The 115,343-nt window shown below is 38.8% G+C and carries 96 protein-coding genes, 1 tRNA gene and 1 pseudogene (1 of these 98 running past the window's edge); 35 read left to right on the top strand and 63 right to left on the bottom strand.

All coding sequences use genetic code 11. From position 1 onward, the window contains the following. Positions 1 to 493 precede the first annotated feature (493 nt). The 3 genes from FJR11_RS16635 (at position 494) to mutT (ending at position 2,550) form a co-directional block, all read left to right on the top strand. A complete protein-coding gene (locus FJR11_RS16635; RefSeq protein WP_168505652.1) occupies positions 494 to 1,450 on the top strand; it encodes an RNA polymerase sigma factor, RpoD/SigA family in 957 nt (318 codons plus the stop codon). Between the two features lie 238 nt (positions 1,451 to 1,688). Then, a complete protein-coding gene (locus tag FJR11_RS16640) occupies positions 1,689 to 2,033 on the top strand; it encodes a DUF760 domain-containing protein (RefSeq protein ID WP_168505654.1) in 345 nt (114 codons plus the stop codon). Positions 2,034 to 2,130: 97 nt separating this feature from the next. Then, entirely contained in the window at positions 2,131 to 2,550 is a 420-nt protein-coding gene (gene mutT, locus FJR11_RS16645) for an 8-oxo-dGTP diphosphatase MutT (RefSeq protein ID WP_168505656.1), read from the top strand. Between the two features lie 187 nt (positions 2,551 to 2,737). Here the strand turns inward: mutT and FJR11_RS16650 are convergent, their stop codons facing one another. The 8 genes from FJR11_RS16650 to rimP form a co-directional block, all read right to left on the bottom strand. Beyond that, positions 2,738 to 3,256 carry a DUF29 family protein gene (locus FJR11_RS16650; protein WP_168505658.1) on the bottom strand — a complete coding sequence of 173 codons (519 nt, stop codon included), beginning with the start codon at positions 3,254 to 3,256 and terminating at the stop codon, positions 2,738 to 2,740. 632 nt (positions 3,257 to 3,888) lie between these two features. Then, the gene (locus FJR11_RS16655; protein WP_168506349.1) at positions 3,889 to 4,203 is read right to left on the bottom strand and encodes an RNA-binding protein; all 315 of its coding nucleotides are present in this window, start codon (positions 4,201 to 4,203) and stop codon (positions 3,889 to 3,891) included. A gap of 261 nt (positions 4,204 to 4,464) precedes the next feature. Further along, complete coding sequence (locus tag FJR11_RS16660) at positions 4,465 to 4,713, bottom strand: hypothetical protein (protein ID WP_168505610.1); 249 nt, start codon at positions 4,711 to 4,713, stop codon at positions 4,465 to 4,467. Between the two features lie 320 nt (positions 4,714 to 5,033). Beyond that, positions 5,034 to 5,207, bottom strand: a complete 174-nt coding sequence (locus FJR11_RS16665; RefSeq protein WP_168505660.1) for a hypothetical protein — start codon at positions 5,205 to 5,207, stop codon at positions 5,034 to 5,036. A 31-nt stretch (positions 5,208 to 5,238) separates the two neighbouring features. Continuing rightward, entirely contained in the window at positions 5,239 to 8,349 is a 3,111-nt protein-coding gene (gene infB, locus FJR11_RS16670; protein ID WP_168506351.1) for a translation initiation factor IF-2, read from the bottom strand. Between the two features lie 441 nt (positions 8,350 to 8,790). Further along, positions 8,791 to 9,060 (bottom strand): YlxR family protein, encoded by a 270-nt coding sequence (locus tag FJR11_RS16680; RefSeq protein WP_168505662.1) that lies wholly within the window; start codon positions 9,058 to 9,060, stop codon positions 8,791 to 8,793. 132 nt (positions 9,061 to 9,192) lie between these two features. After that, positions 9,193 to 10,470, bottom strand: a complete 1,278-nt coding sequence (gene nusA, locus FJR11_RS16685) for a transcription termination factor NusA (RefSeq protein WP_174763098.1) — start codon at positions 10,468 to 10,470, stop codon at positions 9,193 to 9,195. Between the two features lie 141 nt (positions 10,471 to 10,611). Continuing rightward, complete coding sequence (gene rimP, locus FJR11_RS16690) at positions 10,612 to 11,073, bottom strand: ribosome maturation factor RimP (protein ID WP_168505664.1); 462 nt, start codon at positions 11,071 to 11,073, stop codon at positions 10,612 to 10,614. A gap of 322 nt (positions 11,074 to 11,395) precedes the next feature. Between rimP and FJR11_RS16695 the strand changes: the two genes are divergently transcribed. Together FJR11_RS16695 and FJR11_RS16700 are read left to right on the top strand one after the other, a co-directional pair. Then, positions 11,396 to 12,388, top strand: a complete 993-nt coding sequence (locus FJR11_RS16695) for a zinc-dependent alcohol dehydrogenase family protein (RefSeq protein ID WP_168505666.1) — start codon at positions 11,396 to 11,398, stop codon at positions 12,386 to 12,388. A gap of 133 nt (positions 12,389 to 12,521) precedes the next feature. Next, entirely contained in the window at positions 12,522 to 14,699 is a 2,178-nt protein-coding gene (locus tag FJR11_RS16700) for a pentapeptide repeat-containing protein (RefSeq protein WP_168505668.1), read from the top strand. 98 nt (positions 14,700 to 14,797) lie between these two features. On the opposite strand, the gene FJR11_RS16705 is transcribed toward FJR11_RS16700, so the two are convergent. Then, complete coding sequence (locus FJR11_RS16705) at positions 14,798 to 15,001, bottom strand: hypothetical protein (protein ID WP_168505670.1); 204 nt, start codon at positions 14,999 to 15,001, stop codon at positions 14,798 to 14,800. Positions 15,002 to 15,185: 184 nt separating this feature from the next. Here FJR11_RS16705 and FJR11_RS16710 point away from each other — a divergent pair, with 184 nt between their 5' ends. After that, on the top strand, positions 15,186 to 16,058 hold the full coding sequence (locus FJR11_RS16710; protein ID WP_168505672.1) for an S-methyl-5'-thioadenosine phosphorylase: 873 nt from the start codon (positions 15,186 to 15,188) through the stop codon (positions 16,056 to 16,058). Positions 16,059 to 16,096: 38 nt separating this feature from the next. Here the strand turns inward: FJR11_RS16710 and FJR11_RS16715 are convergent, their stop codons facing one another. The 3 genes from FJR11_RS16715 to sat all read right to left on the bottom strand — a co-directional run bounded on the left by FJR11_RS16715 (position 16,097) and on the right by sat (position 20,218). Continuing rightward, complete coding sequence (locus FJR11_RS16715) at positions 16,097 to 16,693, bottom strand: Uma2 family endonuclease (RefSeq protein ID WP_168505674.1); 597 nt, start codon at positions 16,691 to 16,693, stop codon at positions 16,097 to 16,099. 154 nt (positions 16,694 to 16,847) lie between these two features. Beyond that, positions 16,848 to 18,959, bottom strand: a complete 2,112-nt coding sequence (locus tag FJR11_RS16720; protein WP_168505676.1) for a caspase family protein — start codon at positions 18,957 to 18,959, stop codon at positions 16,848 to 16,850. A 77-nt stretch (positions 18,960 to 19,036) separates the two neighbouring features. Next, positions 19,037 to 20,218, bottom strand: a complete 1,182-nt coding sequence (gene sat, locus FJR11_RS16725) for a sulfate adenylyltransferase (protein WP_168505678.1) — start codon at positions 20,216 to 20,218, stop codon at positions 19,037 to 19,039. Between the two features lie 264 nt (positions 20,219 to 20,482). Here sat and FJR11_RS16730 point away from each other — a divergent pair, with 264 nt between their 5' ends. Continuing rightward, a complete protein-coding gene (locus tag FJR11_RS16730; RefSeq protein ID WP_168505680.1) occupies positions 20,483 to 20,932 on the top strand; it encodes a Panacea domain-containing protein in 450 nt (149 codons plus the stop codon). Then, on the top strand, positions 20,922 to 21,344 hold the full coding sequence (locus tag FJR11_RS16735) for a hypothetical protein (RefSeq protein WP_168505682.1): 423 nt from the start codon (positions 20,922 to 20,924) through the stop codon (positions 21,342 to 21,344). The genes FJR11_RS16730 and FJR11_RS16735 overlap by 11 nt, the downstream gene beginning before the upstream one ends. A gap of 83 nt (positions 21,345 to 21,427) precedes the next feature. On the opposite strand, the gene FJR11_RS23625 is transcribed toward FJR11_RS16735, so the two are convergent. The 3 genes from FJR11_RS23625 to radA all read right to left on the bottom strand — a co-directional run bounded on the left by FJR11_RS23625 (position 21,428) and on the right by radA (position 33,790). Next, positions 21,428 to 27,352: a choice-of-anchor I family protein gene (locus tag FJR11_RS23625; RefSeq protein WP_168505684.1), complete on the bottom strand. Its 5,925-nt coding sequence runs from the start codon at positions 27,350 to 27,352 to the stop codon at positions 21,428 to 21,430. Positions 27,353 to 27,758: 406 nt separating this feature from the next. Next, positions 27,759 to 31,946: a glycerophosphodiester phosphodiesterase family protein gene (locus FJR11_RS16745; RefSeq protein WP_254444773.1), complete on the bottom strand. Its 4,188-nt coding sequence runs from the start codon at positions 31,944 to 31,946 to the stop codon at positions 27,759 to 27,761. Positions 31,947 to 32,251: 305 nt separating this feature from the next. Beyond that, positions 32,252 to 33,790 (bottom strand): DNA repair protein RadA, encoded by a 1,539-nt coding sequence (gene radA, locus FJR11_RS16750; RefSeq protein WP_168505686.1) that lies wholly within the window; start codon positions 33,788 to 33,790, stop codon positions 32,252 to 32,254. 172 nt (positions 33,791 to 33,962) lie between these two features. On the opposite strand from radA, the gene rpaB reads away from it, so the two are divergent. The 3 genes from rpaB (at position 33,963) to FJR11_RS16765 (ending at position 36,002) form a co-directional block, all read left to right on the top strand. Beyond that, entirely contained in the window at positions 33,963 to 34,691 is a 729-nt protein-coding gene (gene rpaB / locus FJR11_RS16755; RefSeq protein ID WP_168505688.1) for a response regulator transcription factor RpaB, read from the top strand. 90 nt (positions 34,692 to 34,781) lie between these two features. Then, a complete protein-coding gene (locus FJR11_RS16760; RefSeq protein ID WP_168505690.1) occupies positions 34,782 to 35,423 on the top strand; it encodes a cofactor assembly of complex C subunit B in 642 nt (213 codons plus the stop codon). Between the two features lie 63 nt (positions 35,424 to 35,486). Next, on the top strand, positions 35,487 to 36,002 hold the full coding sequence (locus tag FJR11_RS16765; RefSeq protein ID WP_168505692.1) for a DUF456 domain-containing protein: 516 nt from the start codon (positions 35,487 to 35,489) through the stop codon (positions 36,000 to 36,002). 88 nt (positions 36,003 to 36,090) lie between these two features. Here the strand turns inward: FJR11_RS16765 and FJR11_RS16770 are convergent, their stop codons facing one another. From FJR11_RS16770 to FJR11_RS16785, 4 genes are all read right to left on the bottom strand, one after another. Continuing rightward, entirely contained in the window at positions 36,091 to 36,825 is a 735-nt protein-coding gene (locus FJR11_RS16770; protein WP_168505694.1) for an LEVG family PEP-CTERM protein, read from the bottom strand. Between the two features lie 441 nt (positions 36,826 to 37,266). Then, on the bottom strand, positions 37,267 to 37,929 hold the full coding sequence (gene nblB / locus FJR11_RS16775; RefSeq protein WP_168505696.1) for a phycobilisome degradation protein NblB: 663 nt from the start codon (positions 37,927 to 37,929) through the stop codon (positions 37,267 to 37,269). Positions 37,930 to 38,027: 98 nt separating this feature from the next. Further along, entirely contained in the window at positions 38,028 to 38,486 is a 459-nt protein-coding gene (locus FJR11_RS16780; RefSeq protein WP_168505698.1) for a CBS domain-containing protein, read from the bottom strand. 188 nt (positions 38,487 to 38,674) lie between these two features. Next, the gene (locus FJR11_RS16785; protein WP_168505700.1) at positions 38,675 to 39,238 is read right to left on the bottom strand and encodes a Uma2 family endonuclease; all 564 of its coding nucleotides are present in this window, start codon (positions 39,236 to 39,238) and stop codon (positions 38,675 to 38,677) included. 882 nt (positions 39,239 to 40,120) lie between these two features. On the opposite strand from FJR11_RS16785, the gene FJR11_RS16790 reads away from it, so the two are divergent. Further along, positions 40,121 to 40,738, top strand: coding sequence for a Uma2 family endonuclease (locus FJR11_RS16790; RefSeq protein ID WP_168505702.1), 618 nt, complete (start codon positions 40,121 to 40,123; stop codon positions 40,736 to 40,738). Between the two features lie 36 nt (positions 40,739 to 40,774). Here FJR11_RS16790 and FJR11_RS16795 read toward each other — a convergent pair whose 3' ends face one another. Both FJR11_RS16795 and FJR11_RS16800 read right to left on the bottom strand, forming a co-directional pair. After that, positions 40,775 to 42,481: a diflavin flavoprotein gene (locus FJR11_RS16795; RefSeq protein WP_168505704.1), complete on the bottom strand. Its 1,707-nt coding sequence runs from the start codon at positions 42,479 to 42,481 to the stop codon at positions 40,775 to 40,777. 59 nt (positions 42,482 to 42,540) lie between these two features. Continuing rightward, positions 42,541 to 44,265, bottom strand: a complete 1,725-nt coding sequence (locus FJR11_RS16800) for a diflavin flavoprotein (RefSeq protein WP_168505706.1) — start codon at positions 44,263 to 44,265, stop codon at positions 42,541 to 42,543. A gap of 109 nt (positions 44,266 to 44,374) precedes the next feature. Here FJR11_RS16800 and FJR11_RS16805 point away from each other — a divergent pair, with 109 nt between their 5' ends. Continuing rightward, positions 44,375 to 45,190, top strand: coding sequence for a pantothenate kinase (locus FJR11_RS16805; RefSeq protein ID WP_371417563.1), 816 nt, complete (start codon positions 44,375 to 44,377; stop codon positions 45,188 to 45,190). A gap of 114 nt (positions 45,191 to 45,304) precedes the next feature. Here the strand turns inward: FJR11_RS16805 and FJR11_RS16810 are convergent, their stop codons facing one another. Together FJR11_RS16810 and FJR11_RS16815 are read right to left on the bottom strand one after the other, a co-directional pair. Beyond that, a complete protein-coding gene (locus FJR11_RS16810) occupies positions 45,305 to 47,332 on the bottom strand; it encodes an ATP-binding protein (protein WP_168505708.1) in 2,028 nt (675 codons plus the stop codon). Between the two features lie 505 nt (positions 47,333 to 47,837). Beyond that, positions 47,838 to 47,909, bottom strand: a tRNA-Thr gene (locus FJR11_RS16815). Between the two features lie 34 nt (positions 47,910 to 47,943). Between FJR11_RS16815 and FJR11_RS16820 the strand changes: the two genes are divergently transcribed. Continuing rightward, positions 47,944 to 48,207, top strand: a complete 264-nt coding sequence (locus FJR11_RS16820; protein ID WP_168505710.1) for a DUF3493 domain-containing protein — start codon at positions 47,944 to 47,946, stop codon at positions 48,205 to 48,207. 42 nt (positions 48,208 to 48,249) lie between these two features. Here FJR11_RS16820 and FJR11_RS16825 read toward each other — a convergent pair whose 3' ends face one another. From FJR11_RS16825 to FJR11_RS16880, 12 genes are all read right to left on the bottom strand, one after another. After that, positions 48,250 to 49,863 carry a DUF1565 domain-containing protein gene (locus tag FJR11_RS16825; RefSeq protein WP_168505712.1) on the bottom strand — a complete coding sequence of 538 codons (1,614 nt, stop codon included), beginning with the start codon at positions 49,861 to 49,863 and terminating at the stop codon, positions 48,250 to 48,252. A 223-nt stretch (positions 49,864 to 50,086) separates the two neighbouring features. After that, on the bottom strand, positions 50,087 to 52,657 hold the full coding sequence (locus FJR11_RS16830; protein ID WP_168505714.1) for a PAS domain S-box protein: 2,571 nt from the start codon (positions 52,655 to 52,657) through the stop codon (positions 50,087 to 50,089). Positions 52,658 to 53,338: 681 nt separating this feature from the next. After that, positions 53,339 to 55,459 (bottom strand): prolyl oligopeptidase family protein, encoded by a 2,121-nt coding sequence (locus FJR11_RS16835; RefSeq protein ID WP_168505716.1) that lies wholly within the window; start codon positions 55,457 to 55,459, stop codon positions 53,339 to 53,341. 237 nt (positions 55,460 to 55,696) lie between these two features. After that, positions 55,697 to 56,347 (bottom strand): LON peptidase substrate-binding domain-containing protein, encoded by a 651-nt coding sequence (locus FJR11_RS16840; RefSeq protein ID WP_168505718.1) that lies wholly within the window; start codon positions 56,345 to 56,347, stop codon positions 55,697 to 55,699. 206 nt (positions 56,348 to 56,553) lie between these two features. Further along, positions 56,554 to 56,871 (bottom strand): 30S ribosomal protein S10, encoded by a 318-nt coding sequence (rpsJ, locus tag FJR11_RS16845; RefSeq protein ID WP_015078100.1) that lies wholly within the window; start codon positions 56,869 to 56,871, stop codon positions 56,554 to 56,556. Positions 56,872 to 57,035: 164 nt separating this feature from the next. Beyond that, positions 57,036 to 58,265, bottom strand: coding sequence for an elongation factor Tu (tuf, locus tag FJR11_RS16850; protein WP_168505720.1), 1,230 nt, complete (start codon positions 58,263 to 58,265; stop codon positions 57,036 to 57,038). Positions 58,266 to 58,287: 22 nt separating this feature from the next. Continuing rightward, a complete protein-coding gene (gene fusA / locus FJR11_RS16855; protein ID WP_168505722.1) occupies positions 58,288 to 60,366 on the bottom strand; it encodes an elongation factor G in 2,079 nt (692 codons plus the stop codon). 180 nt (positions 60,367 to 60,546) lie between these two features. Next, positions 60,547 to 61,017: a 30S ribosomal protein S7 gene (gene rpsG, locus FJR11_RS16860; RefSeq protein WP_168505724.1), complete on the bottom strand. Its 471-nt coding sequence runs from the start codon at positions 61,015 to 61,017 to the stop codon at positions 60,547 to 60,549. Positions 61,018 to 61,404: 387 nt separating this feature from the next. Further along, entirely contained in the window at positions 61,405 to 61,788 is a 384-nt protein-coding gene (gene rpsL / locus FJR11_RS16865) for a 30S ribosomal protein S12 (protein ID WP_104386905.1), read from the bottom strand. Positions 61,789 to 61,966: 178 nt separating this feature from the next. Further along, a complete protein-coding gene (locus tag FJR11_RS16870; RefSeq protein WP_168505726.1) occupies positions 61,967 to 62,290 on the bottom strand; it encodes an iron-sulfur cluster assembly accessory protein in 324 nt (107 codons plus the stop codon). A gap of 135 nt (positions 62,291 to 62,425) precedes the next feature. After that, complete coding sequence (locus FJR11_RS16875) at positions 62,426 to 62,845, bottom strand: cupin domain-containing protein (RefSeq protein ID WP_168505728.1); 420 nt, start codon at positions 62,843 to 62,845, stop codon at positions 62,426 to 62,428. Between the two features lie 241 nt (positions 62,846 to 63,086). Continuing rightward, entirely contained in the window at positions 63,087 to 64,928 is a 1,842-nt protein-coding gene (locus FJR11_RS16880) for a phosphodiester glycosidase family protein (RefSeq protein ID WP_371417564.1), read from the bottom strand. Between the two features lie 324 nt (positions 64,929 to 65,252). Between FJR11_RS16880 and FJR11_RS23780 the strand changes: the two genes are divergently transcribed. Both FJR11_RS23780 and FJR11_RS16885 read left to right on the top strand, forming a co-directional pair. Then, the gene (locus tag FJR11_RS23780) at positions 65,253 to 65,375 is read left to right on the top strand and encodes a hypothetical protein (protein ID WP_256366779.1); all 123 of its coding nucleotides are present in this window, start codon (positions 65,253 to 65,255) and stop codon (positions 65,373 to 65,375) included. A gap of 409 nt (positions 65,376 to 65,784) precedes the next feature. Next, entirely contained in the window at positions 65,785 to 70,470 is a 4,686-nt protein-coding gene (locus FJR11_RS16885) for a glutamate synthase-related protein (protein ID WP_168505732.1), read from the top strand. Positions 70,471 to 70,662: 192 nt separating this feature from the next. Here FJR11_RS16885 and FJR11_RS16890 read toward each other — a convergent pair whose 3' ends face one another. The 3 genes from FJR11_RS16890 to FJR11_RS16900 form a co-directional block, all read right to left on the bottom strand. After that, entirely contained in the window at positions 70,663 to 71,592 is a 930-nt protein-coding gene (locus tag FJR11_RS16890) for a polysaccharide deacetylase family protein (RefSeq protein ID WP_168505734.1), read from the bottom strand. Positions 71,593 to 71,970: 378 nt separating this feature from the next. Continuing rightward, positions 71,971 to 72,339, bottom strand: a complete 369-nt coding sequence (locus tag FJR11_RS16895) for an EamA family transporter (protein WP_168505736.1) — start codon at positions 72,337 to 72,339, stop codon at positions 71,971 to 71,973. 140 nt (positions 72,340 to 72,479) lie between these two features. Beyond that, entirely contained in the window at positions 72,480 to 73,676 is a 1,197-nt protein-coding gene (locus FJR11_RS16900) for a 1-deoxy-D-xylulose-5-phosphate reductoisomerase (protein ID WP_168505738.1), read from the bottom strand. Positions 73,677 to 73,853: 177 nt separating this feature from the next. Between FJR11_RS16900 and FJR11_RS16905 the strand changes: the two genes are divergently transcribed. Next, complete coding sequence (locus FJR11_RS16905; RefSeq protein ID WP_168505740.1) at positions 73,854 to 75,155, top strand: hypothetical protein; 1,302 nt, start codon at positions 73,854 to 73,856, stop codon at positions 75,153 to 75,155. A gap of 24 nt (positions 75,156 to 75,179) precedes the next feature. Here the strand turns inward: FJR11_RS16905 and FJR11_RS23910 are convergent. After that, positions 75,180 to 75,299 (bottom strand): annotated as a pseudogene (locus FJR11_RS23910) (Uma2 family endonuclease); the annotation flags it as partial. A 61-nt stretch (positions 75,300 to 75,360) separates the two neighbouring features. On the opposite strand from FJR11_RS23910, the gene FJR11_RS16910 reads away from it, so the two are divergent. After that, positions 75,361 to 76,575 (top strand): glycosyltransferase family 87 protein, encoded by a 1,215-nt coding sequence (locus tag FJR11_RS16910; RefSeq protein WP_168505742.1) that lies wholly within the window; start codon positions 75,361 to 75,363, stop codon positions 76,573 to 76,575. Here FJR11_RS16910 and FJR11_RS16915 read toward each other — a convergent pair. Together FJR11_RS16915 and FJR11_RS16920 are read right to left on the bottom strand one after the other, a co-directional pair. Then, positions 76,565 to 78,025 (bottom strand): glycosyltransferase, encoded by a 1,461-nt coding sequence (locus tag FJR11_RS16915; protein WP_168505744.1) that lies wholly within the window; start codon positions 78,023 to 78,025, stop codon positions 76,565 to 76,567. The two genes, FJR11_RS16910 and FJR11_RS16915, sit on opposite strands and share 11 nt — an antisense overlap. Before the next feature lie 8 nt (positions 78,026 to 78,033). Continuing rightward, positions 78,034 to 79,692 (bottom strand): glycosyltransferase family 39 protein, encoded by a 1,659-nt coding sequence (locus FJR11_RS16920; RefSeq protein ID WP_168505745.1) that lies wholly within the window; start codon positions 79,690 to 79,692, stop codon positions 78,034 to 78,036. A 171-nt stretch (positions 79,693 to 79,863) separates the two neighbouring features. On the opposite strand from FJR11_RS16920, the gene FJR11_RS16925 reads away from it, so the two are divergent. Beyond that, on the top strand, positions 79,864 to 81,234 hold the full coding sequence (locus FJR11_RS16925) for a mannosyltransferase (RefSeq protein ID WP_168505747.1): 1,371 nt from the start codon (positions 79,864 to 79,866) through the stop codon (positions 81,232 to 81,234). 173 nt (positions 81,235 to 81,407) lie between these two features. Here the strand turns inward: FJR11_RS16925 and FJR11_RS16930 are convergent, their stop codons facing one another. From FJR11_RS16930 to FJR11_RS16985, 12 genes are all read right to left on the bottom strand, one after another. After that, a complete protein-coding gene (locus FJR11_RS16930; protein WP_254444774.1) occupies positions 81,408 to 81,626 on the bottom strand; it encodes a hypothetical protein in 219 nt (72 codons plus the stop codon). Continuing rightward, complete coding sequence (locus tag FJR11_RS16935; protein WP_168505749.1) at positions 81,623 to 82,348, bottom strand: transposase; 726 nt, start codon at positions 82,346 to 82,348, stop codon at positions 81,623 to 81,625. Before FJR11_RS16935 ends, FJR11_RS16930 begins: the two co-directional genes overlap by 4 nt. Further along, positions 82,296 to 82,634: a DUF4276 family protein gene (locus tag FJR11_RS16940; RefSeq protein WP_168505751.1), complete on the bottom strand. Its 339-nt coding sequence runs from the start codon at positions 82,632 to 82,634 to the stop codon at positions 82,296 to 82,298. The genes FJR11_RS16935 and FJR11_RS16940 overlap by 53 nt, the downstream gene beginning before the upstream one ends. Then, entirely contained in the window at positions 82,631 to 83,821 is a 1,191-nt protein-coding gene (locus tag FJR11_RS16945) for an ATP-binding protein (RefSeq protein ID WP_168505753.1), read from the bottom strand. Before FJR11_RS16945 ends, FJR11_RS16940 begins: the two co-directional genes overlap by 4 nt. Positions 83,822 to 84,190: 369 nt before the next feature. After that, the gene (locus FJR11_RS16950) at positions 84,191 to 84,601 is read right to left on the bottom strand and encodes a PIN domain-containing protein (protein ID WP_168505755.1); all 411 of its coding nucleotides are present in this window, start codon (positions 84,599 to 84,601) and stop codon (positions 84,191 to 84,193) included. Beyond that, complete coding sequence (locus tag FJR11_RS16955; protein ID WP_168505757.1) at positions 84,598 to 84,843, bottom strand: hypothetical protein; 246 nt, start codon at positions 84,841 to 84,843, stop codon at positions 84,598 to 84,600. Before FJR11_RS16955 ends, FJR11_RS16950 begins: the two co-directional genes overlap by 4 nt. Before the next feature lie 270 nt (positions 84,844 to 85,113). After that, entirely contained in the window at positions 85,114 to 85,707 is a 594-nt protein-coding gene (locus tag FJR11_RS16960) for a Uma2 family endonuclease (protein WP_168505759.1), read from the bottom strand. Positions 85,708 to 85,920: 213 nt separating this feature from the next. Continuing rightward, entirely contained in the window at positions 85,921 to 86,139 is a 219-nt protein-coding gene (locus tag FJR11_RS16965) for a type II toxin-antitoxin system HicA family toxin (protein WP_053538668.1), read from the bottom strand. Continuing rightward, complete coding sequence (locus FJR11_RS16970) at positions 86,140 to 86,358, bottom strand: type II toxin-antitoxin system HicB family antitoxin (RefSeq protein ID WP_053538669.1); 219 nt, start codon at positions 86,356 to 86,358, stop codon at positions 86,140 to 86,142. A 257-nt stretch (positions 86,359 to 86,615) separates the two neighbouring features. Continuing rightward, positions 86,616 to 87,545, bottom strand: coding sequence for a hypothetical protein (locus FJR11_RS16975; RefSeq protein WP_168505761.1), 930 nt, complete (start codon positions 87,543 to 87,545; stop codon positions 86,616 to 86,618). A 162-nt stretch (positions 87,546 to 87,707) separates the two neighbouring features. Continuing rightward, the gene (locus FJR11_RS16980; RefSeq protein WP_168505763.1) at positions 87,708 to 88,097 is read right to left on the bottom strand and encodes a GxxExxY protein; all 390 of its coding nucleotides are present in this window, start codon (positions 88,095 to 88,097) and stop codon (positions 87,708 to 87,710) included. A gap of 91 nt (positions 88,098 to 88,188) precedes the next feature. Continuing rightward, complete coding sequence (locus tag FJR11_RS16985; RefSeq protein ID WP_168505765.1) at positions 88,189 to 90,402, bottom strand: phosphoketolase; 2,214 nt, start codon at positions 90,400 to 90,402, stop codon at positions 88,189 to 88,191. A gap of 434 nt (positions 90,403 to 90,836) precedes the next feature. Here FJR11_RS16985 and FJR11_RS16990 point away from each other — a divergent pair, with 434 nt between their 5' ends. The 8 genes from FJR11_RS16990 (at position 90,837) to folP (ending at position 98,812) form a co-directional block, all read left to right on the top strand. Beyond that, positions 90,837 to 92,219, top strand: coding sequence for a cytochrome P450 (locus tag FJR11_RS16990; protein WP_168505767.1), 1,383 nt, complete (start codon positions 90,837 to 90,839; stop codon positions 92,217 to 92,219). Positions 92,220 to 92,461: 242 nt separating this feature from the next. Beyond that, entirely contained in the window at positions 92,462 to 94,156 is a 1,695-nt protein-coding gene (gene crtO / locus FJR11_RS16995; RefSeq protein WP_168505769.1) for a beta-carotene ketolase CrtO, read from the top strand. 175 nt (positions 94,157 to 94,331) lie between these two features. After that, positions 94,332 to 95,615 (top strand): AAA family ATPase, encoded by a 1,284-nt coding sequence (locus FJR11_RS17000; protein ID WP_168505771.1) that lies wholly within the window; start codon positions 94,332 to 94,334, stop codon positions 95,613 to 95,615. A gap of 5 nt (positions 95,616 to 95,620) precedes the next feature. Beyond that, on the top strand, positions 95,621 to 96,058 hold the full coding sequence (locus FJR11_RS17005) for a hypothetical protein (RefSeq protein WP_168505773.1): 438 nt from the start codon (positions 95,621 to 95,623) through the stop codon (positions 96,056 to 96,058). Positions 96,059 to 96,176: 118 nt separating this feature from the next. After that, complete coding sequence (locus tag FJR11_RS17010; protein WP_168505775.1) at positions 96,177 to 96,581, top strand: hypothetical protein; 405 nt, start codon at positions 96,177 to 96,179, stop codon at positions 96,579 to 96,581. Positions 96,582 to 96,659: 78 nt separating this feature from the next. After that, positions 96,660 to 97,013, top strand: a complete 354-nt coding sequence (locus tag FJR11_RS17015; protein ID WP_174763115.1) for an HNH endonuclease — start codon at positions 96,660 to 96,662, stop codon at positions 97,011 to 97,013. Between the two features lie 173 nt (positions 97,014 to 97,186). Further along, complete coding sequence (tpiA, locus tag FJR11_RS17020; protein ID WP_168506359.1) at positions 97,187 to 97,912, top strand: triose-phosphate isomerase; 726 nt, start codon at positions 97,187 to 97,189, stop codon at positions 97,910 to 97,912. 54 nt (positions 97,913 to 97,966) lie between these two features. After that, positions 97,967 to 98,812, top strand: a complete 846-nt coding sequence (gene folP, locus FJR11_RS17025) for a dihydropteroate synthase (RefSeq protein WP_168505779.1) — start codon at positions 97,967 to 97,969, stop codon at positions 98,810 to 98,812. A 14-nt stretch (positions 98,813 to 98,826) separates the two neighbouring features. On the opposite strand, the gene FJR11_RS17030 is transcribed toward folP, so the two are convergent. The 6 genes from FJR11_RS17030 to fabI form a co-directional block, all read right to left on the bottom strand. Beyond that, positions 98,827 to 99,690, bottom strand: coding sequence for an SPFH domain-containing protein (locus tag FJR11_RS17030; protein WP_168505781.1), 864 nt, complete (start codon positions 99,688 to 99,690; stop codon positions 98,827 to 98,829). 82 nt (positions 99,691 to 99,772) lie between these two features. Further along, the gene (locus tag FJR11_RS23425; RefSeq protein WP_217358240.1) at positions 99,773 to 99,910 is read right to left on the bottom strand and encodes a hypothetical protein; all 138 of its coding nucleotides are present in this window, start codon (positions 99,908 to 99,910) and stop codon (positions 99,773 to 99,775) included. A 110-nt stretch (positions 99,911 to 100,020) separates the two neighbouring features. Further along, the gene (locus FJR11_RS17035) at positions 100,021 to 101,454 is read right to left on the bottom strand and encodes a polysaccharide biosynthesis/export family protein (protein WP_168505783.1); all 1,434 of its coding nucleotides are present in this window, start codon (positions 101,452 to 101,454) and stop codon (positions 100,021 to 100,023) included. Between the two features lie 580 nt (positions 101,455 to 102,034). Further along, positions 102,035 to 103,018 carry an ABC transporter ATP-binding protein gene (locus tag FJR11_RS17040; protein WP_168505785.1) on the bottom strand — a complete coding sequence of 328 codons (984 nt, stop codon included), beginning with the start codon at positions 103,016 to 103,018 and terminating at the stop codon, positions 102,035 to 102,037. A gap of 65 nt (positions 103,019 to 103,083) precedes the next feature. Next, positions 103,084 to 103,689 carry an imidazoleglycerol-phosphate dehydratase HisB gene (gene hisB, locus FJR11_RS17045; protein ID WP_168505787.1) on the bottom strand — a complete coding sequence of 202 codons (606 nt, stop codon included), beginning with the start codon at positions 103,687 to 103,689 and terminating at the stop codon, positions 103,084 to 103,086. 112 nt (positions 103,690 to 103,801) lie between these two features. Next, entirely contained in the window at positions 103,802 to 104,578 is a 777-nt protein-coding gene (gene fabI, locus FJR11_RS17050; protein WP_168505789.1) for an enoyl-ACP reductase FabI, read from the bottom strand. A 378-nt stretch (positions 104,579 to 104,956) separates the two neighbouring features. Between fabI and ntcA the strand changes: the two genes are divergently transcribed. From ntcA to FJR11_RS17065, 3 genes are all read left to right on the top strand, one after another. Then, entirely contained in the window at positions 104,957 to 105,628 is a 672-nt protein-coding gene (gene ntcA / locus FJR11_RS17055) for a global nitrogen regulator NtcA (protein ID WP_027401174.1), read from the top strand. A 725-nt stretch (positions 105,629 to 106,353) separates the two neighbouring features. Then, a complete protein-coding gene (locus FJR11_RS17060; RefSeq protein ID WP_168505791.1) occupies positions 106,354 to 107,802 on the top strand; it encodes a DUF3084 domain-containing protein in 1,449 nt (482 codons plus the stop codon). Between the two features lie 92 nt (positions 107,803 to 107,894). Next, the gene (locus FJR11_RS17065; protein ID WP_168505793.1) at positions 107,895 to 108,317 is read left to right on the top strand and encodes a Holliday junction resolvase RuvX; all 423 of its coding nucleotides are present in this window, start codon (positions 107,895 to 107,897) and stop codon (positions 108,315 to 108,317) included. Between the two features lies 1 nt (position 108,318). Here FJR11_RS17065 and FJR11_RS17070 read toward each other — a convergent pair whose 3' ends face one another. Beyond that, positions 108,319 to 108,582, bottom strand: a complete 264-nt coding sequence (locus FJR11_RS17070) for a DUF3146 family protein (protein ID WP_096669134.1) — start codon at positions 108,580 to 108,582, stop codon at positions 108,319 to 108,321. Positions 108,583 to 108,751: 169 nt separating this feature from the next. Between FJR11_RS17070 and FJR11_RS17075 the strand changes: the two genes are divergently transcribed. Then, on the top strand, positions 108,752 to 108,928 hold the full coding sequence (locus tag FJR11_RS17075) for a hypothetical protein (RefSeq protein WP_168505795.1): 177 nt from the start codon (positions 108,752 to 108,754) through the stop codon (positions 108,926 to 108,928). Between the two features lie 125 nt (positions 108,929 to 109,053). Here FJR11_RS17075 and FJR11_RS17080 read toward each other — a convergent pair whose 3' ends face one another. Further along, the gene (locus FJR11_RS17080) at positions 109,054 to 109,371 is read right to left on the bottom strand and encodes a hypothetical protein (protein WP_168505797.1); all 318 of its coding nucleotides are present in this window, start codon (positions 109,369 to 109,371) and stop codon (positions 109,054 to 109,056) included. Between the two features lie 293 nt (positions 109,372 to 109,664). On the opposite strand from FJR11_RS17080, the gene FJR11_RS17085 reads away from it, so the two are divergent. The 4 genes from FJR11_RS17085 (at position 109,665) to FJR11_RS17100 (ending at position 111,760) form a co-directional block, all read left to right on the top strand. Continuing rightward, entirely contained in the window at positions 109,665 to 109,922 is a 258-nt protein-coding gene (locus tag FJR11_RS17085; protein ID WP_015081052.1) for a ribbon-helix-helix domain-containing protein, read from the top strand. Further along, positions 109,912 to 110,343 (top strand): PIN domain-containing protein, encoded by a 432-nt coding sequence (locus FJR11_RS17090; protein ID WP_168505799.1) that lies wholly within the window; start codon positions 109,912 to 109,914, stop codon positions 110,341 to 110,343. Before FJR11_RS17085 ends, FJR11_RS17090 begins: the two co-directional genes overlap by 11 nt. Before the next feature lie 129 nt (positions 110,344 to 110,472). After that, entirely contained in the window at positions 110,473 to 111,384 is a 912-nt protein-coding gene (locus tag FJR11_RS17095; protein WP_168505804.1) for a lipopolysaccharide assembly protein LapB, read from the top strand. A 142-nt stretch (positions 111,385 to 111,526) separates the two neighbouring features. Then, complete coding sequence (locus FJR11_RS17100; RefSeq protein ID WP_168505806.1) at positions 111,527 to 111,760, top strand: hypothetical protein; 234 nt, start codon at positions 111,527 to 111,529, stop codon at positions 111,758 to 111,760. Positions 111,761 to 111,813: 53 nt separating this feature from the next. Here the strand turns inward: FJR11_RS17100 and rpoD are convergent, their stop codons facing one another. Together rpoD and gyrB are read right to left on the bottom strand one after the other, a co-directional pair. After that, entirely contained in the window at positions 111,814 to 112,989 is a 1,176-nt protein-coding gene (gene rpoD, locus FJR11_RS17105) for an RNA polymerase sigma factor RpoD (RefSeq protein WP_168505808.1), read from the bottom strand. Between the two features lie 1,165 nt (positions 112,990 to 114,154). After that, positions 114,155 to 115,343, bottom strand: partial view of a DNA topoisomerase (ATP-hydrolyzing) subunit B gene (gene gyrB / locus FJR11_RS17110; protein ID WP_168505810.1) — the end only. 2,054 nt of this gene lie beyond the right edge of the window; the window shows 1,189 of its 3,243 coding nt (coding positions 2,055–3,243); the start codon falls outside the window, past its right edge; the stop codon is at positions 114,155 to 114,157.

The raw sequence follows: 115,343 nt of genomic DNA on the forward strand, positions 1-115,343 counted from the left end.
AATCACAAGAATCATAGTTCAGACGTTTTCCTCATCCTAATCAAAATAATCCTAAAAATCATAGTTTAGACATTGTTAAGCAATTGTTACAAAAGAATCATTATGGTTATCATTGAGATATTTTAACAAATATGAGGAAGCTATTTCTTCGCTAGAGAATTGATCTTTATCCCAGTAAATGTATGTTGTTCAGTAATTTCAGACTCTTAGGTGATCTCAAATTACTGCCAAAGTGCGGGTTTCCCGGTAGTCAACTTGTTCTCATAAATGTTACAATTATTAATATTCTCGAAAACACAAAAAATGTTTGACTTGCTACTGTGTATCTAACTATAGATACTTGTGGAAACAAGGAGACAGATGTAACGTTTAGTAGTGAAGTACCTAATTTCCCAAATATGGGCAACCTGAGTTTATCGGGTGCGACAAATCTCAAAACATTATTTCGTTAACGACCCTATCAGCAAACCCACCATTACCCAAGAGTAGCGCCATGAAGACCGCTCAATCAGCCACCGACCTCGTGCGGACTTACCTGCGTGAGATTGGCCGTGTGCCACTTCTCACCCACGAAGAAGAGATTTTTTATGGTAAACAGGTGCAACGATCTACTGCTTTGCATGAGATCCGGGAAGGTCTTGCTACCCAGTTAGGTCATGAACCAAGTGTAGAAGAATGGGCAACAGCCGCTGATATAGAAGTATCAGAATTAAATCAGGCGATCGCTGTTGGTGAAATCGCTAAACGGAAAATGGTAGAAGCCAATCTCCGCTTAGTGGTTTCCGTTGCCAAAAAGTATATTAAACGTAATGTTGACTTACTTGATCTCATTCAAGAAGGCAGTATTGGAATGCAACGGGGGGTAGAAAAATTTGACCCCACCAAAGGCTACAGATTTTCAACTTATGCCTATTGGTGGATACGCCAAGCCATTACCCGTGCTATTGCCGAAAAAGCCCGGACTATTCGCTTGCCTATTCATATTACGGAAAAACTCAACAAAATTAAAAAAGCCCAGCGGCAACTATCCCAAGGACTAGGACGTGCGCCCACAGTAGCAGAATTATCCCAAGAATTAGATTTAACACCCAAACAGGTGCGAGAGTATCTAGAAAAAGCCCGTCTGCCATTATCCCTAGACTTGCGTTTAGGAGATAACTATGACACCGAACTTGGGGAAATGTTAGAAGACACAGGGGCAACACCGGAAGATTTTGTCATGCAAACTTCCCTCTCCTATGACTTAGAAAGGATCATGTCAGAACTCACTCCCCAACAAAAGGAAGTCATTAGTCTCCGCTTTGGCTTAAAAGATGGGCAATCCTTAACTTTGGCTAAAATTGGTGAAATCCTGAATATTAGCCGGGAACGAGTCCGACAAATTGAACGTGAAGCCTTAAATAAACTTCGGAAATCTAAAGCCACTATGAATGAGTATCTTGCTAGTTAATCAGTTGTTAATGGTCAGTTATTTTTTGCTTTGTGGGTGGAGTTTCCCCACCCATACTCACTCAATAGGTGAAAAACACTCCCATTTTGGTACGGTTAAACCGACCCTCTCGAAAGGAATAAGCTGTTAGATTAGTTGGCATGAATATATAATAGTCAACTAAATCGAATAAGCAATAACTATCAGTTATTCCAGTCACAAACACCATCGTTAGTAGTGGCAGTATAGGAGGTCAAACGTGAGTAACCAATCCAATAGAGTATCAGAATTTTTTAATAGTGAGTCGGAAACAAGTAATTTATTATGGCAATATGTTAAATCATTAAGTCCAGAAACAGTTAACCAATTATCTAAACCCACTTCTACGGAAGTTTTGCAGGTAATGGAACGGAATATTATCGGACTTTTAGGAAATTTACCTTCTGAACAGTTCGGGATTACTATTTCTACTAATCGGGAAAATTTAGGTCGCTTATTAGCATCTGCGATGATTAGTGGTTATTTTTTACGAAATGCAGAACAAAGAATGGGTTTTGATGTGGTTATGCAAGGAGTAGAAGCTAACAATAGCGAAGTTGAATAATATCTTTTTAGGAAAATTCTCAAAATAAACATCAACTCGGTAGAGATATAATTGGTCTACCGAGTTTTTTTGTTATTTATTGGTAATGGGTAATTATATGAATGAAAGTAGTTCTATTCCTCATAAAATTATTGGTGTTGCTGTTATTTGGAATGACCAAAAACAGATTTTAATTGATAAACGGCTTCCCACTGGTACAATGGGTGGTTTGTGGGAATTTCCGGGGGGGAAAATTGAAGTTGGTGAAACTATTCAAGAATGTATTAAACGAGAAATTTCGGAAGAGTTAGGCATAGAAATTGCGGTTGGAGAACATTTAATTACTATTGATCACACTTATGCTCATTTGCGGGTGACTTTAACAGTCCATCATTCTCAACATTTAGCGGGTGTTCCTCAAGCCATAGAATGTGATGAAATTCGTTGGGTAAGTTTAGAGGAATTGGATAATTTTACTTTTCCAGCAGCCAATGGGGAAATTATCACGGCTTTAAGGAAATATCATCAGGAAAATTAATAAATTAGAGAATGTTTGAAAGGTCTAAATTAATACTAAAATTGGCGATTAGAAAGCGCGTCTACACAGGCAAAACTCACATACGTGGGTTAAAAAACCTGAATTTTCAGTTAGACTTTGTTTGTGTAGTAGCGTTCGCTTTAGCGTGCCGGAGAATCTATTGTATTCGCCGATAACTTTTAAAACTTCATCTTTTCCCTAACTTCCAATCTTCACCACCCGGTAATTGAGTTAAATAATCATCAATTACAGCCGGTAATTCCTTAACTGAGTATTCATAAGTCAATTTTAATAGAAATTTCGATTCATTAATTATCTGTTCTTTATCTACCATTTCTGCAAGTTGAAATGGACTGTAAATACCATTCATTACCTCATCACTGGCATCACGAATAGCTTCTTCAAATTCTTCTTCTAGTATTAATTCCCATTCAGCTATCTTGACATAATAAGAAATTTTATTATCCTGCAAATTTATTTTCCTAATTTCTCGAATTGAACCACGAATTGAATTTGCCCAAGAATTAGTTAAACGTTGTTCTACTTGATTCTTAATCAGATGAATCATTAATCTAACTAAAAAGGATTGAATATTTCTTAAAATCGCTTGTCTACCCATTCCCTCCAACTCATCTACAATACCTAAAGCATCTGCATAACGCTGTTCTAAAATACTATTTCTGAGGTCTATTAATTCCTGTGTCATTTTTGTATTAACCTCAAATTAATTCAACACATCTACCCAAATTATACCTGAATATGCCAAAATAAACATAAATATTTTTTCGGGCATCTGTAACCGATAGTTTGGCAAAAGGGTCATAAATTACAGGGTGGGAGATACGTTATAGAGGATGACCTTCAAAACCTAACTCACGCAAACGCTTATTTCTAATGAATATTCACAAAATAGGCATAACACTATTCATAAATAAAACCGCTTTTTTAACAAAAACAAAGTTTATTTTTAAAATGAAAAGTAGCAATCTATTAACAGTATTTGTTAGTAATAATTTTCTACAATAGTTAAAAAAACTTTTATAAACTTTTATAAAAGGTGCAAGTAAAAAATGTCTAAAACCGTTGCTGACAGAATGAGTCGTGACCTACCACAAGGACTTTAGGCTGCAAAATATTAAATTTAGCTGCGCGTCAGCTTATCCTTTTCTGTCCTGAAACTCCCTTAAAAGAAGGTATCCAAATTCTCGCAGAAAACCGAATTAGCTGCTTACCGAATTGCAATTTAAAAAATTACGATCAAAAAAATTACCTACCCCGCGACCGGAATAGGTAATTTTTTAGCATTTAATAACTAAAAAGACTTTAGTTAAACTCAGCTTAGTAGCGACGACCGCCGCCGCCGCCGCCGCCACGGTTGCCACCGCCACCACCACCGAAAGAACCTCTGTCTTCCTTGGGTTTGGCTTTATTCACTTTCAGATCACGACCCATCCACTCAGCACCGTCTAGGGCTTCAATAGCGGCCGCTTCTTCAGCTTCTGTACCCATTTCCACAAAACCGAAGCCGCGCAAGCGACCAGTCTCACGGTCAGTTGGAAGTTGGACGCGCTTTACAGAACCGTATTCTGCAAACACTGCACTCAGAGCATCTTGTGTAACTTCGTAAGAGAGGTTACCCACGTAAATTGACATAGAAATATTTCCAAAATCATAAGAGTGTAGAGATTTAGATTTCGGAGAAAAGTCTGTAAATACCAAAAGGGAAAGCCTGTCAATACTAACAACAAACATTACCGCCGAATTAATTCCCAACTCCCTTATCATTACACAAGAAATCAGAATTGTGGGAGAAAGTTTAAAAAATGTTGTAAAAAGTCATATTTGTTCTTGATAAGCAGTCATACCCACAAATTACATCTTTTAATTAAGCCCTCAGCCCCGAAAGCGCAATCATTAATAAGCTAAAGTTTCTAAAGTCTCTCGCAAGTACATTTGTACCTGCTGATCTAAGCGTAAACTTTGTAATTGGGCATTGCATTCTAATTGCCACCGCTGAAAACCGGAACTAGCAGAGATCACGTATTTGAGGTTATGCCAAAACTGAGTATTAGCAGATAATTGGGGATCTATACGCTCACCGCTGGCATCGCTTTTGATGTCGTGCTGATGCGCGTAATTGCTAGAAGTTGGAAATTGAGCCATAATTCCTCATTCCTTATTTTTCACTTCCAGAGTCAGACAATTTGGGCTTGGGTATTTTAGATTTAAGATTGGTAATTTATTTTACCCTCAAAGGGGGTAATACTTGAATCTAGTCACCCAAACCTAAAATTGGAAAATTTTGCTTAATCTTTTCTGAAGATAATGGGTTTCTACCTGAAAATTCTGTCTCATTGATCACTAAATGCGGAATTTTCTGCGAGAAATTTCTAAAACAATTTGTTTTTAATTAAACAGGGAATTTTTTTAAAATTTATAGCAAACTCAGGGGGTTAAGACATGAATGGATAATAAAACTCCGACTAAAACAAGGTTTTACTTCTTTCTTCTTCCTTCCTTGTTTCTTCTTCCTTCTTTGCTTTTTCTTCCTCCTGACTCCTGACTCCTGACTCCTGACTCCTGACTCCTCTGAGACGGAGTGCTGAGTTTACATTATTTGAGTGTTGAACTCGAAACAGTCTCAATTCAACACTCATCAACTCAGCACTCAACGCTGGATGCACGTCACTACTTAGTCATAGTCAGAGTCCGACGTTTAGTTACCAACTGGTAGGATTCAATGATGTCATTTTCCACCCAGTCATGGAACTTATCAATACCGATACCACACTCATAACCTGAGTTGACTTCGCGGGCATCTTCTTTCATCCGTTTGAGGGAATCGAGAACACCTTCGTAAACCACCTTGTTATGGCGACGGACGCGCACTTTGCAGTTACGAACGAGCTTACCAGATTGAACATAACAACCGGCAACTGCACCACGACCAACTGGGAAGACAGCACGGACTTCTGTTTGTCCCAAGGGTTCTTCCACCAACTCTGGTTCGAGTAGACCTTCCAAAGCACCTTGGATATCTTCCAAGAGTTTGTAGATGATGTTATATTCCCGGACATCTATACCTGCTTCATCAGCCGCTTGTCTAGCGCCACTGGCATAAGTGGTGTTGAAACCAATGATAACAGCGTTACTGGCAGCAGCCAAGTCGATGTCTGTTTCGGTAATTTCTCCAGCCGTAGCCAAGAGCATCCGAATTTGGACTTCGTTTTGAGGAATTTGGCGCAGAGAGCCGATAATAGCTTCCACAGAACCTTGCACGTCGCCCTTGAGGATCAAGTTGAGTTCTTTCAACTCGCCTTCTTGTGCTTGTGCTGACAGGGTTGTGAGAGTGACACGACCTTGCAACAAGCGGGATTGACGTTGTTTGTCGGCGCGATCGCTGGCTACAGAACGAGCTTCTTTCTCGTTTTCATAGACCTCGAAATCATCACCAGCAGCAGGGACATCACTTAAACCTAATACTTCCACAGCAAAGGATGGACTAGCAACATCTACACGCTTGCCTCGATCATTCACCATAGCGCGGACTTTACCGAAGGCTGAACCAGCGACCAGCATATCTCCAACGTGGAGAGTACCGTTTTGAATCAGCAAGGTAGCAACTGCACCTTTCGCTTTATCCAAATGAGCCTCAATGACTGTTCCTTTTGCGACCCGATCTGGATTAGCGGATAGTTCGGCTACTTCCGACACCAACATAATCATTTCTAGGAGGGTATCGAGGTTTTCGCCCTTAATGGCGCTGACGGGAACCATGATAGTTTCACCACCCCAATCTTCGGCGGTGAGACCGTAATTGGTGAGTTCCTGTTTAACCCGTTCTGGCTGTGCGCCTTCTTTATCAACCTTGTTGATAGCAACAACAATGGGAACGTTTGCAGCTTTAGCGTGGCTAATAGCTTCGATAGTTTGGGGACGAACACCGTCATCAGCAGCTACGACTAACACGGCAATATCTGTCACCCTAGCTCCTCTGGCACGCATCGCTGTGAAAGCTTCGTGACCAGGAGTATCGAGGAAAACAATCTGCTGTGGTTTGCCTTCATGGACGATATCAACATGATATGCGCCGATATGCTGGGTAATACCGCCGGCTTCTCCAGACGCAACTTTAGTTTTGCGAATAGAGTCGAGGAGAGTGGTTTTACCGTGGTCTACGTGACCCATGATGGTAACAACTGGGGGACGACGAATCAGGTGAGCCAAGTCAGCCACGTCAATCATTTCTGTGACTTTCCGAGCTTCAGCTTCTCGTTCGACGATTTCGACTTCTACTTCTAGTTCTTTGGCTACTAAAGTAATGGTCGGAATATCCAGATTTTGGGTAATGCTGACGGCCATGCCCTTCATAAACAGGATTTTGACAATCTCTGTATCGGCAATTACTAGGGACTCAGCTAACTCTTGGACTGTTAATGGCCCAGTGACAGCTAGTGTGGCTGGACGATCTGGTTTTTGCTCTACATTATTTTCTTGCCGACGATTGTGATCACGGGAAGAACTAGATTTTTTGCCTCTGGTGGTGGGAGCAGCCACAACCGCTACGGTTGGCGCACCGGAGCGAGTCCCTTTGGGTTTGGGAGGACGGGCAATGGAAAGACTAACTTGAACTGCTGTGGACAGTTCTAGACCGTCTTCATCTAAATCATCTTCATCTAAATCATCGTCGAGGATTGGTTTGACACGTTTGCCCTTGGGTCCAACCTTAGCCTTTTCTTTGATTTCATCAATGATTTCTTCTTCTTGCCATTTTTTGCCACCTTTGTTCAAACGTGGGGGGGTGGGGCGTTTTAAATCCAGGAGATCGGGTGCAACTGGTATTTCATCCGATACTTCCTTTTTCGCTCCGCCCGCATTATGTCTGGGTGGAGTCGCAATAGGCATAGCGGCCACTGCTTCACCGGGACGGGCTGGTCTAGGACGTTGAATGTCCCCGCCAACGGATGGTCTACCACTGCGCTGTTCTGGTCTTGTTGGGGCTGAAGGATTAGCCCGCGTGGGTTTGGGTGGTGCAGATGGTGAACCTTGGTCAGTTGAGGGTTTACTGACTTTACTTCTAACTGGCTGCCTATCTTCTTCAACGCGCTGTGAGCGATCCCGCTTGAGGACAGGTTTTTCCAATGATCCTATCTGCGGCTCGGTTTCTAGCGGGTTTGTCCCATCTGGTCTAGAAGGGGGAGAAACCAATTGGGGTTTTTGAGGTTTCTCTGGTTTTGGTCTGGGAGTAGATATTTTTTCTGATTTTTCCGCTGTTACCTTCTCTGGGATTGGTTGAGAATCAGATGCCTGATCTGGCTGGGTAACATTAGGTTTGAGCGGAGTCTCAGATTGATTCCGGGGGACTGGTCGAGTGGGTGCCGTCGGCTTCATGGGTGAGACAGGTGTAGCGAAAGGCTTTGGAGGTGAAGGATTATTAGCGTCAGTGGCAGCAGTAGCAACTGAGGCATCTGGTGTGTTGGTGGTAGTGTTTCTCAATATTTTCGGTTTGCGAATTTCCAGAATTTGCTGTTTGTGATTGGCGCTCCCTTGTCGGTTTTGAGCGCCGTTTGGGGATGAATTTGGTCTATGGCCGTTTGTACTTTGTTCCTTTTTCGAGGCTAAATTCGTAGCAGCAACTTTTTCGGCTGCGGTACGAATTTGTTCAGCTTCTGATTCTGAAATTGTACTACTATGGCTTTTGACCGCAATGTCGAGCTGGTCGCAAATTGCTAATAGCTCTTTATTATCCAAATTCAATTCCTTTGATAACTCATAGATTCTAACTTTTCCGTTGTTCATCCACTCTTTCCCCTTTAATTTACAGTTTTAACGGATGGTTGCCTGGTTTGTGACATCTCCACCCTTAGATCACTGTTTTTTCGGTTGCCCTTGGTGATATTGCCGGTGCCTCCAGTTAGGAAAGAGAGATGTTTCGGTTTAATGCTGGCATCTCCACCAAAAATGATGGTTAATGCCGAACTGCGCTTTTGCGCTACCAGGTTGCCATTTTTGTTTTTTTTGTTTTGCTGATTTGTGAGTCTTCCAGAATACAATCAAGAAAACGTTTTGGGGAGTAATGCTTTGTGTCTGCCCAAAAAAGGAAGATCAAAATAGCGGTTTACACCCATTTACTATTTTGGCACTAACTTGAGCGATACTAAAGGTTATGATGAGAGCGCGAATGGTTCGGCTGTTGTCATCAAACCTCCTTAGAGATTATCGCAATTTTAGTTGTTACCATTAAATACGATCTTGGGGATTACCGTAATTTAGACGTTGCCACAATGTTTGATACACCGTATCTGGCACTGTCCCATGCAGCGATCTCCCTAGTCTATTTTTTTTCTGAGCTGCTTGCAGGCAACCCTCTTGGGGACAGATGTAGGCAGAACGCCCCATGCCCTGATCTAATTGTACCTTTCCAGATGGAAAGACGCGGACAATCCGCCAAAACTCTTGTTTCAAGTTTACTTGACGACAACTAATACAACGCCGATAGTTCGGTTTCATCAGTCTTTTGCCAGATTAAATCAGATATCTTTGGGATGATAAACAATGTATTTTTAAGTACCTGTTTTATTGGTCAGGGTTGGTGATTGGTAAGATCAATATGCCCTTACACCCTTATGACAACTGTAGGAATTAATCTTCCTCCCTATTGTCAAATCTATCTTCATCTAATTCTAATTCTTCTTGGATTTCATCTTCTCGTTCGTTCATATCATCTTCATGATTTTGTGATTGATATTGCGCTCTCACCGCTGCAAATTTAGTATTTTCGGCTGCTTCGTCATATTTAGCCTGATCTTTGATATCAATTTTCCAACCGGTCAGCCGGGCTGCTAACCGCACATTTTGCCCTTCTTTACCAATGGCCAAACTAAGTTGATCTTCAGCCACTAAAACGTGGGTTTGGCGGCTTTCTGGGTCCATAAGTCTGACTTCATCCACCCGCGCTGGACTTAAGGCATTGGCAATATAGGTAGCTGGATCTGGAGACCAGCGAATGACATCAATTTTTTCACCGCGTAATTCATTAACTACCACTTGGATTCTTGATCCCCGCGCACCAATACAAGCCCCAACGGGGTCTACATCTCGATCTAGGGTATCAACGGCAATTTTTGTCCGGGGTCCAACATAACGAGAAGGGGGATTAGCTTCTCGCGCTACAGCCACAATTCGCACTACTTCATCTTCAATTTCTGGGACTTCGTTGGCGAATAGATAAACTACCAAACCGGCATCAGCACGAGATACCATCAATTGTGGCCCCCGTTGCTGCCCTTGGGAAACTTTTTTCAGATATACCTTAAAAGTTGCATTAGCCCGATAGTTATCGTTGGGTAGCTGTTCTCGTTTGGGTAATTCTGCTTCTACTTCTGATTGTCCAAATCCGCTACTAACTGCCAAAACTACGGATTGGCGTTCAAATCGCAATACTCTGGCTTGTAAAACCGTGCCTTCTAAGTCTTGAAACTCTTCCTGCACCATTTGGCGTTGTTGATCTCGCAATTTTTGCGCCAATACTTGCTTAGTTTGCATGGCTGCCATGCGCCCAAATTCTCCTTGATCTGGGGTGACATCCAAGACTACAGAATCTCCCAGTTGGGCTTCTGGGGCTACTTGCTGGACTTCGTCTAAGGAAATTTGATGATCAGTGTTATTAACTGCTTCAACAATGGTTTTGGTGGAAAGAACCCGAAATCCTTCGCCCTCAATATCCAGTTCTACTTCAAAATTATCAAAATATTCTTCATCAAATTGTCTGCGTTCTAAATTTTGGGCGCGACGATAACGTTCATAGCCCTTAATTAAGGCTTCTCTAATAGCTGCTTGTACAGCCAAACGCGGTAAATTTCGTTCTTGACTAATACTTTCGATTAGCTCTTTTAATCCAGATAAGGTCACCATTGACATACGCAGTCTCCTAAAATTTTATGTAAGCATTCAGCACAATTAGATAACTGGTAAGAAGTAATTGTTTTTCTTTTCTCCAATTACTCCTGACCAATTACCTTTTTACCAGTCCCTAATCCAAAGTCTAAAATCTAAAATTGATTAGCGACGCTCATCCATTTGTACTCTGGTAATGAGGTCACGGGGAATTTCCACTACACGACCTTTTTGATTAAGGTAAACTGTTGTTTCATCCCGACGAATCAATAGACCTATCCACTCTTGCTGTTGTTCGTAGGGTGGGGAAGTGGAAATAACTACAGGAAATCCTTTGAAGGAAATAAACTCCCTGTCTGTTACCAGTTGCCGTGAAATACCAGGACTGGATACTTCCAATACGTAAGCGTCTGGAATGATCTCTCCCGCATCTAATGAGGCTTCTAAGGCACGGCTCATCCTTTCACAATCATCCAGGCCAATGTCCTGTAGAGGATTAAAGATATCTACCCGCAAGACTGGGGGACGTTGGTTTGTATGAAAAACTATCCCAACAATTTCCAATCCTAGTTCTGCTGCTACTGGTGTCGCCAAATCAATAATTTGTGGTATTAAAGGATGAGTCATGGGAGAATTCAATAAAAAAAGTGGGCTTCAACCCACTTCCTGCGATAGGGATATCTTCCAAGAAGTCTTGTGACGAACTGCATTAGTTCGCCCCTAAGATGAGTGTAGCGTATTTCTTTGGTTAGTCATGACAGACTCTAAAAAATTGGTAATTGGTAATTGGTAATTGGTAATTGGGAAAATCCCTATTCCCTAGCTTGTGATTGTAGTTAAAGCAGAGATCGTAAATTTTTGTAAACAAAACGGAGTCGCTATCCTAATTATTGAAGGTTATTCATTTTTTGTAGTTTTACTTAAATAAGTACACTGAGGAGAAAAAACCATGAAAGCAATATTAATGACAGCAGCGGGTAAACCAGAAGTTTTAGAGTTACAAGAAGTTAGCCAACCCATAGCAACAAATAAAGAAATTTTAGTTCGGATCTTAGCGGCTGGTGTTAACCCTATTGATACCAAATTACGGCAACGGGGGACATTTTACCCTGAACAAATGCCAGCTATTTTAGGATGTGATGGTGCGGGGATAGTAGAGGCTGTGGGTACTGATGTGCAAAAATTTGGCGTTGGTGATGAAGTATATTTTTGCTATGGTGGTTTAGGTGCAAAGCCAGGCAATTATGCTGAATATACCACTGTTGATGAACGATTTGTGGCCTTCAAACCTAAATCAGTTTCTTTTGCAGAAGCAGCCGCAGCACCTCTGGTGTTAATCACTGCTTGGGAAGCTTTATATGAACGGGGAAGACTTGAACCAGGTGAGAAGGTATTAGTTCATGCTGGTGCTGGTGGTGTTGGTCATGTGGCTATTCAATTAGCTAAACTTAAAGGTGCAGAGGTAGCGACTACAGTTAGTTCTTTAGAAAAGGCCAAGTTTGTCACTAAAATTGGTGCTGATCAGGTCATTCTTTATCAAGAAACTGATTTTGTCAACTCTGTATTAGACTGGACTAATAATCAAGGTGTAGATTTAGTTTTTGATACTGTTGGTGGTGATATTTTTGAAAAATCTTTTCCCGCAGTGCGAGTTTATGGAGATATTATCACTATTCTTGAACCCAAAGCTAACACTGTTTGGAAAGTTGCTAGAAATAGAAATCTCCGCATTGGTTTAGAATTAATGCTGACACCGATGCTGTTAGGAAATGTGGAAGCATTAACACATCATGGGGAAATTCTGCAACAGTGCGCTACTTGGATAGATGAGGGTAAGTTAAAAATTGCAGTTAGTCAGACGTTTCCCTTAGCAGAAGCAGCAAAAGCACACGCTTTAGTTGAAACTGGTTCTATGCTGGGTAAGGTTGTTTTATTGAATTAATAATTAAGTAGGAAATTTGTTGAGATTATTTTATAAATTTAGATATTTACAAAGATGGGGAAATACTCAACTTTGGCAAATAAAAAACACGATTAAACAAATAAATTCATTATCTGCGGAATCAGAAAAAAGCATGATATCTAAATCCGCATTTATATGGTTTATTTGTATATGCGCTATAGTTATATTTTTATTTCCTATTCCTACTTTTGCAGTTCAGAATGAACAAATCAATTTAACTTGGGAATTGTTACAAGAACGAGTTAAATCACCAATTTTGCGAGAAGGTAATTTAACTGTAGATTTAAGAAAAATGGTAATTGATTTACGTCCTGAAAATGCTATTTTTCGGGATAATTTTTACCAATTACTCAGAAAAGAATTACAAAAAACTGGTGCGAAGGCTTTAGGTTTAGATTTGAGTAATTCTGTAATTGAAGGTGATTTTTCTGGGAGTGATTTGGGTTTAAGAACTCCTCTTTATGCTCAAGGTATAGCCCAAATTTTTACACCTATGGAACAGGAACAACTAGAAAGTCTCCGTTCTGTATGTTTACAATCTTTAGCAGTGGCTTTTCCTAATGCTAAAGATTGTAAATCTTTGTTGAGCAATCAGTCAAATAATTCTAGCAATATTGCTGTGTTCCGTGGGGCTTTAATTATGGTAGAAAGCCGTTTTAATGGGGAGGTAAAATTCCCGAATACGTTCTTTCTTCAGTCTGTAAATGCTCAAGGAGCAAATTTTTTAAAGCCTACTAATTGGGATGAATCTAGATTTGGTAGAACTGTGAGTTTTAGTGGTGCTATTTTTCACGCACCTAGTAGTTTTCAAGGAAGTATTTTCTTTGAGAAATCTAATTTTCAAAATAGCAAATTTCTAGATTCTGCTAATTTCCAAGGTGATGTATTTTGTAATGATGCAAAATTTACTCAAGGAAAATTCCAGCAATTAGCAAAGTTTAATAGTAGTTCTTGGCAAGGAAAAGCTAATTTTTCTAGTGTGATTTTTAATAATCAGGTACAATTTAATAAGGCTAATTTTTATCAATTTCTATTAATGAAAGACGCTGTTTTTAAACAAGTGCTGATTTTTAGAGAATCTGAATTTAATCAATCTGTTGATTTGCAGGGTGCAAGTATTCTTAATCAAGCTGATTTTAGTGATGTTAAGTTTGCAGAAACAGCATTTTTAAATGTTCCTGGGTTGGTGTTTAATTCTAACCAAGCGAAAATTTTAGGTAATGTGGGGGAAATTGGCAAAAAAATGATTGTCCCCACATTAAGAGGTAATCAAACTATTTTGCGGAATTTAAGTCAAAATTTCCGGCTTCAGCAACAGGTTAGTGACGCAAATCAGTTGGAATATACAAAACAACGTTTAAGATTAATTGAATTGAGTAATCAGTTAGTAGCTGTTAATATTAATACTGCTTCTGTTAATAGGTTGATAAATTTGGGTTTTTCAGCAACCCAAGTGACTGAAATTATCCAAATTCGTAAAATTAAACATTTTCGGAATATCAGCGAATTACTGGTTTTACCAGATGTGGATTTAGAAATATATAATCAGTTAAGTGATAAAATTATTGCCATTGAACCTCTAGTTCTAAGCGGTTGGTTAGTTAAATCTTTGAGTTGGTTATTATTAAGTTTATTATTATTATTAAGTGGCTATGGTACAAATTTTTGGTTAGTATTTGGAGTAGGTGGTGTAGTTATTTCCTGTTTTGGTGTATTATTTTGGTTAGTTGATCGCTATCGTCGTTTGTCTCCTGTGCCAATTATTCCTAGATATTATGAAACTATTTGTATATTATTTAGTTTTACCTGTTTAATATCTGGTAGTTTATTAGCAATTTTCCGGAATTCTGGTAGTCCTTGGTTAACTCTACTTTGCTTATTTATCATCATTTTTCCCATACCAGGGATGTTAGTATGGCGACTTTATCAACAGGGACGTTATCATGATTTAATGGATATATCCTATCTAACAGAAGATGGGACATTAAGGCAGTTAAGATTATTAATTGGGAGATTACCAGTTATTCCTAGAAATCCCAGTTTTCGGGAAAGATATATGCCGCTATTATGGGATAGACGGTGGAATTGGTTGAATTATTATGATTTTAGTTTGAATAATTTGGTGCGATTAGGATTTAATGATATTCGTTTACGAGATGAACATTTACCGGGAATTATCTCTACTCTAGCTTGGTATCAATGGAGTTTAGGCTTACTTTATATTATTTTAGCTGGTTGGACTCTCTCGCGGACTATTCCCGGATTGAATTTATTGATTTATCTCAAATAAATTAAAGATCCCTAATTTTTCTAAAAGCTTAGGGATCTTGTATAAGTATAATTGAGGATAGCTGTACATATTTTCTTTGATTTATTTAGCAATAAAAATTAATCTATTACTTTAATAAATCCACTGCGTAAGCCGTCAAATACACGGGTAATTTGTCTGCGTTCATTTTCGTCTAATCCTTCTTTTGATAGGAGAGTAGACATGAGTAGCTGCTGATCTTGTCGCGTAATTCTGCGAATAGAAAATATGCGTTGCAATACTGTTTCTAATAGCATTTGACCGGAGTTATTATGATTCCACATATTCTTTACCAAAAATTTATTTTTTATCGCCTATAAAACTAAGGTATATTAATTCAGATATTTTTTGTACTCGTATGTCTACGGAATTATGAAAATCCAGTATTTATAGATTTTGTGCATCTTTAACTAAGCGGATTTACAGTAAAATTACCTGTTAGACCAATTAATCACAAGGTTGATAATTATGGCTGTAGCTAAGATTGGAATCATTGGTGGGAGTGGGTTGTATAAGATGGAAGCACTTAAAGATGTGGAGGAAATAGAAATTTCTACGCCTTTTGGTTCACCGTCAGATGCGATTATTCTCGGAACTTTAGAGGAAACACGAGTGGCTTTTTTAGCGCGTCATGGTCGTAATCATACGTTGTTACCTTCGGAGTTGCCATTTCGGGCTAATATTTATGCCATGAAGCAATTGGGGATAGAATACCTGATTTCTGCTAGTGCTGTGGGTTCTTTGAAGGCTGAAGCTAAACCCCTGGATATGGTAATTCCCGATCAGTTTATTGACAGAACCAAGAATCGCATTTCTACCTTCTTTGGTGAGGGGATTGTGGCGCATATTGCTTTTGGTGAGCCGATTTGCAGGAATTTAGCTGGGGTTTTAGCTGAGGCGATCGCTTCTTTAAGTTTACCAGACGTAACTTTACATCATGGGGGAACTTACGTATGTATGGAAGGCCCCGCATTTTCCACTAAGGCTGAGTCTAATCTCTATCGGAGTTGGGATGCTACGGTGATTGGGATGACAAATGTACCGGAAGCGAAGTTAGCACGAGAAGCGGAAATCGCTTATGCAACCTTGGCGCTGGTGACGGATTATGATTGTTGGCATTCCGATCATGATAGTGTGACGGTGGAAATGGTAATAGGTAATTTACATAAAAATGCGGCAAATGCACAAAAGGTCATTCAAGAAACTGTGCAGCGGTTAAGTGCAAATCCCCCCTCTAGTGAGGCGCATTCGGCTTTGAAGTATGCAATTTTGACAAATTTGGAGAAAGCACCAGCAGCAACTAAGGAAAAGCTTAGTTTGTTGTTGGATAAGTATTTGTAAGGAAATAGGGGGGAAAGATAAAAATTCTTTCTCCATCTCTATTTTATTTTTTCTCGAAAGGCGATTGCTGCATCTAAAGGATAATCTGCAATGACATATTGTGCTAACATTGTTAAATCTAAATCTGGTAATAATTCACTTTTTATAAGCAGTTGATAACTTTCATCGTGTAAATGATAAACTGTAAATTGATTATTAATAAAAAACCAAACTTCCTTGATACCCAATCTTTTATAAACTTCTAATTTATCAATACCTCCACTACTAAAAACAATTTCAATTGCCAAATCAGGAAACTCTTTTTCTGTACCTATACAATAAGATTCATCTGGTTCTACTCCTCCTCTTTTTGATTTTTTGCGGAAAGTTGTAGAACCGAGGGGAAAATAAGGAATGCGTTTTTCTTGAAAGTAAATTTCTAGTAAAGATCCAGTAATAGTTTTTCGAGTTTCGTGGCGACGATTTGGTGACATTAATTCTATTACTCCGTCTAAATATGTAATTCTATATTCTAAGTTGTCACCTAAATCATTAAGTAAGGTTTCATAACTTTCCCAACTCACACCAGTTATAATTTGTCGTTCTTCTGGATCTTGTGCTTGCAGTATTTCTGATAATTCTTGAAGTAAAACCATAGTAGTTATTAAGACGGAATTATTGCTAGTTTTATTATACTTGGTTTGAGGGTTTATTGTTGATTAATGAGTAGGAGTAGCAGCTTGAATCCTGACTCCTGACTCCTAGTCCATGACTTACGTCACGCTACGCTTCGCTATCAGCAAACCCTACCTAAATAACCTGAAAACTAAAGTTCAAACTTGCCCAATTATTAACATCCAAAATATAGGCATCATTAGCAGTAATATTAATATCAGTTTTGACTTTACTAGCGTTATGTAAGTCTTGTAATAAGGCTTGGCTAACTTCTAAAGGGTTAATTAGGGGACTAATAGCTTGTTGATCTGTGGTAGGTTTAGCAATAGCCAATGCAGTGAGAGTTTCTTTAAACGGTGCTGTACTCAGAATTATTTGGTGTTCACAAAAAGTAGAACGAGTAGGAACTAACCAACCAGGTATAGGTTGATTATTTGGAATTTTCAGGCTTTTTCCTGGAGGAATTAGAATTTCTCTTAATTGAGGTTTGCTGGGAATATCTGTTGCGGGAAAAACTTCCCAAGGATAAAAAGCAAAGGCACTTTGGTTATTATTTAAAGCCACTAACATTAAATATATAGGGCGATCGCTCAAATTTTCAATTCCATATTGCAACCGACTACCCACCGCAACTTTAGGAATAGTTGTTCCTGGATTGCTAGGTATTTGATAGGTATTATCTATGCTAGTATTTCCCAAGGTGTCCCTAATCATAACGACACGGGGTACAATATTGTTGACAGTTTCTAAGGTCACTCTAACTGGTAAAAGTGAAGTACCCTCATTTTCTGTAAGTTGCCATAACTTTGATGCTAACAGCGTAGAAAATTTTGGTGTTAATCTCTGCACTGCTACCTTTACCGCTTCCCCAACTTCCCCCACTGTATTAATAATTAGTTCACCACCAAGGGAAAAAAGACCATAACGGCTGGGTATTTGGGCAACTTTACCAAATACATAATCAGCACTTTCTTCCGTAGTAATAATATTAGCAATACGACTAATAGCTGAAAAAGCACTGGTAGCATCTACCCGTTCTATTCTTTCTAAACCCTGATCTAAAGCCACGTTAACATGAAGATTTCGGGGTAATACGCGGATAGCTTCTTTAACTATTTGTCCGACTTGGGGTAACTTGATAATTTCTTTATTCGTAAATTGGGCTTTAGCTATTAACCCACTCCGTGATTTGACAATTAACTCTTCTCCCGTATCCAGACTTAAGCGAGAATTTACGCCATAATTTTCGAGAACTTGCGGAGGTAATCCTCCTAACCATAACTTGAATGTTTTGCTATCATCTTCAATTGCTTTGACTATCCCCACAGCCCTGAAATTATCAATGGGGAAATAATCAACAATTAACGAATTTTGAGGATTTTTTTGCTCACTTAATAGACTGAGTTGTTGTTTTCCACCCAGCTTATACATAGAACTACCCACATGAGAGAGGAGAATTTGGATTGTTTTAGCTGGGGTAGTTTCCCATAAATATTGAGTTAAAGCGTAGGTAAATAATCCTGCACTCCAATTAGAAAAAAGTAATTCTCCTGCTTGCTGATTTGGTTCTGAGGTAGCGTTAAGAATCAGGGGATTATTAATAGGTGATATTTTGGTTTTCAGTTGCTGAATTAACTCTAATTCTTCTATTTGTAAAGTTGCTAATGATAATTCTGGACGGGTGCGAATTCGCAAACCGCTGGGTTTTAATTCCCTAGAATGATAGTAACTAGTATCTAATACCGCTGTGACTCGATTCGTAGGGAGCGATCGCAATAACAGTAACAGGGTTTCTTCTAATAAATAGGCTTCAGATTCTTTTCCTTCATCAACAGGAACTATGGCATTTTGGAATATTCCCGTTCCCAAATTCACGCGAGTCCCATAGCCGGAAAAATGGAAAATTACCACATCTCCAGGTTTAGCTTGCTTACCCAAGTGATCTAAAAAAGCATTTTCAATAAATTTTTTGCTGGCTTGTTCTTCAGTTAAAGTCAGAATATCTGAGGCTGCAAAACCAAAGCGATTAATCAACAGTTCTGTTTGCAATTCCACATCAGTGACACAACCCCCAAGGGCGGAACTTTGTGGATATTGATTAATACCTATCAATAATGCCAACTTACGCGAGTTAGATTGTGCTAAAGCTTGGTAATAGGGATTTCCCAAACTCAACCACTCAGTCTCAGCTAACCCCAATGCCGCTAATAAGCCGCTAATTTGCTGTAAAAACCTACGCCGTTTCATAATTAACAGTCAGACTCTAGCCCAATAGCTAATAGCTTAAAGGCTAAAGTCTATAGAGTAAAGTTTCTAATCTTAACCTAAACTAATACAGGTGCAATTTGCATAGCCCGGGTTAACTCAGCCGCAACTTCTGGACGAGAAAATTCTGGTGGTGGTAATTCACCCCGACGTAACATTTCCCGCACCTTGGTTCCCGACAGGTGAACCCGTTCCTCTGGTTTGCTAGGACTGGTTTTAGTTGTAGCCATTTGTTTGGTGCGCTTGCAGTAAAAAGCGTGTTCAAACTTCATTGGCACAATCCCCAACTCTTCAGGGGCGAATTCATCAAAGATATATTGAGCGTCATACGTGCCGTAGTAGTCACCTACACCAGCATGATCACGTCCCACAATAAAATGTGTGCAGCCGTAATTTTTCCGCACTAGAGCATGGAAAATTGCTTCCCTAGGCCCAGCATAGCGCATGGCTGCTGGATTAATTGCCAAAATTACTCTATCTACAGGGTAATAATGTTCTAGTAAAATTTCATAACAACGCATCCGCACATCAGCGGCGATGTCATCTTCTTTAGTTGCCCCTACCAGTGGGTGCAAAAATAGACCATCAACAGTTTCTAAAGCGCACTTTTGAATATATTCATGGGCGCGGTGGATAGGATTGCGAGTTTGGAAACCCACAATTGTTTTCCAGCCTTTTTCTCGGAACATTTCCCGTGAAGCCGCCGGATCAATTTGGTAGCTGGGAAAATGGGGATGAGAGTCCCGTTGTAATAACCAAATATCACCAGCTAAGTTGATAGAACCTTGGTTATAAACTACCTGCACCCCAGGGTGTTTAGCATCATCAGTGCGATAAACATTGATGGCTTCCTGTTGTTTGTCGTAGGTATACTTTTCTGTTAGTTCCAATACCCCAATAAACTCGCCTCTGGGGTTATCCAGACGCACTAAACCGCCTTTTTGTAGAGGGGTTGCTACTTCTTCGGTTACAGACAGTGTAATGGGAATTGACCAGACAATACCGTTAGCTAACCGCATTTCTGTGACGACTCGGTTATAGTCCGCTTGGTTCATGAAACCAGTCAACGGACTAAAACCACCAATGGCAATCATTTCTAAGTCAGAAACTGCTCGTTCATCAAGTTCTACACGCGGTAAAAAGTCAGCTTTGGAGAGAAATATTTCTCTTTGTGCTGGAGAAGCAACCCGGTTAATTAACTCTCCACCGTGGGGGGCAATGGCATCTGGATGATAACTCAACGTAATTTTTCCCTAATTGTTGCAAACTATGTACTAAGTTACCAAATTATTGGTACACATTGTTAAATTTCTGTGAACTTTTTTCCTTTGCCGGTCGGGAAGGGTGAGATTGGTATGATTGAGAAGATTTTAGAATTTTAGAGTAGAATATTAGTACGTAGATACTAAAATTACCAAGTATTTCTTATTGAGTAATAAAAAGTGATTTTTTATACTATTTGCCAGAATTGATATTTGTTGATATTGAGAGATGGGAGAAAAATTATGCTAAGTAGTCATGATATTGCTAAATATTTTCTAGCTCAAACAGACGAAGATGCCGGAGATTTAATTTCTAATCTTAAACTGCAAAAATTACTTTACTACGCTCAGGGTTTTAACTTGGCACTGTATGATGAGCCTCTGTTTCCTGAATCTATTGAGGCATGGACACATGGACCTGTAGTGCCTGAAGTTTATCATGAATATAAAGACTTTGGTTCTAATGCGATTCCTATTCCTAATAATGTTGATTTCTCAAAATATGATCAGCAAACTCGTGAACTACTAGATGAAGTTTATTCTGTGTATGGTCAGTTTTCTGCATGGAAATTATTAAGTTTAATTCATGAGGAAGAACCTTGGAAAGATGCACGTCAAGATAATCTAATTATCAGTCATCAAGCTCTCAAAAAACACTTTAATACTCAGCTTGTAAATGCAAATGAGTATTAAAAAAAGATTTAAACCACCGCAAAAAGAACAAGGAAACAAACTAGCTGCTCCATTTGACAAACGGGAAATTCCCCCAGAACAACAAACTCCGACATTTTCTCTACGTTATCTAGAAGGTGAATATTGCATCACAAAATGTGAAAAAGATGATCAAGCTGCATTTTCATTAAAACTGTATAGATTAAGTAAATTAACTTGGAGTCAAATACAGTCACAAGATAGACATAAACTTGGTTATGAGAAAATTTATAGAGATGCTATAAAAGCACCAATTCCTAATTTTATTACAGAAGATGTAAATTTTATTGCTTTTCGATTCTCTGGTATGAAACCAATGGTTGGCTATAGAGATGGAACTATATTTTATGTTATTTGGCTCGATAGGAATTTTACTCTTTACGACCATAGTTAATTTATGATTTTTACCTGTCACTTGCTTGTTAGAAAGGGCGGATTTAAAAATCCACCCCTAATAACTAAACTTCTAAATGCTGATTAAGCAAAAACAAACTGGTTAGTGTTAGTTAAGTTCACACTGCTGGCTTGAATACCAGTCAAAATCGCTACGGCTTTATTATCAAAGATAACCTCTGTATTACCACCAACTTGTTTTAAGTTGAAGTTGGATGCAGTAGAACCCAGAACATAAATCTTATCAATGCCAATTTGGAAATCAAGGATGGTATTAGCAGCTTTTGGCGCTTCAACGTTAAAGATTCTGAATTCATCAGCACCAGCGCCACCGGCAATCAAGTTACCGCCACCAAGTCCAACGTAGAATTTATCGTTACCATCACCACCTAAAGCGCGGTCATTGCTACCTAACCAGAAAATATCATTACCAACACCACCAGATATACGGTTGCCACCTTTGCTATCTCTAGCCTCAAAAGTGTCATTACCATCACTACCAAAAATGCTATCGCCTTTATTCACAAAGATTGTATCTTCACCGCTACCTGCATCAATAATGTTGTCGCCAGCATCAGAGAATGCGGATACGCTAGTGATCTCTACAGTGTCATTTCCTGCACCTGTAAAGAGGATATCTTGTTTACCATCAAAGCTTTGACCTCTAACGGCTAAGATATCGTCATTGCCTGGTGTACCGACGCTGACCAATGTAGAAACACTGGGTATTATTTTCAGAGCAGCTAAAATTGGATCATGATCACTAGCTCTTTGGGCGTTATCTACAAACTCACTATTAATATGAACAATATCTACCTGGGTAGAACTGCTCAAATTATTGCTCACCAAAATATGATCGAGGGATTGGGAATTACCATCGAAAATGTAGGTATAACGTTCGTTTTCTGGCAGGGCATTAGAAAGATTGGTGAGGTTGCCACCTGCAAGAATGTTCAAGGGAGAAATAAACTCAAATTCATTTAAATCACCCACAACAACCACATTAGGATAGAGTTTTGTGGCAAAAACAGAATCCACAAAACCTTTCACTGCCTCAGCTTGGGCGCGACGCTGATCTAAAGAGCCGTTAATGCTGTTATTTTCTTGTCCGTTGCCACCAGATTCACCACCAACAGAAGGTTGATTAACTCCAAAGAGGGGTCTACTACCGCCTTTAGAGGAGAAGTGATTATTTACCACTGTCACCTCTTCACCGTTGAAAGTAAAGTTTGCAATTAGGGGTAGTCGGCTATCAGTGAAGGCTGTAAAGGAAGAAGAAGGAACGGTTTTGACAGAGCCTTCTACTAAATCCACCCGGCTGTCATTATATAAGAATGCTGTGCGGATGTTTGCACCTGGTTCTCCGCCATTGGTGTTGTTGGTAATGAAAGTATTGTCAATGAATTTGTAAGTTGGTCCACCTGCGGCAATGATCGCATTAATAAGGGTTTGTAAGGTGACGCTGGCACTGACAACACCATTATTGGTACTACCGCTATTGTCTTGAATCTCCTGTAAACCGATGATATCAGGAGTTTTGAGATTATTGACAATTTGCTGGGCGATCGCTGCAAACCGACCATTGGCAATATCTGTATCAGCATCAGCATCAGCATCATTAGGATCAAGGTTGAGGACGTTATAAGTAGCAATCGTCAAAGTATCACCACCCTTATTCAGAGTCGTGACTTCCGGTTGCAAAGTGGAAGGCTGAATATTGCTGACAAAAGCTTGAGTGGGAATGATTTCAAAGTTACCGAAGTTATAGCCAACTACTCCCGTCACATCCCCCAACTTAGCCCCAACATTGACATTGGGGAAAGCAAAATCAAACACCCCGTTGTCGGCATCAATTTGAATGCGTTCGGGATTGAAGTCATTGGGTGAGATATTGATTGTGCCACGCTGACTTAAACCCGTTGCTCCGGCTCCATTATCTACAACAGTGTAAATTTCCCCAAAACTATTAGTAGGACTAACTGCAACTAAGTTTTTAGCAGTAACGCGCATTCCTTCCAGAGATTCAAAGAAATCAATCCCGTCAGTGGTGGGATCAAAGGATGCCAGTCCGTCGTTGTCAATTACCTGTGTAGGTGGAATCCGTCCACCGGCACCGATGATAGTGGCAGCAGGTAGAGGGTTATTACTGGAAAGGATGGTAATGGTAGGATTGCCACCAATTTGAGTAGTTGATAGGTTGCCTGTGCTGACACCACCAGGGGTAAATTCGCTGACTGTCCCTGTAACAGTTATGGAGTCACCAACTTTAACCGTAGGTGCGCTACTGGTGAACACAAAGATAGCTTCAGATGTAGCGATGTTGGTGTCGGGGTTGGGATCTTGGAGATAAAACCCGTTGGAATCTACAGCAGTGATAATACCGGGAACCGCCGTCACAACTTTACCGACAAAAGGCGAAGTGTGACTTGTACCTTGAATGTCGCTAATGCGAGTCGGTGCATTGACTTCAAAAATGGCAGTAGTTTTGCTGATTTCGTTAGCAACAACTAACAAAGGTTTGCTGTTGGGGCTGTCGTTGGCGGAAATAAAGGTTAATCCTTCGGGTCCGGAATCAGTTAAACCTGAAGTAGCACTAAGGCTGAAATCGCGGGTATTGACATATTGGACAAATTGGGGTGTGTGGGGATTGGTGACTTCATAAACCATCACACCGCCTACACGCTCTAAACCAATGAAGGCATAGGTGCGATCTTTAATCACCCCAATGACCACACCTTCTGGTTCTGGGCCTTTGTTATCGCTGCGATTATCAAAGTTGTTACTATCGTTGTTGGAATTGTAGTTTCCAGGTAAAGCCGCAGCCGTAATTCGCTCGAAATCTGCGCCGCTATCGTAAACTTGTTTACCTGTGCTATCCCAAATGCTGAAGGAACGACCACCAAACACAAAGATTTGATCGATATCTCCATCCCCATCAGTATCACCGAGGGTGTTGGTTACGGTCAAACGACCCAAATTTTGAGGAAGTTTGAGGGTAGCTGCATCTGGAAAAACTGTCGGGTCGAGATTGAGGGCAGCAACGCTAGTTTCTTCACTAAATCCTGCATAATCACGGGTATCACCTTCATTGGCGGTAATATAGTAGGTTTGACCGTTAACTGTGTAGGAAGCAATACTATCAGGCTGGTATAAACCAAAAATAGGCCAGTTTTGAAGATTGATTTTGCCGCCACCCCCAGAAGTTCCATTTACATCACGATCACTTGCATCAAAGGCATTAGAATTGGTTGTAATCAGTCCTAAAACCACTGGTTCGGGATTAGGGTCTGGAGTAAAAGTTCCTGTGGCAGGATTAATCGTAATCCCTGCTACTTGGAAGTCATTATCGTTAATTACGGCGATTGTATTGGCATCTATAAATGCCAGCCCTTCCACTTTTTCTACTGTGTTATAACCGGCTTGGGCTAAGTCTACGTGGAGAACTTTACCAATCAGATTAATTCCTTGAGTGGCTAGTTCAGCAGGGGTCATTTGGTCAATGGTTTTGAGGACACCACTACCTAAATCAATGGGTGCATCTTTGCCGATAATGTTGGTGGCATTGGCTAAGTTAAAGCGGTAAACCTTTTTCTCAATGTTGCTGAGGGGATCGCTGTCAATCGCATCATCATCCCGTTCAACTAACAAAAACTGGCCATTACCGATATAGACTGCATCACCGATTTTATCGGGGCGGGTATTATTGACTGTTCCCAAATTGCCATTGTCTAGGCGGTAGAGGTACTCACCGGTTACAGTTTTTGTCCCTAGATCAAATTCAATAATCCGAACATTGTTGAGATTATTCAAATTGGCATTACTGAGGGTTTCGGGGTTGCGAATAGGACTTTGAACAAAGGCATAAAGCTTGTTGGTGTCTGTATTCAGTGCCACCGCTTCAAAGCCCCGGTTTTGGCGACGCTGGGCAATGATTCCCGGTAATACTTCTGTGCCAAAAGTGCCAACGGCTTGACCTGCTGCGGCTGCTGTGCCTTGGGGAACAAACCGCTCGATTAATTTACCATCGCTACCGAACTGATAAATCGCTGGACGATACTCATCTACCATCCAGAAAGTTTTGTCTGTGGGGTTGACCACAATTCCTTCTAAGTCAGCACCAAAGGTATCTCTCGGTGTGATGACGTTGCCATTGAGATCCACAGGGATTTCATCATTATAAGCTGTATTACCGTTACCACCGACAATGCTGGTATTAGGTAATCCTGTGATAGGTGTACCATCGGCTCGTTTAATGGTGATTCGCTCGGTAATTGCGATTGCACCTGTGGTACGGTTTAACTCGAAACGGACAATTTCGGGAATGAAGTCTGGTAAAAGGAAAGGACGATTGCTACCAGTGGGTTCACCATTGGGTCCACGATCTGTGTGAGCAACAAATTTGAGATTACCATTTGCTGCTTTTCCTTCATAAAACAGACCGGAAAAGCCACCCAAGAAAAGTTCTTGTCCTGCTGGAGTCGTGCCAATGGAGGGTAGGTTGTTAAAGGTGAAGGTTTCTAATTTGGTCGTGTTGACGCTGTTATAATCTTTGACACCTAAAGGCAAAATTGACTCTACCGTCGCTGTAGCAATGTCTACGACGGCGATGGCATTGTTTTCTTGCAACGTTACCCAAGCTTTAGTCCCATCACCTGAGAAGGCAATATATTCTGGTTCAACATCTTGAGCAACTGATGAACCAGGGCCAAAGATTCTCACTCCTGACGCTTTGAGGGCATCAATTTGGCTATTGAATGAAGTGAAGGATGCTTCTTGGACGGTAGGAGTCGCAACACCACCACCTAGGTTAATGATGCTGACTGAACCGACAGGATCGGTAGTATAAGCATTGTTAGGTTGACCTTCATTAGCGGTTAAAACCTTTGTGCCATCGGGGGTAAAGGTGAGCATATCGGGTAAGAAGCCCACATTCACTTTACTAATAAAAGCACCTGTGGCCGCATTGAAAAACTGAACTTCCCCTGCATTGTCATTAGCAGTAGTTTGATTGGTAATAGCGATCGCTACAGCTACGATTCCAGCGCTCACAGTTCCTACTTTACCGACGGCCACACTATTGGGAATTAGGGTAAAACCACCCGCAGTTGCCCCATCAGGATCACCAGTGGTATTAAATGCCAAATCACCGATTTTGCTAGGACTAGCTGGGTTAGAGAGATTGAGGATTTCGACTACGGAACCGGCAACCACAAATAGGCGATCGCTAATGGGATCAAAAGCAGGAATTTCACTACCATTGCTACTAGTGAAACCACCGATTTTAGTTAAAACACTAGCACCATTGTTGGTAATAGCGATATTTTGGGTTGTGGTTGTGCCAAGGGTAATACCAGCATTGGATACCGCACCTAATGTAAATGCTGTACTACTAAATGGCACATCTGGGGCTGTGTTATCAATACTCTGATCACCTGTCCCATCTTGAGCAATCCAATTGGTAGGATTATTAATAATTGGCAAATAGGCCGCGAAGTTAGCCTGTCCGCTACGAGTGCCATTAAAAGCTGCTACATCTGCATCATCATCTAGAGTAGATAAATCCAGCGCATTTAGTCCAGCCGTTAAGCCTGTATTGGTTAATAATCCATTAGTAACATTAAATCCACCACTAGCGATCGCTGTAATAAAAGTGGGTGAAGCTGCACTTCCTTGATAGGCATAGATCACTTCATCTCCTGCACCAATCCCGCGATTTGTACCCCGTGATGGTGATAACAAGGAAGCATCTACGACTGTTCCCGTGCTGGCTGTGATTGTTCCATTACCAATGTTGTCCATGCGGACAATTGTTCCTGCGGTGACTAAAGATGAGGTTGTCCAACTGAAAGCACCTTCATTTGTATCAACCCAAGCCGTACCATTCCACTCGTTATCTTCAAAAATAATGACTTCTCCGGGATTAATGTTAACTAATGCCACAAAAGCAATGTTGTCATTACCATCTGCATTAAACCCAACAAATGCGATATTTCCTGCTGTTAGTGCCATAAGTTAAATTTCCCCTGTGATTTTAGAAAATCACATAAAATAATTGGTTAGATCCTATCTAGCAGCATTAACCAAATAGGTTAAGGGAACAATAAGTGGACGTTATCAGAAAATAATTCAAAGGATTATTTTTAGGAATAAAAATTGGTATTGCTGATTAAGAGTATGAATTTATTTCACATAAAGGTGATCTAGCGGCAGAGAAAGAGAAACAGGAGAAACATTGTAGAGAAGTCCTAGGGAATGTCTCTACAATGTTTTTAGATGACGCACATTTGATTTTGACTAGATGTCTAGTTGTGATGTTTTTAGGATAATCTGTATTTGAAAAACATCATGATTGAGTGCTGTCCCAGAAATATCTTACCTGACTAATTCAACGTTTTTGCCTAGTATTAATGTTGAATTAGTCCAAGAAAAACTGATTAGTGTTATTCAAATTCAAACTACTGGCTTGAATACCCGTGAGAACAGCAATAGTTTGATCACCAAAGATAATCTCTGTATTACCACCAACTTGTTTTAAGTTGAAGTTGGATGCAGTAGAACCCAGAATATAAATCTTATCAGTGCCAATTTGGAAATCAAGGATGGTATTAGCAGCTTTTGGCGCTTCAACGTTAAAGATTCTAAATTCGTCAGCGCCAGCACCACCTGAGAGGAAGTTACCGCCACCAAGACTAACATAGAATTTGTCGTTACCATCACCACCTAAAGCCCGGTCATTGCTACCTAACCAGAAAGTATCATTACCAGCGCCACCGGACATCCGGTTTCCACCTTGACCATCTCTAGCCTCAAAGTAGTCATTACCATCACTACCGAAAGCGCGCTCGCCTTTATTGACAAAAATACTATCGTCACCGCTACCAGCATCAATAATGTTGTTGCCAGCAAAGGGAGAACTTGCACCCAAGACAGTATCTATTTTGTCATTACCTGCGCCAGTGAAGATGGTGTCGTTGATACCATCAAACCCATTACTAACAAACAAATCGTCTTCTTTAGGTGTACCTGCAACAACTTGGGTAGCTTCTGCTATAGCCGCAGATAAACCTAAACGGGAATCAAGGTTGAGGGGTTTGTCAAGTTCCAAAATCACCATCTCATTGTTGTCAATTCCTGGAGGACGACCAATAGAGAAAGGATAGTTGTTGTCGTTTGCTACCAAAATGGTTTTGTTGTCGAGTACCAACACATCTTCAATGGTTTGGAATGGCATATCGTAGGTAGTTTTACCATCACCATTCAGATCGTTGGGGTCTTGGATATTGAGAAGGTTAGCAACTTCCTCTTTGGAAACAAAGCCGTTAGCATCAATCTTGCTGAAGTCTACCTTGAATATCTTTTTGAAGCCTGCGGCGCTACCTTGCAAGTTATCGCGCTCAATTACCAAAAACTCGTTGTTATTGATGGGGGTAAAATCACCGATAGCATTGCTGGTACTGACTAATTGATAGCGGCCAACAATTCCCGTGAATGCCTTGGTTGCCACATCGAATTTATAAATCCGTACAGAACCAGCAGGATCGCCCACAACAGTTCCTTCCAGCATGGGATAGAGGGTTTGACGATCTGGACTAAATGCCATGCCTTCAAAGCCTTGGGAACGGTTGAGGTTTGCGGTTACGAGGTCGCCGTAGTAGGGCTGATTAGGAGCAAAGTATTCTGGTGAATTATTGAAGTAAGGGGTATTTAAATTCCCGTTAGGATTGGCATAGCCTGTACCAGCTAGGTAATCATTAACTAGAACTTGTCGCCCTGTTTTGGGGAAGTCGGTAAAGAAACCATCTACACCCAAATCAATGAACTTACGGAATTCTGCACCGGGGTCGTTTTTGTAAGTATCGGGAAGGAAGAATTCGTCATTTCTTAAAGTGTAGAGATGGACGATTAAACCAGCTTTATGGGCATCTTGAATCAGGGTTGTAGGAGTGCCTAAAACACGGTCTCCATCACTGATTTGTCCATCACCATTCAAATCATCGGGCTGTCCATCCTTATTGGCATCCACCGTCAACTGAGGAATAATCCGCTGTTTATTAGGGCCAATTCCTTTCGCGTAGGTAGCAATTTCCGCTAAACCTGTGGGTGTGGATAAATCGGTATAGGTGCGAGTATCACCAGCAACGACAAAATCATAAGGACGACCTGAACCACCGAACAATTGCACCAGAGGAATATCAATCCCTGCGGCGGGCATAATTGTGTTGTTGAGTTCCTTGAGGTTGGCAACTTCAAAGGACTGGATGAAAACACGAGCAGGATCGGTAAAGTTATTAGCTTTGAGGGTATTTACCAATATTTGGCTAGTGTTTAAACTACCATTTTCTGGTTTTAGGAAGAATGTAGGGTGTTTGGTTTCAGGATAAATACCGATTTTGCGACCGGTTTCTAGTTCGACTTGTTTCACTAAATCAATTACTTCTGCCAGGGTGGGTACTTTCAATCCATCCTTATCAAAAGTAGTACCACGTAAAGCAGGAATCCGTTCAATCGCATTCAGTTCCTTGACTTCTGCTAGAGTAAAATCTTCAGCAAACCAACCTGCTACATTGCGACCATCTAAATCTTTGATTTTCAGGCGATCTGCAAACTTATCACGCAAATAAACATCCGTGCTGGTATCAGTGGTATTGATAACCGGTTTACCATTGGCATCTCGTTGAATTGTGCCATCAGTATTGAGAACACCAACTGCTAACATGGGTTCGTGACGGGCAATTAAGACACCATCTTTTGTCACCACTAAATCGGGTTCAATGAAATCTGCGCCTTGAGCGATCGCTAATTTGTAAGCAGCTAGGGTATGTTCTGGACGTTCACCACTGGCACCACGATGGCCGATGACAATGGGGGCTTGTCCTGTGAGGGTATCAAATTTAGGAGTGGAAAGCACAGTGGGATTTTGGGGCGATCTCACTTCATTAGCAGTAATTTGATCCCGTACTAAATCACCTGTCCCTGGAAAATCGGTAAAGTAACCATCTACACCCAAATTAATGAATTGACGATACTCTAATTCAGGATTGTTGTTGTAATCTGATGCTAGAGAACGGCTTTCATTGCGGAAGGTGTAAGGATGGACAACCAAACCCTCTTTGTGGGCATCACTAACCAAACTCGTTGGCGCTAGAGTAACCTTGTCAGCATCGTTGATTGTGCCATCGTTATTGAGATCGTCAGGTTGACCATCGTTGTTATTGTCTACCGTCTTCACCGAAATAATCTGACGTTTCCAAGGCCCAATACCGTCAGCATAGGCAGCAATTTCTTTCAAAGCAGCGGGAGTTAATAAATCTCCATAAGTGCGCGTGTCACCTTTCCCAACGAAATCATAGGGACGAGCATTAACATCTTGATACAACAATGTTCCATCATTAGCCACATCGTAAGCATCAAGCAATTGCACCAAAGGAAGATCCACGCCCTTAGATGGCATGATGTTATTATTTAAGTCTTTGAGATTACTGACTTCAAAGGACTGAATAAAGACTCGTTTGGGGTCAGTAAATCCTTTAGCCTTGAGGGTGTCAATCAGTTTTTCTTCCAGTGACAAGCCCAATTTATCGTGATAGGTGGGGTGTTTGGTTTCTGGGTAAATACCAATTTTCTTACCCGTTTGTGCTTCCACCTCTTTGAGTAAATCAATGATATCGCTCAGTGAGGGAATTTGTAGAACACCGTTATATACCTGATCACGGAAACCTTGAGGCATCACAGCGCGGAGGGTTTTGATTTCTTCCCAGGTAAAATCAGAAGCAAAAAAACCTTCTTCTGACACACCATCTACAATCTCCGTTCGTTTGCGCGATGCAAATTCAGGACGACTGGCGACATCAGTAGTATTGATGATATTGGGTTCATGACGGGCAATTAATACCCCATCTTTGGTAGAGACTAAATCTGGTTCAATGAAGTCTGCACCGCGCAAAATCGCCAGTCGGTAGGCTTCTATTGTATGTTCTGGCAGTTCACCACTAGCACCACGATGGCCAATAACAATCGGGTTTTGACCGTTGAGGGTATTCAGTTTAACAGGGTTAGGAGTAGCGAAGGGTGCATCTAATAAAACACCATTACTATTAAAATGCAGTAGGTAAGTTCCAAATTCATCACCTACCCAAATATCACCCTTGGCATCAATTACAAAGGACTCTACATCAAAATCAGCCCCGGTGAGTTCCCGTTTTGTGGTGTTTTTATTGACAATATCAAAGGGGATTAACTTATTGGGGTCAGACAGTTGGATGAAGTTTTGAACCGCTACACTACCATTACCGTTTTCTGTACCCGCAAAATTGGGGTCAACTTGATAAAGTCGCAGGAGAAAATCAGCACTGTTATTTTTTGCGCCAAAACCGTTATCTGCTAAGAACCAAAATACAGAACCACCACCATTAGGCGCAAATTGGACACCACTAAAACCTTGTACTGGTTGACCGGGAAAGGGTGTAGTGCGTCCATTTGTGGGGTTGGTAAGAGCCGCACCCGAAGCAGGGCCAGCCGCGAAGGTATCGGCAGGAAGGGAAGCAAAACCTTTGAGTGTCACCATAGGAGAAGTAGTATTTAAAGTATTTCGATAGAAAGACAATTTGCTGATGAGAAATTGCAGGTAATGGCATCAACAATATCAGTCGAAAGTTAAGATACTATTGTCTATAGTTGAGATTTATTTAAGTGCTGATTAAGGTTGTACTTAAGTAGTCAAATACTTAACCTAATATTACTGATTTGGTAGAAGGAAACTATCATACCTTAAACTTCTAATTTAATTGCATTAGAACAGCATTATCAAACTTTTTTATAAAAATGTGAGAAATAAAAAACCCCTCTCCACTTTTGGAAAGGGTTATCCAACAATTGTATTATTTTGAACTACTAAATCCTAGCCTTTGATTATTCATCCTCATCCGGGTCTAAATCTTCTTCTGTCAATTCTTGATGAGGTACAGCAGCAATAATTGCATCTATGACTTTACCTACTGGCAAGATATCTATACCAATTTCAGGGAATTTTGTGCCTTTGGGAACTATGGCTCTTTTAAATCCCAGTTTCGCGGCTTCTTTTAAGCGTAGTTCCATTTGGGAAACTGATCGCACTTGTCCCCCTAATCCTACTTCCCCAATTATGACTGTACCAGGATCAACTATTCGATCTCGGAAACTGGCAACTATGGCCACGGCAATTCCTAAATCTACCGCTGGTTCTTCTACATTTAATCCCCCCGCAGAAGCAACGTAGGAATCTAATTTGGACATAGGTATCCCCACTCGCTTTTCTAAGACGGCGAGAATCTGCACTAAGCGGTTATAATCTATGCCTGTACCAGCCCGGCGAGGAGAGGGGTAACTGGTAGGACTAACTAAAGCTTGCAATTCTACAACTATGGGACGAGTTCCTTCACAAGCAACGACAATGGCTGTACCGGGAGCAGGATCATCACGATTGCCTAAAAACAGTTCGGAAGGATTATCAACTTCCTTTAATCCTTGGGATACCATTTCAAATATACCAATTTCGTGTGTTGCTCCGAAACGGTTTTTTACAGTTCTTAATAATCGGTGGGAAGCAAAGCGATCGCCTTCAAAATATAATACGGTATCAACTAAGTGTTCTAATACTTTCGGTCCAGCGATCGCTCCTTCTTTGGTAACGTGTCCGACAATTAACATCGTAATATCTTCATGCTTTGCCACTTTCATCAAAGCTGCGGTACATTCCCGAACTTGAGCAACTGAACCTGGTGCTGATGTCAAAGCTGGAAAAAACACTGTTTGGATACTATCTATTACCGCCACGTTAGGTTTTAGAGAGTCTATTTCCCGCAAAATCTCTTCTAAATCCGTTTCTGGCAAAACATACAAATCTGCGCCGATACTGTCAGGATCTATGGGTGTTTCCGAATCTTTTGTTGTTCCTTCGGCATCTTTGCTTTTATTCTCTTCTGTGACTACTGTAGGGGTTTTTGACATTCCCAACCGAGAAGCCCGCAATTTTACCTGTTGTCCTGATTCTTCCCCAGTTACGTAGAGAATCCGATATTTCTGCGCTAGTTGGTTAGATACTTGCAGTAATAAAGTAGATTTGCCGATACCAGGATCACCACCAATTAGCACCATCGAACCGGGAACTATGCCACCACCTAAAACTCGATCTAATTCCCCATAACCCGATTCCCAACGCGCAATTTGGCGATCGCTAATTTGATCAAAAGTCAAGGCGGATCTAGCTTTAGCTGGTTTATTATGAGACTTACTATGACCCCCAGCTTGCCAATTTCCCACACCAGATCGGCTAGGTATATCCCCGATAAAAGCACTAATATTCTGCTCAACTAAAGAATCGTAAGTGTCACAATTTGAACATTTTCCGAACCATTGGGAAAATTCCGCTGCACAACTACTACAGATATAAATGGTTTTTGGCTTGGCCATGCTTAATTTTTAGTTAATAATCTTAATTTTTTCTTAATTTTTGGAAAAAACGCAAATTTAATAATAGTAATAGTTAGAAGCTCTTTCCAAATCAATTGAGAGCAATGATATCTTAATATTATGATATTAAAAGTTAATCATGAAAAATTTTAGTTAAGGAGCATGACAAAACTTGGAAAGTCATAAAGAAAAAATCCTGGTAGTAGACGACGAAGCCAGCATTCGTCGGATTTTGGAAACACGCCTTTCCATGATTGGCTACGATGTGGTGACAGCGGGAGATGGTGAGGAAGCTTTAGAAATATTTCGCAAAGCTGAACCAGACCTGGTAGTTTTAGACGTAATGATGCCAAAACTAGATGGTTATGGCGTTTGTCAAGAATTACGCAAAGAATCGGATGTCCCCATTATTATGCTCACCGCTTTGGGAGATGTGGCAGACCGCATCACAGGCTTAGAATTGGGTGCTGATGATTATGTCGTTAAACCCTTTTCACCCAAAGAACTAGAAGCACGGATTCGCTCAGTCTTACGACGGGTAGATAAAACAGGTGCAAATGGTATTCCCAGTTCTGGGGTGATTCATGTCAGTACCATCAAAATTGATACAAATAAGCGTCAAGTTTATAAGGGTGATGAGCGAATTCGCTTAACCGGTATGGAGTTCAGCTTATTAGAATTGTTAGTCAGCCGTTCGGGTGAAGCTTTTTCCCGTTCGGAAATTTTGCAAGAAGTATGGGGATATACTCCCGAACGCCATGTAGATACTCGCGTTGTGGATGTACATATCTCCCGGTTACGGGCAAAATTAGAAGATGATCCCAGCAACCCAGAACTAATTCTCACCGCGAGAGGTACTGGTTATCTTTTCCAACGCATACTGGAAGCGGGGGAAGAGTAAGAAGTTAGGTGACAGGTACTACGCCACGGTGACAGAGGGAGAAAGAATTTTACCAATGACAACTGACAACTAACAACTGACAACTAACAAATGACTAAATCAGATCCCAATCGAGTTTTACGGCGTTTACCCTTGGTTGTTGGGGGTTTAGGTGCTGTACTTTTGTTAATGAATCGGTTGTTAACACCGGAACTGACAAATTCCCAAGCACGGGGGGATGTGCTGGGGGTAATTTTGAGTGCCGTGTTGATTTTAACTGGTTTGATTTGGCAACAGGTACAGCCGCGCACACCTGAGACAGTAGAATTGATTGGGGAAGAGGGTTTTTTTTTAGCAGCAGATTTACCAGAAACCGTGAAAATAGAATTAGCCTGGGCATCGCGGTTATTATTAACAAATACAGTCACGCGATCGCTTATAGTTTATTATCAAGGTAAAGTTCTGTTACGTCGCGGGATTCTAGCTCCTAAATCGGAAGTAGTACCAGGAATAATCTTAAAAAAAGTATTAGAAACACAAAAGCCAATTTATTTAGTGGCTTTGTATGTCTATCCTGGTAAAATTGAATTTGATTATTTGCCAGAAAATACCCAAGGTGTAATTTGTCAACCAATTGGTAAAGAAGGGGTTTTAATTTTAGCGGCAAATGCTCCCCGCAGTTACACGAAACAAGATGAAAACTGGATTGCTGGAATTGCGGATAAATTAGCTGTAACCCTTAGTAATGGGTGATGCGTGATTAGTAATTTTGTTCTCCCTTCTTCCTTCTGACTCCTGACTCCTTACCAAGTAATTATGCAAATTATTTATTTACTCTTAGTGGCTGTAATGTTGGTAGGAATTATTGGTGCGGTAGTTCCGGCTATACCTGGCAGTAGTTTGATTCTAGTATCTATTATTATTTGGGGAATTGTCAGTAATTCCTTTGCAGCTATCAAAATTCCCCTGATTGTGACAATCATTGTTTTACTCCTGAGTATGGGTGTTGATTTCCTTGCTGGTTACATTGGAGCAAAACAAGCCGGTGCTAGTAAGTGGGGACAAATTGGCGCATTTGTGGGTTTATTACTGGGATTCTTTGGATTATTACCAGCTTTACCCTTTGGTGGACCCTTGTTAGGAATTCTATTTGGACCACTTTTAGGAGCAATTGTAGGTGAGTTCCTTTACCAACGGCAATTATGGCCTGCGGTGAAAGCTGGTATAGGAATTACTGTGGGAACAGTTGTGGGGAATTTGATTCAAGGTGTCTTAGCTATCAGCGCAGTTATAGTATTTTTATTGACGACTTGGCCGCAGGTATATGGATGACAAAAAATTGAGTAGATTCAGATATCCTCATTTCAATCAAGGATTTACTGTTTCTACTCAATTCATTATTAATTTATTTTTGAGAATATTAAGCTACTATTGAAGCTTTTTTGCCTTTACGTAAAGCAAATACACCAGCTACACCTAAAGCGCTCAAACCTAAAACATTTGTAGGTTCAGGTACTGATGCTTGCAGAAGTACACCATCTTTAGATGTACCTGTGCTGCTGCCCAATTTCACTTTGAATGACTTGACATTGGTTAGGGACAATAATTGGATATTGTCATTAGGCCCAGCAGCAATATTTCCGTTAGCATATGCAACACCATTTACCTCTAAAACTGAGGTTCCCGGTTTTTCTGTGTCTAAGAAACTGAGCTTTAAGGTATCAAGGATGTTGTCAAATGTGAAAGTGAATATACCATACTCAAATTGACCGTCTTCAGGGAAAGTGCCATTTGTCTCTCTAGCTACGGGACGAAACCAGGTATCGTTATTAGAGTTATTTGTTCCTATGTCATTAGCATCGAAATTAATACTAAAGCCAAGATTGCCAGCACCCACACCGTTGTAGGTGTTAGCACCTGTTTTATCAACGAACAAATAACTTTTACCGTAAACACCACTTAATGTGTGACTTTTGACAGTGTAACCAGAGGGTGCTACACAAGTAGCAGTAAAACAAGTAAGGTTTGTTAGTTTAACTTCACCTTCGGTAGATGGAACGATGGAAGCAGCTTGAGCTTGGGATACAGTACCGATGATACTTAAACCGACAACTGATGCTGCAAATGTTGCTGCTAGGGAGTTAAATTTTCTCATGTCTTTATATTGCTATTGTTTTAAGTATTACAAGTTGAGGCTTTTATGTTTTTTTGCCTCTTTATCTTTACTACTACATTATAAACCGGATATTTACCTAAGTAAATATGACATGAGGATAATTTACAGAATCTTTAAAAAAGGAATACTGTTCTTCATGAAAACTTCATATTAGAAATATTTTGTTCCCCAGACCCGGTAAAGATAAATTAGTTAAACCCCTTGCTATACAACACATTCAGGTAAATTTAGAGTTCTTATTCCAATTTACCAGAAAATAGGGACACAGCCAGCCCGTATCCCTAAAATCTATTCGGTATTTACAGAACTTCTCGGACAATCAATTTCTTTATTTTGTGCAACTTTACATAGAATGGGGATTAAGCAACTTGCATATTAGTCCTGTACTTCAGAATATTTGCCAGGATCAGAAAGGTGAAATTAAGCTAACTGCAAGGATTTTTTAGCTTCATTGGCGATCGCTTCTACTTCGTCATTCACCAAAGTTGCTAAAATAGATTTAGCATCATCACTATTTAAACGAGTTAAAGCTTGCACCACTCTATAACGTACTTGCCAATCTGGATTAGTGCTGTATGGAACTAAGAGAGGAACTGCTTGTGGATCTCCTAACTCACCGAAAGAACTAATGGCCGCAGTTTGAATTAAGCCATTATCTGAAGCCAGTGCTTGTGTCAGTAATTCAAAACCGCGCGGATCTCCTAATTCTCCCAATGTCGCAATAATGCTAAACTGTACTAACCATTCTGGTGTTTCCTGGTAAAGCTGTTCTAAATCTTCAAAAGCATCATGTAATTTCAGCGCACCTAAACAGTCGGCTGCTGCGGATTGGACATCTGCTTCAGGATCATGAAGTAAGTCCCGTAATATCTTCAAAGATAATGGTAAATCCTGTGTTCCCAGGGTATCCATTTGACTCACCGCAGAATAACGCACACGCGCACTTTTATCACCAATGGCAATCTGTACCAATTCTAAACCAATTTGCGGCTCTAGTTCCCGAATTTGATTAACTGCACGCAAACGATCACCCAAATTTTCAGAACTAAGTAACTTTTTTATACTATCAGCAGAAACACTCATTTAATTATCCTAAATTTTGAAAATGGAAATTGGTGATTGGGAAATGGGAAATGGGAATTAATAAAACTTTTTTCCCTCATCTTCCCAGTCCCCAGTCCCTACTCAGCAGCCATACTGCGAATAATATCACCACGAGTCAGAATACCAATTACCTTACCCACACTGTCAAGTACGGGGAGACGGTGAACTTTATGATCTTGTATCAATTTTGCTGCTTCTCTCAATGGTTTATCGGGAGAAATAGTCAGGGGATTTTTACTCATAACTTCCCCTACGGTTTGTCCTAAAGCCTTATGTAAATCCCGTTCATAAGCACCAGGATTTTGTAAATAAATCACACTATCCAAAATCATGATATATGCAGGTGGAGTTACACCAGTTTCTTGCCACATCAAGTCTGTTTCTGAGATAATCCCTAATAATTTACCTGCGTCATCAATTACAGGTAAACCGCTAATTCGTTTTTCAGCTATAATTTGGATAGCTTCTTTTAAGGGAGTTTCCGGACGGACGAGGATAGGATCACTACTCATTACGTCAGCAACAGTTTTAGACATTTCTTTACTTACACCTTTTATAAAAGTCTTTTTAATTATTGTAGAAAATTATCGGTAACAAATAAATACAGTTAATAGATTGTTACTTTTCATCTTAAAAATAAACGTTGCTTTTCTCGAAAAAATATTTTTTAAGGTTGAAGATCATTCTGAATTATTTCTGGTTTTTAGATACCTGAATGTGGGTTTTAAATTTGCAACTCAAATCCTGGTAATACGTCTTCTCCAGAAAGTAATACGGGAATTTGAAGAATTTCCACAGGTTTTCCGAGTCGGTAAATTTCTACTTGTTTGTCTTGAGGATTAATTAACCAACCCAAACGCAAACCATTATCTATATATTCGGTGCATTTTTCTTGCAGGGTTTTCAATCTGTCTGTTTTTGATCTGAGTTCAATTATAAAATCAGGTGTAAGTGGGGGAAATTTTTCCCGTTCTTCAACAGTCAATACTTCCCAGCGTGCTAATTTTATCCAAGCAACATCAGGTGAACGTTTTGCACCATTGGGAAGTCGGAAAATGGTTGAAGAACTAAATACTATTCCTAATTTGGTTTGGTAATTCCAAGTACCTACTTTAAAAATTAAATCCGCTTCACTACGGCCGCTTTCTCCCCCTACTGGTGGCACAATAATTAATTCTCCTTGTGCATTTAGTTCTAAGCTGACATCTTTATTCGCCATACAGAGTTGGTAAAACTGTTCATCTGTCAGGTGAATAACTGGATCTAGGTTTAAGGTAACTGTATTCATTAACACTGAATTAGTACATTTGTTCTAATGAAATGATGTTTTCAAAAGTAGAAAATTTTTCTTAGTAAAATTAAAAATTTACTGAAGTGTTAGGTTATAATAACTAATGAAATGCTGTATAAACAGCAAATCCATCATCCAAGGTTGATGGATGATGTTAAAATTGAATATCAAATTACACAAGACAAAAGAAGGTATTTATGAACTATGTTTTTGTCCTGCTTTGTTTGGCTTTAATAGCTATTAGTTTTATAAGCCTAGCTTTTACAGCCAAATACACGGATTCAACGGCTAAAACTGTAGAATCTGTTGTTACTCAGTTAAAACTGAAGTAAATTCAAAATATACAGTTACACAATAATGTGATGTTTGTGCAAGAAACATCAGTATCATGTTGTTTGCTGTATCAAGAATAACCTTGCCGTGGGTGGACTGCTCTGATAGAGGTCTACCCTTTTTTTATCTTACTCTTATTATAATAGCAGACTTATTATATAAAAGTGAAATATTTTTTCTCGTTTTTCCTCGTTCCTAGTCTCTGACTAGGAATGCAGTTGATGAGGCTCTGCCTCAACTACCAGCACAAAATCGGGTAAAGTGGCTTGTATTCTGGGATTGGAGGCAGAGCCTCCTGGTAGGCATTCCCAGCCGGAGTCTGGGAACAAGCAGTATGTCTGTTTTAATTCCATTCTAAAACAAGTAAAATAACTAAAATAAAACATGGTTAAATATGTAAAATAGATGCTTTTGGTCAAATTTTAGTGGTTGTGCATATATAACTAAATAATGAGATTAGACTTATTTATACTCGCTTATAACTATCCTTCCCTCTAAGAGTCGCTGCAATTTGAATGATTTTGAATTTACAAAGGTAGGTAAATTATGCTTCAAGCCTTACCAAAAATAGTAACTTTTGCAGAATTTATAGAATGGCTACCTGATAGGGGACGCTATGAATTACATGATGGAGTAATTGTTGAAATGAATCCACCAGTAGGTTTTCATGAGGATATTATTTGTTTTTTAGCTGAGAGAATCACGGCTGAGTATTTACGGTTGAATTTACCTTATGGAATCCCAAAAACCACTTTTGTTAAAACACCAGGAAGCGAATCCAGCTATTTACCCGATGTGTTAGTAATCAATAGAAACATTCTAGCAACTGACCCAAACTGGAGAAAATCAGCAGTAATTTCTGAACCTGATTCTATTCCTTTAGTTATTGAAATTGTTAGTACAAATTGGCAAGATGATTATTATAAAAAGCTCGGAGATTACGAAAGATTAGGTATTCCTGAATATTGGATTGTGGATTATTTAGCACTGGGAAGTAAAAGGTTTATTGGTAGTCCTAAACAACCAACTATTTCTATTCATCAACTGATAGATGGAGAATACCAAGTTAGTCAATTTACAGGTAGTGAATTGATAGTATCATCAATTTTCCCAGAATTAAAGTTGACTGCGGAACAAATTTTTAAAGCCGGTAATATTAATTAAACTGTACATTTAGGTGGGCAATGCCCACCCTACTGTTTAATAATAACTGGCGGATTTGCGATAATGTACGGCTGTGACAGCATCTTGATTTAAGACTTTACCATCATCAACTGTGGCATAAACCAACCAATGATCACCAGCTTCCATGCGACTTTGGACAGAACATTCTAAATACGCTAAAGCACCATTGAGAATAATTCCGCCATTATTGGCTTCTTGAGTGTCTAAACCTGCAAATCTATCTTGTCCGGGGGCGTAAACTTTCATAAATTGCTTACGAATTTCCTTCCCTTCCGCCAAGATATTGACTACAAATTTATTACCACTGTAGGTCATAATTTCCATAGCCCGGTCTTTAGCTACCGCAATGGTTAAACCAGGAGGATTAAAACTGGCTTGTGTTACCCAAGAGGCTAACATTCCCGTTTTCACTTCACCTTGGGTTGCTGTAACCACACATATAGAACCAACAATCCGCCCTACTGCTTGTTCTACATTACTTGCAGGTTGTTTAGCGACAACTGATTTTTTCGCGGCGCGTTTCAATGCTTGGGCGAAATCAGTGCCGGCTTCTTCGCAGGTTTGTAAGGTAACTTCATTGGGTTTGAATTTAACGCGAATGGTGTCAAAACCAAATCTGTATCCTGCGTCTTTGAGTTTGCTTTCAATTAAATCAACAGCTTCTCCACTCCAACCAAAAGAACCAAATACACCAGCTAATTTATTGTTAGTCGCAGTAGAGAGGACAATTCCTAAAGCTGTTTGCACTGGGGTGGGTGCGTGTCCACCTAAAGTGGGAGAACCTATGACGAAACCGGCGGATTTTTCAATAGCGGCTTTGATTTCTTCAGGTTCAGTAAATTCGCAGTTAATCGCCTCGACACTGACACCGGCTTTTGTAATGCCGCGAGCGATCGCCTGTGCTAAAGTTGCAGTATTGCCATAGGCAGAAGCGTAAATTAAAGCCACTGTCATATCAGCGGAAGTTTGCTGTTTAGTCCATTCCCGATAGCCTTTGGTAATATCAATTAAACCATAGCGCACCATTGGCCCATGACCAGTCGCGTACATTCGCACCGGCAAATCTGCCAATTTGTCTAAAGCTGTTTCGATTTGTTTGGCGTGGGGTGCCATTAAACAGTCAAAATAATAGCGTCTATCTTCGTTAAAGACTTCCCAACCTTCATCAAAAACCTGATCTGAGCAAATATGCGCTCCAAATAATTTATCAGAAAACAAAATTTCTGTTTGTGGGTCCCAGGTACAAAGTTCGTCAGCGTAACGGGGGTTAGGTGTGGGAATAAATTGTAAATGATGTCCTTTGCCTAAGTCTAGGGTATCTTCCCCCCGCATAATCAGAATTGGTAAATCTTCTTTTTCCAATGCAGCGCGTAAATTTATCGCCCCTGGGTTGGAACAAACAAAGGTAATTTGGGGGGCAATTTCCAGTAATGCTTTTAATGTTGCGGCGCGGTTGGGGTTAATATGACCCAGGATTACATAATCGAGAGTTTTGACATCAAACCGCTGTTGTAAGGCTGCGAGGTAAATTTCGGTAAAAGTTTCGCCAGGGGGGTCAACAAGGGCATTTTTATCGCCTTGGATGAGATAAGAGTTAGCCGTTGTTCCCTTGGCTAAAGCATATTCAATTTCAAATCTTAATCTTGCCCAACTGCGCGATCGCAATACGATGGTATCTGTACCAATGGGCAATATTTGTACGTCACGGGGTTTAGTTTTCATGTATGTAGTCTCACGCAAAGGCGCAAAGGCGCAAAGAATCAAGGTCTAATTTGAATTGTTTAATAATGGTTTCCTACTTTGCGGTGGTGTACTGCGGTCATGGCATCGGGATTGGATACTCTACCGGCGTAGGCTGTGCTGTATACTGCCCAATGATCGCCACAATCCATGCGGCTGACGACTTCACATTCTATGTATGCTAGGGCATCTGTGAGAATGGGTGCGCCATTTTCAGCAGCTTGGGTTCGGACTCCTTCAAAACGATCTGCACCAGGGGCAAATCTTTTTAAGAAGTGTTTCATTAATGGTTGATAGTTGCCTTCTTCGAGTACGTTAAGAACGAAGCGATCGCCTACTTGCATGAGTGATTCTATCGCCCGATCTTTAGCGACTGCGATGGAAAAGCCCAAGGGTTTAAAGCTGGCTTGACTTACCCAGGAGGCTAACATGGCGCTGGATACGTCGGATTTTTTGGCTGTGATGATATATAAACCACCGCTAATTCTTCCCAAAGCTTTATCTAAGTCAGCCGCAAGGGATTTCATGGCTTTGATACTTTTGTCTCTTGTCAGCCATTGTCCTAAGTCTGTACCAGCTTCTTCACACTTTTTGTAGATGTTGGCTGTGGGTGTTTCCCGAATTTCCAGGACGGGGAAAGCGACATTTAAGCCTAAAGCCCGGAATTTATTTAACAACGGATAGGTGGGTTCATCATCTCCTCCACCGGTTTCAAAAATGCCAATTGCTTGTTTTTCTTTGGCAGAACCTAAAACGGTGCTAAGTGCAGCTTGAATGTTAGGATTGCTTGATGCTGGAGGCATTCCTACAACCAAACCGGTACAACGTCCTACTAATTCGCGCAATTCTTGTAATTCGCTGACGCTGGCTAAATCTACTATTTCGACAGCAAGACCGGTTTTTGTAATCCCATTAGCAATAGACTGGGCAATGCGATCGCCAAAACCGTACTCGGAGACGTAAAATATGCCTACAGGGGTTTCCGCTTTGGTTTGTCCTTGACTCCAATTCCGATAGCGTTCTGTTAATTCTTCAACATTATGATATAACAATGGTCCATGTCCGGTGGCAATCATGCGAATGGTTTTCAATTGTTCCATGCGTTTCATTGCAGACAGCACAGAACGGGCATTTGGTTCCATTAAACATTCGTAGTAATATTGGAAATCGGCTTCTATTGCTGCTAAATCGTCATCAAAGGTACTTTCTGAGCAGTAATGTAAGCCAAAGGCATCGCAGGTATAGAGAATTTGGGTTTTGTGGTCAAAGCTGAAAATGGTATCCGGCCAGTGTAAATTAGGAGCAATGACAAATTCAAATTCATGGCCATTTCCTAAATCTAAGCGATCGCCATTTTTGACAATTTTGCGGTTAAATGGTTGATGTACCATGTCTTCCAAAAACTGAATTGCCACTTTTGACGCAACTACAGTAATATTAGGAGCGAGTTGCAACAGGTCTTTTACTAAACCGCTGTGATCTGGTTCAGTGTGACTAACAATTAAATAATCAATATCTTGGGGATTAATTAAACCCGTGAGAGTATCAAAATAAAGTTGGCGGAATTTTTCATGGGAAGTATCAACTAGGGCGATTTTTTCCCCCCGAATCAGAAAAGAGTTGTAGGTTGTACCATTTTGTAAGCCAAATTCAATATCAAAGCGATCGCGGTCCCAATCTAATGACCGAATTGCGGTAGTATCTTCACTAATCTCTACAGTATTTATAGTTAGACGCTTTTCTAGTTTATCGGTGAGCAATACCATAACGCCCCTCTTGAATAAATTGAGTATTTATGCCTTTCTCTTATTGTGGCACGGGTTGAATATTAATTTTTATTAAAAAACATATACCTCAGTTAAGAAAATCAAAACTGTGAATAATTATCCCTCCTCAAAAGACCAACATCATCTTTCTATAGCCCTAATGGTCGGTAATTCCCGTCTCCATTGGGCATTATTCATAGATAAAACCCTATACTCAACTGGGGACACATTTCATCTATCTGCATCTATTATCCAACAATTAGCTCAATATCCAACTTTAGATAATTGGCTGACAGCTATTTCTTTACCTAGCAATCTTCCCATTATCCCAGATTATCCTATTCCTCTGATTCTCGCTTCTGTTGTTCCCTGTCAAACCGCACTGTGGCAAATTTACCCCCATCTGCGCCTGATTACCTTGGAAGATGTACCATTAGGGGGAATGTATCCCACACTAGGAATTGATAGGGCTTTGGCTGTATGGGGTGCGGGAAAACTATTGGGATTTCCCACATTAGTAATTGATGCCGGTACAGCGTTGACTTTTACAGGTGCAGACAATCATCAATGCTTGGTTGGTGGGGCAATTTTACCAGGTTTGGGGTTACAATTTGCCAGTTTAGGACAAAAAACCGGACAATTACCATTATTAGAAACTGGTTTAATGACATCTTTACCGCCACGTTTTGCCATGAATACATCAGACGCAATTCAAAGTGGAGTAATTTACATTTTATTAAGTGGGATAAAGGATTTTATTGAGGCTTGGTGGCAGTTATTTCCTGATAGTCAGATTGTGATGACTGGTGGTGATAGTAATTTATTGAAAAACTATCTTTATCAACAATTTCCAGATATAGCAAACCGATTAATTGTGGAAAATAAATTGATATTTCAGGGAATTAAAGATATAGTAATTAGGTAGTTGGGTAAAAGAGAGTTATAGAATATAATTGTGGGCAAGCGTCGTCATATAGCAAGGGTTTTGGACATCTAACAGTGATATTTAATCACAAGGGGAGCGGTAGAATCATAAATATTAAATGCCAAGTTTATCAAATAAAATCTTATTACGCAATTTTGCATCTTTGATAACTTTATCAAATGATAAAACTTCAATATAAGCATTTGTATTTTTATTAAAGTTAAAATATCCATCTTGATCAGGAGTTATAATGTAACCAAAAGTATTTTCTAAAATATCTCTGACATTACTTGTTAAATCGCAAATAACATAGACATAAAAAGGTGTTGTTGGAGTCACACGAATTAATCTGCCATTTCTGTCTTCTAAATTATTAGCCCTTATTTTAGAAATATAAGAAGAGACCTGAGATATAGGATTTTCATCTTCTTTATCATAATCTTTTCTCATAGGTCTTTTAAATTCTACTATTGTTATAGAAGAATAAGGAGTGTTTTGAGTATCAACAAGAAGAATGGGATTATTAAAAATAATAATATCTGGTCTGCTTGAGCTATCAACTCTAAGAGGATCTGGTAATTTATTTAAAGGAATATCAGATGACAAATGATAATGATAAGATAATCTTTCATCTATAATCCAAAGATTTTGTTTTTGAAAAGAATTTATATCATCTGAGGTAGCTCTCATAGGAAATATAATTTCATGAATTTCACTCTCCAAAGAATATCTATTTTCATCATTACGCTCAAGATGCTTAGTGAATAATTCAATTATAATTTTTCTATGAACAACATATTCAGCAAGTTTATTAATGCCAAAATCATTATATTTTTCTAAAAATTTATGATACTCTTGACGATATATTGGAAATTTATCAAAATTTTCTATAGGCTCACTTAGTATTTCTTCAGATTGTTGTTTTAAAGATAATTCAAGGCGTGATTTAATCTTATACAATTCAGTATCTAATTTTTCAGATGATAAACCTGGTTTAATCGAAGCCAAGTCTTCTTTAGCATATTTCAGTAATGGACGATACTGAATAGCTTCATGCACAATATATTTTTGAATTTCTTGAAGTTTATTTTCCTGAATTTTCTCTAAATAAGGTGATAACTCTTGAGACAACAAAGTCACTAATTTTTCACGAATTTCTTGATAAGAAATTAAACCTAATTGTTCTGATAAACCTTCGTGAACCTCAATAATGTTATTAAATCCCAATCTTTCTTGATTTACATTTTCATCAAAAAATTTACTAGAAACAAAAGCTAAATAAACAAATTTCTTACCATTTTCATAATCTTCTATCTTACTATTTTCTAATAAATTTGGAATCAATTTGTGTAATTGGTGTGAAATTACAGTGCGATGATTAGCACAATAATAAAGAGTATGTTTTAAATCGGAAGAATTATAATATTTAATTCCTGTTACAGTAAATTCATTATTTTTAATATTTATAGAATAACTATTAGAAAAAGCTTCTAAATACTTGAAAAAATAATCATTTATATCAAAGTTATTATTTCCATCAATTACATTAATTCTAGGAGCTTTACCTAAAACAAAATAAGATATGCAATGCTCTAAAATCCTTCTTCCGATAGTTTCAACTTTTTGTGGAAAATTATCTCTATAAGGAGGTAAAAAATTTAAAAAATCAATCTTCGTAAAATTTTGACAATCTTCATCAGATAAAGAAATACAGGAAATTTGTTTAACACCGTTATGTTGAAAATTAAATTCTAAGTTTCGTTTATAAAAGCCATTTTTGGAAAAAATGCTTTCAATATGAATGTCTGCAAAAGCTTTAAGCCAAAGAAATCTACCAATACCCTTTGAGCCTCTTGATTTCTTGTATAAACTGTCAGAAGTAGAAAAAGATTGAAAATTATCAGAATTAAATCCTATGCCATTATCAATAACAGACAATCCTACTACTTTAGCAAAATTTCCATGATCAATAAGCCCTGATTGATAATCTTCTCGTATAAGAGTAATGTCAATAAATCCATTGCTAATTTTTCTATCTTCAATAGCATGAATAGAATTAATAACTGCTTCAAACAAAGGAAACAAAGATTTGCTTTCTGGTAAAGGAATGTTATTGACTCTTCCTTCTAAACTGATATCCATAATTTAAACAGTATTTTTCAATCCGAAGAAACAACAACATTCTATCATACATATAAATAGAAATACTACTTTATGATAGAACTGCTATTAAAGTATTATCCTGAAATTTTAATTAACAAACCAAACTTCGCTATCACAGAAGCTGATGACCTAAGTAACACACGAAAACACTACATATTTTACTTCACTTACAATTCCAGTGTGTCCCTCTTTTATAGCACGTTCAATATAGGTTACGTTAATGATTCCTTCAATGCCAGTGATATATTAGGATTTTGAGTATATAAATCCTAATGTATCAACTTACTTGCTAACTCTTGATAAATAACATCTAACCACACAGGAATCACAGTTTTACCTTCATCCAAAGAGGCGATAGCGAAGCGCTCCGCAGGAATCGCTCTTACCCTATTAAATTATACTAAAGAAGGTATGATCAAAACTACTCTTTACTGTAGCTTAGTAGCCACTGAATCTACCCGTTAACAGTTGTTATATTACTTAAAGCCGATGATGAGATTTGAACTCACGACCTACTGATTACGAATCAGTTGCTCTACCCCTGAGCCACATCGGCAGTATACAGTCAAATATCATAACATAATTTATTGATGATGGAACAAAATTCTCCAAAAAATCTCAAACCCCAACAATATGAACGCCTCAAAGCCGAAGTAGCCGCACCCTATCGGGGTTTACGGCAATTTATTTATATCAGCGTCGGTGCTTCTGGTTTTATTGGTGCATTCGTCTTCTTTTTTCAACTCCTAGCAGGACGCGATATTGAACAAGCAGCGCCCAATTTCGCAATCCAACTAGGAGTAATTGGGTTAATGGTGTTTCTCTGGAAATGGGAAAACAGAAAGAACAAGTGAGAGGCAAAAGGCAAGAGGAAATATTCTCCCCTAAACCCCTACCTACTTACCAGTTACCAGATATGGAGAATTAATTGCTTGAGCGCGGCCAGCATTAACCAAGGCTTGATAGATAAATGCAGCAATTTCGGCTCTAGTTGCTGGACGCACAGGAGCGAGTTGTTGAACAGTAGGATAGTTAATGACTAATTGCCGTGAAGTTGCGGCAGCCACTGGACCAAGTGCATAATCAGGAATTTGACCAGCATCAGTATAAAAATTGATCACAGTCTGAGTATTTGCAGTTAAACCCAAACCATTAGCCAAAGCAACTAAAGCTTGAACTCTAGGAATTTGTTGCTCTGGTTTAAAAGTTAAATCAGGATAACCAGATAGGAAGGGACTGCTAGAAGCAATTTGAATGGCGCTATAAGCCCAATAATTGCTTTTCACATCTTTAAAAGTAATCGCTGTGCGTGTTGCAGAGGGCTTGAAAGCCTTATTGATAATGGCAGCAAATTGAGCGCGAGTTACAGGTTCATTGGGCTTAAAACTGCCGTCGGGGAACCCAGCAATAATATTTTGAGAAGCTAAGGCTTGAATGTAAGCTTTTGCCCAGTAACCTTCTTGTACATCATTAAACTGCCCAGTAGCAACGGTAGCAGCTACAAAATCTACAGCCCCAAAAATAAGCTTCTGATTGATATCGTTACCAACAGCTAAAATTCTATTAGTTTTGGTAGCATTATTCAAATCATAGCGAGCATTATCGCGGATAAGATTGCCACCAGGACTTTCATTAGTACCAAGGTCAGGGAGAGCATTAACTGTGACAACTACACCATCTCGTTTATTACTGCGAATGGCATTTTTACGGAGTATGGGTTTTGCACTTTCTGATATAAACAGACCATCGGTGTTTTGAGTAATGTTATTAGACTCTAACAAAGGTGTGGAATCACCACCAATCGCTAGGCCAAAACCAGTATCCTGAAATAAGTTGCCACGAACCGAACCTTGGGCAGACTTAGCAATAGAAATCCCGTTGCCCTTGTTTTTCAAAAAGACGTTATTTTCAATTTGGGGATTTCCTGTACCTGTAACAAAAATTCCTTCTCTGGCACTGTTAATAAAGCTACTATTTTTGATCACAGGATTACTGGATTCTACCCATACAGCCGTTCCCCGTGAATTCGGGTTGGTAAAAGTTAAACCTGTAATAATAGTGCTATCGTTTGCTAACAGTGTAATATCCTGTCTGGCAAAGGTGCGACTGGTGTAATAACCACCACCGATAATTAAAGTTCCTTCACCTTTGTTAGATTCATTACCTTGAAGTGTCACACCTGAGTTGAGGACGAGGGGGAATGTTTCACCGCTATCTTTGCTATAGCTACCAGGAGCAACCTGAATTACTGTCCCTGGTTGAGCTTTAGAAAGGGCAAAGGTAATGGTTTTATAGGGTGCGGCTGTAGTTCCAGCACCGGGGGTATCTTGTCCTGTGGCTGAATTAACGTAAATGACAGTAGCACTCGCTGGAGCTTGGGCTGTTAATGTTGGGGTAGCACCAGCGTTAACTTGACTAGGTATGAGAGTAGAACTACCAGCAATTATTAAGAAAGCTGTCAGGCTGGTTTGCAAGGATAAACGAGAAATGTGAAAACCCTGATTTTTCATTTTTTTTACTGAATTATGTGTTTAATTATCTTACTTTCACAAAAGTCGCAGGCAACAGATGCCTATCTGTAAAACCTATGACAAACTATAACGGATGATTAGCACTTATTTTGCTAAAAAGCCAATTAAAAAAATTAGGTAACTTAACAGTTCAGTGATTTTTAGCTTCCTTCTTGATTCTTCCTGACTCGGAAACTTTTATGGCTTAGGCCACACTACGCTATCAGCAAACCCCTTTGATTAGTGGTAGTCTCAAGGTAAAAGTAGTCCCCTGTTCAAGACCAGGACTATCAGCTTGAATAGTCCCACCATGCAGTTCTACTAAATTGCGAACCATTGCTAATCCCAAACCTAACCCGCCAAATTCTCTGCTATTTGAGCTATCTTCTTGACGGAAGTAATCAAATATGTAGGGTAAAAATTCTGGGCTGATACCTTTGCCTGTATCACTGACTGTGATTTGAGCATGAAAGTCAACACGCTCTAGCCTGACTTCTATTTGCCCACCATGAGGTGTAAATTTGACAGCATTGGATAATAGATTCCAAACAATTTTTTGCAACCGGGTTGCATCACCATGAACTAGGCCAGTATTTGTTTGAATAATAGTTTGAATCTGAATTTTTCTATTTTGGGCTGCTAAATATAGCCTTTCTTCCACTGCTGAAATTATAGTAGCTAGATTAACTGGAGAAATATTCAAAATGTCTTCACCCTTGAGCATACTGGACATATCCAGCAAATTATCTATTAAGTCAACCTGTAATTTAGCATTGCGCTCAATAATGATCCCAGCTTTAGCCATTTCTTCTGGTTGTAATCTCTCTTGTTTCAATAAACTAGCCCAACCGATTATGGGGCTAAGGGGTGTCCGCAATTCGTGGGATACAACCGCCAAAAAGTTATCTTTGATCCGGTTAGCGGTTTCTGCTTGTTTTCGCGCCGCTTGTTCTTGTTGGAACAGATAATCCCGTTCTTTAATTGCAGCTTGCTGTTTGGTGATGTCATTGGAGCAGCCAACTATATGAGTAATGTTGCTATGCTTATCCCGGATGACCGAAAGCCGCAAGTTGATATAAACAATATCTCCTGATTTCGAGCGACAGGTAGCCACCTCTACCTCATGGCGACCCTTTGCCAATAGGGTTGGCATGATGTTTGTTTGGAGTTCAAGTGGATCGACAAAGAGAATACTAACACTCTGGCCAATCATTTCTGCCGCAGTGTAGCCATAATATTTCTCTGCACTCGGATTCCAACTTTGAATAATGCCATTGATATCTTTAGTGATGACAACATCGTGAATTTCTTCGAGGATCTGAGATTGGAATTTTAAAATGGCTTCTGCTTGCTTCCGTTTAGCTTCATTACGCTTTGCTTGAGTAATATCCCGTCCCTCTGGAATCAGCATCACTACTTCACCGACATCATTTCTGAGGGGTCGGATTGAGAAATCTATGGTGAGAATTTGATTATTTGCTCCCTGCACTTCTACTTCGTAGGAAATAAATTCACCTTGGGCAGCACGAGCGATCGCTTGCTTTAACTGATCCTGAGTTGCCTGGGAAATTTGCCAACAATAAACTTCCCAGATAGGTGTGTTGACCAAATCTGCCATTTCCAACCCAGTAAATTCCAAAGATGCTTGATTGAGTTCCAATACCATCCCTTCTAGGTCAAGTAGCCCTGTAAAGTGAAATCTTTGGTTGAAGATGGCACGATATTTACTTTCACTGGCTGCTAGTTCCTCTGTCCGTTTCTGTACCTTTTTCTCTAGTGAAGCATTGAGGTTTTGCAGATTTTCATAGAGTTCTCCTTGCTGAATAGCAATAGCAAGTTGTATAGAAAGTTTTTGCAGTAAATCGAGTTCTTGGGTCTGCCACTGCCGAGTTGTGCTGCATTGGTGAACAATAAGTAAGCCCCAAAGGATATGAAAAGAAGATTTAGAAACGCGCTGATCTTGCAAACAGCTAACTGGAAAATCATCCTCTGCTGCCGGTGGCTGATACTTAAGCAAGATCGGCATGACAATACTAGATTTAACTTGAAATTGCTCTAATAAGTTGATATAGCACGGTGTTAATCCAGCATCATAAATATCAGAAATTGCCCGAATTTTGCCGCCATAATAGGCAGTTTCCTGAGTTTCCCGAAAGCAATTTTCCTGAATTTGATTATTGAGGCAAGCTGTCCATTCAGGTAAAACGGACTCAGCGACTATTTTGCCATTCATCTCAGGGTCAAACTGGTATATGATCACCCGATCAGCTTTGAGAAATTCCCGCACCCCTTGCACCGCTGTTGGCAATATATCCTCTAAACGAATGAACTGATGAATGCGGAGGGCAATCTCTGCCAATAACTGTTGTTGCTGCCCCTGCATCTGCATATTCTGGATCATGCGGGTTTTCTCTAGCACCGTGCAAATGGCGCGGCACAGTCCTTCAGGCGTGATTTTGTTCTTAACAATGTAATCCTGAACACCGCTTTTCATTGCTTGCACAGCAATCTCTTCGTCTCCCGTCCCTGTTAGAAAAATTACTGGAATTTGCATCCTACCAAATTGCAACTGCAACAGGTTGATAAATTCCAACCCATTCATATCTTGTAGTTGATAGTCTAGAAGTATTAAGTCTGGCTGATTTTGAGCTATTTGCTTTAATGCCTCTAATCCTGATTTAGCCTCAGTGATATGATATGTAGCCATACTATCTTGACTGAGAAAGCGGCTATATAATAACCAATCTACTGGGGAATCTTCGACAAACAGGATTTCGTAATGGGCAATTACCATAGTTTATTTGAAAGCTTGATTCATAAGATCTCGCGGTAAGTGGGAAACTCAGCCACAAAGCGTGCTGAGAGGGAAGCGACACGGGCGGTTTTAACCGCATTGAATCTTTTTCATTACCGCCTTGGAGTTGGGAAATTCGGGGTACTCTTGTGATGTACTTTCAACGGGACAATTACCGATTCAAATTTCTCAACTCTGTACGCATAATGTTTTGCTCCAAAGAGCCTCCCATTTCTGGGGTAATGTTAGCTTAGACCAGTTATTAGAGCTTGTTAGGCTTGCAACACTGTTCCAGTGACCTTAGAACTGTTTAATCACAAGCGACAGAGCCAGGAACTAGCTACGCATTCGCTGGGTGTCGTGACTCAAATAACGGCTACCCTTTGACTCCCTTCGACTTCGCTCAGGGCAAGTTGCTCAGGGTGGTCTGGTCAGCACGGCTTGCTTGATTACTCTTGCAAGCCCAGTCCTTTTAAGGCTGGGTTACTGACGTCACAAGGTAAGAGTAGCATTTCACCCAAAACCCAAGTCAAATTCTACCAGACTATCAATTCATATTACAGCAGTCACACACTCATATATATATATATATATATATGAGTGCAGATACCAAAAAGATGCGCTTGCAAAAATATTGTATCAGCAGTTGTTGAGAATCATCGTGCATTTATCCACCGATAATTAAACTTCAACCTCCAAAACGCACACCAAAAAACCCCACTTATCAGCCGCTTCTTCAATAATTTTCGTCGTTGGTTTACCTGCACCATGTCCCGCTTTTGTTTCAATTCTAATTAATACAGGTGCATCACCATTATGGGCTGCTTGTAAAGCCGCAGCAAATTTAAAACTATGGGCAGGAACTACACGATCATCATGATCTGCGGTAATAATTAAAGTTGCTGGATAAGCTGTTCCCGGCTTCAAATTATGCAAAGGTGAATAAGCATACAAATTGGCAAATTCGGCGGCATTTTCTGAAGAACCATATTCAGCCACCCAAGCCCAGCCAATGGTAAATTTATGGAAACGCAACATATCCATAACACCGACTGCGGGTAAGGCTGCACCAAATAAATCAGGGCGTTGTGTCATACAAGTACCCACCAATAAACCGCCGTTACTACCTCCACCAATGGCTAGTTTTTCAGGTTTAGTGTAATTATGAGAAATTAACCATTCAGCCGCAGTAATAAAATCATCAAAAACATTTTGCTTTTGCAATTTCATTCCGGCTTGATGCCATTCTTCCCCATATTCACCACCACCGCGCAAATTAGGAACAGCATAAACTCCCCCCATTTCTAGCCAGATTAAAAGACTAACGGAAAAACTTGGGGTTAAGGAAATATTAAACCCACCATATCCATAGAGATAAGTGGGATTATTGCCATCTAATTTAATCCCTTTTTTGTGGGTAATAAACATTGGCACTTTCGTTCCGTCTTTACTTTCATAAAAAACCTGTTTTGTCTCATATTCATCAGCATTAAAATCTACTTTTGGCTGACGGAAAATTTCACTTTTACCCGTTTTCATATCGTAACGGTAAATAGTTCCGGGTGTGGTAAAACTGGTAAAATTATAAAATGTTTCTGTATCATGCCGTTTACCACCAAATCCACCGGCTGAACCAATTCCAGGTAATTCTACTTCTCTAATAAAATTACCTTTGAGATCAAATATCTTAATTTGGCTATGGGCATCTTGCAGATAATCAGCGACAAATTGATTATTCAAAATACCAGCACTTTCTAATGTTTCTACAGCTTGGGGAATAATTTCTTGCCAATTTTCTGAAGTTGGTTTTTTAGTATCAATGGCAATAACTCTGCCTTTTGGGGCATTTAAATCTGTGCGAAAGTAGAAAACACTATCATCATTATCAATAAAGCTATAATCCGCTTCAAATTTGTTAATTAGTTCGATAACTTCAGCCTGGGGATTTGTTAAATCTTTGTAGAAAACCAAATTTTTGGAGTCAGTTCCTAGCCAGATTGAAATTATCAAATATTTGCCATCTTCGGTGACACTACCACCAAACCCCCATTCTTTTTCATCAGGACGATGATAAATTAAAATGTCTGCTGATTGCTGTGTACCAAGTTTGTGATAATAAAGCTTTTGGTAATAATTAACATCTGTCTTGGAAAATTGCTCCTCTTGGGGAAACCCCAAGACCGCATTTTCCGCTTCTAATTTAGTTTTTTCATTGGGTTCATCATAACGACTGTAGAAAAAACCTTGATGATCATGAGTCCAAGCAGCACCGGAAAATTTAATCCATTGTAAATGATCTTCTAAATCTTCACCTGTGGTAATATCTCTAATTTTCCATTCTTGCCAATCTGAACCAGAACTAGATAAACCGTAAGCTAAAAGTTGACCATTTTCACTGATAGAAATTCCAGAAAGGGCAACTGTACCATCTTCTGAAAGTTGATTAGGGTCAAGTAATACTCTTGGTTCTGCTTCTAGGTTTGGGAGAGTATAAAGAACACTTTGATTTTGCAATCCATCATTTTTGAAATAAAAGTAACTTTCACCTTCTTTAAAGGGAGTTCCATATTTTTCATAATCCCAAAGTTTGGTCAACCGCTGCTTGATTTTTTCCCTAGCAGAAATTTCATTTAAGTAGCTAAAGGTAACTTGATTTTGTGCCTCTACCCAAGCTTTTGTTTCTTCTGTATCCGGGTCTTCTAAGGCGCGGTAAGGGTCTGTAACCGCAGTTCCGTGATAATTATCTATTTGATCACTTTTGCTAACGGTGGGATAGGTCAGAGGTTGTTTAGAGTTAGACATAAATTGAGGATAAATAAACTGTTAGAGACTTCCAAATGAAAAAATATCCCAAAATTTCTTCTGGTGCAGGCATCTTGCCTGCTAATAATACAAGGACGGGCAGGATGCCCATCCCACAAGATGAGATAGCGTTCGCGGAGCGTCCCGGAGGGAACTAGCGCTGCTGCAAGCAGTTCATCTTTTTTGTGGAGTTCTGTTATATCTATCCTACCTATGATCTGATTCAAGCTAGTTGAGTTATTCCATTTCACTAAAAGTATCTTTGAGAACAGAACGCGCTGCTAAATGATTACGAGTAGAAGTAAGAATTTCCGCTTCTCGTTCTAAACGAGCCAGTGTATCCTGTATTTCTAATAATGCTTGTTGTTCGGGAGCGACACCATAGAGATTACTAGCTATCCAATAAGATAATTCTGTGGGTAAATCTGGTAAATCTTCTGGTAGTTCAATCTCTTGTTCTGTTAATTTGGCTGAGAGACGCACAACATCCCGCAATAGTTGTTCTACCTCAGTAGCTAAAGGACGTAAGTCTGTAGCTGGTGGTTGGTCTTCAATCCATTCTACCAAACCGACACGATAGGGCTTTTCACGGACATATTCTAAAACCCGAAACCTTTGCTGTCCTAAAGCTAATAGCTTGATTCTGTCATCAGGTAGGCGTTGATAATGAAGAATTTCCGCGCAACAACCCACGTTAGCTATTGTCCCTTTTGTGGGATCAATCATCAATACCCCAAATCGGCGATCGCTCTCCAAAATCGTATTCATCATGATTCTGTAGCGAAATTCAAAGATATGTAGGGGTAATGGTCTAGTAGGAAATAGAACCACTTCTGGTAATGGGAATAGAGGTAGTTCACGCACTGCAATTTTAGAAGAAGATGTCATTGTTAGTATTGTTAGTTAAGTATAAATTCTAGTCTTAAAATATTATATTTTTCCGTACTTTATTTATATTTTATCATGATGTTTTATGGCTAATAAAAAGCCCTGAGATAAATTTTCTCAGAGCTTCCTAAATGTCAGTTGTCAGTTGTTCGTTGTCAGTTGTTTTTCCTTCACCACTGACCACTGACCACTGACCAATGACAAATTTACAATTTGACTTCAATATCTACACCAGAAGGCAAATCTAGCTTCATGAGTGCATCAATAGTTTTAGAAGAAGGCTGGTAAATATCAATAATCCGGCGATGGGTGCGGGTTTCAAAGTGTTCGCGGGAGTCTTTATCTACGTGAGGCGATCGCAGTACGCAATATATCTTGCGTTTTGTGGGTAAAGGAATTGGTCCGATAGCTGTAGCGTTGGTACGGTTAGCTGTTTCAACAATCTTCTCGCAAGATGTATCTAATAAACGGCGGTCAAATGCCTTTAAACGAATTCTAATCTTCTGCTGCTGTAGAGTTGCCATTTTTAGTTTTCCAGGTTCGGTAAATTTTAGACTTTAGATTTTAGATTTTTAGATGTTAAATTTCATCGCAAATCTGAAATTTAAAATTGTTTATGGGAATAGAAAGGAGCAGAGATTATATAATTCATCTCTACTCCTTTTGAATAAGAGCAAAAAGGTGAGTGTTATTTCAAGATTTTAGCGACAACGCCAGCACCAATAGTCCGGCCACCTTCACGAATAGCGAAGCGCATACCTTGTTCAATAGCGATCTCATTGATCAATTCTACTGTTACCTTGATGTTATCGCCAGGCATAACCATTTCCACATCTGTACCTTCCCTATCGGTAAAGGCTTTGATTGTTCCAGTTACATCAGTTGTCCGCACATAGAACTGAGGGCGATAACCTGCGAAAAATGGTGTTTTCCGACCACCTTCTTTCTCAGTTAAAACGTAAACTTCACCTTCAAACTGAGTGTGAGGTTTAATTGTACCAGGTTTGGCAATTACCATACCCCGCTCAATGTCTTCTTTTTTGAGACCACGTAGTAGTACACCAGCGTTATCTCCAGCCATACCTTGATCAAGGCTCTTTTTGAACATTTCAATCCCAGTGACTGCGGTAGTCTTGGTATCTCTGATGCCAATTAGCTCAACTGTATCGCCAACCTTAACGATACCGCGTTCGATTCGTCCAGTAGCAACTGTACCACGACCTGTAATGGTGAACACATCTTCCACAGCCATCAAGAATGGTTTGTCTACATCTCTCTCAGGAGTAGGAATAGAAGCATCTACAGCATCCATCAACTCATAGATTTTGTCTACCCACTCATTTTCACCACGCTGAGTTTTGGGATTAGCGGTCATAGCTTCAAGAGCCTTCAGACCGGAACCTTTGATAATGGGAATATTATCACCATCGAAATCATAATCGGTGAGGAGTTCCCGCAGTTCCATTTCCACCAATTCCATCAACTCATCGTCATCCATCATGTCTTGTTTGTTCAAGAACACGACCAGACTAGGAACACCTACTTGTTTTGCCAAGAGGATGTGTTCACGGGTTTGGGGCATAGGACCATCTGTAGCTGCAACTACGAGGATACCTCCATCCATTTGCGCCGCACCAGTGATCATGTTTTTCACATAGTCAGCGTGTCCAGGACAATCTACGTGAGCATAGTGACGAGCAGTGGTTTCATACTCAACGTGAGCGGTGTTAATTGTAATACCCCGTGCCTTTTCTTCAGGGGCATTATCAATTTGGTCGTAACCCTTACCTACTGCTTGACCATTAGCGGCCAAGGTCATGGTAATAGCTGCTGTTAAAGTAGTTTTGCCGTGGTCAACGTGGCCAACAGTACCGATATTAACGTGAGGTTTCGTTCTTTCAAACTTTGCGCGTGCCATGAATAATCTTTTCCTTTTTTAATTAAGCGTTCCCTTTACTTTTTGAGATGATTCCCTCAGCCACGCTGCGAGGCACCTCTTCGTAGGTACTAAACTCCATTGTAAAGATACCTCGACCCTGGGTTTTCGACCGGATATCAGTAGCATAACCAAACATGGTTGCCAGTGGAACTTTCGATACTACCTTCGCCAACCCATTATCAGTGCTTTGGCTTTCAATCTGTCCTCTGCGGGAGATTAAATCACCAATCACGTTCCCGATATAATCTTCGGGGACTTCAACTTCAACTTTCATCATAGGCTCTAAGATGACAGGAGAGGCTTTTGATGCCGCTTCTTTCATCGCCATAGAACCGGCAATTTTGAAAGCCATTTCTGAAGAGTCTACGTCGTGGTAAGAACCATGTACCAAGGTGGCTTTGACATCAATGAGCGGATATCCAGCTAAAATACCGGATTCACAACATTCTTTCATTCCCTGTTCCGCAGGTCCGACGTACTCTTTCGGTACAATCCCACCGACAATTTTGGAAACAAAGACAAAACCTGTGCCTGGTTCGCCTGGCTCTAGGTTGATCACTACGTGACCGTACTGACCCTTACCACCACTTTGGCGGATAAATTTACCATCAATTTTTTCGACGGATTTGCGGATGGTTTCGCGGTAAGCCACTTGAGGCGCACCAACGTTTGCTTCCACTTTAAATTCCCGTAACATCCGATCTACGAGAATTTCTAGGTGTAATTCTCCCATACCCGCAATTACGGTTTGGTTGGTTTCTGGATCAACACGCACACGGAAGGTGGGGTCTTCTTCACTCAAAGATTGCAGAGCTTTGGAAAGCTTGTCCATGTCGTTCTTGGTTTTGGGTTCAACCGCTACCGAGATCACAGGTTCAGGAATAAATAGGGATTCCAAAATAACTGGTGAACCTTCATCACAAAGGGTATCACCTGTCAAGGTGTCTTTTAATCCTAAAGCAGCACCTAAATCACCAGCCCGTAGTTCATCTACGTCTTGTCGGTCATCTGCTTTCATCAGCACTAACCGAGAAATCCGTTCTTTTTTATTCTTGCTGACGTTAAGAACGTAACTACCTTTCTTCAGCACACCAGAATAAACACGAACGAAGGTCAGGCGACCGTAAGGATCAGCCATAATCTTAAATGCCAAGGCTGATAATGGTTCATTATCATCAGCATGACGTTCTACGGGATCACCGTTAAGTAGTGTGCCTTGAATTGGTGGAACTTCCAGTGGTGATGGTAGGTAATCTATCACCGCATCCAACATCAATTGCACGCCTTTGTTCTTAAAGGCTGAACCACAAAGCACTGGTACGATTGTCCCAGCAATTGTTCCTTTCCGGAGCGCAGCACAGATTTCTGCTTCTGTCAGTTCTTCGCCCTCGAAGTACTTATTCATCAGCACATCACTGGTTTCTGATACTGCTTCTACCAACTTGGTGCGGTATTCAGCAGCTTTTTCAGCTAGTTCGGCAGGAATTTCTGTGGTTTGGATATCAGTTCCTTGGTCGTTTGTGTACATATATGCACACATTTTCACCAAGTCTATAATCCCTTTAAATTCAGTTTCACTACCGATAGGTAGTTGAATAGCAATGGCATTAGCTCGCAAGCGATCAACCATCTGATCATGCACTCTATAGAAGTTCGCACCGGTGCGATCCATCTTATTAATAAAGGCAATGCGAGGGACTTTATAGCGGTCTGCTTGTCGCCATACTGTTTCTGATTGGGGTTGAACACCACCTACGGAACAAAATACAGCGATTACACCATCTAATACTCGCATGGAACGTTCAACTTCAATTGTGAAGTCCACGTGACCGGGAGTATCAATAATGTTAATTTGATGATCATTCCAACTGGTACTAATCGCAGCAGCGGTGATAGTAATCCCCCGCTCCCGTTCTTGTTCCATCCAGTCTGTAACGGCAGTTCCTTCGTGAACTTCGCCAATTTTATGAATGATCCCAGAGTAAAATAATATTCTCTCTGTTGTCGTTGTTTTGCCCGCATCTATATGCGCCGCAATACCGATATTGCGTACTTTCTCTAGCGGGTTCGTGCGTGCCACAGTTACCTCCTATCGTTTTCGCCTCATGATATCTTGTATATTACTCTTTGTTAAGATTCTATACTTTTACGGAAAACCGTATTTTTTTGTTAGCCTAGCTAGGCAGTTGCCAATCTTTGAGCATTAGCTATAAATTCTACGATATACCGCACATGAGAAGACGATATATCGTTTTTCTACTTAGTAACGATAGTGTGCAAATGCTTTATTTGCTTCCGCCATCCGGTGCGTTTCTTCGCGCTTACGAATAGCACTACCAGTTTCATTGGCAGCATCCATTAATTCGTTAGCTAGTCTTCCGGCCATGGTTCTACCTGGACGTTGGCGAGAATACTGGACTAACCACCGCAATGCTAGGGTAGTACCGCGATCTGTACGCACTTCCATTGGTACTTGGTAAGTTGCTCCACCAACGCGGCGAGCCTTAACTTCTACCAATGGTGTGGCATTACGCACTGCTTTTTCAAAAGTTTCTAATGGACTTCCACCAGTGCGTTCTTCAATAGTTTTCAAAGCGTCATAAACTATTCTTGCAGCAAGTGATTTCTTGCCATGACGCATTATCCGGCGCATGATCATGCTGATCAGGCGACTATTATACACTGAGTCAGGCGGAACTAAGCGCCTTTGACTAACACCACGACGAGACATACTTCATCCTTGAATACGGAATTTGGCAACGAAATTATATGCTATCAGAACACAGGATCATAAAAGCGGTTAAAATTAGCCGCTTAATTTTCCTGAGTTTTTCTCTATGGCTTGCGCCACTTTACTGATATGAGTTGCAAGGAGACTGAATTAATTCACTTATTATCTGCTAACAGACTTAGAAGACGACAACATAATTAACTTTAAAATTTAGATTAAAGTGCTGTTATCGTTTACAGGATTATCCTCAGAAACTCATGCAACTTATGTGTTTTTATGCCAGCTACAGTTTAATTTCTTAAAAAAATTTGTTACTGCTGGTTTTTTGCTTTATGCAGTTTCAGGCAGGACGATTAACCGTAGTTGAGGCGATTAATCGTCGCTTACCTATTTTTTACCTGCTTTCTGGCGCTTAGTCCCATATTTGGAACGGCCTTGTTTCCGGTCTTTAACTCCGGCTGTATCTAATGTCCCACGGATAATGTGGTATCTCACACCGGGCAAGTCTTTGACCCGACCACCACGAATCATAACTACGGAGTGTTCTTGTAAGTTATGACCAATACCTGGGATGTAAGCTGTGACTTCAAATCCGGAGGTAAGTCTGACTCTGGCTACCTTACGGAGTGCTGAGTTAGGCTTTTTAGGTGTAGTTGTGTATACTCTGGTGCAAACGCCTCGGCGTTGAGGGCATTGCTTCAGAGCAGGGGACTTGGTTTTCTGGCGCGCTAGTTCGCGCTCACTACGTATTAGCTGCTGTATTGTTGGCATGAGTTACAGCGCGTGAAGCTGCTTTATGATCTAAGTTTTAACAAATCCTGATTATATCTTTTTTTCTGATTTTCTGTCAATCATTATTTAAGAGGGAACAGGGAACGGGGAACAGGGAACAGGTAATTCTTAACTACTGACCACTGACCACTGACCACTGACCACTGACCACTGACAACTAACCAATAGAGAAAGAATTGCCACAGCTACAGGTGGATGTTGCTTGGGGGTTATGAAAGCGAAAACCGCCACCGGTCAAATCTTCTGAATAATCTACTGACAACCCATTGATGTAATTTAGGGTTTCTGGGTCTATAACTACACGAATATCATGCAAGTCTAAAACCTGATCTTGAGATGTTACTGTGGCATCAAAAGCCAGATCGTAAAACCAATCAGCACAGCCCCCAGATTTTACCCGCAAGCGAAATAAGATATTTGATGGTTGTTTAGATTTTAAGCGCCCGATCTCATTAATGGCTGCTGGACTCAAATGAATCATGGAATTTTTTTATTAGTCAGTGGTCAGTGGTCGGTTGTCAGTGGTCAGTTGTCAGTTGTCAGTGGTCGGTTGTCAGTTGTCAGAAAGAATAGAATTTCTCCCCTGCTCCCTGCTCCCTGCCCCCTACTCCCCTGCCTATTTTTCCGAACGGGCATAGTCATCTTGATAGCGAATAATATCATCTTCTCCGAGATATTCGCCATTTTGGACTTCAATCAAAACCAAGGGAATCACACCGGGATTTTCTAAGCGATGGGTTGTACATTGGGGGACATAGGTTGATTGATTATTACTTAATAAAATTTCTTGCTCACCACAAACTACTTTAGCTGTACCGGAAACAACAATCCAGTGTTCACTGCGGTGGTGGTGCATTTGTAAACTAAGGCGATGTCCAGGCTTGACTTCAATTCGCTTAATTTTATATCCGCGCCCTTCTTCCAAGACTGTGAAAGAACCCCAAGGACGTAATTCACCAGCAATAACACTTTTAGAATTAATTGTTGGTTGTAGAGTCAGAGTATTATTTGGGGCAGTTTCTGATACTTTAGCCATAGTTACCTCAGATGGAGACATAACAAACCCGTTTTTTAGTTTGAACAGTTGATGGAAAAGGGGCGAAATTTAGCCACCTTGATCAAGATAGCAAAACTCACCATTGACTGGTAAAATTTCTTGCTTAAACTGATGTGTCTACACAAAGTCTTCATCAAAAAAATGAAGACTTGTTCTCAACTTCAAAATTGACAAATGACAAAATCTGATTTAACGAGAGTGCTTTCTCCGAACTCCGACTTTAAGGTTTGACAGACTTGGATTCTAGAAAAATTCCAATACCGTTGTGAACACGAGCCGCAGTATTGGGAGAACGGTCAAGTAACTGACCGCCTAAATAAAGACTGGTAGAACTACCACCATCTAAATTTAGAGCATTGACACAACCCATTGCTTGCATTAATTGTGCTTGTTCCGCCAAGGTTGGGCCCCCACCCCCAGCCCGATTATGTACAGCAGCAATCATTAGATTACCTGTGGAGGTGGTACAAATACTACTGCGAACTGCTTGACCTTTCATAAAAGTGGGCTGGAATTTTTCTGCTAGTCCGTCCAAGACTATTTGCCGATTTTGGACTAACAGGGGACCTGCACCAATAATATGGGGGTAGCGACTAAATTCAGGTGTGGTAGTGGTGCTGGTAAGGGAAACTTTTGTGCCAATGGGTAATTGTGGGGTTTGACTACGGAAGGTGAGGAGATAACCATTTTGGGGAATAGGAATAGCAGTTATACCACTTTTACCACCGGCTAACTGATTGGTTACTTGATTATTTTCGACAACCACTATAGTTTCATTATCAGCTAGGGGTGTATAAGTATTTCCCCATGCTGGAGTATAACGAGCGATACCGCGTTGGACGTAGCCAGTATTGAGAAAGAGAATGGGTAAATGCTGATTATTGTTGGTAATTAGGGTTTCTGTCAGGGTGAGCCGACCAAAATAAAATTGTCCGTTATTATTCCAAGCGATCGCTCCTCGGTTGAGAATTGGACCGGATATCCACTGATTATCTCGCCGAATTGCGCCTAAAGGTAATCTATTATTGCGGTTAAAATAACCACCATTAATTGCGGCTACTGCTAAGTAATTTTGAGCAGTTTGGATTAAAGGCGCAGTACCAGTGAGTGTTTGCGGGTTCGTGACTATGGGTTTAAGTGTTAATCCCACAGCACGGGGGTTAATATCTAACCAAACCACGGGAAAGCGATCTGTTCCTAAAGTTACCAACTGCTGTCGCCATTGTAATCCCTGCGCCCAGGCAATACTCCTTTCTAGCAAAGCTTCAGGTTGAATATCAATAACTAAGCGATTTGGTTGGGGAATAGTGCTAACTTGTACAGACTGACCAAAGGGAACACTCAACCGGATAATTGTTTGATTGTTAACTACTTCCACTTTTTGAATTATTGATGCGGGGACTGGTGGTGTAGTAGGTTGAGAATTATAGCGTTGCAGTAAAGCTGGATCAGCAATACCATCTAAGGTGACTGTCCATTCTCGGTTGGGTGGTGTGGTAGATTTGGGGATAATCTCATCAGGATCTACTACTTTTTTGACTGGTAACTCTTGTCGAACCTGCCAAGGTGTGGCCATATCTAAATCGAGAACAACTCTATCTCCTGTGGGTTGTTTACCCAGACGGATATTTTTGAGTTGGGAAGGGGGAGTAGAAATTACCAAGGTATTACCCTTAGCTTGGATTTGCCATTTACCTCTTTGAGCTAATTGAGTAATATCTAAATAGCGATATCCTCCGCTGAGATTGGTGTTGAGAATGAGGGGATTTGTCAAGCCAGAAAACCACTGTATTGGTTGTTTACTAGGATTACTACTATTGAGTAAATCTATCCCCATTAATTGCTTAATTGCGCCATCACTAAGATAAGTTTGTCCTTGAGCGGTGGTTGCTCTTGGCTGTAACCATGCTCCCGGTAAAGTCCGACCATTGAGAATAATTTGATTACCAGCACTAATGGAAGTGGAAACGGGAGTTGGTAAACTAGGAACATCTTGAGCTATTGCCCGATAAGTAGCAGTCAAACACAGTCCTGTTGACAGTAGCGATAACACAGAATTCATTATTTTCAAGATCATTGACTCGGTATTTTTGAACGTGATTATGCAAAACCCAGCCTAACGAAAATTTATCAGAAAATTTAAAAAATAATTACCTTTTTTAGAAATAATCGTGATAATATCTATATTGGGTTTTTGTCTCTTATTCAGAGTAGTAAACAATTATCATGCTAAAAATACTAGCCTTAATTGTTTTAAATAATACAAAATACTAATAGACTATAATCATAGTCTAAGTATTGAAGCTGAAATTCGCGCATTCCACCCAATCTCTAAAGTTTTGGATTTTGGATTAGGGGTTTAAATCTAAAATTCCTGTGGTGGCTCATGAATAAACAGCCAAAATATAGGCAAAAACAGTATATTTTAGGAATTGTCACATGGGCATATAGTAAAAATAGGCTAATTTTGTGGCTGCACGTAGAAAAATTGCGGCTGTTAGGACAGTAAAGTGTGATAGCGTGGCGTTTAGCCATAGTTGAGATCAGATTGCAGATAAGCCAAAAATAGGTCATACCTCAAGTTTTTGATCTGCAAACAGGCAATCATTAAAACAGCTTCACAATGTACAGTAGAATTCTGATAGCCCAGTATGGTGTAAGCCATCAGCAAAAAAACTGCAAACTTCAAAAACCGTTAGATTTACAGGTTCTTCTGGATTAGGGTAGTTTGTTTTTACAGGGCAGTAAACAAATAAAAAATAGATAGGCATTGGTAGCACAGCTTTGGCTAAATGTCAAGCTATAATTGTTATCCCTAAACTTTGGTAATTATGTATTTTTATCCAGTGCCAAAACTGAGAAAATTTCCCTCTAGCAGTAATAACAACATCTGTACCTCAACATTTCAGGAATAGAGTATGAATCATCAACCATCAAATCAGGGTCAGCAAATTACAGTGTCAGATACTAATTTTCCAGATACATATCCAGGGCAAAAGTGGTTAGTAGAAGAAAGAGATGCTTGTGGAGTCGGGTTTATTACCCATCGGCAAAATATTGCCAGTCATGAAATTTTGGATAAAGCTTTAACTGCTTTAACTTGCTTAGAACATAGAGGGGGTTGTAGTGCTGACCAAGATTCCGGTGATGGTGCGGGGATATTAACAGCGATTCCTTGGGAATTATTGGCACAAGATAACAGTAATGGGATTGATTTTTCTAATCTGAGTAATATGGCTGTGGGGATGATATTTTTTCCTCAAGACGAAACAGCCGCCAAAGCTGCTAAAGCTGCATTTGAGCAAATAGCAGCAGAGGAAAAATTAACTGTACTGGGCTGGCGAGTAGTTCCAGTAAGTCCACAAGTATTAGGGCTACAAGCAAAAGAAAACCAACCCCAAATAGAACAGGTTGTAATTTCTTGTGCTGACAAAAGCGGCGATGAACTAGAAAGAGAATTGTATATTGCCCGTCGCCGCATTATGCAAGCGGGTAGAAAAATTTCCGAAGATTTCTATGTCTGTTCCTTGTCTAGCCGGACAATTGTTTATAAAGGCATGGTGCGTTCCGCTGTCTTAGGAGACTTTTACCAAGATTTAAAAAATCCGGCTTTTAAATGTGCATTTGCAGTATATCATCGCCGCTTTAGTACCAATACCATGCCCAAATGGCCTTTAGCCCAACCCATGCGGCTATTAGGTCACAATGGGGAAATTAATACGCTGTTGGGGAATATTAATTGGATGATGGCACGGGAAGCTACTCTGAGTCATCCGATTTGGGAAGATAGGTTTGATGAACTCAAGCCAGTGGTAAACGTCAATAATAGTGATTCTGCTACTTTAGATAACGTACTGGAGTTATTGGTGCGTTCGGGACGCAGCCCCTTAGAAGGGTTAATGATGATGGTTCCCGAAGCGTACAAAAACCAACCTTCCTTGGCTGAATATCCAGAAATTGTTGACTTTTATGAATATTACAGCGGTTTGCAAGAATCATGGGATGGACCGGCACTGTTAGTATTTAGTGATGGTAAAAAAGTTGGGGCGACATTAGATCGTAATGGTTTAAGACCTGCGCGTTATGTCATTACCAAAGATGATTATATCGTTGTTTCATCCGAAGCTGGAGTTGTAGATTTCCCAGAAGAGAATATTCTCGAAAAAGGTAGACTCGGTCCAGGACAAATGATTGCGGTGGATTTAAACACCCAAGAAATCCTCAAGAACTGGGAGATTAAACAGCGCATTGCTAAACAACATCCCTATGGGGAATGGTTAAAACAACATCGCCAAGAATTGAGTAAATTAGTTAAGGGCGAGTCAGTAGTTAATGGCAATGGCAATGGTAATGGGCATTTGTCAACGAACAACGGACAACTGACCACTGACAAAATTGATCCCCAAGTCTTATTACAAAAGCAAATTGCCTTTGGCTACACCATAGAAGATGTGGAAATGGTGATTCACCCCATGGCCAGCACTGGTGCAGAAGCGACTTTCTGTATGGGAGATGATATTCCTTTAGCGGTATTGTCAGAAAAATCCCATTTGCTGTACGACTATTTTAAACAGCGGTTTGCCCAAGTTACTAATCCAGCAATTGACCCTTTACGGGAAAAGTTGGTGATGTCTCTGACGGTGGAATTGGGTGAAAAGGGGAATTTATTAGAACCCAAAGCAGAATACGCCCGCAGACTCAAGTTGGAGTCTCCTGTTCTGACTCAAACAGAGTTAGAAACTATTAAGTTGTCAGGATTTGCAACGGCTGAATTGTCAACTTTATTCCCCATAGCCACAGGCCCAAATGGTTTAAAAACGGCTGTGGAATCTTTGCAAAAACAAGCTGCGGAATCGGTGCGGGCTGGTGCGAAGATTCTCATATTAAGTGACCGCACAGGTACAGGCTTGGCTGCTGAATATACTTATATTCCCCCTTTATTAGCCATTGGTGCGGTTCATCATCACTTAATCCGCGAAGGGTTACGGATGAAAACATCTTTAATTGTGGATACCGCCCAATGTTGGAGTACCCATCATTTTGCTTGTTTGTTGGGTTACGGTGCGGGTGCAGTTTGTGCTTACATGGCTTTAGATACTGTAACTGCTTGGTGGCATGAACCCAAAACTCAGCAGTTTATGACTAGGGGCAAAATTGCCACTTTGACTTTAAACCAGTCCATTGAAAATTATCGCAAAGCTATAGAATCGGGTTTGCTGAAAATCCTTTCTAAGATGGGAATTTCCCTACTTTCCAGTTATCAAGCAGCGCAAATATTTGAAGCTATTGGGATTGGTGGTGATTTGTTGGCTTTGGGTTTCCGGGGGACAACTTCCCGCATTGGTGGTTTAAGTGTGAGTGAGTTGGCACAAGAGGTGTTATCTTTCCACTGTAAGGCTTTCCCAGAATTGACGGCGAAGAAGTTGGAAAACTTAGGTTTTGTCCAATACCGTCCCGGTGGTGAATACCACATGAATAGCCCAGAATTAGCGAAGTCGCTGCATAAGGCTGTCAATGGTAAGCAGTATGACCATTATGAGGTTTATAAACAACATCTGCACAATCGTCCAGTAACGGCGTTGCGTGATTTGCTAGACTTCCACAGCGAGCGCTCATCAATTCCTCTGTCAGAGGTAGAATCAGTTAATGATATTGTTAAACGTTTCTGTACGGGTGGGATGTCTTTAGGGGCATTGTCACGAGAAGCACATGAAACTTTAGCGATCGCAATGAATCGCATTGGTGGTAAATCTAATTCTGGTGAAGGTGGGGAAGATCCGGTTCGTTACAATGTTTTGAGAGATGTAGATGCTAACGGTAAATCTCCTACTCTCCCCCATCTCAATGGTTTGAGAAATGGTGATACCGCTGCAAGTGCCATTAGACAAATTGCATCAGGACGGTTTGGCGTTACTCCCCAATACTTAGCTACAGCCCAACAACTAGAAATCAAAATTGCCCAAGGTGCAAAACCAGGAGAAGGTGGACAACTACCCGGACCCAAGGTAAGCCCATACATTGCGATGTTACGGCGTTCTAAGCCCGGTGTCACCTTGATTTCCCCACCACCGCACCATGATATTTATTCCATTGAAGACTTAGCCCAGTTGATTTTTGACTTGCACCAAATTAACCCCACAGCCCAAGTTTCGGTGAAATTAGTGGCAGAAATCGGGATTGGGACAATTGCGGCAGGTGTAGCTAAGGCTAACGCGGATATTATCCAAATTTCGGGTCATGATGGTGGTACTGGTGCATCACCGCTTTCTTCTATTAAACACGCGGGTAGTCCCTGGGAATTGGGTTTAACAGAAGTACATCGGGTATTGATGGAAAACAGTTTGCGCGATCGCGTCATCTTGCGTGTAGATGGTGGTCTGAAAAGCGGCTGGGATGTCCTAATTGGGGCGTTAATGGGGGCTGAGGAGTTTGGGTTCGGTTCCATAGCCATGATTGCGGAAGGCTGCATTATGGCGCGGATTTGCCACACTAATAATTGTCCTGTGGGTATCGCTTCTCAGAAGGAAGAAATGCGGAAACGGTTTACCGGCATTCCTGAACACGTTGTGAATTTCTTCTACTTCATTGCGGAAGAGGTGCGGAGTCTGTTGGCTAAATTGGGATATCGTTCTTTATCAGAAGTAATTGGTCGCGCTGATTTGTTAACGGTGCGTTCTGAAGTCAAACTGAATAAAACCCAATCTTTGAATTTGGATTGTTTAACTAAGCTACCAGATACAAAAGTTAATCGCAGTTGGTTGGTGCATGAAAAAGTTCATAGCAATGGACCAGTTTTAGATGATAATTTGCTGGCTGATGCAGATATTCAAGCCGCGATTCAGGATCAAGGTGAAGTTAGTAAAACCGTTACCGTCGTCAATACCGATAGAACGGTCGGGGCGAGGTTAACTGGGGCGATCGCTCATAAATACGGTGACAACGGCTTTACAGGGGCAATTAACCTCAACTTCCACGGTAGTGTGGGGCAAAGCTTCGGCGCATTTAACCTGGATGGTGTGATTCTCAACCTTGTAGGGGAAGCTAATGACTATGTAGGTAAGGGGATGAACGGTGGGGAAATTATTATTAAGCCCCCAGCAAATGCCACTTATAACCCAGCCGAAAACGTAATTGTGGGGAATACCTGCCTTTATGGGGCGACTGGTGGGGCGTTATTTGCCAATGGTTTAGCTGGAGAACGGTTTGCGGTGCGTAACTCTAAAGGTACAGCCGTGATTGAAGGGGCTGGTGATCACTGCTGCGAGTATATGACTGGTGGTGTGATTGTGGTTCTTGGTAAGGTTGGCCGCAACGTTGGTGCAGGTATGACCGGCGGATTGGCTTACTTCCTGGATGAAACGGGTAATTTCCCTGATTTAGTTAATCATGCCATTGTCAAGGTGCAGCGGGTTATGAGTGATGTGGGCAGACAACAATTGTATGATCTCATTAAAACTCATGGCGATCGCACTGGTTCACCTAAAGCCCAGGAAATTATCGCCAATTGGGCAGAATATTTACCCAAGTTCTGGCAATTAGTACCACCTTCTGAATCTGACAGTCCAGAAGCAAAAACAGAGGAAAAACAGTTAAGTTCTGTGTAATTTGTCTGAATCAGGATTTACAGGATTTAATTAAATACTTTGTTTGTATTTATCCTGTTCATCCTTTAATTCTTTTTTGTCTGAATCAGGATTTACAGGATTTGAAGATTTACAGGATTTAATTAAATACTTTGTTTGTATTTATCCTGTTCATCCTTTAATCGGTGGTTATCCTGATTCTGATATTTTTCTTTAAGGTTTCGGTTTCTTAGTTTTCTGAGCTTTTTGGGCAACTAAGTGTGGATATTGATCTTGCATTTCTAAAAGTTCGGGAACAGTGACAAATTCATAACCTTGTTTACGGAACTTGCTAATAATTTCTGGTAAAGCTGTGACAGTATGAGAACGATCACCACCACCATCGTGCATTAACACAATTCCACCTGGTTTAGCTTCCCTGAATATATTGTTAATTAATCTTGGTATACCAGGACGAGCATAGTCCATGGAATCAGCCGACCACATAATAACAGCATATTTATTGCTTTTAGCGTAAGCAGCTACTCCGTTACTCATAATCCCTCCTGGTGGACGGAATAGACTGGTTTTCACCCCTGTAGTTTGATAAATGATGTCTGATGTATTAGCAACTTCGTAAGCTGCCGCTTGGGCATTCATGTGATGATACCAGTGATGCCAAGTATGGTTAGCAATTACATGACCATCTGTAACTACCCGCTTTGTTAAGTCAGGATAATTCTTGACATTTTGGCCAACCACAAAAAATGTGCCTTTGATATTATTTTTTTTGAGAATATCTAATACTTTTGCGGTACTACTAGGCCAAGGCCCATCATCAAACGTTAGGGCAATCACTTTTTTTTCTGGGGGAAGTTTAGCTTCGCTAATCACAACCCCTTGAAAGTTAGATGGTACATCGGTAGCAAACCCTTTGGCTTGTGCTTCTTGTTGCCAACTGGTGAGCATTTCTGTTTTAAACTGCTCTAACCGCTGCTGAGTTTTGACATTAGCAGCATTATCTTTATTTTTGACACTGACACTTTGAGCATCAGAGGTATTAGTTTTGAACAGGATCATTAAAGCAATACTTAAAGTGCCTGCGAGGCCAAGGATTACAATTAATATTCCCTGCGTCCCAAAAAATGACTTATTATTTTCCACAGCGTAACTCCTTCAAGGGGTGAGCAACCAATGATGGCAGTGATGGCTCTGACGGTAGGTTATAACACATTTTGCTATAGTATTGAAATTGTTAGCTATGTTCTGAACTATGGGTTACTTGAATATTCATGTATATTTTACTGCTTCGATTCATGGGTTACTTTTAAGTAAAAAGTTATTTTTTCCTCAATGCTATGAAATAGTTAGATAATAATTAACTGAATATAGTTTCCCACTTATGAATGATATTTGGTAGTTACAGTAGCTACGGTTCTAACCTGGAGCGGAGATATTTTTATCACCAATTCATGACTTTTTATTAGTAGTAATTGAAGAAACTGAATTTAGCCAGTAAAATTAGCTTTTTTTGTCCGAATTTTATTTTCTCCAAACAACTAAGATCACACCTGTAACAATCAAACCTAGTCCACAAACACGGGTTAGAGAAATAGATTCTTTTAAAACAAAATACCCCAAAAGTACGGAAAATATATAACCAATTGATACAGCAGGAGCAGCCACACTCAGATTAACTCTTGTGAGTAGAAGAATATAAGCTATAGCACCAACGCCATAACACGCTAGTCCTAATAAAAGTTCCGATGTAGTTATAATGCTGAGAATATGACTGACTACGTTACTTGTATCAACTTTTCCTAATTTTATCGCTCCCATTTTCAAAAAAAACTGTCCAGCGATACTTATGAGGACTGAGATTAGCAGTAAACCAAATTCTTGTAATGACACGGAAAGTTCCTTTGTATAGTCCAGTTAGATTTTTGCATAAATTGTCAATAATTTAGTATAAATTTAAGTTGCTTGGTGAAATTTAATGAGCAAATACCATCCCGCACTATATCATGTTTAGTGCGGGATTATCCTAATTTTTAACCAACAGAAATTATCTGTGGCTGAGTTGCTACCTTTTCCATGGCTGTGAAAACTTCTTGTCTAGCCCATTTATCTGCTGCCAAAATGTCATCTAATGTAGGATTTTGTGTGTGATCATTTTGATGGCGATCGCACACAAATTCGATACACTTGGGAATATCCAAATAGTGAATTTTCTCATCTAAAAATAATGCCACAACTTGCTCATTTGCCGCATTTAATACTGCCGGCATAGAACCACCAGCCCTACCAGCAGCATAAGCTAAACGCATACAAGGATATTTTTGATGATCTGGTTCACGGAAAGTTAAATCACCAGATTTTACTAAATTCAATCTTTCCCAATTAGTGTAAATTCGCTCCGGCCAAGATAAAGCATAAAGCAAAGGTAAACGCATATCTGGCCAACCAAGTTGGGCTAAAACTGAAGTATCTTGTAATTCTATTAACGAGTGAATAATACTTTGAGGATGAATGACAATTTCGATGTTGTCATAATCTACCCCAAATAAATAATGAGCTTCAATTACTTCCAAACCCTTATTCATTAAGGTTGCCGAATCTACCGTGATTTTTCGCCCCATTGACCAGTTAGGATGTTTAATAGCATCAGCAACCTTTACCTCTGGTAATTTTTCCACAGCCCAATCTCGGAAAGCACCACCGGAAGCGGTAAGTAATATCTTTCTTAAACCATCTTTAGGAACACCCTGGAGACACTGAAAAATAGCGGAATGCTCAGAATCTGCTGGTAATAATTTCACCCCGTGTTTTTCCACCAAAGGTAACACCACAGGAGCACCGGCAATAAGAGTTTCTTTGTTTGCTAAAGCTATATCTTTACCCGCTTCAATAGCGGCAATGGTCGGTAATAAACCTGCACAACCAACAATACCAGTTACAACTGTTTGAGAATCGCCATACCTGGCAACTTCTATGACTCCTGCTTCCCCACCTAGTAAAATAGGTTGAGGATTTAAGTCTTTGATGGCTTCTTTGAGTTCTGATAATTTTTCAGCGGCAGAAATGGCGGCGATTTGGGGACGAAACTGGCGAATTTGCGCCGCAAATAGCTCCACATTTCGTCCAGCAGCTAATCCAACGATGCGGAATTTATCGGGGTGTTCAGAGACGATATCTAAGGTTTGAGTACCAATTGAGCCAGTAGAACCCAGTAAAGTAATAGCTTTCACAATTATTTAAGAATTAACAGATAATTTCAACTATAAATGGCTTGGGACTCATTGATAAGAGGAATTCCCACAATAAATTAACTCCAATCAAAACTTTTGCTATTTTCGCCATAAATGCGTAACATTACTTAAAACTAACATTGTCATGACCTCAGAGTCAGAGAAAAACAAAAGCCTATGGTTAAAGCGCAAATGGCTATCACCAAATTTATCTGGACAGACGATTTCTTATTTCCTGCGTCTATGTGGCTGGTAAGTCGCATATTTATTTGGACTGCTATGTTGCTGATTGCCCCCAATTTACCAGCATTACAAGATGGCATTACGCCTCATTTTGGCTGGGGAATTTTTGATGCTTGGGATAGTGTCCATTATCGAGCAATATCCACTGAAGGTTATGAATTTATTGATGATGGGAAGCAACATAATTTAGCATTTTTTCCCCTATTTCCTGTCAGTATTTCTATCTTCATGAAGTTCGGTTTTTCCTTTGAAATAGCCGGATTAATCATCAATAATTTGGCATTTCTAGGAACACTTTATTGCTTATATTCTTGGATAAAAAAACAATGTGGCATCAGTGCAGCCCATTGGACAATTGCTGTCATGGCTTACTGTCCCATGTCTTTATTCACAGGAGTAATTTACACAGAAGGTTTGTATTTGTTATTGAGTACAATGGCTTTACGTGCCTTTGATCAAAAACAATATGTTTGGACAGCAATTTGTGGGGCAATGGCAACAGCGACACGTCCCACAGGCATGGCATTAATTCCCGCATTTTTAATTACTGCTTGGAAACAAAATAAACCACCAATTGCCTATATTGCAGGTTTATTATCTGCTACAGGGTTGTTAATATTTAGTGTGTATTGTAAGTTAAATTTTAATGATTTTTTAGCCTTTATCGCTGCACAAAAAGGATGGCGGCCTTCCTTCGGTTTTGATTGGGAAGGTTGGTTAAATATGTTTATGCAAATTCCCTTTGGCAACAATTGGCATTTTGGTTGGGTCGAGAATGATGAAGGTGGAATTAAAGACCTTTGGTATCCGCTATTCTTTGGTCTAATTGTGATGAGTTCTTTTTGTTTATTATATTGGCGAAAATATTTCAATCCATTGATATTATATACTGGTTATGGGATAATTATATTATCATTAATAATTGCCGATCAGGGATTAATAAATAATTTACTGAATGTATCTATGATATTAGGTAGTACCTACCTTTTATGGTATTTCCGTCAGCAACTAACTCCAGTTATGGTAGCTTATGGTTTTTGTGGTATTGGTTTACTTTTAGCCTCTGGTGGCACAATTTCTTTAAGTCGTCTTGCTTATGGAATTGTCCCTTTGAGTGCAGCTATTGGTGTCTGCTTATCTCGTTATCCGCGTCAAGCTTATTTAGTTATGGGTTTGTTTATCACTTTACTTGGTAAATTAGCAATAGGTTTTGCTCAAGAAATTTGGGTAGGATAGGGGAGATATTTAAAGTTGAAAAGATCAAGATGTAGAATTTTCGACTGCCGATTTTATGTTAGGAAATTCAACTTTATTATATAAATCTTGTAAGGAAATCTCAAAAGGTACTGTTACCAGAGATATGTTTTGATCTTCTTCATCTTAGAGAAGTCGGGGATCTGAAACTCTCGACAATTTAGTAAATACAAACTTAAAATTAATTATGTTACATTTGTCTCAAAAAAAATGCAGAGAATACTTGATTTATTTTGCTCCAGTAATTTTATTAGTTTATTTAATTTTAGAATCATATCAAATAGATTTTAGAGTTTTTTATGTGGCTGGCAAATCCGTACTATACCATTTAGATCCTTATTTAAATCAAGTTTCAAAATTTCCTGAACTATACGTACCAGTTAACGCCCATGATGCACCTACATCTGGCTTTATTTATCCACCTTTCGCTGCTTTAATTTTTGCACCTTTAGGGCTTTTTCCCTATGCAATAGCTAAAATGATTTTTAGTCTAATAATGATTTTTATTTTGATTATTCTGAGTTTTCATTTTCTGCAAAAAAGTCAATTTAAACTTCCGGGAGAAGCTATTTTATTTATCATGTGTAGTTTTCCTATATTTGCAACATTTGAAAGAGGTCAAATTGATATTTTAGTTCTTTATTTAACATTTTTATCTTTTGATTTATTTCAAAATAGAAATAAAAAATTAATTTTACCGGCATCTTTGCTTTTAGCTACAAGTAGCTGTATTAAAATTTTTCCCATAGTAACATTGATTTATTATCTATTTAATAAGAAATTTAATTTTTTATTTTGGGGAATATTATCTACATTGATATTATTTTTTGTTCCTTTAATATATTTTGATGTTTCTGTTTATCAGCACTTTTTTCAAGTCATCTTACCAAATTTATTTGGAGAAATTACAACTTCAGAACCAATCAATACTCATGGACAAAACGTAATTAATAATCTGGTGATTTCTTTGGAAAGTACAGGTTTAATGGCGAGTCGTAATCTTTCTAATGGTTATATGAACCCATTTTTAAAAAATAATGCTATTGGTGCATTTTTGTTAGGTTTATTATCCATTATATTACTATTAATAGTTAACCGTAAAAATAGCCAAGAGTATCAATTTTATGCAATTTTAAATACTATTAACTTATTTAATCCTAGAGCATGGATTATGGGATTAGTCTGGTATTTTCCCATCTTCTTAATTTTATATCCTCAAGTTAATAAATTGGGTAGATTTGTAATTTTAATACCGATATTTATGCCGCCATTTACAAATACCAATGCAATTTTAGCCTTTGTCATTACTTTATTATTTTCTATATCTTTGAAAAATGCCAAGTTAGGAAAATATTTATTTAAACAGGAATACCTCAATAAAGCCGATGAAATTACAATATAAACTTAATTTTCTTGGCAGCATATAAACACATACCTAACAAAATTAAACCTTCACGGAAATGGGAAATATTAGATTTCCCATAGGTTCTTTCTTGATATCTCACAGGTACTTCGACAATATGTAAATTTAATTTTGCTGCACCAAACAATAAATCAAAGTCTCCAAAAGGATCAAAATCTCCAAAATAACTGCGATTATTGGCTATTTTTTCGTAATCTTCCCTCCATAAAACCTTAGTTCCACAAAGTGTATCTTTGATGTTATGACCTAGTAAAAACGATATTACTAACGCAAAAAATTTGTTAGCTACAGAATTTAACCAAGGCATTGCTTGATGAGAATAAGGATAAACTAAGCGGGAACCATTAATAAATTCTCCATGATTTGTAGAGATAACTTCAACAAATTTTGGTAAATCTTCAGGTTGTACTGTTAAGTCAGCATCCAGAATTATTAAAATATCTCCTGTCGCTTCTGCAAACCCTAATCTGACAGCATCTGCTTTACCTTTACCTGTTTGTTGAAATGCCTTTAAAGTAAAATTGCCTTGATATTTATTCACCAAATCTTGTATTTTTTCCCAAGTATTATCTTGTGAATGTCCTTCAATGAAAATTACTTCTGTACTTTTTCCTAACTTTGGTAACCGTTCTACCGCAGCAGCAATATTTCCTTCTTCATTCCTGGCTGGTATAATTACACTAACACGATATTTTTCGACATCATGAATATCTTCATACCAAGTGGGACGTGCTACTACATAATTAGTTAAACACAGGTGATTTATTATGGGTAATTGACTAATATAATGATTGATGAAATTAGCAATAATCGGGATTTTTTTAGGAAATAAAAATCTTCTACCTATTTTAACTTGTTGATAACCTGTAATAGATAAAAAATTAATCATATCATTCATTGATAACCAATTTTGTGGAGGTTGGGGACGACGTTGATTAATTTTTTCCGCAAATCGCAATATAGGTTCCCAAAGAAAGTTATGAAAAACTAAAATAATTCTAGTTCGGGGATGACAAAATACTTTTAACCGTTCCATAACTGCTTGAATATCTGTCAGATAACCAAGCACTCCCGCTAAAATAATAAAGTCAAATTTACCAGATGAAATAGGATGATTTATCAAAAATTCCGCATTAATATTTTCAGCATCAAGACAATAAAAATCTAAATGTGGATGTTTATCTTTTGCTAGAGAAATTACTTGTTGGGAAAAATCAATTCCAACTCCTAATTTTGGGTTAGTTGCTGCTAATAAATCTCCTGTTCCACAACCTATTTCTAAAACATTATTTCCTGATGGAATAATGAATTTATGTAATTTTTGAATATCTTGATAATAATATTTATTGCGACGATTCCACAAATCTAAATCTAAGGCTATTTTATCAAAATATTGTTTTATTTCTTCTTTGAATGTGTTATTTTTCATTATCTAATTTAATGTTTATGAATGAGTTGCCAGTTTTTTACAGTACCAATAATTTGATATTGATTTAAAAAAGTTTTAGATATTTTAGGATTTATCCAAGCATAGCTTTCTGTTGGTAAATTTTCTATTGGTAATATTTTACCTAATTTTGGTGTATAAAAACTTAAAAGTAGAAAATGCTTGGAAATATCCACATCAGTATAATCTTGTACCTTTATATCTACTAAATTATTTTTGGGTACATCTATGATAAAGTTAATAGGATATGAATAAATTATTTCCGCAATATTTTCTTGATTAATTTCTTTTTTGAATCCCGGATTTCTATCTCCTAAAATCCCCGTAAATCCTAACGTAGTTATGGCTAAATACGGAGATATTAACCAACTTAAAAGCCAATATTTATCAGGTAATAATTTACGTTTTTGCCAAGTCGTAATAATTGTTGCCCAACTTGCACCTAAAATGATTCCTAATATACCATATTGTTTAATTTGTGAAGTTAAAGCAATTCCGGGTATGGTAATATCTAATATTATTAATGAACCTGCAATTATTAATAATATTCCCAATATTGTAAATACGTTTAATACATAAAATATGATTTTGTTTAGTTTGTATTTACGCATTTGATAAATATTTTCTAAATTAAATAATCCTACTGCTGCTAATATTGCCATAAATGGTAATAGTTGTAATGGATAATAGGGGGTTCGGGTTCTAAAAATACATAAAAGCAGAAATAAAATAGTTGGATAACCTAGCAACAAGGATAAATGATATTTTTGAGAAGTTCGAGAAAACCAAACATATAAAAATCCAATTACACTGAATAAAGCCCAAGGAAAAGTATTTAAAGGTATATTCCAAAAGTAGTAAAATGTTCCAGGATTATAAGTATTATCGGCAGATAAAGTGAATAATTTACCAAATAAATCTGTAACAGGAAATAAACTATTATATTTAAAACAACTCAATATTAACCAAAGTGTTGCCGGAATAACCCCAATTATTAAACCTAAATAAATACCAACATTTGTTAAATGACGATGTTGTTTATTTTTAAATATTAAATAAGGGATAATTGCTACCCCTGGTAAAATAATCATAAATCCCTTAATCAGAAATCCTAACCCAAAGGTAGAACCTGCTAATATTCCCCAGAATATTTTTTGATTTTTCTGCTTAGTTCCTAATTCTTCAGCACGTAATAAAGCCCAAATTCCTAGTAATTCTACACAGACTAAAGCAGTATTTTGAGTGGCTGAACGTCCTTCAAATATCCAAATTGGCATTAAACATAGAATTATTGCTGCTAAAAAAGCAATTTTTTTATTAAAGGTAATTTTCCCAATTTGATAGGTTAATAAAACGCTAATTGTACAGGAAATAATACTAGGTAAGCGAGCATTAAAATCACTAATTCCTAATAATTTATAAATTAAGGCTATTAACCATTGGATACCAATTGTGCGATCATAATTAGGTGTACCCCACCATTGGGGTGTTAACCAATCTTGCGTTTCTAAAATCCATCGTGCTTGCATAGCATAATAACCTTCATCATGTGCTAATAAGCTATGATTGCCATTGGTAGCAAGTAATAATAATGCACTTAATAATAGTAAGCTTAAATGTGGATGTTTACGGATAATACTGGATATCATTAGTTGCGGTTATATAGTTCTGTCAGCGAATAAGCAGACAATTAAGTAAACTAACGTAATTTGCGATATTTTATACATAAGCTAATTAACAGGAGAAATTATACCATCTAATGGTACGCTTGTGTTGCTATCCAATTTTCAAGGATGAAAATTTATATACACCTAAATAAAATGCTCCAAAAATCAAAAAATATTAATTTGATACTACCCTTAATTATCTGTGGTGCATTTATTCTATGTGCTGCTATAGGAATGTTGATTTATCCTGATGCTTTTCATAAGTTCTTTTCTCCATTACAGATATTTCGTGCTGTTCCTCCTGTATTACCTCATAATAGTTATTATTGGGACGTAGAACATTATGCAACAATGGCTCTTAACCCCAGTTGCAAAGCATTTTATCCCCTATGGCCATTTATTATTCGTAACCTCTTTCATCCCCAAACTATAGAACAAGCAGCACATTATTTTTTATTGTTGTCTACGGTAATATTTTTCGTCACTAATTTTTTACTATTTTGGGTTTTCCAAACAGCCTTACAACGCACATATTTAGCTTTTTGGATCATGTTAGCTTATACCGTTAATCCGATGGCAATATTTAGAGTTATCGGTTACACAGAAAGCCTATTTTCTTTGTTTAGTACGTTATTTATTTGGGTTTGTTTACCAAATAGCAAAATCAATCAAAATCTAAAAATCGGGTTTATTTTTATAATCACATTTTTAATGAGTTTAACTCGACCTATATTAATTCAAATATTTTTTGCTAGTGCATTAACTTTAATAACTATTATTAGTTTGGAAATTTTACGATCTAATAGATATTCTTGGCAGAATTTATTAGTTAATCTTAAAAAATATCAGCATGAAACGAAAATGACAGTAACTATATGGGTTGCAGCATTACTAGGTTATTCTGTATATGGTAGCTTTTGTCTAAAGACTAGAGGTAATTTTTTTGCTCCTTTTGATGATCAGAGGCTTTGGGGAAAGTCACTAGGAATTCATTTAGAAATACTATTATTTCCTAAATCACCTTTGTTTGATATTATAGCTTTTTATTTACCCTTAATAATTCTATTATTATCCCTAACTTTTACATATTACAAATTTAGTAAACAAAATAATATCATTTTCTTACCAAGATATAATTTATGGTGGAGTATCTTCTATTTATATCCACCTGTATTAATTTTTATATATGGTTTCAACTTTATGAAATCAATAAAAACAAAAACAAATTTATCTAAAATTAATATTCCTGATTATACGAATAAGTTAGCTATTAATTATGTATTCTGGTTTAGTCTTTACTTTACTACTGCCCATTCATTGATTAACTTTTTTACATTTGACCGCTTAATAAGTTTAGGTAGATATATATTAGCAACTCCATTTTTCTTCATTTCTTTAGGCTATTTATATCGCTGTATTCCTGGAAAAATCAAATATCAAACATTGTTTTTTATGACTTTTATTTCTGCTTTAGCTTTATTAGATCAATGGATTAGATATGGTCAAGATAAATGGCTAGGCTAATTATTAGGTTATATGATATTTGTTGCATGAAGGTTAAAAATGTATGTCAATTCCATAATCATCTGATGCTTGTTTGGTGCGAAGGGCTGTGATAATTGCGTTATTAATGGTGGGTATTGTTGGTTCTTTTTGCGTCAACCCAACCCACTTACTACTGAATCAATAAAAAATGATTAATTGCTGTTTAAACTAAGATATCTCCGCAAAATGTTTTGTGTCTGTTCTAATAATTCTGCTTCTAATTCTCCTAATTGTTGAGTTAAACAAATTTTGTCAAATGTCATGGGTTCAACGCAGATTAAAAGACTATCTACAGAAAGTCCATTTTGCGCTGATGTAGGTACTTCAACTACTGCTGGTGAAATGCGGGGGTTATTCGGTTTTGCGCTCATATCTTGCACCTTGAAATAGTAATGTCAATTCCATGACTAAGTGCTAAGGGTCGAAGTCGTTCAATGTCAAGTAATAACAAAGACAGGACTAAATGAGGAAGAAAAGTAGAGAGTGCAAGAAAAGCAGCTTTACCCCAGTCCAAAGAATCAGATAAAGAAGATGAAATATATGCCCAATATGCTAATAAATAGGCAGTCATAGACAAGATTAACCAACGATAAACCCCTAAAAGAGTGCCTTGTCCAAATTTGTCTAAACCAAAGCGATGTTTAGCAGTTTTGAACCAACCTTCAATTTGCCAACGGCGTTTACCCCACCAAGAAATAGTGCTAGGTTTAATGGGTTTTGTAGAGATAACATATCTTTTCAGAAACTGACCATTCTCGCGTTTGAAATAATACCAAGAAAGGGTAACAGGAAAATCTAATCCAATGAGTTGAACTTGTCTTCCTCGACGATGTAAAAGTTTAACAAGAGTGCCATTAATTAATTTACGATTACAACCAATACCAAGGACAGCATGATATTTAAGTTTACGAATACCGTTGATAAAATCTTTAGTGCCAAAAGCTGTGTCAGCTAGAATTTTCACCTCGAATTTTTTGGTAAAATCTTTTGGTAAGTTACGTACCATTCGTAGTGCCATCTGAGCAGGACTGGCTGTACCTTTACCTCTCCAGACACGAAAATTCCAGGGGATACGCCATTTTCCAACTACCAATTAATCCTATAATTCTTTCATAACCAGATGCACTCAAAGAATTATACATATCTCTCATGTCTGAAACAACATTATTATCACTACCAGAGTTATAAACTAATACATGAAATTTTGTTGTACTAATGAGAGGATCACTAGCAATTACTGTAGTAATTCTATTTCCTTGCTTACCATTTATAGAACGTACTTCTATAGAAATGTTATTTCTACCAGCAATTTCCTTCAGTAATTTTTCTACAAAAATCTGTTCTGTCTGTCCCTCCACAAAAATAGCTAATTTTTTCACTGATTTATAGACTCCTCATTCTGAAAACCTTCTACATAGAACTGACTCGCAAAAAAGTCAAAATTATTGAGTCCAGTAAACTTGAAATCATCAAATATTTGTTTTGAATTATTTATATTATGCAGCTTCGCTAATCCTGTTTTACGTTCAATGACAGACCAAAATTCTAAAGGAACACCATTCATAATAAAGCGATCATTGGAAGTCATTATTAGCTGAACTAATCCAGTTTTAGCCTTATCAATAAGTAATTTAATCATTGAAGATGATCTCTCAAAATCAAGTCCTTCACCTATATCATCTATTAAGATGCAACTGGATTTTCCAGATAAAAGAGAATAATTAACTTGAATAATTAGAGACAAGGCTCTAAACATACCTTGAGACATTGAATATTGTTCTGTCTTCTGTCTTAAGTCACTTTCCTTAACATAAAGACATTCTGGTTTTCTATCTATAAATTGATCTGTTTCGTCTTCAAGAAAAATAGATGGTGTTTTTGTACCAACTTCAGTTATTGCGTAACCAACAGATAACATATCTGATTTTATAGCTTCAATAAAAGGTGTTCCTAATTCTTCCTCTCCTAATTTAAAGATGCCAATTACTTGTTCTGTGTCCTTAAAATCTATTTTTTTTCTGAGTGATTCTTTTTTTCTAGACTTAACTAATGCAAAAACACTCCTTCCTAACTCTGTACCAAATTGATAGTATCTTAACGTACTTGCCCAAATATAAAGATTTTCAAAAAAAGGATGTTGAATAGAGTCCCTGCGTTTTAAAGCAGCAATTTCATCAATAGGAGTTTGAAAATCAATGTCTACGTTTAATTTGTTAGCCCAAATTTTACCTTCTCCTGATTTGTTTCTATTCAGATATATCTTACTCCCAATAGTTAACTTCTCTTCTACAACTGTGCCATTATCTACTATTAATACATAGACTTGCTTATCATCTGGACTATGAGAATTGAATGTTAAAGTCCATTCTTTGAAAATTCTGTCAGATTTAAGATTTTGGTCACCAGATAGCAAATTAGATAGTAAGTTAATCGCTCTGAGAATTTTAGATTTACCAGAAGCATTTTTACCAACAATCAAGTTTACATTACCTAATTGGCAACCATCTACACGCCATTCACTAGGCATCCCTTTATCTTCACAATAGTGAACTGAATCTAATTTCATATAATGTTCATTCCGTTAATGATAATGTATTTAGCATTTGCTGTAGTTGAGAATTATAAATCTGTTATTTAAACTATACATCAGTAGAGACTGTAAAAGTCGTACAGATATGCTTTGCTATCGCTCTATTAATCCCTAGTAATGCTTGAGTGAGATAACGTAAACAGATACAGAGTAAGCTTTTCAGGTGCGAACTGCTTGCAGCAGCGCTAGTTCCCTCCGGGACGCACTCGCGTTCGCTATCGCTCTATTAATCCCTAGTAATGGTTGAGTGAGATAATGTAAAAAGATACAGAGTTTTTGGGCTGTAATTTAGTGTTATTAATGGTGGGTATTGTTGGGTTTCATTACGTCAACCTAACCTACTTTTCAAAGCATTTTTAATAACTCTTCTGGCAATATTGCTGGTACTAAAGACGCTACAAAATCAACCTTATTTCTTGTGACAATTATTTCTACACCTGCTGCTGTTGCGGCTGCACTTGTCACTGCATCTTCAAAATCTTTAATTGGACTTTGCAAAGCTTGATGAATTACTTCATTTGTAACGCTGGCAATTTGAATATGTTGCAATAAATTTTCTATTAATTTACGTGCTGCTTCGCTACCAATTTGGCGGCGTAAAATATAGAAAATATTGGTGACAGCGTGTCCTGAAACAAAGCCTTGCACCTGTTTTTTCATGACTGTATTTAATGCTTGTGCTGAGGCAACAACAAACGGTTGACGCTGTGCTAAAATATCTAGCAAAACATCGCTGTCAAATAATACCTGCTTCAACTATATTTCTCCTCTAGGTAATTAACATAACTTTCTTCTGGATTTTCTGATTCTAAGCTAATTACACCTATTAAGCTTTGTGTCCAGGGGTCAAGTTCAGATAAGGTTTCTAGGGTGGGTTGAGGAGGAATAGAGGATAGGGTTTCTTGTTGAATTGATGCTAGTACGGTTTGCACAAAATTCCAGCGTTCTTTGATTGGTAATTTTAATACCTGTTCTTGCAATTGTTGTAATTGAATCATTACTTTGCTGTTAATTCTATCATTTACTATGTTAACAGATGGTTGATTTTGTTCGGGTGATAATTCTCAGGTGAGATGAATCTTTCTAGGTGTATCTATGATGGTTCTATTGTCTTCTCTTATTTACACGATAGCAGGGATCGCCCCAGTAATCCCTAGTAATGCTTGAGTGAGATAATGTAAACAGATACAGGGTTTTTGGGTTGGAATTTAGTGTTATTAATTGTGGGTATTGTTAGGTTGCCTTGTATTAACCCAAACTACAAACTACTACTTTTTAATACCTTTAATAAATGCTGTTCTTGCATCAATGATGGAAGGCATCAAAACACAGTTCATCAATAAATCTATATCTAAATCTGCCAATAATTCACTTTGATTAATTTGCTCATAATTATCGTTTTTAAGATGATATAAATACAATTTATTATTTTCCCAAAACCAGACTTCGGTAATATTAAATCTTTTATATTTTTCTAGTTTATCAATACTGCCACTGGTAATATTAATTTCAATTGCTAAATCTGGATTTTCCTTTTTTTCTCCGATGTAATAAGATTCATCAGGTTCAAAGGAAGCGCTCTTTTCTTTTGCACGACGAGTAGCACTACCTACTGGAATCAGATTTATACCTATTTCACAGGAATATAATTCTAGTAAAAAACCAAGAATGGTTTTAATCATTTCATGTTGTTCACTCAGCGTCATAAATTCGATGCACCCATCAAGATAAGTTATCCGCAAACCTGCTGCGTCTGCGGTTAAGGTTTCTATTGTTTCAAATTCCTCCCAGGTGTAATAACCAGGTAGAAGAAATCGCTGTTCGGAAATTGTGGTGGTTTTGTTTAAGGTTTGGATAGTCATAGTAATTTTATGGTTATGACTTTAATCTTGATTATAACTCATGGTCGGGTGATAATTCTTAGGTGAGGTGAATATTTCCAGGTGTACCTGTAATGGTTCTATTCTATTCTCTTCTCTTATTTACATGATAGCTGGTGATGGTTGGGTGAGATAATGTGAATAGATACAGAGTTATTAATGGTGGGTTATGTTATTGCTAACCCACGGAGAGTATTACTTATTTCCTAAAAATTCATCTACGGTAATTCCTGCTTGTCTAATTAAACTTCTGAGTAAACCTGGTGCTAGTTCTTTATGATTAGGAACTGATAAAATGGGTTTTGATTCGTGCCAAAGTATGATATGACTTCCGGTTTGATGGTCTACAGCATAGCCAAATTTTTCAAAGATTTTGACTGTTTGTTTACCGGAAATATTTGATAAGCGTCCCATTTATACTACTACTTCCCCTACAAAAGATTGAGATTCTTTGGTTACATAGGGTTTTCCATGTTTTTCTAATACGTGAAGATAGCCTTTGATAGCATCTTTGATATTTTCAATTGCTTCATCTAAGCTTTTACCTTGACTGACACAACCAGGAAGTTCTGGTACTTCAGCAACGTAACCTAGATATTCTGAATCATAGGTGAATATTACTTGAAATTTCATACAGGAGGGGTTTGTATATTTGTGTGCTGATTATTAATATATCTAATTTTCTTGGCTAGTTGTTCGAGGATTTGATTTAGTTCGGGTGATAATTCTCAGGTGAGGCGAATGTTTCCAGGTGTATCTGTGATGGTTCTATTGTCTTCTCTTATTTACATGATAGTTGGTGATGGTTGGGTGAGATGATGTGAACAGATACAGGGTTTTTGGGTTGTAATTTAGTGTTATTAATGGTGAATATTGTTGAGTTTCCTTCCTCAATCTAACCTACGTACTAAGTCTGTAATTGACTGTTCATAAACAAAACGCTCTATCCAAGCTTGTCCTACTCCTAAAAGTGCAGGTTTAATACCTTCTCTTATTTTAATTTTATAAATTTTTCCTTGTAGATATTGTTGTAATTGAAGTTCATCTATAGAAGAAGTCCGTCCACCTCCTAGAATAACAGATTGAAATTGGAGTTTTTCTTTAAGGCTATCTATAATCCAATAAATACGTTCAGTATACAATTTATTTTTCTGAGTTTGATTATAATCAGGATGCTCTTTTTCTATCCAATTAAAGAATGGCTGACCAGCTAAAATATGTATGTTGCCTTCAAAACCATTTGGCCATTTTCGTGCAATTACCTCACCTTCAAATGGCAAAATATAGGGGGTTTTCTTTGTAATTACAGCACAGCCAATACCACCCCCAAGAGTTAAGCACAGAATAGGTTTTTTCAATTTCTTCTGATTTAAACAATTAAATGCAAATGAAACAGCATCATTTAGTAGTAAAATATTAGAAATACCTAATTTATCATGAATTATCCTACTTAGTTCTTCTGGCCATTCCCAATATTTAGGAGTTGTAGCGGTCTTATTATAAACTTGGCAGCCTAATGAAAGTGCTAAACCATTTATAGATTGATTTTCAATCCATTCATTTAGCCATGATAAAAAATTTTCAAAATTATTTTCACCAAAAAATTCTTCACTATTTTTGTTTTGTGGTTCATCTATTTTTAAAGATTGAAGTCTATGTTCCTGTATTTTAAACTTGAGTAAAGCAGCCTTAGATCGCATATGCCCAATTTCAACACAGAGGATACTATAATCACCATCAGTAAATGATGTTGAGCGTGTTATTATCTTGTTTAACAATTCCCATAATTTTACTACCTGATCTACTGGTGAAAATTCCATTAGTACAATCCTTTATAAGTAAAATTTTGTATATTCATTCTAACCACACCCAAGTAAAAACCTAGATGGAGTATTTATATTATATTAATTTTTATAGTTTTGATACATGAAATTCCCCTAATTCAGAGGAACGCGGATGAACGCGGATGAACGCAGATGAGTTTAGAAATTACGGACAACACGCTTTATCTCCACTTTGGGATTACCAAAATTAATTAATAGACATAGAGTAAGTCCAGTTGTTTTCAGATAATTCATACATTGGGCAAAATGCTTAGTATCTAGTGCTGTTACTGCCTTTAACTCCACAATAATAGCGTTTTCCACCAACAAATCAGCCCTATAGTTACCCACAACTATACCGTCATACCAAACTTCCAACATTTTCTGCGGCTCAACCAACAAACCAGTTTTCCGTAACTCATGCACCAGCGCATTTTCATAAACCGCTTCCAAAAAACCAACCCCCAAAGTATTACCCACCTTAAAAGCACACCCAATAACCTGCTCCGTAACCCTATTAAAATCTAATCTGCGTTCATCTGCGTTCATCTGCGTTTCCCTCCAATAAAAATGAGCAAATGTACGCAACCCAACGCCAAAACATCCGCGTTAATCTGCGTACATCTGCGGTTAAAAAATCTTAATGCACCAACTCAATAGCCCGCTTAGTCAACGCTTCCGCAGTCAAACCATTAAAAGCCATCAACTCACCCGCACTAGCGGTAGTTTCCCCACGCTTCCAGGCAAAAGAATCACGCTGAGAATTACTGCGTAACATGATTGGTTCTAACATCGCCGCAGCGCCACCTGTCACACCAATTAAGGCATCTCCACCAAACAATTGCTCAAAATCGGCATCACTTAAAAAACCGTTATCAGGTTCAGAACAAGTATCCCAAGCAGTATCATGAGGACGATATAAACGACGAGGATTGATAATAGAAACAATCTTCACACCAATACCTTCAGTTTCTAAAAAAGCCGCCGCTTCAAACACAGGAATTAATGTCAAATCGCCAATGACAGCAAATACAACAGTCTTCCCACCAGCCACTTCATGTAATAACACCGCACCATCAATTAAGCCTTTTTCAGTTTGGGCAAAGGTGCTACGAATTGGCAAAGGAGACTTACTAGCAGTAATGACAATGCCCTTATTTTTTGTTTGCAAAGCCCAGTCATAACAGACTTGAATACTGTTAGCATCTGGGGGAAATAATGGGAAGACATTTCCCGTTCTCATCAATGATGCAAAATAAGCCTCTATTTCTGGTCTTTGGTGTGTCCAACCGTTGCGTCCTTGTTCCAATGCCCCGGCTGTAAATAATGTAATTGTTGACGGTGTTTTGCGGCGTAATTCTGCCATTGCTTGGGTGACAGTTTGCCAAATTGGTAAACCATTGATGGCAAAAGATTCATAGGAACACCACAAAGTTCTCGCCCCCATTAAGGATAAACCAGCCGCTAAACCAGCACAAGCATCTTCGCTCAAAGGTTCGTAAACTTGACCTCCTGGGGCTTGGTTATAGGTATCATCGGTTGTAGGGTGAATGATTTTTAATGCTTCATTAATATTACCAATTCCTGAAGCGGCGTTACCATCGGCGTTAGTCACAAGGAAGTTTTTATCTTTATTTCCTACTACTCCCACTAGCTTACCCATGACAGTTGTAGAAACTTGGGGAACTGCGCCAACTTGATATTCTACTAATGGTAATTCGCCAATTTCTGCTAAGGGTAATTCAAATTCTGTGACTACAGTTTTCGCAGCCGGACCACCTCCAGCCCGTTCCGCATTTGTCCGCACAATTTGCCATGCTGGGGCTGATAATGCCCGTTTTTGCAAGGCGCTGACAATGTGGGGCGCGTCTAAGGTATCTTTCGGATAGAGGTTGTGGGATTTTGCCCCTAAAGCGTGAACCCCTGCCCCTTTGAGTTGTTTGATAATAAATACAGTCAATTTACCGCCGAGTGCTGAACGGGCAGCTTTATCCATACCTACTAATACGGCTTTGGTAAATTCTAGGCGCTTGGCAAAGGAAAATACCGTACTATCAACATATTCACCTGCTTGGTTTTGGTCGTCAAAATCTTTGGCGTTGACTAATACCACTTCGGCAAAACCGTTACCTTGCCAATAGGCGATCATCTCTGCGTTGGTTTTCAAAGATACCATGCTGTGGTGTTCTTGGCTGTAACCGTTCCACACTAACACGGGTAAGAAGTTGGTAGCGGTGGGGTAAGCGGTGTTAAAATGTGCCATTGCACTCATGATATAGGGTTCACCCAGTCCCCCGTCTCCCAGGGTGAAGGGGAAGAGTTTATCACGGTGCAACAGGGCTGCGGCCATGGCGAAATGTTGTCCTTGTCCCAGGGGGCCAGCCGGTGCGAGAATACCGGGAATATAGCCGGATAGGTGTCCTAATAATCCATGCTTTTCTCGAAAGCGATCGCCCAATTGTTGTACTGTAGAAATGCCCATGTCTTCTAGTGATCTGTCGAGGAACATGGCACTATAGAAACCGGGGGCGTGATGTCCAACTTCGGTGATAATGTTTTTATGTCCCAACATGACCAAAGCTGCATAAGCCTCCGCTTGGCTGGCAAAACCGCCGGGATGTCCAGAAGCCTTACTAGCACTGACGTGGAGGGTGAGGTAGCGCAGGGCATCAGCCGCCAGTAAGGTTTGATATACTGCTGTTGTATCGGTAGGATTTGTTATAGATATATTACCAGATGCGATCGCTGGTGTTGCCCCATAAGTTTCAAAATCTGGCAATGCTTCCCCAAAATATTGTATTCCTTCGCAAAAATTTGGAACTGCGGAAGCTGTTTTTGATGTAACTACTGTCATGCTGAGTACCTTAATAAAATCGAAAAAAACTAGAGATTCTGGTTTAATGTCACCAAAATTTTACATCTTTAAGGATCTAATAGTTAATCGCATTTTCGCAATATCACCATAAGTAGGTTAAATGAACCACGTTCGCGGAGCGTCCCGAAGGGATAGGAGCGAAGTACACGAAGGAAGAAGGGAAGAAGATAGTTATCGTCAGTAACTCAGGCACATGGCGAAAAATCATTACTTATGATACCAAGAAATTAATTGCCTATTAAAATGGTACTAAAAGGTTGTCGTTAACCAGGTTATCAAAAACTGGAAGTTGAGAATAAGTTGATTGATTTTTAAGTTTTTGTTTCTTGTCAAGTTCCAATTACCCCAAGAGGGTTTATAGTTAAAGTTAAGTTATTCTGTAATTAATTGTGTAATCAAAATAGGAGAAAATTATGCAAATACTACCAGGACCAAAAGTACCAGCTACTATTCAAGTTTTAAACTGGATATTCAGACCCATGCCTTATATGGTAGAATGTGCTAAAAAGTATGGTGATTTGTTTACTCTAAAATTGCAAAGTAGCTTACCACCAATTCTATTTGTTCATTCTCCTGAAGCTATACAGCAGATATTAAGTAATGATCATAAAGAATTGGAAGCACCAGGAGAATTGAATAGTATTTTTGAATATTTACTCGGCAAAAAATCTGTGATTACTCTTAGTGGTAAAGAACATCAACGTCAACGGCAATTAATTATGCCTCCTTTTCACGGAGAAAGAATGCGAAATTATGCCGAATTAATTGAAAATATTACCACAAAGACTATCAATAAACAACCAAAAAATCAACCTTTTAATATTAGAAATGCTTCTCAAGAGATTACACTTGGGGTAATGATGGAAGCTGTTTTTGGTATTTATGAAGGAGAACGTCCTGAAAAACTTAAACAGTTACTGTGTGAAATTGTCGAACAAACTAGTAGTCCTTGGAGAGTGGCTTTTCTCTATTTTCCCAACTTAAAAAATATGGTTGGTGTTTCGGAAATTTGGAAAAGACAAATTAAGAAACAGGAAGAAGCTGACCAACTCATTTATCAAGAAATTCGAGAAAGAAGAGAAAACTTTGATCCTCAGCGGACGGATATCCTCACTCTACTGATGGTCGCAAGAGATGAAGAAGGTCAAGCCATGACCGATGAAGAATTAAGAGATGAATTAATGACCTTATTATTCGCAGGTCATGAAACTACAGCTACAGCGATTTCTTGGGCTTTTTACTGGATTCATAAACTCCCAGAAGTTCGAGAAAAGCTATTAGCAGAATTGGATAGTTTAGGAGAAAATCCTGATTTTAGCACCATCTTTAAATTACCATATTTAACTGCTGTTTGTAACGAAACATTAAGGATTTATCCTGTAGGAATGCTAACTTTTCCCAGAAAGGTAAAAACACCTATTTCTCTTGGTGGTTATCAACTTGAAGCAGGTACAATTATTATGGGTTCAATTTATTTAACTCATCAACGGGAAGATATTTATCCTCAACCTGAAAAATTCAACCCAGAACGCTTTCTAGAAAGACAATTTTCACCTTATGAATTTATTCCTTTTGGTGGTGGTTCAAGACGTTGTATAGGTTTAGCATTTGCCCAAATGGAAATGAAATTAATATTAGCTAAAGTCCTGAAAACATGGTCAATGAAATTAGTTAATACCGATGAAATTAAACCACAAAGACGGGGTTTAGTAACTGGTCCAAATGGTCCAATCAATTTAGAGATTCATAATCTTCGTCAACCAACATCTGCAAATTTAGAACCAGTGAAAGTTTAATCTAGTGAAGATCCCCGACTTCTTTTTTCAGCTTGTAAATAAACGATGAGTTCATATCAGAAGTCGGGGATCTGGGTTTATAACAACGAAGATCCCCGACTTATTTTTTCAGCTTGTAAATAAATTATGAATCCATATCAGAAGTCGGGGATCTGGGTTTATCGTCCATTTTTTTTATTTACTTGCAATTTGTTGTAAATATTAATAATATAAAAAAGCCAGGTTTTTATGTCATCAGAGATATGCAAGAATACGACGTTATCATTATCGGTGCTGGACACAACGGCTTAGTTTGTGCAGCTTATTTACTCAAAGCAGGTTATAGCGTCCTCTTACTAGAAAAACGTCCTGTTCCTGGTGGTGCAGCGACAACAGAAGAATGTATTCCAGATAAAGCACCAGGTTTTAAATTTAACTTGTGTGCCATTGACCATGAATTTATTCATTTGGGTCCAGTAGTAGAAGAATTAGAACTCACAAAATATGGCTTAGAATATCTAGAATGTGACCCAGTTGTTTTTTGTCCTCACCCCGACGGTAAATATTTTTTAGCCCATAAATCCTTAGAAAAAACCTGTGCAGAAATCGCTCGTTACAGTGAACGAGATGCTAAAAAATATGCCGAGTTTACAAATTATTGGCAACGGGCAATTAACGCCATGACTCCCATGTTTAATGCCCCACCCACATCAATTATAGATATTTTTGGTAACTACAATCTTAAACAAGTTAAAGATTTATTTTCTGTAGTAGGTTCTCCAGCCAAAAGTTTTGATTTTGTGCGAACAATGTTAAATAGTGCCGAAGATATTCTTAATGAATGGTTTGATGAAGAATTTCTCAAAGCCCCCCTATCTAGATTAGCATCAGAATTAGGTGCGCCACCTTCTCAAAAAAATCTGGCAATTGGGGTCATGATGATGGCCATGCGTCATAATCCTGGTATGGCTAGACCTCGCGGGGGTACAGGTGCATTGGTGCAAGCATTGGTAAAATTAGTTAATAGCAAAGGTGGGGTAATTCTCACCGACCAGCACGTAGAAAAGATTTTAATTGATGATGGTAAAGCTGTAGGAGTTAGGGTGACTGGTGGTAAAGAATATCGAGCAAAACAGGGGGTAATTTCTAATATTGATGCTCAAAGATTATTCTTACAAATGACTGAAAAAAGCGATATTGATGCCGTTGACCCTGATTTATGGGAAAGATTAGAACGTCGCATTATTAACAACAATGAAACTATCCTCAAAATAGATTTAGCATTAGATGAACCCTTACATTTTTCTCACCATGATCATAAAGATGAATATCTCATTGGTTCAATTCTCATTGCTGATTCTATGAATCATGTCGAACAAGCTCATAATAAATGTACAATTGGCGAAATTCCTGATTCTGATCCTTCCATGTATGTGGTTATGCCAAGCGCCCTTGATCCTAGTTTAGCACCACCGGGAAAACATACTTTATGGATTGAATTTTTTGCTCCTTATCAAATTGCTAATGCAAAAGGTACAGGTTTAAAAGGGACAGGTTGGACTGATGAATTGAAAAATCAAGTTGCAGATAAAGTAGTTGACAAATTAGCAACTTACGCCCCCAATGTGAAGAAAGCAACTATCGCTAGAAGGGTAGAAAGTCCCGCAGAATTAGGAGAAAGACTAGGCGCATATAAAGGGAATTATTATCATATTGATATGACAATGGATCAAATGATCTTTTTCCGACCCTTGCCAGAAATAGCCAATTATAAAACCCCCATTGAAAATCTCTTTTTAACAGGTGCAGGAACACATCCAGGTGGTTCAATTTCCGGTATGCCAGGACGCAATTGTGCGCGGGTATTTTTGCAGAACAAGCAACCCTTTAGCCAGGCTTTAAAAGATGCCGGAAATTCGATTAAATCTACAGTTGGTTCGGTTTTTGGGATTAGTTGAGGAATAAAGATGTAGGGTGCGTTATGCTGCGCTAACGCACCAGTTTTTATATATTAAGAAGTTGTAATTTTCTCAAATATATCAAAAGATTTTAAATTTCTCAAATATAATGTAAAATGTATTGATAACTTACTTCCTGATAATACATTTGTATTATTTATTTCGTATTGCGCTTATGGAAAGACTGACAGTAAAAAACTTTCTAAACATTAAAGATATTGAATTTAATTTATCAAAAATAAATATTATTATCGGACAGCAAGCTAGTGGTAAAAGTGTAATTGCTAAATTAGTTTATTTCTTTAAAGATTTCTTTATTAAATATCGTTCTTCAATCCAGAATAAGCAAAAAAAAGCAGAATTTGACAGAAGTATAATTACAACTTTTAAAATCATATTTCCTGAATATTCTTGGAAAAATCAGGAGTTTCAAATTTTATATGAATTTGATAGTTATTCCGTAGCTTTAAATAACCAAAAATTAGATGATAAGAAGTCTAAATTATCTTTAATATATTCTGAATATTTAGTTAACGTTCGCAGGAAAATTTTGAGCGAGTATAACAAAAAAACTATTGAATATGCAGAAAATAACCCTGAAAAAATAATTGAAGAATACTACAACACAATTTTCACTAAATATGTTCTTAGAGATGTTAATAGTCTTGACTTAATAACTTTTATCCCTGCTGGAAGATCGTTTTTTGCTAACTTACAAAATAATATTTTTTCCTTTTTATCAGAAAATATACTCATAGATTATTTTCTAAAAGAATTTGGTTCAGCTTATGAAAGAGTAAAAAATTTGTATCATGTTAGGAAATTAATTCATCAATTAAAGCCAAATGATTCAATTGATGAATTAATTAATCAGATAATAGTTGGTAATTATTCGTATGAAAAAGATCAGGACTGGATATTATACACTAACGAAACTAACAAAAGCAGAAGGACTAATTTATCACATTCATCTTCTGGACAACAGGAGGCTTTACCTATGACACTTATATTAGCTATTTTGCCTTTTATTAGCTCAACAACACGCCTTTTCATTATAGAAGAACCAGAAGCACATTTGTTTCCTACATCACAAAAACATATTGTAAGTTTAATTGGCCAGGTTTTTAATGCAACGGAAAAAAAGCATAAGTTTTTCATAACCACTCACAGTCCTTATATATTAACTGCTTTTAATAATCTAATTCAAGCAGGTAACACTTTGAAAGCATTAAGAGAGAAACCTGAACAAAATTATTTACTAGAAGCTTTATTTAAAATAGTTCCAGAAAATCAAACATTAGATATTAATGATGTTGCTGCTTACACCATCAAAAATGGCATGATTGAAAGTTTGATCAATGAAGATAATAACTTGATTGATACAAATATCATTGATGAAGTATCCAACGAATTTAGTCAAGTGTTTGAAAAATTAATAGAACTTGAATTTGGAGAATAAAATTTGTGGACTTAGATAAATGTTCCGAAAAAATAAGCCATAAAAATATATTAATAGAAGAAAAGAAAAGTAGTAAAATAGTCTTTACAAATGAAAATTCAATAGAAGTAACTAAAGTTCAAGTAGATGGCTGTTTAGATATTCAAGGAGTTAAATGTGATTGGTTACTAATTATCAATGAACCTTATATTGAAATTTATATAGAATTAAAAGGTTCTGATGTAGAACACGCTTTTAATCAAATTGAAAATACTATTAAAATTGTCTCAAAAAATTATAAAACAGTCCTCAAGTATTGCTATATAATCACAACTAGATGCCCTATAAACTCAGCACAAATTCAAGTTAAGGCAAAATCATTTAAAAAGAATTATAATGCAGTGCTAAAGGTAAAAAAAACAGGATCTAATGAAAGTTTTAATACATTCATTGTAGATAAATAAATGTATTATTTATGATATTGTATACTATGACATGGAAATATAGGATTCAGATTTCAAAAGATTAATAATTGAAATGAAGTAAAATAATCAATATAAAATAAACTCTAACCTTCACCCTATGCCCACTGAAACAGTAACTCTCCAAATCCCAGAAATTATCTATCAGCGATTAGTTAATACTGCTAATGCTACTCAACGTCCCTTAGAAGAAGTAATGCTTCATGCTTTGCAAGTTGGTAGTCCACCAGCATGGGATGATGTACCAGAGGAATTTCAAGCTGAAATTGCCGCATTAGATAAGCTAGATGACAATACTCTTTGGCAAATTGCCAATGGTCGAAAAACAGCAGATGATATGGACAGATATAACATCCTGCTTGATCATAACTCTAGGGGTATACTTACAGAAGTAGAACAATTAGAGTTGATGTCACTTCGACATGAGGCTGATTTATTTATGTTATGTAAAGCCCAAGCAGCAGTATTACTCAGTTGGCGAGGGTATCGTCTATCAAATTCTTAAATTGTTGTGTCTACATATATTTCTGAAAGTTTAAGACAAAAAATCATAGAGAGGGATAAATCACGTTGCTGTTATTGCTTGACATCTGAAGCAAATAGCGGTATTCCTATGACTTATGATCATATTCACCCAGTTTCTAAGGGTGGAGAAACAACTTTTGAAAATCTTTGTTTAGCTTGTCGTTCATGCAACGAATTCAAAAGTGATGCAGTTGAATCTATAGATCCTTTGAGTGGTGAAACTATACAACTATTTAACCCTCGTAAACAGAAATGGGCTGACCATTTTGGATGGAGTGCTGATGGTACAAGATTAGAAGGTATAAATGCTATTGGTCGCACCACAATAGTTAAGCTACGAATCAATAATCCAATCATTCTGATTGCTCGAAAGCGTTGGGTAATTAGTGGTTGGCATCCTCCTCTTGATTGATAGTATGTAAACAATAACTTATACAGCATCTAAGTTAAAAGACAAACACTCAGGCTGTGTTACTACTGACTACTGTTGCAGTAACTCAGTGAATTCTGCTTTATGAATAGTCCTAAAAAAGTAGTACATTAAAAAGTGCATCTAGTAGCATTAAAATTTTGATTAAATCACCTGTGCGGAAAATCGTTATTGCCGGTAACTGGAAAATGTTTAAAACCCAGGCAGAATCCGCAGAATTTTTAAGCGGATTTTTGCCTCACCTAGAGGAAACCCCCTCAGTCCGAGAAGTGATACTGTTTCCTCCCTTCACCGACTTAAGCCTGCTGTCCAAATCTTTGCATGGTAGCCGTGTGAATTTGGGCGCACAAAACGTCCACTGGGAAGAAAGTGGAGCATATACGGGCGAAATAGCTGCCCCCATGCTTACGGAAATTGGTGTGCGTTATGTGATTGTGGGACATAGTGAAAGACGGCAATTCTTCGGAGAAACAGACGTAACTGTCAATCTCCGTCTCAAAGCTGCCCAAAAGCATGGACTCACACCCATTCTCTGTGTTGGGGAAACTAAACAACAACGAGACGCTGGGGAAACAGAATCAATAATTAGCACCCAATTAAAAAAGGATTTGCTAGACATTGATCAAACTAACTTGATCATTGCCTATGAACCAATTTGGGCTATTGGTACTGGTGATACCTGTGAATCCAAGGAAGCAAATCGGGTAATTGGCTTAATTCGCAATCAATTGACTAATCCCCTCGTTCCTATTCAATATGGGGGTTCAGTCAACCCGAATAATGTTGATGAAATTATGGCACAACCAGAAATTGACGGCGCTCTCGTTGGTGGCGCTAGTCTAAAAGCTGATAGTTTTGCCAGAATTGTCAACTATCAATAGTGGGGATTGGGGATTAGGGATAAATCAATTAAAAATTAAAAGTTAAAAAATTTCATGTCTAACAACTTAACTATCCGAGATCACTGTTTTACCTGGGGAAAGCGGACTTATCTCATGGGAATTTTGAATGTCACCCCGGATAGTTTTAGTGATGGTGGTAAATTTAACACCACCTCAGCGGCTTTAACCCAGGCACAAGCAATGGTGGCTGCTGGTGCTGATATCATTGACATTGGTGGACAATCAACCCGTCCAGGGGCGGAGCAAATCTCCCTAGAAGCAGAACTTGAGCGGGTGCTATCTGTTTTGGAGTTGCTACGTCCAGTCGTTGATGTCCCCATTTCTGTAGATACCACTAGAAGTGAAGTAGCTAAAGCAGCAATAAATGCTGGAGCAGATATAGTTAATGATATTTCTGCTGGGACATTTGACCCCCAAATGTTGCCAACTGTTGCTAGTTTAAATGTGCCGATTGTGTTAATGCACATCCGAGGCAACCCGCAAACTATGCAAAAATTTACTGATTATGAAGATATAATTACTGATATTTATAACTTTTTATCCCAAAAAATTGCCGATGCTACACTTTTGGGAATTGAACACAATAAAATAATTATTGATCCTGGCATTGGTTTTGCTAAAAATCATGGGCAGAATTTAGAAATTTTTCGCCGCTTAGAATCGCTCAAAACACTCAATTCTCCGATTTTAGTAGGAGCATCTCGTAAAAGTTTTATCGGTAATATTCTCAACCAACCAGAGCCAAAAGCAAGGGTTTGGGGAACAGCCGCAGCCTGTTGTGCAGCGATTTTTAATGGTGCAGATATCCTCCGAGTTCACGATGTTCAAGAAATGCAAGAAGTCACTCTAGTAGCAGATGCTATTTTTCGTAATTCTTAACTACTCTTGCCTTATTAATTAGCTCCATTACCGTTACCATTACCGTTACTAGATTTCTTGCCATGATTTTCTAGATTTGATGGATCAGAAATCAACTCCTGAAACATTTCGCTTGAGTTAGCAGGATCTACAAATACAATTTTTGCATTATTGCTTTCACCCAGTTTCTGACTAGCATCTACATAATCTTGGGCCACAAGATACCTTAAAATATCCTTACTTTCAGGGTGAGAACGCAAGGCTTCAGAAATTATTTCTATAGATGTTCTAGTTCCTTCCGCTCGTTTAACTGCTGCTTGTCGTTCCCCTTCTGCTGCTTCTATAGCTGCCTTTTTTTTAATTTGTGCATTCTGTTGTTCTTCCATAGACTTGCGGACAGTTTCCGGTGGGGTGATGCTCTGAATATCCAAACGGATAATTTCAATTCCCCATGTGGCTGTAATGGGATTTAATACGCCTAATATGCTTCTGTCCATCTCGTCTCTAGACATATTAGTATCCTCTAAAGAATTCTGGGCGATATTCTCCCGGAGGGTAGTTGTTGCTAAGTTGGCTAAGGCCTGTTGTAAATCATCAATGGCATAAAAGCTTTTTTCAATATCCTTGATGCGCCAGTAAAGAATTGCATCAACTTCTAAATAAACTCCATCCTGAGTAATTACATTTTGCGGTTTAATATCTAACAACTGCTCTCTGGTTGTATCCTCCATCACAATCTGATCAAGAATGGGAACAATAAAACTAAGTCCAGGATTGAGTTTGCGATGATACCGCCCCAATCGTTCAACTAAAGCAACATTCCCTTGATTTACCATCTTTGCAGATGCCAAGGCATAACCTACTAGAGCTAAAAATATGATAAAAAAGATTGGGTCCATTATATTCTCCTCTTTCAGCTTTGGGCAAAATTGATTGTTAGGGTTATGTTTATAACTTGTATTAACTTTAAATTAAAATGGTTTAAGTGCGTAATTTTCTAATTAGTAACTGTAATAAACCTGCGCTCACATTATAGGCGATCGCCACACCCCTAATCATTAATTGCCGAAAAAAGATTACCCAATCACTAGGAGAACATACAGGCATCATTAAAATCATACCCCAAAGCAATTTCCAGTCTCTTCCCGTTGCCCCGTTCCTTGCTATATCTCTATTGTGGGGCTAGATTTTTTGATAGGAAACCTAGAAAACCAAGTTTTAGGCCTAACCTAAAATCCAAAGAATAATCTAACAATCCCCAAGATAGTACCCAGAGGACCAGCTACAGTATTGACTCTATCACCAGTTTTGGCTAACCCGTTACGATCAACTACTACAACATCATTGTTGCGAAGGATCGGATTTGTTTCCTCGTTAATTCCTTTAGACAAATCTACCTTAACTGGACGTTTACTAACAGTACCATTAGAGTTGAGACGAATCAGTTCTACACTTCCTCTACTGGCTCTACCATCATTGAAACCACCAGCCGCTAATAATGCCTGATTTAAAGAACTATTGGGTTGTAGTTTGACTGCACCTGGCCTTTTCACTTCACCGACTACACCCACTTCAATAGTATTTGGGGACAAAGTAGTTGTAGCCAATTGGGTAGATTCAGCAGCACTAATATCCGTAGCTGTAGGAATGATAATAGTATCGCCATCCTGCACCACTATGTCTTGATTGATATCACCACTTTGTAGTAATTCCCATAAGTTGATATCTATAGTTTGTTCTGTACCAGTGCGGGTAGGACGGCGTAATTTAATCTTACGAACATCCGCAAGGGACGTAATTCCCCCGGCTAGTTGCAAACTCCGCATCACAGTTGGTAAACCACCACCAGCACCACCATCTTGTGCTCCACCTGCATTTCCAGGGGTGACAAGATAAGAACCAGGACGGTAAACTTGACCAATTACCACCACTGTGCGCGGTGAAGTTTGACTAGCGGCAAAGTTAGCTGAAAATAAATTTCGGGCTTCAGCAACATTCAGACTGGCAGCGGTGGGGACAATAATCGTATCTCCATCTCGTAAGGTAATCTCCTGGGATATTCTGCCTGTTTGCGTCAATTCCTTTAAGTCCAGCGAGACTGTCTGCTCCCCAGAACGTCCTACTTTGCGGCGTAATTGTACTTGAGTCACATCTGCTGCTAGTGTTACCCCTTGGGCTACTGTTAGTGCTGCTAATACTGTGGGGTATTGTACACCAGGGTTATTCCCTGCTCCTCCTTCTAAGCTGAGAGTATAAGCTCCTGGTCTTGTTACTTCACCAGCGACAAATACATTAATGGGACGCGGTGATAATAAGTTGACAGAAATCAGGGGGCGTTTGAGAAAGCGAGCATATCTTTTAGCAATTTTATCAGCAGCCTGTTCAGTGCTTAAGCCTGACACAGGGACACTACCAATTAAAGGCATATTAATGGCACCACCCGGAGGAATTTGATATTCACCAGTATATTCTGGGACTTCAAATACATTTACTCGGATGCGATCGCCACCGCCTAATAAGTAATCTGTAGCTATATTGGATGTTGATTTTGCTGGCTGTTTTTGCGCCAAACTCACAGATGGCAAAGCAATATTGACAGTTGTTAGCAATGCTAAACCCAGAGTTGAATGGGTGAGAACTTTACACAAATTTTTATTAAGCATATTTACCTGAGACTTTGAAGATGAGGATATTTACAGTTATTCTGAAACATTTTTGCGTTGAGTCTACTTAAGCATCGCAGTGGCTCAACAATTTTATTTTCTAATAAATCTTTAGTTTTCCGGACATAAATAATTTGTTGATTGGGGATATTGATTTTAATTTTTCCATAAAGTCAGTTCATATTTTAACTTATTTCTGCAATTAAATTTTCAAGATTTATAATAATTTTGGATTCTATATTTATGATTTTTGCCAATATACACTTTTAAAAATATAGAACCCATAATTTTATTGAAAACTCACTTATCTATTTACTTAATCTTCTCGTGTATTTGCGTTTTCCTTTCCTCCTTTTTATTTCATAAGTGACCATAAATTTTTATAATTTTGCTCAAATCTCTCAATATATTGATTGGTGATTTTACAAATATTTTGACTTTTTTGCTTCTGAATTCTGACAAACATAGTAACATAAATTGCGTATCCGCCAACTAATTAAGTTGTAAATATAGCAGTATTGCTAGGAATAAAATTACTACTTATGGCTGATTTATTCCTCTTGCTTCCTGCCTTCTTGTACTAATTAAGGGGATGAGTTCGGGTTTGAATCTGGTGGATAAAAAACTCTTCTAGAGATTGACGTGATAAATTCATCGTGATAATTTTTCCTCCCATCAAGCGAAGACTAGCTAAAAAATCATAGTAATCTTCTTGGAGTATGCCTTGCCAAGAACCATCAGCCCCAAATTGTAAACTACCGATCCATTTTTTCAATATTTCCCCGTCTCCACCTTGACCTTTGACATGATATGTGGTTTGATTTCCTAAAAGTTCTTTGAGAGAACCAGAACAGATTAATTCTCCTTGGGCAAGAATAGCCACGCGATCACAAATTTGTTCGACTTCACTCAGCACATGACTATTAAAAAATATGGTTTTACCAGATGCTTTCAAAGCCAGAATAATTTCTCGCATTTGATAGCGTCCCAAGGGATCAAGTCCAGACATGGGTTCATCTAAAAAAACCAAATCTGGATCATTAATTAATGCCTGAGCCATTCCTACGCGCTGAAGCATTCCTTTGGAATAGCGCCGCATTTGCTTTTTGCGAGCATCGGCTTGGGATAAACCGACTAATTCCAGTAATTGGGGAATGCGTTGATGTTGTAACTTTTGGGGAATTTGAAATAAACCTGCTGTTAACTGCAAAAATTCCCAGCCACTGAGATAGTCGTATAAATAGGAATTTTCTGGCAGGTAGCCAATATGTTGCTTGACAGAGCGATCGCCTATGGGTTTACCTAACAATAATCCCCGTCCAGAGGTGGGACGGATAATTCCCAGCAACAATTTTAACAATGTGGTTTTACCCGCACCATTGGGACCCAACAAGCCAAAGGTTTCTCCTGGGTACACTTGTAAAGAACAGTTTTTGAGAGATACAACTTTTTGATTGAGCCAAAATCCCGTGCGATAAACTTTTCGCAATTCAGAAGTCAGGACTACAGGTTGTTTATCTAAGGGATTTTGTTGAGAATCGGGGTTGTCTGCAACAGAATTCATGGCCGTAAAACTACCAACTACTGACTATTTAGAGCTAACTACAATTTAACCGATGTCGGGAATTTTCATAACACACCTTTAGAACTAGGAATTGTTTCCCCGCGACGGGGATCAATCTCTACCGCGATTCGCATGGCTCTAGCCAAGGCTTTAAATGTGGCTTCAATAATATGATGGGAATTAATTCCATCCAATTGGCGAATGTGTAAAGTCATTTGGCTATGATTTACCAAGGCCACAAAAAACTCCCGGACTAACTGTGTATCATAAGTCCCCACTCGTTGAGTAGGAATTTCTAAACCATAACTGAGATGAGGTCTACCAGAGAAGTCTAAAGCAACTTGGACTAAGGCTTCATCTAAGGGAGCGAGAAAATTCCCAAAGCGGACAATTCCTTTTTTGCTACCCAAAGCTTGAAATAAAGCTTGTCCTAAAGTAATTCCCACATCTTCGTTAGTGTGGTGATCATCAATTTCCCAATCACCTTTAGCTTGAATATCCAAATCAAATAACCCATGAGAGGCAATTTGATGGAGCATATGATCTAAAAAGGGAATACCTGTGGAAACTTTACATATCCCTGTACCATCCAGGTTGATGGTGACATGAACATTAGTTTCACCAGTGGTGCGGTGAACTGAAGCTATCCGAGAAGTTTGTTTGTTGGTCATTTGTCAGTTATTAATTGTCAGTTGTTAGTTGTCCGTTGTCCGTTGTTAGTTGCAATGGGGAAGAGGCAATAGGCAAGAAATATTCCCCCTGCTCCCTGCCCCCTGCCTTTTACTACATCCCCATAATTTCATAACCTGCATCTACATACAGGATTTGTCCAGTAATACCGCTGGCTAAATCACTACACAAAAAAGCTGCTGTATTACCTACTTCTAATTGAGTAACGGTGCGACGCAGGGGAGCTATTTCCTCAACATGATGAATCATATCTAAAATACCGCCCACGGCTGAAGATGCTAAGGTGCGAATGGGACCGGCGGAAATACCATTGACGCGAATATTTTCCGGACCGAGTTCTGCGGCTAAATAACGAACACTGGCTTCTAAACCGGCTTTAGCCACACCCATGACATTATAATTAGGAATTGCTCGAACTGCTCCTAAATATGTAAGAGTAATAATACTTCCACCTTCAGTCATCAAAGGTTTGGCTGCACCGCTTAACTGTACAAGTGAATAAGTGCTAACTTCCAAGGCCGTATTGAAACCAGAACGAGAAGTTTGACTAAAACCTCCAGTCAAATCTTCTCTTTTAGCAAAGGCCAAACAATGCACCAAAATATCTATTTTCCCCCATTCTTGCCGGATGGTTTCAAAAGTAGATTGAATTTGCTCGTCATTTTCAACATTGCAGGGCAAAAATAGGCTAGGACTGAGCGGTTCTACCAATTCAGAAACTTTTTTTTCCATTTTACCCTTGTCATCTGGCAAGTAGGTAATGCCCAAATTAGCCCCGGCTTTGTGCAGTTGTTGGGCAATTCCCCAAGCAATAGAACGGTTATTGGCAATACCTGTAACTAGGGCATTTTTTCCAGATAGATTGAGCATAGAAATTGCTAATGTAATTCATCATTAGGAGCATACTAGAATCTGAGCCTAGTTTGACTGCGTTGGGCTAGGGATTTTCCAAAATGCTGCCAGAGTAGTCAGTAAGCCGCCAAAAAACTATGACCATGTTTGCAAAAATTCTCAAGAAATTTGCAATTTTTAGAGGCAAAACTTTTTGACTCTAATTGGTGAAACTACTTATCAAGGATTACTAGCTAAACAGAACAAGAATTATGTATCATTATAAACGAAGGACTAGGAATTCTGAGTTTAAGTATAGGAAAAAACAAAAAGGTTAATGGTGATTTATTGATTTTTCAGGTGTATTCTTAGGTAATTAGTTTTTGTTTTTCTGGCATTGGGTAGGGGAAGGGAGAAATGATAGTGACACAAGATAAAGCCCTAGCAAATGTTTTTCGTCAAATGGCGACCGGGGCATTTCCTCCGGTTGTGGAAACATTTGAACGCAATAAGACGATCTTCTTTCCGGGAGATCCTGCCGAACGAGTTTATTTTCTTCTCAAGGGTGCTGTGAAACTGTCCAGGGTGTATGAGGCAGGAGAAGAAATAACGGTAGCTCTGCTCCGGGAAAATAGCGTTTTTGGCGTGCTGTCGTTGCTGACAGGTAATAAGTCTGATCGATTCTATCATGCAGTGGCATTTACTACTGTAGAATTGCTTTCAGCCCCAATTGAACAAGTCGAACAGGCACTGAAGGAAAATCCAGAATTGTCAATGTTAATGCTGCGAGGTCTTTCTTCGCGGATTCTGCAAACAGAGATGATGATTGAAACTCTTGCTCACCGGGACATGGGTTCGCGGTTAATTAGTTTCCTGTTAATTCTTTGTCGAGATTTTGGCGTTCCTTGCGCTGATGGCATTACCATTGATCTGAAGTTATCCCATCAGGCGATCGCTGAAGCAATCGGTTCTACTCGCGTTACAGTCACTAGACTGCTGGGAGATCTCCGCGAGAAGAAAATGATTTCCATCCATAAAAAGAAGATTACTGTGCATAAGCCTGTTGCTTTAAGTAAGCAATTTACGTAAGCATTCAGCATTCAGCGGGTTGTTGAGAAGGGGATTTAAATAAACCCTACCTCAACAGAATTCCGTCTGTAGAGACGGGGAAATTAAACTCAGAATTAGCTTACTAGTTGATAACTGAATGCTGATAGCTGGTTAAAAATTATAAGGTAATGGAGTTGGCACAGGTTCCATTTTTGAGGTAGTGCGGTTTTGGGGTCTCTCCAGGCAGAGCAACTACCATAGAGATTCAACCGTTGACACTCCCCGGTCTAAAGATACGGGGATTCTTGGTTCAACGAGACCACTTAAACTAGACTCCTTGCGTTATCTAGCTCAGAGGTGGGACTCTTCCCAAGCGTTAACTTTCGGTCTGCCCGACCGTAGTTGCATTGCTGCAAGTCCTGTTTAGCTTGAAACGATTGTTTCAAAATTCTGAGTCGTCACGCTCGGTATAAATCTTTTACCTACTGCTAGGAGGAAAACGTGAACAATGCAGTAGAACCGCATAGATTTAATTGTCAAGGTACAGATTGCTGTTAGGCAGTTAGGTTTTTAGACAGGTTGATTACCTTTCCTGTTGCAATTAGTATAACACAAGTCACTGGAGGCTTTAGCCTCTAATTGGCTTTCATAATTTGGAGGAAAATCTCAAAATTGGATAATTTGTGTTTTTGCCTAACTCCATTTACCCACAGACAATGGTTAAACGTAGTAGGCTGGATCGGTTAGCATTACGGTAGCTAAAAATGACCACCGGGTACATTCTGATTGCAGCAATTCTCATTTTGGGAGGCGTAATTGCCACCGTGGGCGATCGCATCGGCACACGAGTTGGTAAAGCACGCCTCTCACTCTTCAACTTACGTCCTAAAAAAACTGCTGTAATTGTCACTATTTTTACAGGTGGTCTAATTTCTGCATCAACTTTAGCAATCCTATTTGCTGCTGATGGCGGATTGCGAAAGGGTGTATTTGAGTTAGAGGATATTCAAAGAGATTTGACGAACAAGCGGGAACAACTAAAAACCGCACAAACCCAAAAAAGTCAGGTAGAGACTGAATTAAACAAGGCTAGACAAGAAAAAATTCAGGCACAACAAGAACTACAGACAATTAATAAATCATTACAGACAGCGAATACTAAACAAAAGATAACGCAAGCTCAACTCAATCGTACCCTCAACCAACAAGCAAAAACCCAAGCACGACTTAACGAAACTCAAAATCGTCTGGGTGGAATTGTGATTCAGTACCAACAAGCTAGAACTGAATTACAAACTCTTTATAATCAGCGAAAGACATTACAAGCTGCGGTGGAAGATTTGAAGGCGGAACAGCAGCGATTGTATGCTGAAGCTAAACAAGCCATTGATGAAGCAAGGACGGCTATTGAAAAACGCGATCGCAAAATTGCCAATTTAGATAAACTTATTCAAAATCGTAATTTAGAAATTAAACTGCGAGAGGAAGTTATTGCGACTAGAGAATCTCGCCTGAAAGAATTAGAGAAACAACAGCAATTTTTAGAACAGGAAGTAGCCAGACTAGAAAAATATTATCAGTCCTATCGTGACCTGCGTTTGGGTAAATTAGCCTTAGTTAGGGGACAAGTCATAGCCGCAGGGCTAATTACTGTTAACAAGCCTAATGGGGCAAGCCAGGCAATTATCCAAGTTCTTCAGGAAGCTAACCGCAATGCCAATATTCAGTTAACTGAACCTGGTGCGACACCAGCAAATAAAGAAATACTCCGTGTCACCAAAGATAAAGTTGAGCAATTAATTGCACAAATTAAAGATGGTCGGGAATACGTAGTCCGAATTTTTTCCGCAGGTAATTATGTTAGAGGCGAAAAGCAAATAGAATTTTTTGCAGACGCAACCCGAAATCAACTGGTATTTTCATCAGGGGAAATTCTAGCTACAACTACAGCGGATTTAAAAAATATGACATCTAATCAACTGCGTCAACGGCTAGATTTATTAATGTCTGCTTCTGAATTTCGCGCCCGGAATGCGGGAATTGTTGAACCTGTGCAAATAGAAGGAACTCTTTTGCGCTTTGTCAGCCAATTACAGCAGGCACAGCAAGAAGTAGAAATTAAAGCTATAGCCGCAGAAGATACTTATACCGTCGGCCCTCTAAAAGTTAAATTAGTAGCCCTATTAAATGGACAAATTCTTTTTAGTACATGAGGAAGTAGGCAAGAGGCAAAAGGCAAGAGGGGAAAAGAATTAGTTTACCCATAACAACTGACAAATGACAAATGACAACTGACAACTGACAAATGACTAATACACAACCTGTAATTTTAGGATTTGATCCCGGTCGTGATAAATGTGGGATTGCCGTGATGGGACTAGATAGGCAAATATTCTATCATCAAGTTGTTTTGGCAAATGAGGCGATCGCTAATATTGAAATACAACTGCAAAAATTCCCTGTATCCTTAATGGTGATGGGAGATCAAACAACGGCTAAAAAGTGGAAACAGCAACTTAATCAAGAATTAAGTAAACCCACCAATATCATTTTGGTTGATGAACGTTATTCCACTTTACAGGCACGCGATCGCTATTGGCAGATGTATCCACCCCAAGGCATCACTAAACTATTACCCAAAGGTTTGCGTCAACCTCCCCGGCCAATAGATGACATTGTCGCCATTCTTTTAATTGAACGATATCTTAACCGACTGACTGACAACTAATTTACAATTCAGCCCGAATTGTAAAATCATAATCCCCCCCAGGTTCTAACTGATAGTCCTGTTGTTCTAAAAACCGCCCTAGAGGTTCTTTGATTAAAGCACGACCCTGGGAAGGCTTCACAGACAGTTCTCCCCGACGGAAATGCCACTGGAAATGCCACTGAAAATTACCGGCGCTAACTTCACCTTCAAGAAAGCCTTGTTGCCAAGATTGGCGGGTAACTCTCACATGAGCAGTAGTTTCTGGCAGACGTTTAGCACTCACGCTTATTTGATATCAAGTATGGGATAAAAGCCAATTATTTATGTAGGCTACTTATTCTATGTACCAAAAATAGCTTAATTCTACAAACTCATAAAAACAAGATAAGTTATTAAAGTCCAGTTTCTTAACTGCTCTTTTGTAGTTAATTGACGATAAATGCAAGATCATAATGCAATTATTGCATAAAACTATTTGTGAAGAGTGTGCTTTTTATATCAAATTAGAATGCACTCACCCTGATGAGTTGGCAGTTAATTGTGCTACTGTCACTTTCTGTAATTCATTCACTCCAGCGGTAGAAGTTGATAGTCCTTGTGTGTCTTTTGGTAATGATAATGAATATTAATTCTGTTTCCCACAAAGTCGCAGATAAAGAAAATCAGCACAAAATATTGAGAGAATTATCTGACGGGAGAACAAAAATAGAGTGCTATATAAATAGCATAGCTTTTTTGATGTCCGATACTTATGTTAATCATCCAACCATAAATAACCTTTTTCCCCTGCACTCTTTCCATTCCATTTCATTGGGTTACTCATAGGTTGAAATTTAACGATAATTCGTTTTGGATCTTCTGATGATTGTTCCCATTCTTCAATTATTCCTTCTAAATAAGACAATTCCTTTTTGCTTTCATGAAGTGCAAAATAAATACCTTTATCTAATTTTTCTTTAGTAATATGTTTCTTAGCCACCCACCAATGGCCACTTCTAAAATACCCATGATCTAATCTTTCCACTCTAAGTCTATCTTTACAAATCACATGAATTCCTGCAACTCTTGACATTTTAATATTTCCTTTAATTACTACATTGGTATTTGTAACGCTTGAAAACTAGTTTTTGGTATTAAAATAATATAATCCAAAATACCTAAACTCAGGAATTTATATATACTACAACGAAGAAGGTAAATTAGTAATCATAAAGGAAGACTGGTATTATCCCAATTTCATCAACCAGCAAACAAACAGTTGGCAAAACCTTTGTCCGGAATGACCTTACACTTACAAGAGACTAATGAAAACATTTTAAAAAATAATGTATAATGTAATGTATACATTAAATATACTTCTAAATTGTGTCAACCAAAATTCGCAAACAGATTTATATCCAACCACGTCAAGAACATCTACTCAAAGAAATTGCACAACAAACAGGTATAAGTGAAGCCGAGATTATCCGTCAAGCCATTGACCTTCATCTTGGTGAAATTACTGTCCCCCAAACTGATATTTCACTGTGGGAAGCCGAAAGAGAATTTATTGCACAAATCAAAACTCGACCTGTTCAAGCTGGAGGTAGAGACTGGAAGCGAGAAGACCTTTATGAACGGTAGAGTTTTTATTGATACGAATATTCTTGTGTACATCTACGACCCACTAGATACTATAAAACAGGAACAAGCGATCGCAGTTGTTGATAGGTTAATTCGTTCTGGAAAGGCAGTAATTAGTACCCAGGTTATAGGGGAGTTTTTTATGGCTACAACCCGCACTAGGAGGTCACTTTTAACTCCTGCTGAAGCACTGGTGCGAATGCGTAACTACTTAGCCATTTGCCATATTGTTGATATGACAAAATTAATCTCCCTAGAAGCGATTCGTGGTGTAGAAACCCATAACTTTAGTTTTTGGGACGCGCAAATTTGGGCAACAGCCAGACTCAATCAAATTGAAGAAATTTACAGTGAGGACTTCCCGTCAGGTGCAATTGTTGAGGGTGTAAAGTTTACAAATCCTTTTAAAATGAATGATTAATTATGCTTTATGCACCCATATTTACCTTGCATATTTTCCTATTATTCACCAGAAAAACATTGATTTTCCCTAATATTCCCTTCTTCCTTTGCGTCTTTGCTCCTTTGTGCCTTTGCGCGAAATAAACCCATGCAATTATCATTAATTAAATATCCCATCTTGGGGATAATCAGTTTATTATTATTAAGTATTAATATTCAGCCAGTATTTTCCAATTCTCCCCCGACTCTAATACTGGCACAAAAAGCAAATAGCAAAGCAGCTACAGAATCGTTAAATCAAGGACTACAAGCGATTCAATTAGGACAATTAGAAGCAGCAATTACCGCTTTTCGTCAAGCTATTAAACTAGATCCTAAATTAGCAGCAGCGCAGTATAACTTAGGTTTAGCACTACGACAATCAGGAAAGTTACAACCTGCGGCAGATGCTTTTTATCAAGCTACTCAAGCGGATTCTCAATTTGCTTTAGCTTTTGCAAATTTAGGTGGGGCATTATTAGAAGGAAATAATTTAAAATTGGCGCAAGATTATTTAAATCAGGCTTTGAAGTTAAATCCAAATCTGGGTTTTGCCCATTATAACATGGGGTTGTTGAGGGAACAGGAGAAAAATTGGGAAAGTGCGATCGCCTCTTTTCAAAAAGCCAGAACCTATAGTCAAAATGCTCCTGAACCAGCCTATCATTTAGGTATCTGTTATTTGCAACAAGGGAAAACTGAACAAGCGAAGACAGCTTTTACTCAAGCGATTAAAATTAATCCTAAATACGCAGAAGCACACTATAATCTTGGTTCAATTTTATTTAACCAGGGAAAATTAAAAGAAGGTTTAGCAGCTTTCAGAAAATCAGCCGCAGCCAATTCTAATTATGCTAATGCCTATTATGGTGCAGGGTTAGTTTTTATGCAGTTAAAGCAATATAAAGAAGCTATGCAGGTCTTCCAATATGCCAGAGATTTATATAATACTCAAGGTAATTTACAATGGGTGAAAAATTCCCAGCAGTTATTACAACAAGCGGAAAAATTAAATAAATAGGTAGAGACAGTCTAGGGAACGTCTCTACTTTTTCATCAGCTACTAATAGAATATTTTCTCAGCTTTTAGATAGATGAATAAATCTAGGGGAATAAGTAGAAATTAATTAAGAAATTAATTAAATAACCAACAGAGTCGAAAAATGACTAAAACCAAAACTCAAGAACCCATTAGTAACTTAGAGTTTGATTTTATTAGTGTGCTGCATACTAAATCGGTAGCAGTTCAAGCTTATGAAAATTATATCAAGGATGCCAAGGAAGCTAATTCTCAACCCTGTGTAGAACTGTTCCAAAAATTACGCCAATCAGAAATTGAACAAGCACACGAAATTCGTCATCATCTGCAAGAAGTTATGCAGCAAGGCAAGATGTAGTTAATGCTGGGGGCAGGTTTAAGAGATTGATGATTTAAACCCACCCCTAACAATTAACGAATATACTCTTTTAGTACACTATTCCGATTGGGATGGCGTAATTTACGGAGTGCTTTAGCTTCGATTTGACGAATGCGTTCGCGGGTAACGTTGAAAATCTGGCCGATTTCTTCCAGAGTTTTCATGCGACCATCATCTAACCCATAGCGAAGTCGGAGAACGTCTCTTTCACGGGGACTGAGACTATCCAGGACTTTTTCTAGGTCTTCCCGTAGTAAATTCTTAGAAACTTGATCTTCTGGTGTTTCGCCATCAGATTCGATAAAATCGCCTAAACGGGAATCTTCTTCTTTACCGATAGGTGTTTCTAAGGAAATTGGCAACTGGGCAGATTTAGCAATAAACCGCAGTTTCTCGATGGTCATTTCCATGCGAGTCGCAATTTCTTCTTCTGTGGGTTTGCGTCCCATTTCTTGGGAGAGGAGTTTGGTGGTTTTCTTAATCCGAGAAATGGTTTCGTAGAGATGAACCGGTAAACGGATAGTGCGAGACTGATCAGCGATCGCTCTAGTAATTGCTTGACGTATCCACCATGTAGCGTAGGTAGAAAACTTATAGCCTTTTTCGTGATCAAACTTTTCAGCGGCACGAATCAAACCCAAACTACCCTCTTGAATCAAGTCTTGGAAGGACAAACCCCGATTCATGTATTTTTTGGCAATGGAAACTACAAGCCGCAGGTTAGATTGTACCATTTTGTCTTTCGCTCTGCGGCCAACGTGCAGCCGATAACGAAAGGTAGGTAATGGTAACGATACTTCTGCTGCCCATTCGCTGTCTCTAGGATCGCGTTCTAGGCGTTCACAAAGCCTTTCCCGCGCTCGTTCTAGTTCCAGTAATTCAGCAATCTTCCGCGCTAATTCAATTTCTTCGTCTGCGCGTAACAAACGAATCCGCCCAATTTCTTGCAAATACAAACGAATCGAATCTTCGGTGTAGTGCTTTTTCTTGGCAATTGGTGTCCGACGACGCGATTTAGCGGCTTTTCCAGACTTTGCGTCGTCCTCATCAGACTGAGGCTCTAAAAAATCATCAATTTCGCCGTCATCAGTCAGCAATAAGTCCTCTTCTTCTTCTATTAAGAGTGCTTGTAATTCGATCTCAGGCGGATTTATCATTTCTAGGTCAGGCTGATAAATATTATCGAGTACGTTGTTAGCCTGGTTCATGCCGCGTTCCTCATGCTCCTTGCAGAATCAGTTACTCAAGACATTTTGATTACTTTTGGCATTAAGTAATCTCGTAAACCGAAAATTGGGTTTTGGCTGATTACCCTGAGATATTTTCGGTGATTTTTTTCCTGTTTTATGCAGGATGGTTTAGTAAAAGTGGCAAAGATCACTTTTTAGTGAATTGCTCGCTTTTTAAATTGTCATCCTTGGTAATTCCTCATGTCACTTTTGATTGAGCAAATCTATCACCTAGATCCATTTTTTTCAAAAAGCTTCCTGATGGGAACACAAGTATATGACATTTGGCAGATTTAACTGTAAATACTGTTCCGATTGTAGCCTGTTTCACAAAAATTGCCCTCTTTTTGTGCATTATTTATGAACTCATTTACTAAGATTAAGCCACCTTTATCAAAAAGACATGAAAAATGGCGGTGATACCATTAAATCTTGTTGAAAACTTTTTGGTTTGACAGTGGCATTCTCATTAAATTAAAAGGTAGGCACACTTTTATAAAACTTATACAAATTGTTACCAACTGAACAAAAAAGTGTTTATGTCCTGCTTTAAATCAACCCGACGGCGGGTGATTGTTTACAGATATTAGTTCTAGTTGAACTAATTGGACATTTTCACTGTTAGCTAGTGATTGGTGTTTGTTTCCAGGCACTAACCCTTGTATATGCTATACCAAGAACCTGAACTAAGGAGTTAAAGTTATGGCATATTTTTAGCGGGGTGAGAGATGAATTGAGATTTCACTCGATTCAGCCTTATTCACACATTAGCGCAGAGTTGAGATTTCTACCCTGTGCAACTTGATAAACTGTTCTTATTGTATACAACGATATTTTAATCAAGCGATAAATAATATTGTTGCTAAAGTTACCTAATGTTCTAATTAAGTAACTTCACTTATGTTAATTGTACTTCTGAATACTTCGGATTTTAAGAAAGTGGCTGTCATCTGGTTATGAAAAGTTTTGTGTATGCTTACCAATCTTTGCTTTGTAGATAATATCTAGTCGCGCTATCTAAGCATAGCAAATGCTTTCCCTGTTTGTGGAGAAAATTTATGATTTTTAGTGAAAAAGTTGTGGGTAATAGGTTTTAAGCCATTACCCACTCAAAAATTAGGGAACAGGAAATAGGAAACTTACCTTAGATATCTAAATCTGTCATATTAAGTTTAGAACCATAGGTTTCAATGAATTCCCTGCGGGGTGCGACGCGATCGCCCATTAAGATGGTGAAAATCCGATCAGCTTCGGCTGCATCTTCAATTTCCACTCGTTTGAGGGTGCGGGTTTCTGGGTTCATGGTGGTTGTCCACAGTTGTGCGGGCATCATTTCCCCCAAACCTTTAAAACGTTGAATGGTATAGTTAGCATTGCTGGGAAGAGTACCTAGATGCTGTTGTAATTCCCGTTCGCTGTAACAATACTGGTAATTTTTACCCCGTTCTACTTTGTACAGTGGAGGACAAGCGATATAGATGAAACCTTGTTCAATCAATGCCCGTTGATAGCGATAGAAGAAAGTTAACAACAGCGTGCGGATGTGCGCCCCATCTACGTCAGCATCAGTCATCAAGACTATGTGATGATATCGTAATTGGGAAGCGTTAAATTCCTCACCTTTGACACCTAAACCGAGTGCGGTAATTAACGATTGAATTTCGTTATTTTTATAGATTTTAGAGTCGTCGGTTTTTTCGATGTTGAGAATCTTACCACGCAGAGGGAGAATTGCTTGGGTACGGCGATCGCGTCCTTGCTTCGCGCTATTGTGAACAAATACACCACTGGCTAAAGCGAAGTTATGTGTTTTGGGAACTTCGATATCGTAAACGTCTACCTGTTCTGCTAAACGTTCAATACTGACAATGCGGTGGTTGTAATTAGCAACAGCTTCATAAGCTAACGCTGGATTACCATCAAAGTAGCGTTGACAAAAACTATCAAACCGTAATAAAGACTTGTCTTTTGTCTGTTGACGGTAGGTATTATAAGCTTCCAAATCAAGCTTACCTTGCTCAACTTCAATCTGTTTGAGGACAGTAATAGTTTTGCGATAGTAGGTTTGCTGCAAAGTAGCATGACGTTGGGCGCGAAATTCAGGTGTCCATTGCTGCTGTGTTTTTTCTCGCCGCCATGCCAATAAAGCTTCATCTTCCCATTGTTCCTTAGCCAAAACCGATTGAGTTTCACGGGCTTGGGGATTATTCGCAAAATAGGCGCTAACTCTTTGGGATTGGGCTAAACGGTTGGCTTCATCACTCCAATAGTCTTGCTGTGCTTGGTTGAGGCGTTCATTGTTTTCCTGACGATAAGTTTCGTTATTGTCATAA

The organism is Anabaena sp. UHCC 0187, assembly GCF_009712035.1.
Classification (GTDB): Bacteria; Cyanobacteriota; Cyanobacteriia; order Cyanobacteriales; family Nostocaceae; genus Dolichospermum.

Coding starts and splice junctions, on each gene's coding strand:
- FJR11_RS16635 (WP_168505652.1), top strand. CDS start 494: ATGAAGACCGCTCAATCAGCCACCGACCTCGTGCGGACTTACCTGCGT.
- mutT (WP_168505656.1), top strand. CDS start 2,131: ATGAATGAAAGTAGTTCTATTCCTCATAAAATTATTGGTGTTGCTGTT.
- FJR11_RS16650 (WP_168505658.1), bottom strand. CDS start 3,256: ATGACACAGGAATTAATAGACCTCAGAAATAGTATTTTAGAACAGCGT.
- FJR11_RS16655 (WP_168506349.1), bottom strand. CDS start 4,203: ATGTCAATTTACGTGGGTAACCTCTCTTACGAAGTTACACAAGATGCT.
- FJR11_RS16660 (WP_168505610.1), bottom strand. CDS start 4,713: ATGGCTCAATTTCCAACTTCTAGCAATTACGCGCATCAGCACGACATC.
- FJR11_RS16665 (WP_168505660.1), bottom strand. CDS start 5,207: ATGAGTGTTGAATTGAGACTGTTTCGAGTTCAACACTCAAATAATGTA.
- infB (WP_168506351.1), bottom strand. CDS start 8,349: ATGAACAACGGAAAAGTTAGAATCTATGAGTTATCAAAGGAATTGAAT.
- FJR11_RS16680 (WP_168505662.1), bottom strand. CDS start 9,060: ATGAAACCGAACTATCGGCGTTGTATTAGTTGTCGTCAAGTAAACTTG.
- nusA (WP_174763098.1), bottom strand. CDS start 10,470: ATGTCAATGGTGACCTTATCTGGATTAAAAGAGCTAATCGAAAGTATT.
- rimP (WP_168505664.1), bottom strand. CDS start 11,073: ATGACTCATCCTTTAATACCACAAATTATTGATTTGGCGACACCAGTA.
- FJR11_RS16695 (WP_168505666.1), top strand. CDS start 11,396: ATGAAAGCAATATTAATGACAGCAGCGGGTAAACCAGAAGTTTTAGAG.
- FJR11_RS16700 (WP_168505668.1), top strand. CDS start 12,522: ATGATATCTAAATCCGCATTTATATGGTTTATTTGTATATGCGCTATA.
- FJR11_RS16705 (WP_168505670.1), bottom strand. CDS start 15,001: ATGTGGAATCATAATAACTCCGGTCAAATGCTATTAGAAACAGTATTG.
- FJR11_RS16710 (WP_168505672.1), top strand. CDS start 15,186: ATGGCTGTAGCTAAGATTGGAATCATTGGTGGGAGTGGGTTGTATAAG.
- FJR11_RS16715 (WP_168505674.1), bottom strand. CDS start 16,693: ATGGTTTTACTTCAAGAATTATCAGAAATACTGCAAGCACAAGATCCA.
- FJR11_RS16720 (WP_168505676.1), bottom strand. CDS start 18,959: ATGAAACGGCGTAGGTTTTTACAGCAAATTAGCGGCTTATTAGCGGCA.
- FJR11_RS16730 (WP_168505680.1), top strand. CDS start 20,483: ATGCTAAGTAGTCATGATATTGCTAAATATTTTCTAGCTCAAACAGAC.
- FJR11_RS16735 (WP_168505682.1), top strand. CDS start 20,922: ATGAGTATTAAAAAAAGATTTAAACCACCGCAAAAAGAACAAGGAAAC.
- FJR11_RS23625 (WP_168505684.1), bottom strand. CDS start 27,352: ATGGCACTAACAGCAGGAAATATCGCATTTGTTGGGTTTAATGCAGAT.
- radA (WP_168505686.1), bottom strand. CDS start 33,790: ATGGCCAAGCCAAAAACCATTTATATCTGTAGTAGTTGTGCAGCGGAA.
- FJR11_RS16760 (WP_168505690.1), top strand. CDS start 34,782: ATGACTAAATCAGATCCCAATCGAGTTTTACGGCGTTTACCCTTGGTT.
- FJR11_RS16765 (WP_168505692.1), top strand. CDS start 35,487: ATGCAAATTATTTATTTACTCTTAGTGGCTGTAATGTTGGTAGGAATT.
- FJR11_RS16770 (WP_168505694.1), bottom strand. CDS start 36,825: ATGAGAAAATTTAACTCCCTAGCAGCAACATTTGCAGCATCAGTTGTC.
- nblB (WP_168505696.1), bottom strand. CDS start 37,929: ATGAGTGTTTCTGCTGATAGTATAAAAAAGTTACTTAGTTCTGAAAAT.
- FJR11_RS16780 (WP_168505698.1), bottom strand. CDS start 38,486: ATGTCTAAAACTGTTGCTGACGTAATGAGTAGTGATCCTATCCTCGTC.
- FJR11_RS16785 (WP_168505700.1), bottom strand. CDS start 39,238: ATGAATACAGTTACCTTAAACCTAGATCCAGTTATTCACCTGACAGAT.
- FJR11_RS16790 (WP_168505702.1), top strand. CDS start 40,121: ATGCTTCAAGCCTTACCAAAAATAGTAACTTTTGCAGAATTTATAGAA.
- FJR11_RS16795 (WP_168505704.1), bottom strand. CDS start 42,481: ATGAAAACTAAACCCCGTGACGTACAAATATTGCCCATTGGTACAGAT.
- FJR11_RS16800 (WP_168505706.1), bottom strand. CDS start 44,265: ATGGTATTGCTCACCGATAAACTAGAAAAGCGTCTAACTATAAATACT.
- FJR11_RS16810 (WP_168505708.1), bottom strand. CDS start 47,332: ATGGATATCAGTTTAGAAGGAAGAGTCAATAACATTCCTTTACCAGAA.
- FJR11_RS16820 (WP_168505710.1), top strand. CDS start 47,944: ATGATGGAACAAAATTCTCCAAAAAATCTCAAACCCCAACAATATGAA.
- FJR11_RS16825 (WP_168505712.1), bottom strand. CDS start 49,863: ATGAAAAATCAGGGTTTTCACATTTCTCGTTTATCCTTGCAAACCAGC.
- FJR11_RS16830 (WP_168505714.1), bottom strand. CDS start 52,657: ATGGTAATTGCCCATTACGAAATCCTGTTTGTCGAAGATTCCCCAGTA.
- FJR11_RS16835 (WP_168505716.1), bottom strand. CDS start 55,459: ATGTCTAACTCTAAACAACCTCTGACCTATCCCACCGTTAGCAAAAGT.
- FJR11_RS16840 (WP_168505718.1), bottom strand. CDS start 56,347: ATGACATCTTCTTCTAAAATTGCAGTGCGTGAACTACCTCTATTCCCA.
- rpsJ (WP_015078100.1), bottom strand. CDS start 56,871: ATGGCAACTCTACAGCAGCAGAAGATTAGAATTCGTTTAAAGGCATTT.
- tuf (WP_168505720.1), bottom strand. CDS start 58,265: ATGGCACGCGCAAAGTTTGAAAGAACGAAACCTCACGTTAATATCGGT.
- rpsG (WP_168505724.1), bottom strand. CDS start 61,017: ATGTCTCGTCGTGGTGTTAGTCAAAGGCGCTTAGTTCCGCCTGACTCA.
- rpsL (WP_104386905.1), bottom strand. CDS start 61,788: ATGCCAACAATACAGCAGCTAATACGTAGTGAGCGCGAACTAGCGCGC.
- FJR11_RS16870 (WP_168505726.1), bottom strand. CDS start 62,290: ATGATTCATTTGAGTCCAGCAGCCATTAATGAGATCGGGCGCTTAAAA.
- FJR11_RS16875 (WP_168505728.1), bottom strand. CDS start 62,845: ATGGCTAAAGTATCAGAAACTGCCCCAAATAATACTCTGACTCTACAA.
- FJR11_RS16880 (WP_371417564.1), bottom strand. CDS start 64,928: ATGAATTCTGTGTTATCGCTACTGTCAACAGGACTGTGTTTGACTGCT.
- FJR11_RS23780 (WP_256366779.1), top strand. CDS start 65,253: ATGAATAAACAGCCAAAATATAGGCAAAAACAGTATATTTTAGGAATT.
- FJR11_RS16885 (WP_168505732.1), top strand. CDS start 65,785: ATGAATCATCAACCATCAAATCAGGGTCAGCAAATTACAGTGTCAGAT.
- FJR11_RS16905 (WP_168505740.1), top strand. CDS start 73,854: ATGGTTAAAGCGCAAATGGCTATCACCAAATTTATCTGGACAGACGAT.
- FJR11_RS16910 (WP_168505742.1), top strand. CDS start 75,361: ATGTTACATTTGTCTCAAAAAAAATGCAGAGAATACTTGATTTATTTT.
- FJR11_RS16915 (WP_168505744.1), bottom strand. CDS start 78,025: ATGAAAAATAACACATTCAAAGAAGAAATAAAACAATATTTTGATAAA.
- FJR11_RS16920 (WP_168505745.1), bottom strand. CDS start 79,692: ATGATATCCAGTATTATCCGTAAACATCCACATTTAAGCTTACTATTA.
- FJR11_RS16925 (WP_168505747.1), top strand. CDS start 79,864: ATGCTCCAAAAATCAAAAAATATTAATTTGATACTACCCTTAATTATC.
- FJR11_RS16930 (WP_254444774.1), bottom strand. CDS start 81,626: ATGAGCGCAAAACCGAATAACCCCCGCATTTCACCAGCAGTAGTTGAA.
- FJR11_RS16945 (WP_168505753.1), bottom strand. CDS start 83,821: ATGAAATTAGATTCAGTTCACTATTGTGAAGATAAAGGGATGCCTAGT.
- FJR11_RS16955 (WP_168505757.1), bottom strand. CDS start 84,843: ATGATTCAATTACAACAATTGCAAGAACAGGTATTAAAATTACCAATC.
- FJR11_RS16960 (WP_168505759.1), bottom strand. CDS start 85,707: ATGACTATCCAAACCTTAAACAAAACCACCACAATTTCCGAACAGCGA.
- FJR11_RS16965 (WP_053538668.1), bottom strand. CDS start 86,139: ATGGGACGCTTATCAAATATTTCCGGTAAACAAACAGTCAAAATCTTT.
- FJR11_RS16970 (WP_053538669.1), bottom strand. CDS start 86,358: ATGAAATTTCAAGTAATATTCACCTATGATTCAGAATATCTAGGTTAC.
- FJR11_RS16975 (WP_168505761.1), bottom strand. CDS start 87,545: ATGGAATTTTCACCAGTAGATCAGGTAGTAAAATTATGGGAATTGTTA.
- FJR11_RS16980 (WP_168505763.1), bottom strand. CDS start 88,097: ATGAACGCAGATGAACGCAGATTAGATTTTAATAGGGTTACGGAGCAG.
- FJR11_RS16985 (WP_168505765.1), bottom strand. CDS start 90,402: ATGACAGTAGTTACATCAAAAACAGCTTCCGCAGTTCCAAATTTTTGC.
- FJR11_RS16990 (WP_168505767.1), top strand. CDS start 90,837: ATGCAAATACTACCAGGACCAAAAGTACCAGCTACTATTCAAGTTTTA.
- crtO (WP_168505769.1), top strand. CDS start 92,462: ATGCAAGAATACGACGTTATCATTATCGGTGCTGGACACAACGGCTTA.
- FJR11_RS17000 (WP_168505771.1), top strand. CDS start 94,332: ATGGAAAGACTGACAGTAAAAAACTTTCTAAACATTAAAGATATTGAA.
- FJR11_RS17010 (WP_168505775.1), top strand. CDS start 96,177: ATGCCCACTGAAACAGTAACTCTCCAAATCCCAGAAATTATCTATCAG.
- folP (WP_168505779.1), top strand. CDS start 97,967: ATGTCTAACAACTTAACTATCCGAGATCACTGTTTTACCTGGGGAAAG.
- FJR11_RS17030 (WP_168505781.1), bottom strand. CDS start 99,690: ATGGACCCAATCTTTTTTATCATATTTTTAGCTCTAGTAGGTTATGCC.
- FJR11_RS23425 (WP_217358240.1), bottom strand. CDS start 99,910: ATGATTTTAATGATGCCTGTATGTTCTCCTAGTGATTGGGTAATCTTT.
- FJR11_RS17035 (WP_168505783.1), bottom strand. CDS start 101,454: ATGCTTAATAAAAATTTGTGTAAAGTTCTCACCCATTCAACTCTGGGT.
- FJR11_RS17040 (WP_168505785.1), bottom strand. CDS start 103,018: ATGAATTCTGTTGCAGACAACCCCGATTCTCAACAAAATCCCTTAGAT.
- hisB (WP_168505787.1), bottom strand. CDS start 103,689: ATGACCAACAAACAAACTTCTCGGATAGCTTCAGTTCACCGCACCACT.
- fabI (WP_168505789.1), bottom strand. CDS start 104,578: ATGCTCAATCTATCTGGAAAAAATGCCCTAGTTACAGGTATTGCCAAT.
- ntcA (WP_027401174.1), top strand. CDS start 104,957: ATGATAGTGACACAAGATAAAGCCCTAGCAAATGTTTTTCGTCAAATG.
- FJR11_RS17060 (WP_168505791.1), top strand. CDS start 106,354: ATGACCACCGGGTACATTCTGATTGCAGCAATTCTCATTTTGGGAGGC.
- FJR11_RS17065 (WP_168505793.1), top strand. CDS start 107,895: ATGACTAATACACAACCTGTAATTTTAGGATTTGATCCCGGTCGTGAT.
- FJR11_RS17075 (WP_168505795.1), top strand. CDS start 108,752: ATGCAATTATTGCATAAAACTATTTGTGAAGAGTGTGCTTTTTATATC.
- FJR11_RS17080 (WP_168505797.1), bottom strand. CDS start 109,371: ATGTCAAGAGTTGCAGGAATTCATGTGATTTGTAAAGATAGACTTAGA.
- FJR11_RS17090 (WP_168505799.1), top strand. CDS start 109,912: ATGAACGGTAGAGTTTTTATTGATACGAATATTCTTGTGTACATCTAC.
- FJR11_RS17095 (WP_168505804.1), top strand. CDS start 110,473: ATGCAATTATCATTAATTAAATATCCCATCTTGGGGATAATCAGTTTA.
- FJR11_RS17100 (WP_168505806.1), top strand. CDS start 111,527: ATGACTAAAACCAAAACTCAAGAACCCATTAGTAACTTAGAGTTTGAT.
- rpoD (WP_168505808.1), bottom strand. CDS start 112,989: ATGAACCAGGCTAACAACGTACTCGATAATATTTATCAGCCTGACCTA.